The sequence below is a fragment of the Pseudomonas sp. B14(2022) genome (genome assembly GCF_012030485.1).
GTDB lineage: Bacteria > Pseudomonadota > Gammaproteobacteria > Pseudomonadales > Pseudomonadaceae > Aquipseudomonas.
Window position 1 is genome coordinate 1 of sequence record NZ_JAAUVM010000019.1, and the last position, 111821, is coordinate 111821.

106 protein-coding genes, 2 tRNA genes, 6 pseudogenes and 1 riboswitch (1 of these 115 running past the window's edge) are annotated in these 111821 nt (G+C 60.6%); of the genes and pseudogenes, 55 read left to right on the forward strand and 59 right to left on the reverse strand.

Features of this window, described 5'->3' with window-relative positions:
- Window positions 1-87: 87 nt before the first annotated feature.
- Window positions 88-960 (reverse strand): LysR substrate-binding domain-containing protein, encoded by an 873-nt coding sequence (locus HCF10_RS23120; RefSeq protein ID WP_131698902.1) that lies wholly within the window; start codon window positions 958-960, stop codon window positions 88-90.
- A gap of 111 nt (window positions 961-1071) precedes the next feature.
- Between HCF10_RS23120 and HCF10_RS23125 the strand changes: the two genes are divergently transcribed.
- The 4 genes from HCF10_RS23125 to HCF10_RS23140 all read left to right on the forward strand — a co-directional run bounded on the left by HCF10_RS23125 (window position 1072) and on the right by HCF10_RS23140 (window position 6623).
- On the forward strand, window positions 1072-2697 hold the full coding sequence (locus HCF10_RS23125; protein ID WP_167656484.1) for a 5-guanidino-2-oxopentanoate decarboxylase: 1626 nt from the start codon (window positions 1072-1074) through the stop codon (window positions 2695-2697).
- On the forward strand, window positions 2694-4136 hold the full coding sequence (locus HCF10_RS23130) for an aldehyde dehydrogenase family protein (RefSeq protein ID WP_145334887.1): 1443 nt from the start codon (window positions 2694-2696) through the stop codon (window positions 4134-4136). The genes HCF10_RS23125 and HCF10_RS23130 overlap by 4 nt, the downstream gene beginning before the upstream one ends.
- A 226-nt stretch (window positions 4137-4362) precedes the next feature.
- Window positions 4363-5550: a cyanate transporter gene (locus HCF10_RS23135; protein WP_167656485.1), complete on the forward strand. Its 1188-nt coding sequence runs from the start codon at window positions 4363-4365 to the stop codon at window positions 5548-5550.
- 137 nt (window positions 5551-5687) lie between these two features.
- The gene (locus tag HCF10_RS23140) at window positions 5688-6623 is read left to right on the forward strand and encodes a LysR family transcriptional regulator (RefSeq protein WP_167656486.1); all 936 of its coding nucleotides are present in this window, start codon (window positions 5688-5690) and stop codon (window positions 6621-6623) included.
- A gap of 46 nt (window positions 6624-6669) precedes the next feature.
- On the opposite strand, the gene HCF10_RS23145 is transcribed toward HCF10_RS23140, so the two are convergent.
- The 3 genes from HCF10_RS23145 to HCF10_RS23155 form a co-directional block, all read right to left on the reverse strand.
- Complete coding sequence (locus tag HCF10_RS23145; protein WP_131698897.1) at window positions 6670-7032, reverse strand: 5-carboxymethyl-2-hydroxymuconate Delta-isomerase; 363 nt, start codon at window positions 7030-7032, stop codon at window positions 6670-6672.
- 55 nt (window positions 7033-7087) lie between these two features.
- Window positions 7088-8011, reverse strand: coding sequence for a LysR substrate-binding domain-containing protein (locus HCF10_RS23150; RefSeq protein ID WP_131698896.1), 924 nt, complete (start codon window positions 8009-8011; stop codon window positions 7088-7090).
- Between the two features lie 90 nt (window positions 8012-8101).
- Entirely contained in the window at window positions 8102-8248 is a 147-nt protein-coding gene (locus HCF10_RS23155) for a hypothetical protein (protein WP_167656487.1), read from the reverse strand.
- 195 nt (window positions 8249-8443) lie between these two features.
- Here HCF10_RS23155 and HCF10_RS23160 point away from each other — a divergent pair, with 195 nt between their 5' ends.
- Together HCF10_RS23160 and HCF10_RS23165 are read left to right on the forward strand one after the other, a co-directional pair.
- Window positions 8444-9748, forward strand: a complete 1305-nt coding sequence (locus HCF10_RS23160; RefSeq protein WP_167656488.1) for an MFS transporter — start codon at window positions 8444-8446, stop codon at window positions 9746-9748.
- Window positions 9748-10506, forward strand: a complete 759-nt coding sequence (locus HCF10_RS23165; protein WP_167656489.1) for a substrate-binding domain-containing protein — start codon at window positions 9748-9750, stop codon at window positions 10504-10506. Before HCF10_RS23160 ends, HCF10_RS23165 begins: the two co-directional genes overlap by 1 nt.
- Here HCF10_RS23165 and HCF10_RS23170 read toward each other — a convergent pair.
- On the reverse strand, window positions 10498-10635 hold the full coding sequence (locus HCF10_RS23170) for a hypothetical protein (RefSeq protein WP_443200918.1): 138 nt from the start codon (window positions 10633-10635) through the stop codon (window positions 10498-10500). The genes HCF10_RS23165 and HCF10_RS23170 overlap by 9 nt on opposite strands.
- A gap of 19 nt (window positions 10636-10654) precedes the next feature.
- Window positions 10655-10756, reverse strand: a pseudogene (locus HCF10_RS31530) (helix-turn-helix domain-containing protein); the annotation flags it as partial.
- Between the two features lie 162 nt (window positions 10757-10918).
- On the opposite strand from HCF10_RS31530, the gene HCF10_RS23180 reads away from it, so the two are divergent.
- From HCF10_RS23180 to HCF10_RS23205, 6 genes are read left to right on the forward strand one after another with little or no spacing between them, the layout of a single operon-like run.
- Entirely contained in the window at window positions 10919-11770 is an 852-nt protein-coding gene (locus HCF10_RS23180) for an RsbRD N-terminal domain-containing protein (RefSeq protein ID WP_167656490.1), read from the forward strand.
- 2 nt (window positions 11771-11772) lie between these two features.
- A complete protein-coding gene (locus HCF10_RS23185; protein WP_027604299.1) occupies window positions 11773-12135 on the forward strand; it encodes an STAS domain-containing protein in 363 nt (120 codons plus the stop codon).
- On the forward strand, window positions 12132-12536 hold the full coding sequence (locus HCF10_RS23190; RefSeq protein ID WP_065899382.1) for an ATP-binding protein: 405 nt from the start codon (window positions 12132-12134) through the stop codon (window positions 12534-12536). Before HCF10_RS23185 ends, HCF10_RS23190 begins: the two co-directional genes overlap by 4 nt.
- Window positions 12527-13534 (forward strand): ATP-binding protein, encoded by a 1008-nt coding sequence (locus tag HCF10_RS23195; protein WP_131697055.1) that lies wholly within the window; start codon window positions 12527-12529, stop codon window positions 13532-13534. Before HCF10_RS23190 ends, HCF10_RS23195 begins: the two co-directional genes overlap by 10 nt.
- Complete coding sequence (locus tag HCF10_RS23200; protein ID WP_131697056.1) at window positions 13527-14390, forward strand: sensor histidine kinase; 864 nt, start codon at window positions 13527-13529, stop codon at window positions 14388-14390. The genes HCF10_RS23195 and HCF10_RS23200 overlap by 8 nt, the downstream gene beginning before the upstream one ends.
- Window positions 14380-16323 (forward strand): response regulator, encoded by a 1944-nt coding sequence (locus HCF10_RS23205; protein ID WP_131697057.1) that lies wholly within the window; start codon window positions 14380-14382, stop codon window positions 16321-16323. The genes HCF10_RS23200 and HCF10_RS23205 overlap by 11 nt, the downstream gene beginning before the upstream one ends.
- Here the strand turns inward: HCF10_RS23205 and HCF10_RS32140 are convergent.
- The 7 genes and pseudogenes from HCF10_RS32140 to dapA form a co-directional block, all read right to left on the reverse strand.
- Complete coding sequence (locus tag HCF10_RS32140; RefSeq protein WP_409438485.1) at window positions 16314-17177, reverse strand: methyl-accepting chemotaxis protein; 864 nt, start codon at window positions 17175-17177, stop codon at window positions 16314-16316. The two genes, HCF10_RS23205 and HCF10_RS32140, sit on opposite strands and share 10 nt — an antisense overlap.
- Window positions 17172-17939, reverse strand: a pseudogene (locus HCF10_RS32145) (MCP four helix bundle domain-containing protein); the annotation flags it as partial. The pseudogene HCF10_RS32145 and the gene HCF10_RS32140, both read right to left, overlap by 6 nt.
- 266 nt (window positions 17940-18205) lie before the next feature.
- A tRNA-Ser gene (locus HCF10_RS23215) sits at window positions 18206-18295 on the reverse strand.
- An 83-nt stretch (window positions 18296-18378) separates the two neighbouring features.
- On the reverse strand, window positions 18379-19092 hold the full coding sequence (purC, locus tag HCF10_RS23220) for a phosphoribosylaminoimidazolesuccinocarboxamide synthase (protein ID WP_167656491.1): 714 nt from the start codon (window positions 19090-19092) through the stop codon (window positions 18379-18381).
- Between the two features lie 27 nt (window positions 19093-19119).
- Entirely contained in the window at window positions 19120-19878 is a 759-nt protein-coding gene (locus HCF10_RS23225) for an MBL fold metallo-hydrolase (protein ID WP_027604310.1), read from the reverse strand.
- A 4-nt stretch (window positions 19879-19882) separates the two neighbouring features.
- Window positions 19883-20998, reverse strand: coding sequence for an outer membrane protein assembly factor BamC (gene bamC / locus HCF10_RS23230; protein ID WP_027604311.1), 1116 nt, complete (start codon window positions 20996-20998; stop codon window positions 19883-19885).
- Between the two features lie 17 nt (window positions 20999-21015).
- Complete coding sequence (dapA, locus tag HCF10_RS23235) at window positions 21016-21894, reverse strand: 4-hydroxy-tetrahydrodipicolinate synthase (protein ID WP_131697108.1); 879 nt, start codon at window positions 21892-21894, stop codon at window positions 21016-21018.
- A gap of 273 nt (window positions 21895-22167) precedes the next feature.
- Between dapA and HCF10_RS23240 the strand changes: the two genes are divergently transcribed.
- Both HCF10_RS23240 and HCF10_RS23245 read left to right on the forward strand, forming a co-directional pair.
- Window positions 22168-22728 (forward strand): glycine cleavage system protein R, encoded by a 561-nt coding sequence (locus HCF10_RS23240; RefSeq protein ID WP_003172487.1) that lies wholly within the window; start codon window positions 22168-22170, stop codon window positions 22726-22728.
- 10 nt (window positions 22729-22738) lie between these two features.
- A complete protein-coding gene (locus tag HCF10_RS23245; protein WP_116628224.1) occupies window positions 22739-23212 on the forward strand; it encodes a peroxiredoxin in 474 nt (157 codons plus the stop codon).
- A 60-nt stretch (window positions 23213-23272) separates the two neighbouring features.
- Here the strand turns inward: HCF10_RS23245 and HCF10_RS23250 are convergent, their stop codons facing one another.
- Window positions 23273-24343 (reverse strand): AI-2E family transporter, encoded by a 1071-nt coding sequence (locus HCF10_RS23250; RefSeq protein ID WP_053136801.1) that lies wholly within the window; start codon window positions 24341-24343, stop codon window positions 23273-23275.
- 31 nt (window positions 24344-24374) lie between these two features.
- A complete protein-coding gene (locus HCF10_RS23255; protein ID WP_010212198.1) occupies window positions 24375-24614 on the reverse strand; it encodes a sulfurtransferase TusA family protein in 240 nt (79 codons plus the stop codon).
- Window positions 24615-24709: 95 nt separating this feature from the next.
- Here HCF10_RS23255 and HCF10_RS23260 point away from each other — a divergent pair, with 95 nt between their 5' ends.
- Complete coding sequence (locus tag HCF10_RS23260; RefSeq protein WP_131697109.1) at window positions 24710-26143, forward strand: M48 family metalloprotease; 1434 nt, start codon at window positions 24710-24712, stop codon at window positions 26141-26143.
- A gap of 67 nt (window positions 26144-26210) precedes the next feature.
- Here HCF10_RS23260 and HCF10_RS23265 read toward each other — a convergent pair whose 3' ends face one another.
- The 4 genes from HCF10_RS23265 to rpoE form a co-directional block, all read right to left on the reverse strand.
- Window positions 26211-27650, reverse strand: a complete 1440-nt coding sequence (locus tag HCF10_RS23265; RefSeq protein ID WP_131697110.1) for a DegQ family serine endoprotease — start codon at window positions 27648-27650, stop codon at window positions 26211-26213.
- A 234-nt stretch (window positions 27651-27884) separates the two neighbouring features.
- On the reverse strand, window positions 27885-28847 hold the full coding sequence (locus HCF10_RS23270) for a MucB/RseB C-terminal domain-containing protein (protein WP_131697111.1): 963 nt from the start codon (window positions 28845-28847) through the stop codon (window positions 27885-27887).
- Window positions 28848-28863: 16 nt separating this feature from the next.
- Complete coding sequence (locus tag HCF10_RS23275; RefSeq protein WP_012722767.1) at window positions 28864-29451, reverse strand: sigma-E factor negative regulatory protein; 588 nt, start codon at window positions 29449-29451, stop codon at window positions 28864-28866.
- 32 nt (window positions 29452-29483) lie between these two features.
- Complete coding sequence (gene rpoE, locus HCF10_RS23280) at window positions 29484-30065, reverse strand: RNA polymerase sigma factor RpoE (protein ID WP_003172477.1); 582 nt, start codon at window positions 30063-30065, stop codon at window positions 29484-29486.
- Between the two features lie 463 nt (window positions 30066-30528).
- On the opposite strand from rpoE, the gene nadB reads away from it, so the two are divergent.
- Window positions 30529-32133, forward strand: coding sequence for an L-aspartate oxidase (gene nadB, locus HCF10_RS23285; protein ID WP_167656492.1), 1605 nt, complete (start codon window positions 30529-30531; stop codon window positions 32131-32133).
- Window positions 32134-32339: 206 nt separating this feature from the next.
- Here the strand turns inward: nadB and HCF10_RS23290 are convergent, their stop codons facing one another.
- The 8 genes from HCF10_RS23290 to HCF10_RS23325 form a co-directional block, all read right to left on the reverse strand.
- Window positions 32340-32504, reverse strand: a complete 165-nt coding sequence (locus HCF10_RS23290) for a hypothetical protein (protein ID WP_167656493.1) — start codon at window positions 32502-32504, stop codon at window positions 32340-32342.
- A gap of 167 nt (window positions 32505-32671) precedes the next feature.
- Window positions 32672-33727: a hypothetical protein gene (locus HCF10_RS23295; protein ID WP_167656494.1), complete on the reverse strand. Its 1056-nt coding sequence runs from the start codon at window positions 33725-33727 to the stop codon at window positions 32672-32674.
- 84 nt (window positions 33728-33811) lie between these two features.
- Window positions 33812-34231 carry a hypothetical protein gene (locus HCF10_RS23300; protein ID WP_167656495.1) on the reverse strand — a complete coding sequence of 140 codons (420 nt, stop codon included), beginning with the start codon at window positions 34229-34231 and terminating at the stop codon, window positions 33812-33814.
- 190 nt (window positions 34232-34421) lie between these two features.
- Complete coding sequence (locus HCF10_RS23305) at window positions 34422-34724, reverse strand: hypothetical protein (RefSeq protein ID WP_167656496.1); 303 nt, start codon at window positions 34722-34724, stop codon at window positions 34422-34424.
- Entirely contained in the window at window positions 34711-34977 is a 267-nt protein-coding gene (locus tag HCF10_RS23310) for a hypothetical protein (RefSeq protein ID WP_167656497.1), read from the reverse strand. Before HCF10_RS23310 ends, HCF10_RS23305 begins: the two co-directional genes overlap by 14 nt.
- Window positions 34977-35717: a hypothetical protein gene (locus HCF10_RS23315; protein WP_167656498.1), complete on the reverse strand. Its 741-nt coding sequence runs from the start codon at window positions 35715-35717 to the stop codon at window positions 34977-34979. Before HCF10_RS23315 ends, HCF10_RS23310 begins: the two co-directional genes overlap by 1 nt.
- Window positions 35718-36494: 777 nt before the next feature.
- Complete coding sequence (locus HCF10_RS23320; RefSeq protein WP_167656499.1) at window positions 36495-36923, reverse strand: hypothetical protein; 429 nt, start codon at window positions 36921-36923, stop codon at window positions 36495-36497.
- Window positions 36924-37093: 170 nt separating this feature from the next.
- Window positions 37094-38533 carry a tyrosine-type recombinase/integrase gene (locus HCF10_RS23325; RefSeq protein WP_167656500.1) on the reverse strand — a complete coding sequence of 480 codons (1440 nt, stop codon included), beginning with the start codon at window positions 38531-38533 and terminating at the stop codon, window positions 37094-37096.
- 43 nt (window positions 38534-38576) lie between these two features.
- Here HCF10_RS23325 and HCF10_RS23330 point away from each other — a divergent pair.
- Window positions 38577-38768: pseudogene (locus HCF10_RS23330) on the forward strand (L-aspartate oxidase); the annotation flags it as partial.
- On the opposite strand, the gene HCF10_RS23335 reads toward HCF10_RS23330, so the two are convergent.
- On the reverse strand, window positions 38737-39183 hold the full coding sequence (locus HCF10_RS23335) for a protein YgfX (RefSeq protein WP_131697113.1): 447 nt from the start codon (window positions 39181-39183) through the stop codon (window positions 38737-38739). The pseudogene HCF10_RS23330 and the gene HCF10_RS23335 overlap by 32 nt on opposite strands.
- Complete coding sequence (locus tag HCF10_RS23340) at window positions 39167-39421, reverse strand: FAD assembly factor SdhE (RefSeq protein WP_027604321.1); 255 nt, start codon at window positions 39419-39421, stop codon at window positions 39167-39169. The genes HCF10_RS23335 and HCF10_RS23340 overlap by 17 nt, the downstream gene beginning before the upstream one ends.
- Before the next feature lie 140 nt (window positions 39422-39561).
- On the opposite strand from HCF10_RS23340, the gene ygfZ reads away from it, so the two are divergent.
- A complete protein-coding gene (ygfZ, locus tag HCF10_RS23345; protein WP_131697114.1) occupies window positions 39562-40503 on the forward strand; it encodes a CAF17-like 4Fe-4S cluster assembly/insertion protein YgfZ in 942 nt (313 codons plus the stop codon).
- 36 nt (window positions 40504-40539) lie between these two features.
- Window positions 40540-41361, forward strand: coding sequence for an HDOD domain-containing protein (locus HCF10_RS23350; protein WP_131697115.1), 822 nt, complete (start codon window positions 40540-40542; stop codon window positions 41359-41361).
- Here HCF10_RS23350 and HCF10_RS23355 read toward each other — a convergent pair whose 3' ends face one another.
- Window positions 41362-42747: a sensor histidine kinase gene (locus HCF10_RS23355; protein WP_131697116.1), complete on the reverse strand. Its 1386-nt coding sequence runs from the start codon at window positions 42745-42747 to the stop codon at window positions 41362-41364.
- On the reverse strand, window positions 42740-43411 hold the full coding sequence (locus tag HCF10_RS23360) for a response regulator (RefSeq protein WP_131697117.1): 672 nt from the start codon (window positions 43409-43411) through the stop codon (window positions 42740-42742). The genes HCF10_RS23355 and HCF10_RS23360 overlap by 8 nt, the downstream gene beginning before the upstream one ends.
- 235 nt (window positions 43412-43646) lie before the next feature.
- Here HCF10_RS23360 and HCF10_RS23365 point away from each other — a divergent pair, with 235 nt between their 5' ends.
- The 6 genes from HCF10_RS23365 to HCF10_RS23390 all read left to right on the forward strand — a co-directional run bounded on the left by HCF10_RS23365 (window position 43647) and on the right by HCF10_RS23390 (window position 52814).
- Complete coding sequence (locus HCF10_RS23365) at window positions 43647-44939, forward strand: OprD family porin (protein ID WP_167656501.1); 1293 nt, start codon at window positions 43647-43649, stop codon at window positions 44937-44939.
- Between the two features lie 45 nt (window positions 44940-44984).
- The gene (locus HCF10_RS23370) at window positions 44985-45968 is read left to right on the forward strand and encodes a Bug family tripartite tricarboxylate transporter substrate binding protein (protein ID WP_131697119.1); all 984 of its coding nucleotides are present in this window, start codon (window positions 44985-44987) and stop codon (window positions 45966-45968) included.
- A 63-nt stretch (window positions 45969-46031) separates the two neighbouring features.
- Window positions 46032-46490: a tripartite tricarboxylate transporter TctB family protein gene (locus HCF10_RS23375; protein WP_131697120.1), complete on the forward strand. Its 459-nt coding sequence runs from the start codon at window positions 46032-46034 to the stop codon at window positions 46488-46490.
- 1 nt (window position 46491) lies between these two features.
- Window positions 46492-48006, forward strand: a complete 1515-nt coding sequence (locus HCF10_RS23380) for a tripartite tricarboxylate transporter permease (RefSeq protein ID WP_131697121.1) — start codon at window positions 46492-46494, stop codon at window positions 48004-48006.
- The gene (locus HCF10_RS23385; RefSeq protein WP_167656536.1) at window positions 47999-49027 is read left to right on the forward strand and encodes an AbrB family transcriptional regulator; all 1029 of its coding nucleotides are present in this window, start codon (window positions 47999-48001) and stop codon (window positions 49025-49027) included. Before HCF10_RS23380 ends, HCF10_RS23385 begins: the two co-directional genes overlap by 8 nt.
- A 163-nt stretch (window positions 49028-49190) precedes the next feature.
- Window positions 49191-52814, forward strand: coding sequence for a YncE family protein (locus HCF10_RS23390; RefSeq protein ID WP_167656502.1), 3624 nt, complete (start codon window positions 49191-49193; stop codon window positions 52812-52814).
- A gap of 89 nt (window positions 52815-52903) precedes the next feature.
- On the opposite strand, the gene HCF10_RS23395 is transcribed toward HCF10_RS23390, so the two are convergent.
- The 4 genes from HCF10_RS23395 to ung all read right to left on the reverse strand — a co-directional run bounded on the left by HCF10_RS23395 (window position 52904) and on the right by ung (window position 60487).
- Window positions 52904-55090, reverse strand: a complete 2187-nt coding sequence (locus HCF10_RS23395; RefSeq protein ID WP_167656503.1) for an autotransporter outer membrane beta-barrel domain-containing protein — start codon at window positions 55088-55090, stop codon at window positions 52904-52906.
- A 319-nt stretch (window positions 55091-55409) separates the two neighbouring features.
- Window positions 55410-57353 carry a hypothetical protein gene (locus HCF10_RS23400; protein WP_167656504.1) on the reverse strand — a complete coding sequence of 648 codons (1944 nt, stop codon included), beginning with the start codon at window positions 57351-57353 and terminating at the stop codon, window positions 55410-55412.
- A 330-nt stretch (window positions 57354-57683) separates the two neighbouring features.
- The gene (locus tag HCF10_RS23405) at window positions 57684-59651 is read right to left on the reverse strand and encodes a hypothetical protein (protein ID WP_167656505.1); all 1968 of its coding nucleotides are present in this window, start codon (window positions 59649-59651) and stop codon (window positions 57684-57686) included.
- 143 nt (window positions 59652-59794) lie between these two features.
- Complete coding sequence (gene ung / locus HCF10_RS23410; protein ID WP_167656506.1) at window positions 59795-60487, reverse strand: uracil-DNA glycosylase; 693 nt, start codon at window positions 60485-60487, stop codon at window positions 59795-59797.
- Window positions 60488-60623: 136 nt separating this feature from the next.
- Between ung and HCF10_RS23415 the strand changes: the two genes are divergently transcribed.
- The gene (locus HCF10_RS23415; RefSeq protein ID WP_131697127.1) at window positions 60624-61736 is read left to right on the forward strand and encodes an enoyl-CoA hydratase/isomerase family protein; all 1113 of its coding nucleotides are present in this window, start codon (window positions 60624-60626) and stop codon (window positions 61734-61736) included.
- A gap of 55 nt (window positions 61737-61791) precedes the next feature.
- On the opposite strand, the gene HCF10_RS23420 is transcribed toward HCF10_RS23415, so the two are convergent.
- A complete protein-coding gene (locus tag HCF10_RS23420; RefSeq protein ID WP_081744398.1) occupies window positions 61792-62163 on the reverse strand; it encodes a hypothetical protein in 372 nt (123 codons plus the stop codon).
- A gap of 315 nt (window positions 62164-62478) precedes the next feature.
- On the opposite strand from HCF10_RS23420, the gene HCF10_RS23425 reads away from it, so the two are divergent.
- From HCF10_RS23425 to HCF10_RS23485, 13 genes are all read left to right on the forward strand, one after another.
- Entirely contained in the window at window positions 62479-64101 is a 1623-nt protein-coding gene (locus HCF10_RS23425; RefSeq protein WP_131697128.1) for a methyl-accepting chemotaxis protein, read from the forward strand.
- Window positions 64102-64268: 167 nt separating this feature from the next.
- Window positions 64269-64370: riboswitch (guanidine-I (ykkC/yxkD leader) on the forward strand.
- Window positions 64371-64430: 60 nt separating this feature from the next.
- Complete coding sequence (locus tag HCF10_RS23430; RefSeq protein ID WP_167656507.1) at window positions 64431-65498, forward strand: putative urea ABC transporter substrate-binding protein; 1068 nt, start codon at window positions 64431-64433, stop codon at window positions 65496-65498.
- A 12-nt stretch (window positions 65499-65510) separates the two neighbouring features.
- A complete protein-coding gene (locus tag HCF10_RS23435) occupies window positions 65511-66326 on the forward strand; it encodes an ABC transporter permease (RefSeq protein WP_167656508.1) in 816 nt (271 codons plus the stop codon).
- Window positions 66323-67087 (forward strand): ABC transporter ATP-binding protein, encoded by a 765-nt coding sequence (locus HCF10_RS23440; RefSeq protein WP_167656509.1) that lies wholly within the window; start codon window positions 66323-66325, stop codon window positions 67085-67087. The genes HCF10_RS23435 and HCF10_RS23440 overlap by 4 nt, the downstream gene beginning before the upstream one ends.
- Entirely contained in the window at window positions 67084-67809 is a 726-nt protein-coding gene (locus HCF10_RS23445; RefSeq protein WP_167656510.1) for an urea amidolyase associated protein UAAP1, read from the forward strand. The genes HCF10_RS23440 and HCF10_RS23445 overlap by 4 nt, the downstream gene beginning before the upstream one ends.
- Window positions 67810-67818: 9 nt before the next feature.
- Window positions 67819-68448 (forward strand): urea amidolyase associated protein UAAP2, encoded by a 630-nt coding sequence (locus HCF10_RS23450; protein ID WP_167656511.1) that lies wholly within the window; start codon window positions 67819-67821, stop codon window positions 68446-68448.
- 260 nt (window positions 68449-68708) lie between these two features.
- Entirely contained in the window at window positions 68709-72314 is a 3606-nt protein-coding gene (uca, locus tag HCF10_RS23455; protein WP_167656512.1) for an urea carboxylase, read from the forward strand.
- A gap of 48 nt (window positions 72315-72362) precedes the next feature.
- A complete protein-coding gene (locus HCF10_RS23460) occupies window positions 72363-72569 on the forward strand; it encodes a cysteine-rich CWC family protein (protein ID WP_065938870.1) in 207 nt (68 codons plus the stop codon).
- Window positions 72559-73251 (forward strand): 16S rRNA pseudouridine(516) synthase, encoded by a 693-nt coding sequence (locus tag HCF10_RS23465; RefSeq protein WP_131697134.1) that lies wholly within the window; start codon window positions 72559-72561, stop codon window positions 73249-73251. The genes HCF10_RS23460 and HCF10_RS23465 overlap by 11 nt, the downstream gene beginning before the upstream one ends.
- Window positions 73252-73555: 304 nt before the next feature.
- Entirely contained in the window at window positions 73556-74440 is an 885-nt protein-coding gene (locus HCF10_RS23470) for an alpha/beta fold hydrolase (RefSeq protein WP_167656513.1), read from the forward strand.
- Window positions 74441-74663: 223 nt separating this feature from the next.
- Window positions 74664-74737, forward strand: a tRNA-Gly gene (locus tag HCF10_RS23475).
- Between the two features lie 199 nt (window positions 74738-74936).
- The gene (locus HCF10_RS23480) at window positions 74937-75461 is read left to right on the forward strand and encodes a DUF3833 domain-containing protein (protein ID WP_167656514.1); all 525 of its coding nucleotides are present in this window, start codon (window positions 74937-74939) and stop codon (window positions 75459-75461) included.
- 19 nt (window positions 75462-75480) lie between these two features.
- Window positions 75481-75786, forward strand: a complete 306-nt coding sequence (locus HCF10_RS23485) for a DUF6482 family protein (protein WP_131697138.1) — start codon at window positions 75481-75483, stop codon at window positions 75784-75786.
- A 50-nt stretch (window positions 75787-75836) separates the two neighbouring features.
- On the opposite strand, the gene HCF10_RS23490 is transcribed toward HCF10_RS23485, so the two are convergent.
- The 3 genes and pseudogenes from HCF10_RS23490 to HCF10_RS23500 form a co-directional block, all read right to left on the reverse strand.
- Window positions 75837-76094, reverse strand: coding sequence for a DUF6124 family protein (locus tag HCF10_RS23490; RefSeq protein WP_167656515.1), 258 nt, complete (start codon window positions 76092-76094; stop codon window positions 75837-75839).
- A gap of 408 nt (window positions 76095-76502) precedes the next feature.
- A pseudogene (locus HCF10_RS23495) lies at window positions 76503-77262 on the reverse strand (MFS transporter).
- On the reverse strand, window positions 77259-78422 hold the full coding sequence (locus tag HCF10_RS23500) for an MFS transporter (RefSeq protein ID WP_167656516.1): 1164 nt from the start codon (window positions 78420-78422) through the stop codon (window positions 77259-77261). Before HCF10_RS23500 ends, HCF10_RS23495 begins: the two are co-directional and overlap by 4 nt.
- Window positions 78423-78517: 95 nt before the next feature.
- On the opposite strand from HCF10_RS23500, the gene HCF10_RS23505 reads away from it, so the two are divergent.
- The 3 genes from HCF10_RS23505 (at window position 78518) to HCF10_RS23515 (ending at window position 80419) form a co-directional block, all read left to right on the forward strand.
- Window positions 78518-79411: a LysR family transcriptional regulator gene (locus tag HCF10_RS23505; protein WP_131697141.1), complete on the forward strand. Its 894-nt coding sequence runs from the start codon at window positions 78518-78520 to the stop codon at window positions 79409-79411.
- Window positions 79412-79480: 69 nt separating this feature from the next.
- The gene (locus HCF10_RS23510) at window positions 79481-79816 is read left to right on the forward strand and encodes a hypothetical protein (protein WP_167656537.1); all 336 of its coding nucleotides are present in this window, start codon (window positions 79481-79483) and stop codon (window positions 79814-79816) included.
- Window positions 79817-79918: 102 nt separating this feature from the next.
- Window positions 79919-80419: a methylated-DNA--[protein]-cysteine S-methyltransferase gene (locus HCF10_RS23515; RefSeq protein WP_145334924.1), complete on the forward strand. Its 501-nt coding sequence runs from the start codon at window positions 79919-79921 to the stop codon at window positions 80417-80419.
- On the opposite strand, the gene HCF10_RS23520 is transcribed toward HCF10_RS23515, so the two are convergent.
- Window positions 80420-81379: a GNAT family N-acetyltransferase gene (locus tag HCF10_RS23520; protein WP_337782371.1), complete on the reverse strand. Its 960-nt coding sequence runs from the start codon at window positions 81377-81379 to the stop codon at window positions 80420-80422.
- Between HCF10_RS23520 and HCF10_RS23525 the strand changes: the two genes are divergently transcribed.
- A complete protein-coding gene (locus HCF10_RS23525) occupies window positions 81378-81803 on the forward strand; it encodes a low affinity iron permease family protein (protein ID WP_027604355.1) in 426 nt (141 codons plus the stop codon). The two genes, HCF10_RS23520 and HCF10_RS23525, sit on opposite strands and share 2 nt — an antisense overlap.
- A 54-nt stretch (window positions 81804-81857) precedes the next feature.
- Here HCF10_RS23525 and HCF10_RS23530 read toward each other — a convergent pair whose 3' ends face one another.
- The 4 genes from HCF10_RS23530 to HCF10_RS23545 form a co-directional block, all read right to left on the reverse strand.
- Window positions 81858-82385: a DUF4142 domain-containing protein gene (locus HCF10_RS23530; RefSeq protein WP_131697144.1), complete on the reverse strand. Its 528-nt coding sequence runs from the start codon at window positions 82383-82385 to the stop codon at window positions 81858-81860.
- A 118-nt stretch (window positions 82386-82503) separates the two neighbouring features.
- Window positions 82504-83145: a LysE family translocator gene (locus HCF10_RS23535; RefSeq protein ID WP_131697145.1), complete on the reverse strand. Its 642-nt coding sequence runs from the start codon at window positions 83143-83145 to the stop codon at window positions 82504-82506.
- A gap of 54 nt (window positions 83146-83199) precedes the next feature.
- On the reverse strand, window positions 83200-83610 hold the full coding sequence (fos, locus tag HCF10_RS23540) for a fosfomycin resistance glutathione transferase (RefSeq protein WP_167656517.1): 411 nt from the start codon (window positions 83608-83610) through the stop codon (window positions 83200-83202).
- 12 nt (window positions 83611-83622) lie between these two features.
- Window positions 83623-84540, reverse strand: a complete 918-nt coding sequence (locus HCF10_RS23545; protein WP_237683173.1) for a LysR family transcriptional regulator — start codon at window positions 84538-84540, stop codon at window positions 83623-83625.
- Between the two features lie 77 nt (window positions 84541-84617).
- Here HCF10_RS23545 and HCF10_RS23550 point away from each other — a divergent pair, with 77 nt between their 5' ends.
- Window positions 84618-85106, forward strand: a complete 489-nt coding sequence (locus HCF10_RS23550) for a DMT family transporter (RefSeq protein WP_167656519.1) — start codon at window positions 84618-84620, stop codon at window positions 85104-85106.
- Here HCF10_RS23550 and HCF10_RS23555 read toward each other — a convergent pair whose 3' ends face one another.
- The 5 genes from HCF10_RS23555 to HCF10_RS23575 all read right to left on the reverse strand — a co-directional run bounded on the left by HCF10_RS23555 (window position 85107) and on the right by HCF10_RS23575 (window position 90301).
- On the reverse strand, window positions 85107-86438 hold the full coding sequence (locus HCF10_RS23555; RefSeq protein ID WP_167656520.1) for an MFS transporter: 1332 nt from the start codon (window positions 86436-86438) through the stop codon (window positions 85107-85109).
- A 59-nt stretch (window positions 86439-86497) separates the two neighbouring features.
- A complete protein-coding gene (locus tag HCF10_RS23560; RefSeq protein WP_167656521.1) occupies window positions 86498-87439 on the reverse strand; it encodes a hydroxymethylglutaryl-CoA lyase in 942 nt (313 codons plus the stop codon).
- Window positions 87436-88629, reverse strand: coding sequence for a CaiB/BaiF CoA transferase family protein (locus HCF10_RS23565; RefSeq protein ID WP_167656522.1), 1194 nt, complete (start codon window positions 88627-88629; stop codon window positions 87436-87438). Before HCF10_RS23565 ends, HCF10_RS23560 begins: the two co-directional genes overlap by 4 nt.
- An 89-nt stretch (window positions 88630-88718) precedes the next feature.
- Window positions 88719-89627 carry a LysR family transcriptional regulator gene (locus HCF10_RS23570; protein ID WP_131697151.1) on the reverse strand — a complete coding sequence of 303 codons (909 nt, stop codon included), beginning with the start codon at window positions 89625-89627 and terminating at the stop codon, window positions 88719-88721.
- A complete protein-coding gene (locus HCF10_RS23575; protein ID WP_131697152.1) occupies window positions 89627-90301 on the reverse strand; it encodes an NAD(P)H-binding protein in 675 nt (224 codons plus the stop codon). Before HCF10_RS23575 ends, HCF10_RS23570 begins: the two co-directional genes overlap by 1 nt.
- A gap of 355 nt (window positions 90302-90656) precedes the next feature.
- On the opposite strand from HCF10_RS23575, the pseudogene HCF10_RS23580 reads away from it, so the two are divergent.
- Window positions 90657-91738 (forward strand): annotated as a pseudogene (locus HCF10_RS23580) (aminotransferase class I/II-fold pyridoxal phosphate-dependent enzyme).
- Window positions 91739-91878: 140 nt separating this feature from the next.
- Complete coding sequence (locus tag HCF10_RS23585; RefSeq protein ID WP_167656523.1) at window positions 91879-93066, forward strand: MFS transporter; 1188 nt, start codon at window positions 91879-91881, stop codon at window positions 93064-93066.
- Here HCF10_RS23585 and yiaY read toward each other — a convergent pair.
- A complete protein-coding gene (gene yiaY / locus HCF10_RS23590) occupies window positions 93033-94181 on the reverse strand; it encodes an L-threonine dehydrogenase (protein ID WP_131697153.1) in 1149 nt (382 codons plus the stop codon). The two genes, HCF10_RS23585 and yiaY, sit on opposite strands and share 34 nt — an antisense overlap.
- Before the next feature lie 125 nt (window positions 94182-94306).
- Here yiaY and HCF10_RS23595 point away from each other — a divergent pair, with 125 nt between their 5' ends.
- From HCF10_RS23595 to HCF10_RS32150, 6 genes and pseudogenes are all read left to right on the forward strand, one after another.
- Complete coding sequence (locus HCF10_RS23595; RefSeq protein WP_167656524.1) at window positions 94307-95323, forward strand: DUF4917 family protein; 1017 nt, start codon at window positions 94307-94309, stop codon at window positions 95321-95323.
- 115 nt (window positions 95324-95438) lie between these two features.
- On the forward strand, window positions 95439-95978 hold the full coding sequence (locus HCF10_RS23600) for an RNA polymerase sigma factor (RefSeq protein ID WP_167656525.1): 540 nt from the start codon (window positions 95439-95441) through the stop codon (window positions 95976-95978).
- Window positions 95975-96943, forward strand: coding sequence for a FecR family protein (locus tag HCF10_RS23605; protein ID WP_131697156.1), 969 nt, complete (start codon window positions 95975-95977; stop codon window positions 96941-96943). The genes HCF10_RS23600 and HCF10_RS23605 overlap by 4 nt, the downstream gene beginning before the upstream one ends.
- Window positions 96944-97070: 127 nt before the next feature.
- Window positions 97071-99644 carry a TonB-dependent receptor gene (locus tag HCF10_RS23610; protein ID WP_167656526.1) on the forward strand — a complete coding sequence of 858 codons (2574 nt, stop codon included), beginning with the start codon at window positions 97071-97073 and terminating at the stop codon, window positions 99642-99644.
- Between the two features lie 103 nt (window positions 99645-99747).
- Entirely contained in the window at window positions 99748-100662 is a 915-nt protein-coding gene (locus tag HCF10_RS23615; RefSeq protein WP_145334953.1) for a DMT family transporter, read from the forward strand.
- Window positions 100616-100732 (forward strand): annotated as a pseudogene (locus HCF10_RS32150) (outer membrane lipoprotein carrier protein LolA); the annotation flags it as partial. The gene HCF10_RS23615 and the pseudogene HCF10_RS32150, both read left to right, overlap by 47 nt.
- An 8-nt stretch (window positions 100733-100740) precedes the next feature.
- Here HCF10_RS32150 and HCF10_RS23620 read toward each other — a convergent pair.
- From HCF10_RS23620 to HCF10_RS23635, 4 genes are all read right to left on the reverse strand, one after another.
- Complete coding sequence (locus HCF10_RS23620; RefSeq protein ID WP_167656527.1) at window positions 100741-101958, reverse strand: class I SAM-dependent methyltransferase; 1218 nt, start codon at window positions 101956-101958, stop codon at window positions 100741-100743.
- Window positions 101959-102117: 159 nt separating this feature from the next.
- Window positions 102118-102735 carry a TPM domain-containing protein gene (locus HCF10_RS23625; RefSeq protein WP_131697160.1) on the reverse strand — a complete coding sequence of 206 codons (618 nt, stop codon included), beginning with the start codon at window positions 102733-102735 and terminating at the stop codon, window positions 102118-102120.
- A gap of 28 nt (window positions 102736-102763) precedes the next feature.
- Complete coding sequence (locus HCF10_RS31720; RefSeq protein WP_145334957.1) at window positions 102764-103492, reverse strand: TPM domain-containing protein; 729 nt, start codon at window positions 103490-103492, stop codon at window positions 102764-102766.
- An 18-nt stretch (window positions 103493-103510) separates the two neighbouring features.
- On the reverse strand, window positions 103511-104122 hold the full coding sequence (locus HCF10_RS23635; RefSeq protein WP_167656528.1) for a LemA family protein: 612 nt from the start codon (window positions 104120-104122) through the stop codon (window positions 103511-103513).
- A gap of 238 nt (window positions 104123-104360) precedes the next feature.
- Here HCF10_RS23635 and bglX point away from each other — a divergent pair, with 238 nt between their 5' ends.
- On the forward strand, window positions 104361-106652 hold the full coding sequence (bglX, locus tag HCF10_RS23640; protein ID WP_131697163.1) for a beta-glucosidase BglX: 2292 nt from the start codon (window positions 104361-104363) through the stop codon (window positions 106650-106652).
- Between the two features lie 66 nt (window positions 106653-106718).
- Here the strand turns inward: bglX and HCF10_RS23645 are convergent, their stop codons facing one another.
- From HCF10_RS23645 to HCF10_RS23660, 4 genes are all read right to left on the reverse strand, one after another.
- Entirely contained in the window at window positions 106719-107876 is a 1158-nt protein-coding gene (locus tag HCF10_RS23645) for a phospholipase D-like domain-containing protein (RefSeq protein WP_167656529.1), read from the reverse strand.
- A 1-nt stretch (window position 107877) separates the two neighbouring features.
- Window positions 107878-108468 carry a YceI family protein gene (locus HCF10_RS23650; protein ID WP_145334959.1) on the reverse strand — a complete coding sequence of 197 codons (591 nt, stop codon included), beginning with the start codon at window positions 108466-108468 and terminating at the stop codon, window positions 107878-107880.
- A gap of 90 nt (window positions 108469-108558) precedes the next feature.
- The gene (locus tag HCF10_RS23655; RefSeq protein WP_131697166.1) at window positions 108559-108873 is read right to left on the reverse strand and encodes an amidase; all 315 of its coding nucleotides are present in this window, start codon (window positions 108871-108873) and stop codon (window positions 108559-108561) included.
- The gene (locus HCF10_RS23660; RefSeq protein ID WP_131697167.1) at window positions 108870-109943 is read right to left on the reverse strand and encodes a serine hydrolase domain-containing protein; all 1074 of its coding nucleotides are present in this window, start codon (window positions 109941-109943) and stop codon (window positions 108870-108872) included. The genes HCF10_RS23655 and HCF10_RS23660 overlap by 4 nt, the downstream gene beginning before the upstream one ends.
- Before the next feature lie 184 nt (window positions 109944-110127).
- Between HCF10_RS23660 and olsB the strand changes: the two genes are divergently transcribed.
- Both olsB and HCF10_RS23670 read left to right on the forward strand, forming a co-directional pair.
- Window positions 110128-110883, forward strand: a complete 756-nt coding sequence (gene olsB / locus HCF10_RS23665; protein WP_131697168.1) for an L-ornithine N(alpha)-acyltransferase — start codon at window positions 110128-110130, stop codon at window positions 110881-110883.
- Window positions 110883-111674: a lysophospholipid acyltransferase family protein gene (locus HCF10_RS23670; RefSeq protein ID WP_167656530.1), complete on the forward strand. Its 792-nt coding sequence runs from the start codon at window positions 110883-110885 to the stop codon at window positions 111672-111674. The genes olsB and HCF10_RS23670 overlap by 1 nt, the downstream gene beginning before the upstream one ends.
- Before the next feature lie 110 nt (window positions 111675-111784).
- Here the strand turns inward: HCF10_RS23670 and HCF10_RS23675 are convergent, their stop codons facing one another.
- Window positions 111785-111821, reverse strand: partial view of an acyl carrier protein phosphodiesterase gene (locus HCF10_RS23675; protein WP_131697170.1) — the final stretch only. Its footprint extends 548 nt past the window's final position; 37 of the gene's 585 nt are visible here — the last part of the coding sequence; its start codon lies off the right edge, out of view; its stop codon occupies window positions 111785-111787.

Genomic DNA, 111821 nt, shown 5'->3' on the forward strand with positions numbered 1-111821 from the left:
CCCGATAGCGGTGGTTCAGTTGGAGCCTCTTTGACTGACACACCGCTATCGGGAGCAAGCCCCCTCCCACATTTGGATCTTCAGCGCCTACGACTGTTGCGCCTGGCTCACTAACCAATCCATCAGTGCTTCAAGCCCTGCCGACGGCACCGTCCCCGGCGGATACACCAGGTAATACCCCTTCCCCGTCGGCACCCGCAGTTCAAACGGCATCACCAACCGCCCCGCCTTCAGGTCCTCGCCCATCAACGCACTGTCGCCCATCGCCACCCCGGAGCCCTGGGAGGCCACGTTCATTGCCAAATCCAACGTCTCGAAATGATGCCCCTGGCTCAAGTTGCTCAACCGCGTATCCGCCGCCTTGAGCCACCGCGCCCAATCGCGCTCGTCCCGCGTGGGGTGCAGCAGCACCTGTTGCTGCAGGTCCGCCGGGGTGTGCAAACCGGCAAGCAGCGCCGGTGCGCAGACCGGGGTGAGTTGTTCGTCGAACAAGTGCCGCGCCTCGGCCGACTGCTCGGCGATGGGCGCATAGATCACCGCCGCATCGAATTGCTCGCGACGAAAATCCACGCTGTAGGCCACGGTGGTGGTGAGTTCCACCGGCACATCCGGGCGTTCCTTTTGCCACTGCATCAAGCGCGGCAACAACCAGCGCATCACACAGGTGGACGCCTTGATTTGCAGGGTATGGCGACGATTGCCGATCTGCTCCACCGCGTCACCGAGCAGGCCGAACACCTGCTGCACCCGTTGCGACCACTCGCGACCTTCTTCGGTCAGGCTCAACCCCCGTGCCTGGCGCTGGAACAAGGCGTAGCCCAAATGGCTCTCCAGCCCGGCGATCTGCCGGCTCACCGCGCCTTGGGTGATGTGCAGTTGCTCGGCGGCGCGGGTGAAGTTGCAGCACTGGGCCGTGACCCAGAAGGTATGCAACGCGGGCAGTGGCGGAAGGCGTTTCATAAGGGCGCAGCCATGACGTGAGGACATGGCTAGTATGACTTTTTATCGATTGTTGCCGCTACGGGCCAGCCGTTCCAATACCGCCACGAATCCATAACAAGAGCGACACCTATGGCGACCTGCGGCGAAGTATTGGTCAACCTCCTGGAAAGCTACGGCGTGGACCAGGTGTTTGGTATCCCCGGCGTGCACACCGTAGAGCTGTATCGCGGCCTGGCCCGCTCGAGCATCCGCCACGTCACCCCGCGCCACGAACAGGGCGCCGGTTTTATGGCCGACGGCTACGCGCGCACGAGTGGCAAGCCGGGCGTGTGTTTCATCATCACCGGCCCGGGCATGACCAATATCACCACGGCCATGGGCCAGGCCTATGCCGACTCGATCCCGATGCTGGTGATTTCCAGCGTGCAATCGCGCAGCCAGTTGGGCGGTGGGCGCGGCAAGCTGCATGAGCTGCCGAACCAGGGCGCGATGATCGCCGGCGTGGCGGCGTTCTCCCATACATTGATGTCGGCAGCGGAGTTGCCTGCCCTGCTGGCGCGGGCGTTTGCGTTGTTCCAGGCCGGCAGGCCGCGCCCGGTGCATATCGAGATTCCGTTGGATGTGCTGGTGGAAAACGCCGATGCGCTGCTGGGCAGTCAACCGGTCAGCGTCGCCCGTGCCGGTGCGGCACCGTCGGCGGTCAAGCAGATGAGCCAGTTGCTCGCCGCCGCGAAACGCCCGCTGATCCTGGCCGGTGGCGGCGCGATTGAGGCGGCCGCCGAAGTGACCCGTCTGGCCGAAACCCTCGGCGCGCCGGTGGCCCTGACTATCAACGCCAAGGGCATGCTGCCTTCCAATCACCCGCTGCTGATCGGCTCGACCCAGTCCCTGGTCGCTACCCGCGCGCTGGTGGCCGAGGCCGATGTGGTGCTGGCCATCGGCACCGAGCTGGCCGAGACCGACTACGACGTGACCTTCGCCGGTGGCTTCGAGATACCCGGCGCGCTGCTGCGCATCGATATCGACCCCGACCAGACCGTGCGCAACTACCCGCCGCACCTCGCACTGGTGGCCGATGCGCAGATCGCCGCCGATGCCTTGCTGACGGAATTGAACCGCACGCCGCTTGGCCCTCGCCGCACCGACTGGGGCGCTCAGCGCGTCGCCCGGTTGTGGGCCGAACTGGTCCCCACCTGGGACGCCGCCACCCGCGCGCAAACCCTGTTCCTCAATACGGTGCTGGAGGCTCTGCCGGGCGCCGTGCTGGTGGGCGATTCGACCCAACCGGTGTACAGCGGCAACCTGACCCTGAACCTCGACCATCCGCGCCGCTGGTTCAATTCCTCCACCGGCTACGGCACCTTGGGCTACGCCCTGCCCGCCGCCATCGGCGCCTGGTTGGGCCGTGGCGATGGGCAGCCGGTGGTGTGTTTGATCGGCGACGGCGGGCTGCAATTCACCCTGCCGGAACTGGCCAGCGCGGTGGAAGCGCGCACGCCGATCATCGTGCTGCTGTGGAATAACCAGGGGTATGAAGAGATCAAGAAATACATGCTCAACCGCGCCATCGAACCGGTCGGCGTGGACATCTACACCCCGGACTTTATCGGCGTGGCCAAGGCCCTCGGCAGTGCTGCCGACAGCGCTCACAGCGTTGCACAGCTACGCAGCGCCTTGCACGCCGCCGCTGATCGCCAGGGGCCGACGCTGATTGAGATCGACCAGAACCTATGGATGCAGGAGGTAGCGGTATGAGCGCAGTATTGAACGGTGTGTATATCGACGGCACATGGCGCGCAGGCCATGAAGTGCTGGAGGTGATCAACCCGGCCACCGAGGCGACGCTGGCGCGCATCAGCGTCGGCGATGCGCAGGCCGTGACCCAAGCCGTCGATGCGGCCAGCGTGGCCTTTGTCGATTGGTCTAAAAGTACCGGCCGTGATCGCGCCAGCCTGCTGCGCAAAATTGCCCAAGGCGTCAGCGCGCAGCGCGAACAGCTGATGCACGTGCAGTCGAGCAACAACGGCAAGCCACTGTTTGAAGCCGGCATCGATGTGGACGACGTGATCGCCACGTTCGAATACTACGCCGGCATCGCCGACGCCATGGACGCCGGCCAGGACCTCCCGGTGGCGCTGCCCAGCGATGACTTCAGCGCGCGCCTGCGCCGTGAGCCGTGCGGCGTGGTGGGGCTGATCGTGCCGTGGAATTTCCCGATGGTCACCACCGCGTGGAAACTCGCCCCGGCCCTCGCTGCCGGTTGCTGCGTGGTGCTCAAACCGTCGGAAGTCACGCCGCTGGCGGAGTTACAGTTGGCGCAAATCATCGCTGACGCGGGCTGCCCGGCGGGGGTGTTCAACTTGGTGTGCGGCACCGGCTTGGCCGTTGGCGCACCGCTGGCGGCAGACCGTCGCGTGGCGAAGATTTCCTTCACCGGCAGCAACGCCGTGGGCGTACAGGTGATGCAACGCGCAGCGGAAACCATCAAGGGGGTGAGTCTGGAGTTGGGTGGTAAATCTTCGCTGCTGATACTGGCGGATGCCGACCTCGACCTGGCGGTGGAGCTGGCGTGTGGCGGTGGTTTTTTCAACGCCGGGCAAATGTGTTCCGCCACTAGCCGCGTGCTGGTGGCCGACAACCTGGCGGATGAATTCCTGCAGCGCTTGCAGGCACGGGTTGAAGGGATTCGCGTCGCCGACCCGTTTGCCGACGACGTGGAGATGGGCGCGCTGATCAACCGCGTGCAGTATCAGCGAGTGCTGGGGCATATCCAACGTGGCGTCGAGGCTGGCGCGCGATTGTTGTGTGGCGGTGAACGCCCGGCGAACCTGGCGAAGGGCTACTTCATTCGCCCGACGGTGTTTACCGACGTGCCATTGGACAGTGCATTGTGGAACGAAGAAATCTTCGGCCCGGTGCTGTGTGTACGACCTTTTGCCACTGAGCAAGAGGCCATTGCCCTGGCCAACGACAGCGAGTTCGGCCTGGTGGCCAGCGTGATCAGCCGCAGCGTCGAGACCACCGAGCGCGTGGCGAATGCCTTGCAGGCCGGGTTGGTGTGGATCAACGCACCGCAGGTGATCTTCCCGCAGACCGCATGGGGTGGTTACAAGCAGAGCAGCATCGGCCGTGAGCTGGGGCCGTGGGGGCTGGCGGCGTTTCAGGAGATCAAGCATGTGATCCGGTCTATCTGACGGTGCAGCCTCCCTGTGGAATGTGGGAGGGGGCTTGCTCCCGATAGCGCTGATTCAGTTGGAGCATCTTTGACTGACACACCGCTATCGGGAGCAAGCCCCCTCTCACATTTTGATTTGCGGTGTTTCAGTTAACTGCAATTTTTAGATAGCCCCTGCGACTTTCTCATTTGCCCCCCTCCCCCAGGCGTGGCCTGATTCGCCCTTGTTCATTCAAGGCAGGCGCATGGAAAACGTTCAGGCAAAACCCACCACCGCCGTATGGCTGATGATCAGCGTCGTCCTGGTCGCCCTTAACCTGCGGCCGTCGATGGCCGCCGTGGGGCCGTTGTTGTCGTCCATTCGCGGCGAGGTGCCGTTGAGTTTCAGCAGCGCGGCGTTGCTGACCATGTTGCCGGTCATGGCCATGGGCCTGGCGATGTTCTTTGGCATGGGCCTGGCCAAGCGTTTTGGCGAGCACCGCAGCATTGTGCTGTCACTGCTGGTGATTGGCGCGGCGACGTTGTCGCGATTGTTCCTGGATTCGGCCATGGAATTGATCGTCAGCGCGATTGCCGCCGGTGTGGGTATCGCCATGATCCAGGCGCTGATGCCGGCCCTGATCAAGTCGCGGTTCAGCGACAACGTGTCGTTGTTCATGGGCCTCTACGTCACCGCCATCATGGGCGGCGCGGCGCTGGCAGCAGCGTTCTCCCCCTTCGTGCAGGTGCAGACCGGCAGCTGGCGCATCGGGCTGGCGATCTGGGCGTTTCTGGCGCTGCTGGCCCTGGTGTTCTGGTACGCCCAGCGCTCGGTATTGCCACCGCTGCCCCACGCCGCCGCCGGCCCTCAGGAAGCGTTTTTCGGCAACGGCCGCGCCTGGTTGCTGGCGATCTTTTTCGGCCTCGGTACAGCGTCCTACACCTGCGTACTGGCGTGGCTGGCGCCGTACTACGTGGAGCAAGGCTGGAGCGAACAGAATGCCGGTTTGTTGCTGGGTTTTCTGACCGCGATGGAGGTGGTGTCCGGCCTGGTCACGCCGGCCATCGCTAACCGCCGCCGGGATAAACGTGGGGTGGTGGCGGTGTTGCTGGTGCTGATCATCCTCGGGTTCTGCGGCTTGATCCTCAGCCCGCAGCACCTCAGCTTGCTATGGCCATGCCTGCTCGGCCTGGGTATCGGCGGGCTGTTCCCGATGAGCCTTATCCTGTCCCTCGACCACCTCGACAACCCGCGTCGCGCGGGGGGCCTTACCGCATTCGTGCAGGGCATCGGCTACCTGATTGCTGGCCTGTCGCCGCTGATCGCCGGGATGATCCGCGACCAACTGGGCAGCTTCGAATGGGCCTGGTGGTCGCTGACGGCGGTGATCGTGGTGATGCTGTTGATCGTCACACGCTTCAACCCAAAGCATTACGCAGAACATATTCGCTGACGTCGTGTTGCAAACAGTATTTGTCCCACACCAAACATAGAAACACCCTACAGAGCTTTCTATTGGCACGGCCGTTCCGTTAAGCTTTCGCGCTGTCTTGTACTGACTTCGGTACATGGGGTTTACGGACGAAACCGATGTTAAACAGTAACTTGCTCAGAAAACTCGATATGCAGGACTTGATGGTGTTTATCGCCGTCTATGACCAGAGCAGCGTTACCGAGGTGTCAGAAACACTGTTCGTCAGCCAGTCCACCGTGAGCTACAGCCTGAAGAAACTGCGGACCAGTTTTGAAGACGAACTGTTTATCAACACGCGGGCGGGCATGCGGCCTACGTACAAGGCCACCACCATGTACGCCCATGTGCAGAAGATCCTCGAAAGCATCAACCTGTGCCACGCCGGTGGCCAGGCCTTCGACCCGACCCAGAAGGCCGTGACCTTCAATGTCTGCGCGCCGGAGTACTTCGAACAACTGATCCTGCCGCGCCTGTTGAAGCATTTCGACCGCGCCGACCTGCCGGTGATCGTCAATGTGCAGAAACTGGAAGCCGACATCCCCGCCGACGACCTGCGCGAGGGCCGCCTGGACCTGGTGATCTGCTTCGGCCCGCACTTTCACCGCGCCCATAAAGACTTCAAGACCCAGATGCTGCTGGAAGACGACCTGGTGTGCGTCTTCGATAAACGCGCGGCACCGCGCGAGACGGCGTTCAGCCTGCAATCGTTCGTCGAGCGGCGTCACGTGTTCCCCACGCCCTGGACCTCCGACACCAACATGATCGACGGCTGGCTGGCGCGCCAGGCCCACAAGCGCCAGGTGATCGCCCGGGCCAACAGCTACAGCGCAGCGCTGAAGATGATCACCGGCACCGACTTCATCGTCACCCTGCCGCGCCGCGTGCAAAAACTGCTGGCGCCCGCGACGGTGTTCGGCCACTGCGAGGCCCCCAACGGGTTGCCGGGGTTCACCCTGGATATGCAGTGGAATGAAAGCAGTGAACAGGACAGTGCCAATACCTGGTTTCGTGAGCAGGTGGTGAAGGTGTGTGCGGATCAGGGATTACTCTAACGTCTGTGGCGAGGGCGTTTGCTCCCTCGCCACGATGGATTGCGGGTTAGCCGATGGCGACTTTGCTGTAGGAATCGCGATCCATGTCGACCAGCAGGACGCTGAGCTGAACCTGTATATCCGCCGGCCAGTCCCCCAGATCCTGCAATGCTGCCAGCAGGCTTTGCGACAATTGCTGCTTGACCTGCGGCGACCGCCCGCTGAGCAGTGACAGCTTCACCGCGATGAAACCGCGTGGGTTGAGGGAGGTGCCCACCTGAAAACTCTCGACCTTCACGGCACGGCTTTTGATATCGAACTCGGAACCGAACTGCCCGGACGCCATCAGCACATTGTTGAGACGTAACAGGGTTTTCTCGACGGCCAGGTTTGTCAGGTTGGCGGTGTATTCCAAGTGCAGGTGTGGCATGGATGACTCCGAGTCATTCGTAGGAAGATTCGTAGATATACCACGGATAAACGCGTCAAGCCTTGTTCGCCAGGCCCCGATCACTCATGAACGCTTCCAGCCGCGAACGCACCCAGCGTTCGGCCGGATCGGTGTCCACATGACTGAGCCAGACCATGGACAAATCCAGGGTCGGCGTCTCGAACGGAAACGGCTCACAGAACAGGTTGCCCGACACCGCCATGGCCTCGGCGGTGTAGTCCGGCAGGCTGGCGATCAGGTCCGTCCCGGCCAGCAGCGCGGGCAATGCGCTGTATTGCGGCACCGACAACACCACATGGCGCTTGCGGCCGATTTCCGCCAGCCACTCATCGGCAAACCCGGACACGTTGGCGGTGTGGGACACCAGCACATGGGGGCGCGAGCAATATTCATCGAGGGTCAGCGGAGTGTCCGAGGCGTCGGCGCGCAGCAGTCGCGGGCGGATATGACGCAGCAGCTTGCGCTTGGCATTCGCCGGCAGGCCACGGGTCTGGGTGATGCCGACGGTAATATCGCCGGAGGCCAGCAGGTCGGGGATGCGCCAGTAGTCCACATGCTGGACCACGAACACCACTTGCGGCGCCTCCTGGCGCAAGGCGCGCAGCAGCGGCGGCAACAGGCCGAACTCGACGTCATCGGACAGGCCGATGCGAAAGGTCATGGTGCTGATGGATGGGTCGAAATCGTGGGTCAGGCTCAAGGCCGACGACAGTGAGTCCAGGGCGGGCGACAGGTGCTGGATGATTTCCTCGGCGCGCGCGGTGGGTTCCATGCGATGGCCGACGCGAATGAACAGCGGGTCATTGAACAAGGTGCGCAGACGGTTTAGGGCCGAACTGATGGTCGGCTGGCCGAGAAACAGCTTCTCGGCCACCCGCGTCACATTGCGCTCAAGCATCAGTGCTTCGAAGACCACCATCAGGTTGATGTCGGCCTTGCGTAATTCATTGCGATTCATCGGCGCCTGCCCTTTCCCCAAGACAGGTCGCAGTGTAGAAAGCGCGACGCACGGCGTCTATGCGCCAATCTGCTGATACCGGCCCCTTGCTCAGGGCTTGAGCGGAAACTCCTGATCCCGCTCGGACAGCTCCGTTCCGTCATCCGGATGTTTCCAGGTCTGGGGTTTTTCTTCTTCACGCCGTTGCTGGGGTTGTTCACGCTCCGGCTCATCCTGGCGCTTCTGTTCGTTGCCCATAGCCACCTCCCCTCCGTAAGAATCGGTCACATCTACCAGCATAGAACAGAGCAGGATTTTTGACGGATACGGCGATTGATAGCCAATTAAGATTAATCAATCCAAATTTTTCACTTATCATTTCTAAATGTGTCAGCCACTATCCTCGGTCTTACGCGAAACAAGCACTTAAAAGAACGCTGGAGACACAAAACCATGACTAGCCCTTCCCTGCCCGATTCTGCCCGTTCGAAAGTAGGTGCGGTATTCCGCGTTACCTCGGGCAACTTCCTCGAACAGTTCGACTTCTTTCTGTTTGGTTTCTACGCCACCTACATCGCTGCCGCATTCTTCCCCGCCGCTAATGAATTTGCGTCATTAATGATGACCTTCGCCGTGTTCGGTGCTGGCTTCCTGATGCGGCCACTGGGCGCAATCATCCTCGGCGCTTATATCGATGACGTCGGTCGCCGCAAAGGGCTGATCGTGACCCTGTCGATCATGGCCAGCGGCACGCTGTTGATCGTGCTGGTGCCGGGTTATCACACCATTGGCCTGTGGGCACCGCTGCTGGTGCTGCTGGGCCGCCTATTGCAAGGTTTCTCGGCCGGTGCGGAACTGGGCGGTGTGTCGGTATACCTGTCTGAAATGGCCACCCCGGGCCGCAAGGGTTTCTACACCAGCTGGCAATCGGGCAGCCAACAGATCTCCATCGTGGTGGCTGCCGCGCTGGGCTATGGCTTGAACGTGTGGATGGAACCGGCGGTGGTTGCCGATTGGGGCTGGCGCATTCCGTTCGCCATCGGTTGCGTGATCATCCCGTTCATCTTTGTGCTGCGCCGTAACCTGCAGGAAACCGAAGAGTTCGCCAACCGCAAGCATCGCCCGACCATGCGCGAAGTGCTGGCCACACTGGTGAAGAACTGGACCGTGGTCATCGGCGGCATGCTGATGGTGGCCATGACCACCACCGCGTTCTACCTGATCACCGTGTATGCGCCGACCTTCGGCAAGACCGTGCTGCAACTGAGCACCTCCGACGCGCTGCTGGTGACCTTGCTGGTGGCGATATCGAACTTTGTCTGGCTGCCGATCGGCGGCACCTTGAGCGACCGCTTCGGCCGCAAGCCGGTGCTGATCGCCATGACCGCACTGACGGTGCTCACGGCATATCCGGCGCTGTCCTACGTGGTGAATGCACCGAGCTTCGCCCATATGCTGGAAACCCTGCTGTGGTTCTCGTTCCTGTACGGCATGTACAACGGCGCGATGATCCCCGCCCTCACCGAGATCATGCCGGTGGAAGTGCGCGTGGCCGGCTTCTCCCTGGCCTACAGCCTGGCGACCGCGATCTTCGGTGGGTTTACCCCGGCGATCTCCACCTGGTTCATTCACATCACCGAGGACAAGGCATCGCCGGCCTACTGGATGATGTTCGCGGCGGTTTGCGCGCTGTGCTCGACCCTGGCGCTGTATCGTCGCGCCAACGCACGCGGGCAGGTGATGCAGGGGGCGGTGTGATGAGGTCTGTGTTCAAGACCCTGACGGCCCTGGCCCTCGGCGCCCTGGCGCTGACGGCCCAGGCCGAGGAACTCAAGGTGATGACCTCCGGTGGCTTCACCGCCGCCTATAAACTGCTGGGCCCGCAATACGCCCAGCACAGCGGCGACACCCTCGACACGATACTCGGCCCGTCCATGGGCAAGGCACCGGAAGCGATTCCCAACCGCCTGGCCCGTGGCGAACATGCCGACGTGGTGATCATGGTCGGCTATGCCCTGGATGAGCTGATCAGACAAGGCAAGGTTGACCCGGCTTCCCGCGTGGAACTGGCCGACTCACGCATCGGCCTGGTGGTGAAGGAAGGTGCGGCCAAACCTGCGATCGGCACTGATGCCGAACTCAAGGCTGTATTGAGCAAGGCCAAGTCCGTGGCGTATTCGGACAGCGCCAGCGGTGTGTATGTCGAGAAAGAGCTGTTCAAGAAGCTCGGCATGCCCGCCAAAGGCACCATGATCGAGCGCCTGCCGGTGGCCGAACAGGTCGCCAAGGGCGATTACGAAGTGGGCTTGCAACAGGTGGCGGAGCTGTTGCCGGTGCCGGGTGTGACGTACGTCGGCAAGATCCCGGAGGATGTGCAATCGGTGACGCGTTTTGCCGCGGGCATTCCGGTCAATGCCGAACACCCGGCACAAGCCAAGGCGCTGTTGCAGTTCCTGGCGTCGCCCGAGGCACAACCGGTGGTGCAATCCACCGGCCTGGACTCGGTGTCACGCTGACCGACACGGCATCTGCTGCATCCATCGCTCCAACTCCAGCGCCGCCGGCGGCAACGTCCGCCCGCAGCGCTTGATCAAGCCCACATTGCGCATCACCTGCGGTTCCACCACGCCCAAGCCCGCTTCCACCAGACCATCAGGGTGGTCACGTGGTGCGTTCGAACGGCTTCACGTCGAGCGCCGACTCGAACTTTTCGATGCGCCGGCTGAGGGCCGATTGCGAGATGCGGATGGCCGCGGCGGCGCGCCGGGTGCACGCTGATTGATCACTGCCGGCGAAACGCCTATCCGCCTAAAGCGCCCGATCCACAAGGCTTGAACCGAATGAACGAAAAGCTTCGAAACAATTCAAAGCACTTCAATTTAGTATAAATTGCATGCCACTCAACCAAGGCATTCAAGGAGGTTTCCTGTGGCAACTCTGCAAGCTCATACCATTCAGGCACTGCACACCCATCGCCCTACCCTGCTGACCGAATGGGTTGCCAGCCTTGAGGCTTCGGGGGCCACGCGTAACGTCAAGGCCGAAGACACCCGGCAGCAGGCCAACGACTTCCTCAACCTGTTGATCGCAGCACTGCAGCAAGGCGGTTCGCAACAGGTCGGCCATGAAAACTGGGCAGAAACCCGGATTTTCCTGGAAAAACTCTCCCACAGCCGCGCCCTGATCGGCCAGGACTCGCAACAGACCGCCAGCTTTATCTTTGCCCTCAAAGGTCCGCTGTTCGCCCTGCTGCAACGGGAGTACGCCGAACAACCGACGCAACTGGCCGAACAGCTGTGGGAAATCTCCGAGCTGCTTGACGCGCTCGGGATGCACACTATCCGTACTTTCCAGAAATCCCGTGAGTCGGTGATCAAGCGCCAGCAGGAAGAATTGCTGGAACTGTCCACCCCGGTGGTCAAGCTGTGGGACGGCGTGCTGGCCCTGCCGATGATCGGCACCCTGGATTCGCAACGCACCCAGGTGGTCATGGAGTCGCTGTTGCAGCGCATCGTCGACACCGGCTCGGAGATCGCCATCATCGACATTACCGGCGTGCCGACCGTGGACACCCTGGTCGCGCAGCACCTGTTGAAAACCGTCACCGCCATCCGCCTGATGGGCGCCGACTGCATCATCAGCGGCGTGCGCCCGCAAATCGCCCAGACCATCGTGCACCTGGGCCTCGACCTGCAAGGCGTGGTGACCAAGGCTAACCTGGCGGATGCCTTGGCACTGGCCCTGAAACGCCTGGGTGTCACCATCAGCAAGGCTGTTTAAGCATGGAACGTATCCCGATTTTGCAGATGGGCGAATTCCTGCTCGTGACGATTCAGGTCGACATGCATGACCAGCTTGCGCTGACGTTGCAGGACGACCTGTCCGAGCGCATCAGCCGCACGTCGGCACGGGGCGTATTGATCGACATCTCCGCGCTGGACATGGTCGACTCGTTCATCGGCCGCATGATCGGCACCATTTCCGGCCTGTCGCGCATCATGGATGCCCAGACCGTACTGGTGGGCATGCAGCCGGCGGTGGCGATCACCCTGGTGGAACTGGGCATGACCCTGCCAGGCGTAGCGACCGCGTTGAATGTCGAGCGCGGCATGAAATTGCTGCGTGACCGGGTAGACCACTCATGACCCAGGCCAGCAGCGGCACCCACCCGGTGCTCATCGAACAGGACGTGGTGCTGGCCCGACAATTGGTGCGCAAGTTGGCGCAGGAATGCGGCATGCGCCTGATCGACCTGACCAAGCTGGTCACCGCCGTCAGCGAGCTGGCGCGTAACACCGTGGTCTACGGCGGCGGCGGCCATATGGACTGGGCCGTGGTCGAGAAAGACCACCGCCCCGGCCTGCGCCTGACCTTCCGCGATGAAGGCCCGGGCATCCCCGACCTCAAGTTGGCGATGACCGACGGCTGGACCTCGGGCAGTGGCCTGGGCCTGGGCTTGACCGGCGCCAAACGCCTGGTGGACGAGTTTGAACTGGACACCGCTCCCGGCAAGGGCACCCGCGTGACGATCACCCGATGGACGTGAACATTCCCAGCGCCTTGACCGAGGTGCTGTTGATCGAAGATGTCAGCCAGGTCGGCTATGCCCGGCGCACTGCGCAACAGCTCGCCGAGCAACTGGGCTTCGACGAAACCGACGCCGGCCGCGTAGCCCTGGTGGCCACAGAGCTGGCCAGCAATATCCTCAAGCATGCCGCCCACGGCGAGTTGCAGTTGCGCGCCACGGGCAATCAGGGCGTGGAGATGATCGCCGTGGACCGTGGCCAGGGGTTTGATCTGGACAGTTGCCTGGTGGACGGTTTTTCCACCGGCGGCACCCAGGGTATCGGCATGGGCGCCATCTCCCGCGTGGCACAGGTGTTTGATGCGTACGCCGACCATCGCGGCACGGCGATGCTGGCTCGCCTGTACCCGCGGGCATCAGGTACCAAGGATATTCGCTACGGTGTCAGCCAGCACTCCCTGCACCATGACCCGGCCTGTGGCGATGCCTGGCACCTGGCAATCGAGCCAGGCCGTTTCAGCGTAATGGTGGCCGACGGCCTGGGCCATGGCAGCGAAGCCGAACGGGCAGCACACGCCGGTGAAGCGGTGTTTGCCCAAGACCCGTTCCTGGACCCGACCGTATTGTTCAACGACCTGCATATCGGTATGAGCGGCACACGCGGCGGCGCCATGGCCGTCGCCCAGTACGACGCCATGGCCGACAGCTTGCGCTTCACCGGGGTGGGCAATATCGGCGCGAGCCTGATCGGCCCCGGCAAGTCGCGCGGGCTGGCCTCCCACCCCGGTATCGTCGGCGTGCAATTTCGTAAGGCGCAGCCCTTCGACTACGCTCAGGTCACCGGCCAACTGCTGGTCCTCTACAGCGATGGGCTGCAATCACGCTGGAACCTTGCCGACTACCCCGGGCTTTCACACCGCCACCCGGCCTTGATCGCCGCCATCCTGCACCGTGATTTCTGCCGCGGACGGGATGACGTTACCGTCTTCGTGATTGCCCTGGAGGCCATTGATGGCTGAGACCACCGCTTCCCTCACCGATGAACTGCAACGCCTGCGCCAGGAGGCCGATGCGTTGCGTTCGGAGCTGGACGAGACCAACCAGGGCGTGTTGGCACTGTATGCCGAGCTGGATACCCAGGCCGACCAACTGCGCCAGGCATCGGACTTGAAAAGCCGATTCCTCTCGTACATGAGCCATGAATTCCGCACGCCCCTGGGCTCGATCCTGAGCATCACCAGCTTGTTGGCCGACGAACTCGACGGCCCGCTGAGCGCCGAGCAGCACACGCAGGTCGGGTTTATCCGCAGTTCCGCGCGCGAGCTGCGCGAAATGGTCGACGACCTGCTGGACCTGGCCAAGATCGAGGCCGGGCGCATCACTATCTCGCCGGCCTGGTTCGACATGTTCGATTTGTTCTCGGCGTTACGCGGGATGTTCCGCCCGATTGTCGATGCCTCGTCGATAGACCTGATCTTCGAAGAACCTATCGGCCTGCCCAAGCTCTACACCGACGACAAGAAGCTGGCACAGATCCTGCGCAACTTCATCTCCAACGCCCTGAAGTTCACAGCGCACGGCGAGGTACGCGTATCGGCGCAACGGGTCGGCGAGCAGGAAATCCGCTTTGCCGTGCACGACACCGGCCTGGGCATCCCTGCCGAACTGCACAGCAACCTGTTCGAAGACTTTTCCCAGATCGACTCGCCGCTGCAAAAACGCCTGCGCGGCACCGGCCTGGGCCTGTCGCTGTGCAAGCGCTTTGCCGAACTGCTCGGCGGCCGGGTCGGCGTAGAGAGTACGCCTGGCGTCGGCTCGATGTTCTTCGTGATCATTCCTCTCTCTATTGCTGGCGGACTTGTCGATGAATCGTGACATCCAACTGCTGATCGTCGACGACAACGCCGCTACCCGCTACGCCCTGCGCCGACGCCTGGAAAGCCATCACTACCATGTGCTTGAGGCCGGCACCGGCCAGGAAGGGCTGGACCTGATCGCCAGCGAAAAAATCGACGGGCTGATCCTCGATGTCAACCTGCCGGACATGAGCGGCTTCGACATCGTGCGCGTGCTGCGCGCCGATCCGGTCACCGCCTTGCTGCCGGTGGTGCATGTATCGGCAGCTTCCATCGAGACCGGCGACATCATCACCGGCCTGGATGCCGGCGCCGATGCCTACCTGATCCACCCGGTCGATCCGGATGTGCTGCTGGCCACTCTGCGTACCCTGTTGCGAGTGCGCGACACTGAATACGCGCTGCGCGAGAGCGAGGCACGGTTTCGCGAAATCTTCTTCAATATCAGCGCGCCGATTGCGGTAATGGATGCACAGCTCAAGGTGCACGAATGTAACCATGCCTTTGCCCAGCTGATTCACGACAACCTCAACCCAGACGCCCTGCTCGAATGCTTCGCCACCGATCAACTCACGGTGCTTCAGGAGCTGTGCCTGCGCCTGGCTGCCGGCGAGCGCTGGAAGGGCACCTTGCAGATGAAGGTCGACGGCCAGTTGCGCGAGACCGAATGGCAGGTTTCGCCCTACCGCCGCGCCGAATTGAGCCTGGTATTTGTCGAGGACGTCACCGAACACCGCCACCGCGAGCGGCACCAGCAGGCCGAACTGGCCAACGCCACCACCCAGTTGGCACGCACCGAGGCGCAGCTGCTACAGGCACAGAAGATGGATGCCCTGGGCAAACTCACCGGCGGCATCGCCCATGACTTCAACAACCTGCTGACCGGGATCATCACCAGCCTGGAGCTGATCAAGAAACGCATTGAGACCCAGCGTACCGACAAGGTCATAGGCTATGCCGATGCGGCGTTGAGTTCGGCCCTGAGCGCCGCCGGCCTGACCAACCGCCTGCTGGCCTTCGCCCGCCAGCAACCGCTGGACACGCGGCCGATCGACATCAACGCGCATATTCGCTCCCTGGAAGAATTGCTGGTACGCACCATCGGCGAACATATCGCCTTGAAACTGGAGCTGACCAACAACCCGGCCGTGGCGATGGTCGATCCGATCCAGCTGGAAAGCGCCGTGCTGAACCTGGTGATCAACGCCCGCGACGCGCTGCCCAAGGGCGGCAATATCTGGGTGACGACCTACCCGGCCTACTCCAACGGCAACCTCAAACTGGAAAATGGCCCCTACATCGCCCTGTCGGTGCGCGATAACGGTGTGGGCATCGAGCACAGCGTCATCGACAAGGTGTTCGACCCGTTCTTCACCACTAAGCCGCTGGGCCAGGGTACCGGGCTGGGCCTGTCGACCATCTACGGGTTTGCCCGACAGTCCGGCGGCGACGCACAGATCCGCAGCGTAACCCGCCAGGGCACCGAGGTGACCATCATGCTCCCCGCCGCAAGCGGCCCCGCCAGCACCGTGGTCAAGCCACTGGCGTCGCCGGGCCAAAGCAATGGCGAGCACGTGCTGATTGTCGAAGACATGCCCACCGTGCGCAGCTTCGTGGCCGAGGTGCTGATCGAGGCCGGCTACCGCTGCAGCCTCGCCGCCGATGGCGACGAAGCCATCGCCAGCCTGCGCGACGACCCGAGCATCAACCTGCTGCTGACCGATGTCGGTCTGCCCTACATGACCGGGCGCGAACTGGCCGACGTCGCACGCGAAATGCATCCTGCACTGCCGATCCTGTTCATGACCGGCTACGCGGAAAACGCGGCGAATCGCCAGAGTTTCCTCGGCGAAGGCATGGATCTGATTTCCAAGCCATTTCACATCGATGAATTGCTGGAGAAGATCCGTCGCGGGCTGGATGGCACGGCCGGCACACTTCACTACAGCTGAAACTTTGCGACCGCCTCGTTCAGGGAAACCGCCAACTGCGCCAGTTCCCGGCTCGATCCATTGATCTGCCCGGCGCCGGAAGAGGACTGTGCGGACAGGTCGCGAATATTGACGATATTGCGATCGACTTCCTTGGCCACTTGGGCCTGCTCTTCGGCAGCACTGGCAATCACCAGGTTGCGCTGGTGAATCTGGTCGATGGAGTCGGTGATCTGACTTAATGCGCCGCCCGCCCCCTCAGCCAAGGCCAGGGTGTCGGTGGCACGCTGGGTGCTCGACTGCATTGAGCTCAACGCGTCGTTGGAGCCGGTGCGCATCGCGGTCACCATCTGGTCGATTTCCAGGGTCGATTGCTGGGTGCGATGGGCCAGGGCGCGCACTTCGTCAGCCACCACCGCAAAACCGCGCCCGGACTCACCGGCCCGCGCCGCCTCGATCGCGGCGTTGAGCGCCAGCAGGTTGGTCTGCTCGGCGATGGAGCGAATCACGTCGAGCACCTTGCCAATATCCCGCGATTGCTCGGCGAGGTTCTGCACCAGGGTCGAAGTTTCGCCGATATTGGTGCTCAGGGCTTGAATGGCGTTGACCGTTTCGCCCACACGGTGCTGGCCTTCGCGCGCGGTTTCATTGGACAGGCGCGTGGACTCGGAGGTGGACACTGCATTGCGCGCCACCTCATCCGCCGCCGAGGTCATCTCGTTCACGGCGGTGGCGGCCTGCTCGATTTCAGCGGTCTGCTTTTGCAGGCTGCGGCTACTCTGATCGGTGATGCCGTTGAGGTCGGTGGCCGATGACGCCATCTGCCCCGCCGACTGGCGAATCAGCTGCAGGGTGCCGCGCAGGTTGGCCTGCATGGTCTTGAGAGCCACGAGCAAGCGCGTCACTTCGTCGTCGCCGGTCACGTCCACCGTTTGGGTCAGGTCACCCTGGGCAACGTTCTCGGCAGCCCGTACTGCATGGCTGAGGGGGCCGACGATGCTGCGCGTGAGCAACCACGCCAGCAGCACGGTGCTCAAACCCGCAACAATCACAAAGCCGAACACCATGGTGCGCGAACGGCTGTACTGTGACTCGGCCGTCTGGCCTTGCTGGTTGATCTGGGCGTTGTAGTAGTCGGCCAGGGCATTGAGCTGGGCTCCGGAGCCATCGACCACGGTTTTCATATCCACGAGCAACAGCTTGTTCAGCTCGGCGCCCTGCTGCTTGTCGGCAAGGGCGAAGGACTGCGCCAGCCCTTGTTGGTATTGGCGCAGCGAGACCTGGAACTGGTCGTAGAGCGTGCGTAATTCGGGAGTGTCGATCACGGCGTCGAGTTCAGCCAGCCGCTTGGTCAGGTCCTGGCTGCGGGTGTCCATCTGGCTACGGTATTGCGGGATGCTCGCCGGGTTCGGGTCCAGCGCCATGCGCAAAGAGATCGTACGAATGCGCAGCATGATTTCGCGAACGTCCGCCACCAGCCGCATCTTAGGCACCAGCCCGCTTTCCACCTGCACCGCGCTGGCGCGGATGTTTGCCATATTCGACAGCGCAAAAAAACCCAGCAGGGCCACAAGCAAAGCAATCAAGGCAAAACCCAAACCCGCACGGCGGGCGATGGACAGGCTGCGAAGGGACATTTAGCGGGATCTCTCGTTAGGGATACGATGTCGTATGAGAGCGTTTCGGCCGCATGGATAAAGACTTGAGGGACGTAGCCTGCGGGAAATGAGAAGTTATCAGGCCAGTAAAGCATGCTTGAAGACGGAAGGCGGTTGGTTGTGCTGGCTGGAAGAACCACGACGGCCCTGTCGGCAGCTCGGAACGAGTAGCTCTGCTCCAAATAAAAATCTCAGAAACGAAAAAGCCCCGTAGCTTATTCAACTACGGGGCTTTTTCTATGTAATGGCGGAGAGATAGGGATTCGAACCCTAGGTACCGGTGAAGGTACAACGGATTTCGAATCCGTCCCATTCGGCCACTCTGGCATCTCTCCAACGGCGCGCATCATAACAGCCTGTTTCGTGGAAGCAAAGCGCAGAAGCGATTTTTTTCCGTGCTATCAGATGCTTGCGTCGATTAAAGCGATACGCCGAGACGCTTGGCGACTTCTTCGTAGGCTTCGATCACATCACCGAGGCCTTGGCGGAAGCGGTCCTTGTCCATCTTCTTCTTGGTGTCCTTGTCCCACAGGCGGCAGCCGTCCGGGCTGAATTCGTCGCCCAGGACGATGGAGCCGTCGTGGAACACGCCGAATTCCAACTTGAAGTCCACTAGCAGCAGGCCTGCGTCGTCGAACAGCTTGCTCAGCACGTCGTTGACCTTGAGGGACAACTCCTTCATGCGTGCCAGTTGCTCAGCGGTGCCCCAGCCGAATGCCACGACGTGGGATTCGTTGATGAACGGGTCGCCCTTGGCGTCGTCCTTCAGGAACAGCTCGAACGTGTAAGGGTTGAGCTTGAGGCCCTCTTCGACGCCCAGGCGCTTGACCAGGCTGCCGGCTGCGTAGTTACGCACGACGCATTCCACCGGGATCATGTCCAGCTTCTTCACCAGGCACTCGTTGTCGCCCAGCAGTTTGTCGAATTGGGTCGGAATGCCGGCCGCTTCGAGTTTCTGCATGATGAAGGCGTTGAACTTGTTGTTCACCATGCCCTTGCGATCAAGTTGTTCGATGCGCTTGCCGTCGAACGCCGAGGTGTCGTTGCGAAACAGCAGGATCAGGCGGTTGGCGTCGTCGGTCTTGTAAACCGACTTGGCTTTGCCGCGGTAGAGTTCTTCACGTTTTTCCATGATGGGCTCCGCTTTGAGTGAGGTGGGCTAGGCGATATGTCGCCAGTCGAGCCCTGAATCTTGATCGGCCAGTTGCAGCCAGTCCGGGTCGCACCCGAGGGTGTCGACAAAACATTGCCGGGCAAGCGTCGGCAGGTTGTTCTTGCTGCTCAAGTGGGCCAGGACCAGGTGTTGCAGGTCTTGCCAACCCAACTCGTACACCAGGTACGCCGCCTGATGGTTGTTCAAATGTCCCAGTTCGCCGCCGACCCGTTGCTTGAGAAAGTACGGATAGTGACCGCGAGCCAGCAGGTCTCGGCAGTGGTTGGACTCGATCATCAAGGCATCGAGGTTCCGGTAGCCGTCCAGCACCTTGGCGCAGTAGGAGCCCAGGTCGGTGAGCACGCCGAAACGCCGCTCTCCGTCACTGAATACATACTGCGTCGGTTCCTGGGCATCGTGCGCCACGGCAATCACATCGATGCTCAGGGCACCGATTTGCAGCTGCTCGCCACCAGCCAGGAAACCTGCGGGTTCTATGGGTTTGCGCATCCCGCGCAATGTGCCGCGACTGAGGTACACCGGAAGATTGTAGCGCCGAGACAGCAAACCCACGCCATGCACGTGGTCGGCATGTTCGTGGGTCACCAGAATCGCGCTCAGCTGCGAGGGGTGAACCCCCAGGCGCAGCAGGCGCCGCTCGGTTTCCTTTAACGAGAAACCACAATCCACCAGCACGTACGTGTCGTCATGGGCGACCAGCGTGCCGTTCCCTTGGCTACCGCTGCCGAGAACGGCAAAACGCATCGGATCAGCCCAGGTTGTCCTGAATCACGCCCAACACTTTGCGCGCTGTTTCAGCCGGCGCCACGGTGTTGATGTTCTTCTCGACGGTGACTTGCACAGTCTCGCCAACCTTGCTCAAACGCACCTGATAACGCTCGGCGCGGGTCTCGATTTCTTCCTTGGTCGGCTTGCTGCCGAACAGTTTGCCGAAGAAACCAGGCTCTTCGTCTTTGCGCTCGGCCTTTTCGGCCACGTTGATGTAGTACAGGCCCAGGCTGCGGTTGATGTCTTCAACACGCCAAGGGCCTTGCTCCAACGCGCGACCGACGCTGGCCCAGGCACGATCCAGGTCTTCACCCAGGTTCAGCACCACGTTGCCGCTGCCGTCTTCGGTGAGACTGACGCGGCTCGGGGTGTCGTAATCACGGGCGGCGAGCAGGGATACGGAACCGCCCTTCTCGGAGATACGGCTCATGCTGGCCAGCATCTCGTCGACCAATGCCGAGTCGACACCAGTGTTGACCGAGCGGTTGGTGAAGTCGACGTTGGCGGTGCTGCCGGCAGGACGCTCGGCGCTGACCACATAGACTTCACTGGTGTTGCGCTGCACGCCTGGCTCGATGCGCACACGCACACGGGCTTCGCTGTCGGCGGCGACACCACCGGCCTGCAGGCGCTTGGCCATAGTGGCGGACAGTTCGCTGCCCTGCTGCCATGCCGTGGTGAACTCACCGGTCTGCGGGCGCTGCTCGTCGATGCGGAAACCGTTGTCCTGGAAGAACTGCACCGCTACCGGCCAGACTTCGGCAGGTGGGCGCTGCGCCACGATCCAACGCGAATCACCGCTCTTCTGCAGGCTGTAGTCGCTGGCATCCGCCACGGCCGAGATCGGCTGTGGACGCGGCACGACGTATTCACCCTTGGTGGTGTCGTCGGCAACGTTGCGTGGAATCGGCAGCAACGGGTCAAGACGCTTGGCGACGTTGACGTCCGGCGGCAGCTGCATCGGTTTGGTTGCTTGTGCTTCCAGGTAATCGCTGCCGCGGTCACGGAAGTAGCCTTCCGGGCCCCAGATCCAACCGCAGCCACTGGTGCTGGAGATAATCAAGGCAAGTGCGGAAAGTCCGGCCAATCGCTTCATGCGTAGTGCTTCCTCAATTAAACCAGGACGCCGGACTGGCGCAGGGCCTGTCGCAGCGGTTCGTGACAGGCTTCGCTGAGGCGGGTGAGCGGCAGACGGATACCGTCCGGCATCAGGCCCATCTCGAACAGCGCCCACTTCACGGGAATAGGGTTGGATTCGATAAACAGTGTCTTGTTGAGCGGCATCAGCTTCTCGTGGATCGCACGGGCGGTCACGGCGTCGCCGGCAATGGCGGCGGCACACATGTCGCTCATGGCGCGCGGGGCCACGTTGGCGGTCACGGAGATATTGCCCTTGCCGCCCAGCAGGATCAGCTCGACAGCCGTGGCGTCGTCACCGGAATACAGCAGGAAGTCGCTGCTCACACCAGCCAGGATGTCCTTGGCGCGCTGCAGGTCGCCGGTGGCTTCCTTGATACCGATGATGTTCGGTACGGTGGACAGGCGGATCACGGTCTCGGCCTTCATGTCGCACGCGGTACGACCCGGCACGTTATAGAGGATCTGCGGGATGTCGACGGCTTCGGCAATGGTGCGAAAGTGCTGGTACAGGCCTTCCTGGGTCGGCTTGTTGTAGTACGGGGTCACCAGCAGGCACGCGTCAGCGCCAGCTTTCTTGGCGTTTTTGGTCAGCTCGATGGCTTCGCGCGTCGAGTTGGCGCCCGTGCCGGCGATCACGGCAATACGCCCCGCGACACGCTTGACCACGAATTCGATCACCTTGATGTGTTCTTCCACATCAAGGGTGGCCGATTCACCTGTGGTGCCGACCGCCACGATGGCGTTGGTGCCTTCTTGCAGGTGGAAGTCCACCAGTTTGCCAAGGCTGTCCCAGTCGAGATGACCTTGTGCATCCATGGGTGTGACCAGTGCCACCATACTGCCCGCAATCATGCAACCGCTCCTGCCGGAAAAAGAGAGACGTAATGGTACTGGCGCCAAGATGCTTGTACAAGCGAAGTACCGCCTGAGGATGCGTTCTGGCGCAACTAAACGACGGGCAATGCCATCATTGAGCCAAAGCACGGGTTGAGGCAGGGCGAAACCAGGCGGATCACGCAATGAAAACGCCACCTCCTATCCCTTGGCGACGCTTTTCGCTACCCTTCATGCTTTGATCGATACAGCCCTCACAGTATCGACCGCTCATCGTTTTAGGAAGGCTGCATGTCCACCCCCACAGTTCGCGAACAATTCCTTGTTATCAGTGCCCTCGGCGCCAACCCCATGGAGCTGACCAACGTCCTGTGCCGCGCCAGCCATGAAAACCGCTGTGCCGTGGTGACCTCCCGCCTGACCCGCCATGGCGAGTGCAGTGCGCTGGTCCTGCAGATTTCCGGCACCTGGGATGCCCTGGCGCGCCTGGAGACCGGCCTGCCGGGCCTGGCCAAGAAGCACGACTTCACCGTTAACGTGGTGCGCAGCGCCGCGCTGGAAAATCGCCCGCAGGCGCTTCCTTATGTGGCGTATGTCAGCTCGGCCTACCGTTCGGACATCGTCAATGAGCTGTGCCAGTTCTTCATCGACCATAACGTCGAGCTGGAGAACCTGACCTGCGACACCTACCAGGCCCCGCAAACCGGCGGCACCATGCTCAACGCGACGTTCACCGTGACCTTGCCGGCCGGCGTGCAGATCAGTTGGCTGCGCGACCAGTTCCTGGATTTCGCCGATGCCCTGAACCTCGACGCGTTGATCGAGCCGTGGCGCCCACAGAACCCAATGTAAGGAAGTAACTATGGCGGTAGTCATCGATAAACCGGTCGCCGATTTCGAAGCCCAGGCCACCAGTGGCCAGACCTTCAGCCTTGCCGCCCTCAAGGGCAAGCAAGTGGTGATCTACTTCTACCCGAAGGACAGCACCCCGGGCTGTACCACCGAAGGCCAGGGTTTCCGTGACCAGTACGCAGCATTCAAGGCCGCCAACACCGAAGTGTTTGGCGTGTCGCGCGACAGCGTGAAGTCCCATGAGAACTTCAAGGGCAAGCAGGAATTCCCGTTTGAGCTGATCAGCGACAAGGATGAAGCGGTCTGCCAGTTGTTCGATGTCATCAAGCTGAAGAAACTGTACGGCAAGGAATACCTGGGCGTGGATCGCAGCACCTTCCTGATCGACAAGGACGGTGTGCTGCGCCAGGAATGGCGCGGCGTGAAAGTACCAGGCCATGTAGATGCCGTTCTGGCCGCAGCCCAGGCATTGAGCAAGGCCTGATCTGTAGCGCGAACCACTGTGGTGAGGGACACACTCCCTCACCACAATTCTCTCCTGCCGCTACAACAACGGCGCCACCACCGGCTCCTGCCGCGGCCACGCATCCAGCACGGCCTTGAACAGCGTCGCCAGGGGAATCGCAAAGAACACCCCCCAGAATCCCCACAGCCCACCAAACAACAACACCGCGCAGATGATCGCCACCGGGTGCAGGTTGACCGCCTCCGAGAACAGCAGCGGCACCAGTACGTTGCCATCCAGGGTCTGGATGATGCCGTAGACCGCCATCAGGTAAATGAACTGGTCGCTCCAGCCCCACTGGAACAAGGCGATCAAGGTCACCGGCACCGTCACCACCACGGCGCCGACATACGGCACCACCACCGAAATACCGACCAGCAGTGCCAGCAAGGCGGCGTAGTTGAGATCCAGCGCGATAAACGCGATGTAGGTGACCCCTCCACAGATAATGATCTCGATGACTTTGCCACGGATGTAATTGGCGATCTGCCGGTTCATTTCCTCGGCCACCCGGGTGATCAACGCCCGTTCACGCGGCAGATAGCCGCGCACCCAGCGCCCGATCATGGCGCGGTCCTTGAGGAAGAAGAACACCAGGATCGGGACGAGCACCAGGTAGATCATGATGTTGACCAGCAGTGGCAGGCTGGACAGGGAAAAGGTCAGCGCCCATTGCCCGAATTTTCCGATTTCGCCGCGCGCCACTTCTATGGCCTGCAACACCTGCTCGTCCGAGACCAGATGCGGGTAGCGCTCCGGCAACAGCAGCAATAGCGACTGCCACTTGGCGAGCATGCCCGGCAACTCATTGAACAGCGTGATCAGTTGGTGCCACAGCAGCGGCAGCACCACCACGATAAACACCACCAGCAGCCCCATGAACAAGGCGAATACCAGGCCCACTGCCGCGCCGCCCGGCAAGCGTAAACGCTCCAGAGTGGTGACCAGGCCCTGCATCAGGTAAGCCAGCACCATCCCCGCCAGTACCGGCGCCAGCATGCCACCCAAGGTGAGCACGGCCGTAAAGGCCAGAAACAGCAGGACTGCCAGCACCACGGCTTCTTCATCGGAGAAGTAGCGCTGGATCCAGTCTCGTAACACTTTGAACATCAATCAACCTCGGGCGGTAGGGGCAAACGGTTCAGGCCTTGCGCAACCAGTAACGGTAAACACCGGCGGCGTCTTCTTCATGCAACAGGGTATGGCCGGCCAGCTTCGCGAAGGTGCGGAAATCACGCTGGGAACCTGCGTCGGTGGCGATCACCTTGAGCACTGCACCACTGGCCAATCGATTGAGCTCCAGCTTGGCCTTGAGCAGAGGCAGCGGGCAATTGAGGCCGCTGGCATCGAGTTCGGCATCAAAGGCTACAGCGTCGGTCATGGTTTTACTCCGGACAAGCATTCGGGGTGCTTAGAATATCTGGTCCGAAGCTCAGTGTCCGGCTACAGTAAGCTCTTTGTCGAAAGGCTCTGTGCATGACTTTTTTGCGCCCTACCCTGCTGACGCTGGCTTGCCTGCTGGCCTCCCCAGGCTTCGCTGACGACCTGCCGTCACTTGGCGACGCCAGTTCTGCCATTGTCTCGCCGCAACAGGAATATCAGTTGGGCCGTGCCTGGCTGGCTTATCTGCGGGGCCAGGTCTCCCAGCTGAACGACCCTCAGCTCAAGGACTACGTGGAAACCAGCGTGTACAAGCTGGTAGAAACCAGCCAGGTGAATGACCGGCGCCTGGAATTCATCCTGATTAACAGCCCGCAGTTGAACGCCTTTGCCGCACCCGGCGGTATCGTCGGCGTGAACGGTGGCCTGTTTCTCAATGCCCAGACCGAAGGGGAATATGCGTCGGTACTGGCCCACGAACTGGCTCACTTGTCCCAGCGCCACTTCGCCCGTGGTGTCGAGGCGCAGCAGCGCATGCAGATCCCAATGATGGCCGCCCTGCTCGGCGGCATCATTGCGGCCGCCGCCGGTGCAGGGGACGCGGGTATTGCTGCGATCGCCGGCACACAGGCCGCGGCCATCCAGGAACAACGACGATTCTCTCGCCAGAATGAGCAGGAGGCGGATCGTATCGGCATCGTCAACCTGGAGAAAGCCGGCTACGACCCGCGCTCCATGCCAACCATGTTCGAACGCCTGATGCGCCAGTACCGCTTTGACGCGAAGCCGCCGGAATTCCTGCTGACTCACCCGGTGACCGAGTCGCGTATCGCCGACACCCGCAACCGCGCGGAACAAGCCAAGGCCGGCGGCAAGGAAGACAGCCTGCGCTACCAGCTGATTCGCGCACGGGTACAGCTGCAATACGAAGACACCTCAGGACTCGCCGCCAAGCGCTTTCAAGCGCAACTGGACGAAAATCCGAAAAACGATGTGGCACGCTATGGCCTGGCCATCGCCCAGATCAAAGCCTCCCAGTTCAAGCAGGCACGGGAAAGCCTGCAACCCTTGCTGACCAAGGCGCCCAATGACATCACCTACAACCTGGCGCAGATCCAGCTGGACATCGACAACAACCGCTTGCCCGATGCCCAGCAGCGCACGGATCGAATGCTGTCCCAATACCCGGGCAACTACCCACTGAATCAGATTCGGGTAGATCTGTTGCTTAAGCAGAACCGCACTGCCGATGCGGAAAAAGCCCTGGATGGCTTGCTCAAGTCTCGCCCGGACGATCCGGATGTGTGGTATCAGGTCGCCGAGACACGCGGTTTGTCCGGCAACATCATCGGCCTGCATCAGGCGCGTGCCGAATACTTTGCATTGGTGGGTGACTTTCAGCAGGCGATTCAGCAGTTGGACTTTGCCAAACGTCGCGCCGGCAACAATTTCCCGCTGTCGTCACGTATCGATGCACGCCAGCGTGAGCTGATCGAACAGGAACGCCTGGTTAAAGGCATGATGAGCTAAACCCATCGCCCACAAAAAAGCCCCGCCCTCGTAAAACGAAAGCGGGGCTTTTTATTGGCCGGGTGGGTTACTCGGCCAGCTTGAAGGTAATGAAGCTGGCGCGCCCCTGACGAAGCACGCGCATCGATACCGAGCGGTTCTTCGGCAACGCCTTGGCGATGTCGGTGAACTGCTTGGTATTGTCAATCGCCTGATTGTTCAGGTGAGTGATCACGTCGCCAGGCTGCAGGCCGATCAAGGCTGCAGGGCCGTCCTGCACTTCCTTGATTACCACACCGCTTTTGAGGTCGAAGCTTTTCTTCTGCTCATCGGTCAGCTCAGCCACGGCAATACCCAGGCGGTTGCTGCTGCGCTCGGCGCCCGGTTTGGTATTACCCAGGGCATCCAGGGTCGCGCCCTCTTCAGGGATCGCACCCACGGTCAGCTCAACATTCTGGCGCTTGCCGTCACGAATCACTTCCAGCTTGGCCTTGCTGCCGGCCTTGAGTGCGCCAACCAGGTGGGGCAGGTCGGCCGACATAACGATCGGTTGACCGTTCATGCTCAGGATCACGTCGCCGACTTGCAGGCCGCCTTTGGCAGCCGGGCCATCGTCCTGGATTTGCGCGACCAGGGCGCCAGCCGGTTTGTCGAGGCCGAAGGATTCAGCCAGGTCCTTGTTTACTTCCTGGATGACCACGCCCAACCAGCCGCGACTGACCTTGCCACCGCTTTTCAGCTGATTGGAAACATCCATGGCCACGTCGATAGGAATGGCGAACGATACCCCCATGAAGCCACCGGAACGGGTGTAGATCTGCGAGTTGATCCCCACCACTTCGCCCGCCAGGTTGAACAACGGGCCACCGGAGTTACCCGGGTTGATCGGCACGTCGGTCTGGATGAACGGCACATAGTTCTCGTTCGGCAGGCTGCGACCAATGGCACTGACGATGCCCTGGGTGACGGTATGGTCAAAACCAAACGGCGAGCCGATAGCTACCACCCACTGCCCAGCCTTCAGGTCCTGGGACTTGCCCAGTTTCAGCACCGGCAGGTCTTTGCCTTCGATCTTCAGCAAGGCCACGTCGGAACGCGGGTCTGTGCCTACCAATTTGGCTTTCAGTTCACTGCGATCGGCCAGGCGCACGAGGATCTCGTCGGCGTCGGCAATCACATGGTTATTGGTGAGGATGTAGCCATCTGGCGAAATAATGAAGCCAGACCCCAGGGACTGCGCTTCACGCTGGCCACCACCGCCGCCACGAGGCGTACGCGGTTGTGGCATGCCACGCTCGAAGAACTCGCGCAGCATAGGCGGCAGGCCTTCCAGGTCAGGCATTTGCTGGTTGGAGACTTTGCGATCCGGCAGCTTCTGGGTGGTACTGATGTTCACCACGGCAGGCGAGGCTTGCTCAACCAATTGGGTGAAGTCAGGCAACTCGACCGCTTGCGCGGATACAGCCTGACCCAGCACCAATACCGTGGCGACTATGGATAGGTAGGACTTCAAACGTGGTATCGACATACAGCTCCCGTTACGACGAGCAGGGTTGAGCGACAGGGTTCAATAAACGCCGAAAACTGCGACCGACATTTTTGTTCCGCGAACAAAACAAGGCCAGAGCCGACAAGCCCTGACCTATAAAAAACATGGGAGATTTTTGCAAGTGAAAATGCTGATCCAGACATTTCATGCTCTCGGCAGCCAACCTGGCATGGACGTACTGTGAAATATCTGGATGAACATAGGATTAACGACTCACGGCTTGGGGGTGACCTTTTTTTCACCGCGCACCGACAGTGCGATGCGTTCGGCGGTCCCAATAGGTATTTCGCCCACGACCGTCACCATCATTTCGCCATCCACCGTGTTCAAACGACGAGATACAGCGACCGTAGGGCCTAATTGGGTGCGAGTCTCGGTCACGCTCACATCGCTGATGGGTTCAAGAAACACTGAGAAGCGCGCCAGCCCATCTTCATACATCAGGCTGTCGACCCTGGTTTTGGTATGGGGGTCCTTGCGGGCGCTGCTATTGGTCAGCTGAAAGCCTGGCGGTAACCACTCCAAGTGCCAAGCCTCGACGGCTTCTACGGCCGCTGCCTTGGTGTCGCCGACGGCTATAGACGTGCATTCGCTGCTGGGCTGCAAGTCACGATCATTGGGCGTGGTGGAGGTGTCTAATCGAGTGAACTGAAAGCGCTCCAGCAACTGTCCTTGATCGTTCAGCAACAAGGATTTAAGCGGCAGTGCGGTTTCACGATCAAGGTGCAGCTCAAAGCCGTAGCGGTATTGATCACGCGGCGTGATCGACACAATTACCGCATTACGACCGGCCACGCGGGATTTTCCGATAACGGCCAGTTCGTAGAATTGATTGAGTTTTTCGGGATCAAGTGCGCGCGAAGGTGCATCACGCGAATTGCCAAGGCCGACGACAAGAGTGCCGCTGACGCATTGAGTACGACCATCTACACGGACGACTTCCTGGGCAGAACCATCAAGCTGCAAGAGCCGCTCACGGACCTGGCCATTCTGGACGCGATGCCAGATGTCATGGGTAGAAAAACTGCCATTACGTTCGTAGACAAACGTACCTTGAAAACTTTGCTGCTGCTCTGCACGCCCAAGTCGAGTTAGCCAGTCTTGGGCTTCATCGGCATGGGCGGGGAGTGCAAACCAACCACTGAGCAATAGCGTAAGGAGCGGTATGGCGCGCATAGGGCTCCTTAACGTATCAGCGGTTTTCCAGGCTTGCAGCGCGAGCGTATGGCAAAGCGCTTTCAGTGCCTTTCAAAGCGGATTCCTGTGCGTGTTGGCGCAAGTAGCCTGGAAGACGCTGGTCCTGCCAGCCGGATTGCCCTTGCAACACACCGTTAGCCATAGGGCCGGTGGTATCAGAGCTTTCCTTGTAGCCGGCCAGAACCGCTGGGCCTTTGACTTGCGGACCGGCCATGACCGGTTGCTGAGTCTGCTGGGCCAGTTCGGCACCGGCGATTTCGTCCTGGTTATACAGGCGAACACCGGCCAGCACTGCAACAGTTACCGAGGCAGCAACTGCCAGGCGACCCAGGCTGCGCCAAGGGCCACGAGTAGCTTTTGCCGGAACGGCTTCATCAGCCAGCGCGGCAGAAACGGCCGCAGCAATATCCAGACGAGGGATTAGAAGATCCTTGTGCATCACCGCCCGAGCGACTTGGTAACGAGACCAGGTATCACGGGTTTCGGCATCATCAAATGCATTAAGCACCCGACGAAGTTCCAGTTCATCCGCTTCGTTATCCATCACTGCGGACAGCGATTCCTGCAGGGCATCACGACTCATGGCGGTTCCTCTCTTGGCTGTCGCCGCTGTCTTTAGTTTTCCTGCAACAACGGTTGCAAGGCTTTATCGATGGCTTCCCGGGCCCGGAAAATCCGTGACCTTACAGTCCCCACCGGACACTGCATGACGCTCGCAATGTCTTCGTAACTCAGACCATCGAATTCACGTAAAGTTAACGCCGTACGTAAATCTTCTGGCAGTTGCTGAATTGTGCGATGAACGGTGCCTTCAATCTCGTCGCGCAGCAATGCACGCTCCGGCGACTCGAGATCTTTGAGGCCGTGATCACCATCGTAAAATTCTGCATCTTCTGAACTTACATCGCTATCCGGTGGGCGGCGTCCGCGAGACACCAGATAGTTCTTCGCCGTGTTGATGGCGATGCGGTAAAGCCACGTGTAAAACGCACTATCACCGCGAAAATTGCCCAGTGCACGATATGCCTTGATAAAGGCTTCCTGTGCAACGTCCTGCGCTTCATGGGTGTCGTGCACAAACCGCACGATCAACCCGAGAATTTTGTGCTGGTATTTCAGCACTAGCAGATCAAATGCTCGCTTGTCGCCGCGTTGAACGCGCTCGACCAGCTGCTGATCCTCTTCCTGGGTTAGCATGAACACTCCTCGTTGTGCTTGAAGGAGGCTTGCATAACTAAACGATCAGGCTTGCAAACATAGACTCGGACTTTTCGCAAAAGTTCTCCCCCTCCAAGCAAGTTTCCGGCATGCACTGATTTGGCACACACGAAAAACGCAGCGCGGGTAACGCCGGCTGCGCGAATAATCTTGTCGTCGGTTTTCTGACGCGTCCAATGCTCCCGACGGGCCAATAAACTCAACGTTTTCCCAGCTTTCGGGCAACCTGCTATTGAGTAGAGGCCTATGCAAAAAGTTCCCGCCTCAATAACCGGGTGATTTTACCCGCGCCGCGCACCGTAATCTCACATTGCCACGAATGCCCGGCTATTGTGCCGGTCCCCCCCTCTATATACTAGTGGCCCGTGTGACCCTTTGATTCGCCGATCCAGGCGTCCTGTTTGCGCCAGCCCTGTGGATCGCTTTTTGCGGAATCCTTCAAATGAGCCAACAGTTTCAACACGATGTCCTGGTGATCGGTAGCGGCGCGGCCGGCTTGAGCCTTGCGCTGACCCTTCCCAACCACTTGCGCATTGCCGTCCTGAGCAAAGGCGACCTGGCCAACGGTTCGACATTCTGGGCCCAGGGCGGCGTCGCCGCCGTGCTGGACGACACCGACACGGTGCAATCCCATGTTGAAGACACCCTCAACGCCGGCGGCGGCCTCTGCAACGAGGACGCGGTGCGCTTCACCGTCGAGCATAGCCGCGAGGCGATCCAATGGCTGATCGACCAGGGCGTGCCCTTCACCCGCGACGACCACGCCGGCAGCGACGACAGCGGCTTCGAATTCCACCTGACACGCGAAGGCGGCCACAGCCATCGCCGTATCATCCACGCCGCCGACGCTACCGGCGCCGCGATCTTCAAGACCTTGCTCGACCAGGCCCGCCAACGCCCCAACATCGAACTGCTGGAGCAACGCGTCGCCGTCGACCTGATCACCGAAAAACGCCTGGGCCTGGACGGCGAGCGCTGCCTCGGCGCCTACGTGCTCAACCGCACCAGCGGCGAAGTCGACACCTACGGCGCGCGGTTCACCATTCTTGCCTCGGGTGGCGCCGCCAAGGTCTACCTCTACACCAGCAACCCCGACGGCGCCTGCGGCGACGGCATTGCCATGGCCTGGCGCTCGGGCTGCCGGGTGGCCAACCTGGAATTCAACCAGTTCCACCCCACCTGCCTGTATCACCCGCAGGCCAAGAGTTTCCTGATCACCGAAGCCCTGCGCGGCGAAGGTGCACACCTCAAGCTGCCGAACGGTGAGCGCTTCATGCAGCGCTTCGACCCGCGCGCCGAGCTGGCACCGCGAGATATCGTCGCCCGCGCCATCGACCATGAGATGAAGCGCCTGGGTGTCGACTGCGTCTACCTGGACATCAGCCACAAGCCCGAAGCGTTCATCAAGACCCACTTCCCGACCGTCTACGAGCGCTGCCTGGCGTTCAACATCGACATCACCAAAGGCCCGATCCCGGTGGTGCCGGCTGCGCACTACACCTGCGGCGGCGTGATGGTCGACCAGCATGGCCGTACCGATGTACCCGGCCTGTACGCGATTGGCGAAACCAGCTTCACCGGGCTGCACGGCGCCAACCGCATGGCCAGCAACTCGCTGCTCGAATGCTTCGTGTACGCCCGCTCGGCGGCAGCGGACATTCTCGAACAACTGCCACGCATTCCCGTACCGGCCGCCCTGCCCCGCTGGGATGCCAGCCAGGTTACCGATTCGGACGAAGACGTGATCATCGCCCACAACTGGGACGAGCTGCGGCGCTTCATGTGGGACTACGTGGGGATCGTGCGCACCAACAAGCGCCTGCAACGGGCGCAACACCGGGTGCGATTGCTGCTGGATGAGATTGATGAGTTCTACAGCAACTACCGAGTAAGCAGAGACCTGATTGAATTGAGGAACCTTGCTCAAGTAGCGGAACTGATGATCAGGTCTGCCATGGAACGTAAGGAATCTCGGGGTCTGCACTACACGCTGGACTATCCAGAGATGTTGCCAGAGGCGAAGGATACGATCCTTACACCGACCTGATGAGGCACGTTAGGAGCCCATAGCGTAGCACCATAGGACCCCGTTTTGTAACAGCTTTGGCGCACATTTGTCCCAACGCTGGGGTCCTTATCGCCTGCCCGCAAGGGGTCCTTATCGTGCGCCTGAGCGAGCGTGCGAGGGCCTACGGGGGGTAAGCGCGCAGGTTAGCTATGACAGGTGGTCTCAGGGAAATTTGTGTCAGATTCTCAAAGGGCCCCTAACGTATCTGCTACGACCTCACCGATCAGCTCAGCGATCAGCTCGCCATAGGCTGCACCGTAAAGGACCGCTACGGTGCCTATCAGTTTCCACGTCGCCTTTGAGGTCAACAGGGCCTTAAGGACGGCCAACCATGGTTTCTTGGCGTCCATAGCGGGCTCCTGCGTGGAATGTGAGTTTGAATGTGGGTCATTGCCCTGCCCTGCGCTTTGCGCGTAGGAACGTGATACGGAATGGGCTCAACTGAAGGTCCACCGCGTGGATAGACGCTCAGGTCAGCCCACAAGGCCCGTGAAGGGCCCCATGGTTACAGCGGGTATTACGGCTTGGCGACCACACGGGTGATCAGTGGGAAGCTCACGACCTCAGTCTGAAGTTTCTCAGTAGGGTCCACTGGGTTTGCCAGCTTGAGCTTGACCTTGGCCTGAGCCATCACGTCAGCAATGCCGGTGATCTCGATGTCCCAACCTTGGATGCCAGCGTTACGGGTAGCATGGATCGACCACACGTCACCGTAATTGCCTTCACGGAACGACAGCGAGGCAAAGCCTTTAGGCAGCATGAATACGCCACGGTTAGTGCCCGAGTAGAACTGAGTACGGCAACCCAACAGGTCCTCAACGTCATCCACACCAGCACGTTGGGCGGCACGTTCAAGAACAGCTTGTTCGGTCATGTGCATCAGCAACACGAAGTCGCTCAAGGAGTTACCAACCGATTGGTTGATGCTCAGAGTCAAGGCGTCGATCCAGTCCTCAGCACGGTCGCGCGGCGAAGTGCCCGCAATGGTGACCTCTTTGGCCTCAGTGCTTGGGGACTTGATCAGGATGTCCACAATGGTCGAACCGCAAGCCTTCTCGAAGTCGGCCAGCATCTTGTCCATCATCTGTTCCATGCCGTTGCCGGTGAAACCAGCGACCACATGAGCATCCAACAGGGTGAAGCGGTGCGAGAAGAATGCAGCGGTATTGGTCGGCTCGGTGAAGATGAAGTCACCAGCTACGGCCTCGCCTTCAGTCACCAGCGAGTGATCATAAATCGACTGGCGTGGGTCGAATTCGATGTTGCGGTTGACCATATTGACCAGTTGCACAGGGGTCGGCTCGGTGCCACGCGGACGGAACTCACAAGGGATAGCGTCGATAGCGCGTTGGTGCCATTCGCCGCCATTGAAGAATTCGTCGATGCCTTTAACAACGGCCTGAGCTACGGCGCTTGCATCAGGGGCACTTGCAGAGGTGGAAGCCTGTGTATTGAAGCGCAGGTCACCGCCATTGCCCCATACAGCCTGCTCGTAAGAGGTCACTGCTTGTGGACGGTCAGTGTGTTCACGGTGATCGGTGTTCTTGAAGGAATTGGGGGTACGGGTAGTCATTTAGGTTCTCCTGAGGTTTTAACGGAAAGGGTTCAAGGAGACGCCAGCAAGGGCCAGCATCACCAAGGGAATCACAAGGTTGGTTTATTCGAAGTCGCCAGAGGACCACGACGAACGACCATTGGCCGAACGGATAGCGGCACCCATGGAACGGTACTTTTCGTCACGGGCTCGGCGCGCGGCTGCCTTACGGGCGACTTCGAGGGCCGTTTGGTTGTACGAAGCGAAGCGCTCAGCGTGGGCCTTAGCGGCTGCTTCTTGCTTGGTTCGTTCCGCAGCAGCGGCTTTATCCGCACGAATGTACGCGGCATAGGCAGCAGGGCTACCTTCGAGGCTCAGACCAGCTTCAGCGTATTGGCGACCAATGGAAGCGATGTTTGGTTCGTTCTTACCAGCGGTAGCGACCAACATGGTCAGCATGACGCCCTCGGCGTAAGCACGGTTGACGGATTGACCTTGGATTTCCACAGTCTCAGGGGTAACGTTTTGGATATTCAGATTCATGGTTGTGTGTCTCCTATATAGAGACATTGATTCATGGCCTTGCCGCATAGAGGCAACGTGACCAGATGGCAAGGAGTAGCCGCACGGGCCTCTCAAGGTCATGATCAATATCTTCTGGGTTTTGGGTAGGTTGTTCGCGATCACGGGTCTACAGCTTGGCGGGTGTGATCTTGGTGCCGATGGCGGACGGCTATGGGTGAAGCGGGGTTACTACGGTGATCGGTGATCGGGTCAGCGGGATTCGCATGGGTACCATCAGGACCGCATCGAGATGCAGTGTGGTGGTCTGGGTGAACTGCTTCACGAGAACCAGTAGGCCGGGATGGGCCAGCTTAAGGAGGCCGCAAAGGGCCACTACGTCAACGCCCTGCTCACCCTTGCGGACGATACGTTCACGGGCGTCACGGTCTCGCCAGATGGTGCGAAGGGTGACCAGTTTGGTTCGGCTTGCTGGGGTCGTGAAGAAAGCGTTGAGCTGTTCAGAGAAGGTCATAGCGCTTCATCAGCTCAAGGGTGGCCGGGTCGTGCTGCTCCAGTGCGGCGCTCTCAGTCTGTTTAGCGTTCCACCATGCCCGACTTGCAGGTCGACGGTTCTTGCGTGCTTGGTGTGCCTTACGGTGGCGCTCAGCGGTAGCTTGACGGACCTCAAGGGGATGACCCGCAAGCATCATGGACAGAGTGCGAACCAGTCGGGTGCGCTGGGCGCAGGACATGGCGAAGTTCGTGTTGGGCTCGTTGCGGCTCATTAGATCGCCTCCTTGGTCACACGACCCCAGCGGTCAACACGAGAGGCCTGAGCTGCCTTCTTGGCCTGAGCCTTGCGGCGGTTGCCGTCAGCTACTCCGGTGTTGATAGTCTCTGTGTTGCAAACCAGCCAATCGAGGCCACCGGGCTTGACCCTCCAGCCTTCACGGTTCCCGAAGTCGCTCGATACGACCACGAAGTGTCCGAGGTCGAAAGCTTTCTTAGGAGGTCGCACAGGGCCGTCAGGCGTACCGAAGCTATCCACGGCACGCACGAAACGCTTGCACGCATGCAGGTACTTAAGGGCCAAAGCGGGGTGCTGAATGCCTGCTACACGGCATGCCTCGGTCCATGTAAGACCAGCGCCACGGGCCTTAAGGTCGAGTGTCGTAGCCTTGGGCATGTTGGCGTCCAAGAGGGCATCTTTATGGCGCAGTTCACGGACGGCACTGTTACGCATGGCGATGAACGCACGGATGACCATCAGATAAAAATCAGTCGAAACCCACATGGCGTAGGCAATTGCGCCCTCTTCTGTAGCGAGGGTCCCGTTACCGTGGGAGACATGCAAATTTGCATCTTTGATCAGGGCAGTTTGTACAGCATTACGCCACTGACCCGGCTCCCGAACATTCAAGGCCTTGGCGATCTCGTTTAGATCCCACATTCCATCTTCATTCGGCTTGAAGGTTTGACCATCGATAACAATGGGCAGCAAATCGGCTTGGTTGTCGATGTTCATAGTTGTGTTTTCCTTTTGAATGCTCCCTGAGTCACATCCACCGGCCAACCTCCAAGGCCCCACAACGGGCATCGGCAAGTGGCAAAGGAAGCATTCAGAAAGACTTGGAGTTTACGGGAGTGGCGTGTGATCGCCGTCGCAGGTGGCCGTGGTGTGGGTCATCTGGTTATTGTGGGTGTTTTTAAATTCGTCTCAATTGTGACTGGATGGCCGGATTGGTCACGGTCTGTGGAGACCATCGGAGCTATGCAAATTTGCAGGGCAGTAGACCCGCGCACAAGGTGAACCTAAAGTTACTCAATTAGAACTTAAAGTATTATTCTTTAATAGATTAATCTTATAAGAATTAACACTCTAAGTCCCTTTAAGCTTCTTTATATAAACCTTAAGAGCCTTTATATGGGTCCACAAACCAACTCGGTCCGTGAATCATAAAAGGCCCCTCTAACCGTGCGATCAGTGATAGGAGGCCCAAACCTATCAAGGGTCTACTCACACGAGGTGAACAGACAGAATCGCTACAGTGGTCCTCGATGCTGGACCCGCAGATCCCGTTAGGGCTGCGCTTGGTGGCCGTATCGGTCTGGGTATTAGCCACTGACCGGATACGCCTTACCCGCAGAGGGCCACCTTGGAGGTGACCTTACGGCATCTTGTGCGGAGGGAACGTGTCCTCTCCTTATTGTGGGTGTTTTTAAATCTTCGCCGAACGTGCCGCTAACGTGCAAAACCTAAAGACGAAACGATAACCTGCCATCAAAAGGCGATAGGTTACGTTCAGGCCCCAGCGACGACTCCCACCTGTACATAGCCGCCCCAAATTTTTGACACTAAAAAGCATAAGCCGCCTGCAAGCATTAAAATATTTCTGCCCTTCGCATACCTATTGGTCGCACTCACGTAACTTTTCGCCCAACGCTCTGCATTCGCACGTGCTGCCCCCTCATTTATATCCCGAAGTATCTCAAAGCGGATAACCTTGACTGTTCGATCCATTCGCTGAAAAGCACAGAAAGTGCTAAACGACACAAGCAGCAGACTTATCAATTGCAGAGTGATGAAATCATACTTCAACGGAGCGAATTTTATAGTCTGCGCAAGATAGGCACTTGACGCCAAAAGCGCAGCCGCTATGAACTGATCATACTTCATAGCAGAGTCTAAATATGTTTTGTATTTATCACTGTAGCCGCCCTTCACACTCACGAGACAATCTCCTTTTATTGAAAAATCAACCACATTTCTGCACATATCTCAACGCTTCAGCTATACCCTTCACTAATGCTGCCGCAATGCTCTATAACGATCATATACAAGCCCTGAACTGTGCCTAAGTTAGGCTGAACATCCCAAGCATAGACCAAGAAGTCGTGGGTTCAGACGTCTGAGAAAGTCCTAACGAGCGCCTCAGCCATACGTCCCACCTCAACGGCGCTCCCAGCCCCATACAGGTCATAACTGATAGACCCCGAAGCGTGCCCCAAGATGGACTCAGCGGTCCCCACAGGCACCTCAGCGGCCTTCAAGGCACCGGCCAGCGAGTGACGCAACGAATGGAAGGTCTGGGTCCGATCAGCGTTCAACGTCAGGACCTCCCTAAGGGCCCCATTGAGCACGTTCGAGAACTGACCGGCGCCAAGTGTGAATAGCCGGGAGTCTGCCTTTCTGACGAACTCAAGGAACGCCTGAAGATCGAAGCCGTAGGCACCATCAGTCAGTGGCACAACACGGAGAGCATTCTTGGTCTTAGCTGTTTTGCCATCATTCCTATTGATGTCGATGACCCACACGCTGCCGACCTGTTTAACGTCAGCCTTGGTCAACTGCCTGAGTTCCTCAATACGGGTCCCAGTGATCACCCCGAGGGACAATGCCCAGCGCTGCCAAGCGTCCACTGGTAGTGAATTAGCGTGAGCCATCAGGGCCTTTACCTGATCCTGAGAGAGCGCCTCGCGCGAGCTGTCAGCGCCTTTCGTTGGCTTCAGACCCTTATCAAAACTCTTGTCGAGGTAGCCGTTATTCACAGCCCAATCCATGACAGTCGATAGCCGGGTCAGCTGCTTCTTAACCGTCGAAGGCTTACGGTCCTCAAGGAGCTTGTCCCGAAGGTTCTTCATGTCCTCCCGTGTGTGGGTCTTCATGTCCAAGTCGCCAAGGATCGTGCCGATAGCCTCGCACGATGACTTCACGTCCCGCATGGTGCTGACCTGAATGCTGTCTTTACGTTCCGCCATGTAGAGCCCAGAAAGGGCCTTGAATGTCAGACCCGAAAGAGCACTTACAGATAAGGGCAGGGAGAGGGCCACAGACGTGCTACAAGATTCGCCATTGAGGTCCTTAACGATCTCGACCAGTTTCCCCGACCGGCCCCGCATACGCTCCTGAGAGGCCTCAAGGATCTCAAGGGCCTTACTGACTGCTCGTTGCTGATTGATGCTCAGGGGCAACTGTGCGGACGCCTTACGGAGCGCCAAGTGATGCTCATCGTTGATCATCTCGTAAGCGACCAGTGAACTGTCACCGTGTGCCATCGTCAGGTTGTACTCAGCGATGTCTATAAGGCGCTCACGAAGTTCATCCCATGGCGCTTCTGGGTTGTCCAAATGATAGGCCTTCAGAGTCGATAGGATGTCGTCGGAGATGGTCATTGCGGTGGCCTTGTCGGTAGTCCTGAGTGACAGCGTGAAGAAGCCCTTAACGGTTCCTTGAGGGCGAAGGCGAAGGTAATAGCGACCAGACCGGCGATAGTGGTACGGCTTGGCGAGCGCAGTTTGTAACAGGTTTGTCCCACTTGGGGAGCGGTGGTTGACGGTCATCGGCTGAAACCCCTGTATCCATTGGGTTTAGCCTCAAAGGGTCGAGTTCTACAGCAACTACAAGGTCAGCCGTGACCTGATCGAACTGCGCAACCTGGCCCAAGTCGCGGAGTTGATGATCCGCTCGGCCATGGAACGCAAAGAGAGCCGGGGCCTGCATTACACCCTCGACTACCCGCAGATGCTGCCCGAGGCCCGCGACACTATTCTGGTGCCAACCACCTACGGCGGCTGAACTTCAAGCGAACCCGCAGGCGCCGGTGTACATCGGCGGCCTGCGAATCCGTCGGCACGCAGACCGAACGCACCCACCACTCGCCCTGCACGCGATAGCGCAACACGACAATCAGCGGCAACGCCACGCTGTCGGGGCGCAGTTGCACGCTATGCCAACCGCGCTCCCTGCTGAATAACTGCCAGCCATCTTCATCGCGACGCAGGCCACGAATCGATGAACGGTGAGTCAGCAGGATATGACGCGGCAACACCCACCCGGCGTGAGCCAGGCACAACAGCATGCCGAGGCTTGAATAGTGCAGATCGAGAAACAACAGCGCACCCAGCGCGAACAGCTGGGCAAGGAGATACGCCGCCAGCAACAGCCGTGAGGCCTGCCAGCGGCATTCGAATCGATTACTTGGGCTGGACACGATCCAGGATCATCCGGACCATGCGCTGCAGCTCAGGGTCTTCGGACTCTGCGCGCTCCATGAACCAACCGAACATGTCCTGATCTTCGCAAGTCAGCAGCCTGACGTAGAGATCGCGATCTTCCTTATTGAGCGTCGCGTATACCTCTTTGGTAAAAGGCACCAGCAACACATCAAGCTCAAGCATGCCACGACGGCTGTGCCAGTAGAGGCGATTGATTTCTACATCTTCGACCATGGAGCGCTCCTCAAATAGAGCGCAAGTATACAGGCCCGACGGCACCGGAACAGTCGGCTTTGGTCGCCCCATACGTAAACTATCCATTTGCCGAGCGCCCCTCTATGATGCACCCATGACTTTTTGACCTGCGATGACCCATGGCTGACTCTGCTTTCTTCTGCCCCCTATCCCACGAAGGCGTTCTCGCCGTCCGCGGCTCCGACGCTGCCAAGTTCCTGCAGGGACAACTCACCTGCAACCTCAATTACCTGAGCGACACCCAGGCCAGCCTCGGTGCGCGCTGCACACAAAAAGGCCGCATGCAGTCGAGCTTCCGTATCCTGTTGCAGGGCGACGGCGTACTCCTGGCCATGGCCACCGAGCTGCTCGAACCGCAACTGGCGGACCTGAAGAAATACGCGGTGTTCTCCAAGTCCAAGCTCACCGACGAAAGCGCCGCCTGGGTGCGTTTCGGTGTGATCGATGGCGATCAGGCGCTGACCGGCCTTGGCCTTGAGCTGCCTGCCGAGACGGACAGCGTTGCCCGTACCGAACACCTGATCGCCATCCGCGTCTCCCCCGCCCGCGCCGAACTCTGGGTACCTGCCGGGCAAGCCGACAGCGTACGCAGCCAATTGGCCGCACAGCTGACACAAACCGATTTGAATAACTGGCTGCTGGGCCAGATCCGCGCCGGTATCGGCCAGGTCATGCCCCAGACCCGCGAACTGTTCATCCCGCAGATGCTCAACCTGCAGGCCGTGGGCGGCGTCAGCTTCAAGAAAGGCTGCTACACCGGCCAGGAAATCGTCGCGCGCATGCAGTACCTGGGCAAACTCAAGCGTCGCCTGTACCGCTTGAGCCTGAACGCGGCTGAAATGCCCGAGCCAGGCACCCCGCTGTTTTCCCCCAGCCACAACAGTGCGATCGGCGAAGTGGTGATTGCAGCAAAAGCTGACCAGGCGATTGAACTTCTGGCGGTATTGCAAGCCGAAGCTGCCGATAGTGGCGATGTGCACTTAGGCACGCTGGAAGGCCCCGGTTTGCAGTTGCTTGACCTGCCTTACACGCTTGACCGCGATCGTGAGATCCAGCGTTAGTCGCCGTATTTTTCTGCAACACCCTAGAGAGCATGAATGAGCAAACTGGCGGAAAAAATCCAACAGGCGTTGGTTAAGGCCATCGACAACGATGACCTGGTTCTGCCGACATTGCCGGAAGTGGCCCTAAACATCCGTCAGGCCGCTGAAGACCCGGAAATCAGCATCAGCCACTTGAGTAAAGTGATCGGCCGCGACACTGCGTTGTCGGCGCGCCTGATCAAAGTGGTCAACAGCCCGTTGTTGCGCGCCACCCAGGAAGTCACCGACCTGCACACCGCCATCACCCGGCTGGGCACCAACTACAGCAGCAACCTGGCCATCGGCCTGGTGATGGAGCAGATCTTCCACGCCCGTTCCGAGGTGGTCGAACAGAAAATGCGCGATGTGTGGCGCCGCAGCCTGGAAGTGGCGGGCGTCAGCTACGCCCTGTGCCGCAACCACAGCCAGCTCAAGCCGGACCAGGCAGCGCTGGGCGGCCTGGTGCATCAGATCGGCGTGCTGCCGATCCTGACCTACGCCGAAGACCACTATGAGCTGCTGTCAGACCCGGTCAGCCTCAACCACGTGATCGACAGCATCCACCCGGTGCTGGGCGACAAGTTGCTGAGTGGCTGGGACTTCCCGGAAATGCTGGCGAAACTGCCGGGCCAGTACCTGAACCTGGAACGCGACTCAGCCAGCCTCGACTACATCGACGTAGTGCAGATTGCCGTGCTGTATTGCCATCACGGCACCGACCACCCCCTGGCAAAGGTGGACGTGTCCAGCGTGCCCGCCATGAAGAAACTGCGCGTAGACCCTTACAGCGAGAAGCTGCGCGCAGAGCTGGATGAAGCGCGCGCGATGTTCGATTGATCAACCCGCGATAAAACTCACCCGTACCTTCAACCCCGCCTGCTCGCCGTCATGCAGGCTGATTTGCGCCAGATGCGCGCGACAGATTTCGCCGACGATCGCCAGCCCCAGGCCTGAGCCCATGCCTTGCTGGCTGCGGCGGTAGAAGCGCTCGAACACCCGGTCGCGCTCATCCAGCGGAATACCGGGGCCGTCATCCTCGACTTCCAGTACCGCCGGCGCCGTCACCCGCAGGATCACATTGCCACCCGGCGGCGTGTGCGCCAGGGCGTTGTCCACCAGGTTGCTCAACAGCTCGTTGAGCAGCGTCGGCTCGCCGCGCAACCACACCGGTTCATCCGCCTCCAGCGCCAGTGCCACGCCGCGCGCATGGGCCAACGGCGCCATGGCCATGCCCAGTTCACGGGCCAATTGGCTGAGGTCGAGCAACTGCGCGCCACCTTCGGCAATCGCCCGGGCACCGTTTTCGATGCGCGCCAGGGACAGCAACTGATTGGCCAGGTGGGTCAACCGATCGGTGCCTTGGGCCGCGGTTTCCAGGGTACTGCGCCAGGTCGCGGGGTCTTCGGCGCGCAGGCCCAGTTCCAGGCGCGCCTTGAGCGCCGCCAACGGGGTACGCAGTTCATGGGATGCATCGGCAATAAACTGCGCCTGACGCTCGAACTGGCCGCGCAGGCGTTCGGTAAAGTGGTTGAGGGAACGCACCAGCGGGCCGAACTCATGCTGCACCTCCACCAGCGGCAACGGCCGCAAGTCGTCGGGCTGGCGCTCTTCCACCGCCGTGCGCAGGCGCTCCAGCGGGCGCAAGGCGGCGCTGACGGCGAACCACACCAGCAACAAGGCGCCGATGGCGAGCATGCCCAGGCGCAGCAAGGTGTCGGCCATCAGGCTGCGGGCCATGCTCACGCGTGCTTCATCGGTTTCGGCCACGCGGATTTCCGCCATGCCGTTCATGTTCGGTTCGGAGACCGCCTTGAGCAGGCTGACCACCCGCACTTCCTGGCCTTGGTACTTGGCGTTGTAGAAACGCGCCAGCGCCGGGTAATCGTCGGTGCGCGGTGTGCCGGGGGGCGGGCCGGGGAGGTTTTCGTAGCCGGAAATCAGCTTCTGATCAATGTCATTGACCTGGTAATAGATGCGCCCGGCGCTGTCGTAGGCAAAGGTGTCCAGGGCGACATAGGGCACGTTGGCGCTGAGAGTCCCGTCCACTTGGGTCAGGCCGGCGGCGATGGTACGCGCCGAGGCCAGCAACGTGCGGTCATAGGCGGTGTCGGCCGCCTCGCGGCCGTTCCAGTAGGCACTCATGCCACTGGCGAGCATCAACAGCACCAGCAGCAGCGCCAGGTTCCACAGCAGGCGCCAGCGCAGGCTGCTGGGCTTATGCATCGCGGGCTTCTAGCAGGTAGCCGAGACCGCGGAACGTCACGATGGCGATGGGGTGGCCATCGAGCTTCTTGCGCAGGCGGTGCACGTAGATTTCGATGGCGTCGGGGCTGGCCTCTTCGTCCAGGCCGAACACCTGGGAAGCCAGTTGCTCCTTGCTCATCACCCGGCCTGGTCGGGCGATCAGCGCTTCGAGCACGGCTTGCTCGCGGGAGGTCAACGTCATCAGCTCGCCGCCCACGGTGAAACGGCGGGTGTCGAGGTCATAGACCAGCACACCGCAGGCCTGCTGGCGCTCGCCGCCCAACACACTGCGGCGCAGCAGCGCCTTGACCCGCGCTTCCAGTTCGGTCAGTTCGAACGGTTTGGCCAGGTAGTCATCAGCGCCGAGGTTCAGGCCATGCACGCGGTCCTTCACATCGCTGCGCGCGGTCAGCATCAGCACCGGCAGGTTTTTCCCACGCGCCCGCAAGCGCGCCAGCACCTCGAAACCGTCCATGCGGGGCAGGCCCACATCCAGGATGGCCACCGCGTAATCCTCACTGCTCAAGGCCAGGTCGGCGGCCACGCCGTCATGCAATACGTCAACGGTCAAACCCGTGCTCTTGAGCGCTTGGGCGACGCTTTCGGCGAGTTGCAGATGGTCTTCAACCAGAAGGACACGCATGGATTTCCACCTTATTCGGACGTGGTCGGCGCCACGCTTTGCCGGGCAGTTTACAGGCGCCGACTGCCCTGTGAAGCCTGAAAACATTGAAAGACCGCTGAAAGGTTAGTGAAAGCTTCGCCCTTTAGCATCAAGCCACGGTAGGTACTGCCTGCCGAGCGACCTGATGGGTCGCGCCCGAAAAACGCCTCGAAGCGTTTTCGCCAAAATAAGAACAATAACGGAGTGCACCACGATGCTGTCGACACAGCCCCAGGCTTGCCCGCCTGTTCGTATTTCCCGCCTGACCCACACCGCCTTTGCCAGTGCCGCTGCCCTTGCCGGCTTTTCGCCGCTTGGCCAGGCTGCCTTCTTCGAAGACAGTAGCGCGACCCTGGAAACCCGCAACATGTACTTCAACCGCGACTTTCGCGACGGCACCAGCGCGCAGCAATCCAAGCGCGACGAATGGGCCCAGGGCTTCATGCTCAACCTGCAATCGGGCTACACCGACGGCACCGTCGGCTTTGGCGTGGATGCACTGGGCATGCTCGGGGTCAAGCTCGACTCCAGCCCCGACCGCACCGGCACCGGCCTGCTGCCCACCCACGACGATGGCCGCGCCGCCAACGAGTACTCCAAGCTGGGCCTGACCGGCAAAGTGAAGATTTCCGCCACCGAGCTGAAGATCGGTTCGCTGATGCCCGAGCTGCCGGTCCTCAAGCCCAACGACGGCCGCATCCTGCCGCAGACCTTCAACGGTGGCCTGATCACCTCCAAGGAATTCAAGAACCTGGTCTTCACCGGTGGCCGTCTCGACAAAGCCAAGGACCGCGACGACAGCAACTACGAAGACATCGCCCTCAACAACAAGAACAGCCGCTTCCTCAGCGGTGCCACCGGCAAGCATTTCAACTTCGGCGGCGTCGACTACAAGTTCGCCGACAAGATCACCGGCAGCTACCACTTTGCCCAGCTCGATGACGTGTATCGCCAGCACTTCCTCGGCCTGGTCGCCGCGCGTCCGATGGGCCCCGGCACCTTCGCCACCGACCTGCGCCTGGCGCTCAGCGATGACACAGGCGCAGCCCGTGGCGGCAAGATCGACAACACCTCCCTCAACGGCCTGTTCAGCTATGCCCTCAATGGCCATAAGCTCAGCGCCGGCTACCAGCATATGTCCGGCGACAGCGCCTTTCCCTATGTGGATGGCAGCGACCCGTACCTGGTCAACTTCGTGCAGATCAACGACTTTGCCGGCGCCGAAGAGCGCTCCTGGCAGGCGCGCTACGACTACGACTTCACCAAGCTGGGCATTCCCGGCCTGAGTTTCATGAGCCGTTACCTGTCGGGTGACAATATCAAGCTCAGGAACGGCGACACCGGCAAGGAATGGGAGCGCAACAGCGAGATCAAGTACGTGGTGCAAAGCGGCACATTCAAGGATGTCGCCGTACGCCTGCGCAATGCCACGTACCGCTCCAACTATTCAGCCCGTGATGCGGATGAAATGCGCCTGCTGGTCAGCTACAGCGTTGCGCTCTGGTAAGTAGTGCCTGGTAAGCCACTCATAACAACAACGACGGAGATCACCATGACCCCTTCACTGCGTAAATTTGCCCTCGCCGCCGGCTGCATGCTGTTCGCCGGCCACCTGCTGGCCGCCGACGAACCCAAGCGCCCGGAATGCATCGCCCCGGCCTCCCCTGGCGGCGGTTTTGACCTGACCTGCAAGCTGGCGCAAAGCGCGCTGGTCAACGAGAAGCTGCTCAGCAAGCCGATGCGCGTGACCTACATGCCGGGCGGCGTGGGCGCGGTGGCCTACAACGCGGTGGTGGCCCAGCGTCCTGCGGACGGCGGTACGTTGGTGGCCTGGTCCAGCGGTTCGCTGTTGAACCTGGCCCAGGGCAAGTTCGGGCGCTTCGATGAGAGCGCCGTACGCTGGTTGGCCGCAGTCGGCACCAGCTACGGCGCCATCGCCGTTAAAGCAGATTCGCCCTACAAGACCCTCGACGACCTGGTTAAAGCCCTGAAGAAAGATCCGGGCAGCGTAGTGATCGGTTCCGGCGGCACCGTCGGCAGCCAGGACTGGATGCAAACCGCGCTGATCGCCAAGGCCGCCGGGATCAACCCACGCGAACTGCGCTATGTGGCGCTCGAAGGCGGCGGTGAAATCGCAACCGCCCTGCTCGGTGGGCATATCCAGGTCGGCAGTACCGACATCTCCGACTCCATGCCGCACATCCTCAGCGGCGACATGCGCCTGCTGGCGGTGTTCTCCGAGGAGCGCCTGGACGAACCGGAAATGAAGAATATTCCGACCGCCAAAGAGCAAGGCTACGACATCGTCTGGCCGGTGGTGCGTGGCTTCTACCTCGGGCCAAAAGTCAGCGATGCCGACTACGCCTGGTGGAAGGAGGCCTTCGACAAACTGCTGGCTTCCGAGGATTTCGCCAAGCTGCGTGACCAGCGCGAGCTGTTCCCGTTCGCCATGACCGGCCCGGAGCTGGACACCTACGTGAAGAAACAGGTGGCTGACTACAAAGTGCTGGCCAAAGAGTTCGGCCTGATCCAGTAATCGCCCCTTCTTCCTTGCGCGGCCACGCCCTCCTCCACAGCGGGTGTGGCCCAGGAGTTCTACATGCTCTTACAACGCATTTTTGCCGCAGTGCTGTTGCTGGCCTGTGCCGGCCTGGCACTGATGGCCTGGCCGTATCAGGCGGCTTTTTCCTACGAGCCGGTGGGGCCTCGGGCCTACCCACTGCTGATGCTCGGGCTGATGAGCCTGGCGCTGATCTATATGCTGATCCGCCCGCAGCCGACCAAACATACTGAAGAAGAACCCGCGCTGGACCGCGCCACGCTGGTCAAGATCTGCATCTGCGTGGCGCTGTTGATCGTGTTTGCCGCCACCTTCGAACCGCTCGGTTTCATTCTCAGCAGCATGCTGATCGGCATCCCCATGGCGCGCCTGTATGGCGGCCGCTGGGTGCCCAGCGTGGTGATCGTCAGCCTGATGGCCATCGGTCTTTATCTGCTGTTCGATAAAGCCATGGATGTTCCGCTGCCCCTCGGCCTGCTCGACGTTCTGGAGAACTGATATGGATACTTTCGGCTATTTGGGCCAGGGCTTCGGCGTTGCACTGTCCCCCTACAACCTGGTGACCGCCCTGTGCGGCACCCTGATCGGCACTGTGGTCGGCCTGTTGCCGGGCCTGGGCCCGATCAATGGCGTGGCGCTGTTGATCCCCATCGCATTCGCCCTGGGCCTGCCACCGGAATCGGCGCTGATCCTGCTGGCGGCCGTGTACCTGGGCTGCGAATACGGCGGCCGTATCAGCTCGATCCTGCTGAACATCCCGGGCGAAGCCTCCACCGTGATGACCACCCTCGACGGCTACCCGATGGCCCGCAAAGGCCTGGCCGGTGTGGCGCTGTCGTTGTCCGCGTGGAGTTCGTTCATCGGCGCGTTTATCGCCACCTGCGGCATGGTGCTGTTTGCGCCGCTGCTGGCCAAATGGGCGATTGCCTTCGGCCCGGCGGAATACTTCGTGCTGATGGTGTTCGCGATTGTCTGCCTGGGCGGCATGGCCGGTGACAAGCCGCTGAAGACCTTCGTGGCGGCGCTGATCGGCCTGTTCCTTTCGGCCGTGGGCATCGACGCCAACAGCGGCGTGTACCGTTTTACCGGCGATAACATCCACCTCACCGACGGCATCCAGTTTGTGGTGTTGGTGCTGGGCTTGTTCTCCATCAGCGAGATCCTGTTGCTGCTGGAAAAAACCCACCGTGGCCAGGAAGCGGTGAAAGCCACCGGGCGGATGATGTTCAACCTGAAGGAAGCAGGTTCGGTGTTCGTGGTGAACATCCGTTGCGGCCTGCTTGGTTTCATCATGGGCGTGCTGCCCGGCGCGGGCGCCACCTTGGCCTCGGCCGTGGCCTACATGACCGAGAAACGCCTGGCCGGTGCCAGCGGCAAATTCGGCAAGGGCGACATGCGCGGCCTGGCTGCACCGGAAACCGCGATCGGCGCGTCCGCCTGCGGTGCCCTGGTGCCGATGCTGACCCTCGGCGTTCCCGGTTCGGGCACCACCGCCGTGATGATCGGCGCCCTGTCGCTGTACAACATCACCCCCGGCCCGCTGCTGTTCCAACAGCAACCTGACCTAGTGTGGGGCCTGATCGCCTCGTTGTTTGTCGCCAACATCATGCTGGTGATCCTCAACATCCCGATGATCCGCATCTTCACGCGCATCCTCGCCGTGCCGAACTGGGCGCTGGTGCCGGTGATCGCGATCATCACCGCGATCGGTGTGTACGCGGTCCACGCCACCACCTTCGACCTGTTCCTGATGGTCGGTATCGGTATCTTCGGCTACATCCTGCGCAAGCTGGACTTCCCGCTGTCGCCGGTGCTGCTGGGCTTTATCCTCGGCGGCCTGATGGAGCAAAACCTGCGCCGCGCGCTGTCGATCTCCAACGGTGCGCTGGAAATCCTGTGGTCGAGCCCGATCACTTTTGGCGTCTGGGTGCTGACCGCCATCATGCTGTTTGTACCGTTGCTGCGTATCTGGCGTAAACGTGCCCAACAGCGTCGTGCCGTGGCCGATGTCTGAGGTCACCTTTAAACATTGGTGGGGAACACCGCTGGTCGGTCTGGCCGGCGGTTACCTGGCCAGCCTGGTCGGCTGGCCTTTGCCGTACATGGTCGGCTCATTGCTGGCGATTATCCTCGTGCGTTGCCTCACGCCGTGGCAATTGGCGGAGATTCCCGGCGGGCGCAAATGCGGCCAATGGGTGGTGGGCATCGGCATCGGCCTGCATTTCACCCCGGTGGTGATCGAGCAGGTAATGAGCCACTTCGGCCTGATTTTCTTTGGTGCGCTGGTCACCAGCCTGTCGAGCGTGGTGGGCGTGTGGTTGATGCGCCGCAGTGGTGAAGACCGCGCCACGGCGTTTTTCTCCAGCATGCCGGGCGGTTCCGGGGAGATGGTCAACCTCGGCGCACGCAATGGCGCGGTGCTCAGCCGCGTGGCGGCCGGGCAGAGTTTGCGCGTGCTGGTGGTGGTGCTGTGTGTGCCGGCGATCTTCAAGTATTTGCTGGACGGCGGTGCGCCGCAGTTTCATCCGGCGCCGGTAAGTTGGGCGTGGCTGGCGGTGCTGTTTCCAGTCGGTGCTCTGGTGGCCTGGGGCTGGCAGCGCTTGCATCAGCCTAACCCGTGGTTGTTCGGCCCATTGCTGGTCAGTGCCACGGCCAGCGTGGTGTGGGACCTGCATATCGGCCTGCCCGACGGTGGCAGCCAGATCGGCCAATGGTTGATCGGCAGCGGGTTGGGCTGCCACTTCAATCGGCAGTTCTTCCGTCGAGCGCCGTCGTTCATGGGGCGCACCTTGATCGGCACGGCCTTGACCATGGCGCTGGCAACGTTGGCGGCAGTGGGCTTGAGCGCTCTCACCCATCTGGACCTGCGCTCGCTGACCCTGGGCATGATGCCCGGCGGGATTGCCGAGATGAGCCTCACGGCCGAGACCCTGCAACTGTCAGTGCCGTTGGTGACGGCGATGCAGGTAATGCGCTTGTTGTTTGTGCTGTTCCTGGCGGAGCCACTCTTCCGGCACTGGAACCGGCAGCCATAACCCTTCTCTATCAAGGGCCCGTTCCGGGCCACTGACCATTGGTCGGCACTGTCATTTCTCACAGCTATCCACGCTGCCTGGGGCGGCGCTAAGTTGCTGAAACGACGAATGCGCAATCGACATTCCAGTCGTATCCCTCGTGCATGACAAAGGATTAGCTATCATGAGTCTTGATATTGATCTTAGTACCGATCTGCAATCCGCCCACCTTCCTGCCGTGACTCCAGCACCTCCGAATGCCGACGATGAAGACGAGCTGGATGTGGGCCTGTCCGCCCCCCAACGCCTGCTCCCCCAATACTTCGCGCCCCCCCAGTCAACTCAAGACGTGCTGACCCCGGCAGACTTCGCCAGGGTGCCGTTTTCCAGCCTGCCCCTTTACATTCCGGGGCTGACATCCGGTGTTCAAGGCTTTGATGGCGGCATCAACAAAGCGGCACTGGAAGTACACCGTGAGGCGGGCCTGCTATGCATCCTCTTGCCTTACCTGGATATGGCTGATGGCGATTTCATCGAGTTGTTTTGCGTTGACACGGTCGTGCCGGCCGCTATCTACAACGTGACCAGTGATGATGTCGCAAAAGGCCGGGCAATTCCGCTCTATATCCGTCGTTCACGTCTGACCGACGGCACGGTCACCCCGGTGTTCATGAGGGCCACATTCACTGGAGGGGGCTCCGAAGAAACCACTCGGTTAAGATTGAAGGTCGATACCGTCCCGCCTGCTGGCCGTAATCCCATTGCCAGCACCCTGCAGAATGAAAACCTGCCCATGCCGGTATTTCCACAGGCAATCGTTGATTTCGGCGTGACCGATGCCGATGCGCAGCACGGCGTGCCCGTTACATTCAGGTTCTACCCGGTCGATGACGGCCAGCCCGCCAACACTTACCGCGCAACACGCGACCGTATTCGCCTGAGCATTGGCGGGGCATTTGCACCCATTCCGCCCCTCTCCGACGCCCAGGCGGCTGGCCGTGGCGATATCACCGTCACACTTTATTACGGGTTCTGGCAGCAAGTCGGCAGCGGTTCGCATGTGTGCGAATACGAGGTCATCGATGAAGTGGGCAACGCCTCTCAAGGATGGTCGCCGCCACAGTTGCTCAATGTCCGTCTCAACGATGGCGCCGAGCCCTTGCTGCCGGCGGCGTTTGTCCTGGAAGCACCCGCGGGCACGCTCAACCACGATGGACTCAATGGCGCGAATGCGAGCATCTTCGTATCCACTCCGTCTCCGAACTTCATGACCGGTGACATCGTGCGAGCCACCGTCGTGGGTCGTACGGTCAGCGGAAACCTCATTATCACCACGTATGATTCCCCGCCCCTGACAGCTCCCAGCTTTGTCATCATCCCTTGCCCTAACGAAGACTTGCGCAAGCTGATCGGAGGACGCTTCCAGCTGTCCTACGAACGCGTGCGCAGCGGCGTGCCGAACCGGCCATCCGAAAGCAGCATCGTGCAGGTGATCGGTACGCCCATCGAAACCGACCTACGTGCGCCCATCGTCATCGAAGCCAATGGGGATGTGATCGACCCACAACTGCTGGCTGTCAACGTCGAAGTGCTGGCATATGACGGTCGAGATCCGTTCGACCTGATTACCCTGATCCTCGACGGCACCTACGCCAATGGCAGTCGCTACTACAGGGAAATCGACAAGCCGGCGGGCACCGGCGCTATCCTGTTCCGACTCAACAACGGCCCCAACGGCGACATCGCCAAACTCGAAGGGGGCACGTTGCGGGTCCTCTATAAGGTAACCAACGCCGAGGGCAGCCGCACCTCGCTGGATGCGACGTACAACGTCGGCAGCCCGGTCGCCTCGTTGCCCGAACCTCTGGTAGAAGAAGCGCCCCCACCGCTGTATCAATTCGACCCGGCCGTGTCACTCGACGATGCCCAGATCCTGGTCAAGAGCAATCCCGACTTCCACGTAGGCGATACCGTCGTACTGCACTGCGAAGGCACTGCCCCCGGCGGTACCCAACCGCCGAAACGCTTCCCCATCCAAAGTTTCTGGGTCGGCCGCGACCTGCCCTTCACACTTGAACGCCGCTTCATTACGCCCAACCTGGGCCAGAGCATGCGCATCTACTACACCCGCGAACGCGATAACACACTGACGCGCTTCTCGCAGCCGGTGAACATGGGGGTCGGGTCCAGACTGCTGCTGCGCGCACCGACAGTCGTCGAGGCCACGGTGACAGGCACCGATATCGCCACGCTCAACCCACTGCACGTCCTGCCGCCGCGTCCAGAAATCGTGACCATCCGCGTGATCACTGACACGCTTCCACCGAGTGCGGATATCAAGGTGTACATCATCAGCAAAACGGGGGGCGGCTCGCCGGATATCCCGATTAAACCGGCACGGCCCGAACCCGGCGGAAACTACACCAGCTTTACCGTGCCCAACGACTTTGTCGGCATGTACCTGGGTGGGGAATGCACGGTGTTTTACAACCTGATTGAAATCGGCCAGACCAGCAAGTCCGATGACCTGACGCTGAAAATCGAAGCATTGGCGCCGCAGGAACTGGACCTGGTGACCATTCCAGAAGCGGTGGGCAACCAGGTGGAAACTGGCAAGCCCTATACCGTGCTGGTACAAGGATGGCCGTTCATGCGCCAGGGCCAGGCGGTTTGGATCGACCTGCTCAGCAGCAGTAATCTGGACTTACGGATCGCAGTGCCGGTCAGCGACGGGGAGTTCACGGACAAACGTATCCGGGCACCAATACCGGCCACTTACCTGCGAAGCCTGCATGAAGGTGACACGCTCAGAGCCCAGGCGCTGGTGTCGCTGGATGGCACCGGGTACAAGTTTTCGGCCACGCCGTTGACACTTTCGCCGGCGTACAGGGTGAAGAAGGCATCGGGAGTGGTTGAAGGGGCAATCGCGGTGGGCAACACGCCCAACCACCTCGCGCTGAGTTCTGACGATTCGACACTCTATGTGGCCAACTTTGGCAGTAAAACGGTATCTGTCATCGATACCGCTACACGTGAAGTGACACACACGATCTCGCTTGCAACGGCACCTCGCGGCATAGCCATTCATCCGAACGACCAAACCTTGTATGTCACCGTTGAAACGGCTTCGACGCTTGTCATTGAGACTGAGAACTTCCAGACCACCAAAACTATTAGTGGATATACTTCTTGTTCAGCAATGCGCCTGAACCCTACAGGCTCACGCCTATATGTAGGCAATGACTACTACCCTTTTACACAAGAAATCGAAACATCAACTAACACATCCGTGAAATATCTCTACGGCAGCTACTATTATGCAAATGCGATTACAACTAACCGCTCTGGCAGTCGACTTTACACAACGGGTTACTATGTAAGTGAGTTCAATCAATCTAACGGCACGCTTTTAGGCAGTTATCACAATGGATCTACAGAATCCAAAGGTATTGCCTACAGCCCTACTGAAGAAGTCCTCTACGTGACAACCTATGGTTCGACGCCTACCAATGGCACCCTCAATATACTTTCAGCAACGACCACCCCGCCCTCTCTTATCAAGAAGATCGAGAGCCTTCACCAGCCTTGGGGAATAGCATTTGCGCCAGCGGGGGATAAAGCCTATATGTGCCTGCAGGCAGACAACTCGATAAAAATCATCGATACAACAACCCGACTCATCACTGGAGAAATCAATACCACCACCCACCCGCTGGATCGTCCAAAAGAAATTGTTATCAGCTCTGATGGCGGGGTGGCGTACGTTGCCAATTCCGGAAACAACAATGTCATTATCGTCAGCCTTTAAGCCATAAAAAATGCCCCCGTTCTTTCGAGCGGGGGCATTTTCTATTACCGGTACAGTTTGAACTGCCACCAAACCCTGGATTCACCGACTTAGAAATCGTACCGCAACCCCACGTTCACCCCATAAGGCTGCTTGATATTCTTGCCGACGCTGTGCTCCATGTCCGCATGCAGCTTCAGGTTCTGCGATACCGACATCGCCACACCCGCGCCGACCTTGAAGCGCGAGCCGGACAGGTCGTTGTTGAAGGCATTATCGTTAACGAACACCTTGTTGCTCTGGTCGAACTCATGGGCTACCGCAGCCTTCAAGTACGGTTGCAGCACACTGCCGCTTTCCAGCTGGATATTGCGCCCAACCGTGGTGCCCAATTCGGCAATCACCGTGCTCGAACGATCACCCTTGGCATCCAGGCCATTGTCCAGCGTGTAGCTCTGGGCCTGAGTAATCACCGCGTCCACCTTGCCGTAAGGCTCGACGAAGAAATCATCGTCCAGCTTGATGTGCCGGCCGACTTCCGCCGATGCACCTACCGCGTTTTGCGTGTAATTGCCCTTGGCTTTCTTGCCGTCGCTCATAGCCACCTTGGACTCGTTGTGCAGGCGGTTGAACTTGAGCACACCGTCGAAGTAGAAGCCGCTCTCGGCATCCATCCAAGTGGCGTAGCCGCCGACGTAGTAGCTGTTAATGGTGGCACTGCTGCCTAGGTTCAGGTCCAGGTCCGAGCTGCTGTGACCGGCCATGGCACCGATCAACCACTGGCCATCGCCCCCCTCTACCGGTACATCGGCACCCAGGGTGAAACCACGTTGTGTCTGGTTGTAGCCCAGGCCGGTCGTGTCGTTGGACACCTCGTATTTGTTGCCATAGGCGCGGGTCCACAGGCCTGCGGATTTGCCGTCGCTGAAGCGCAACTCGCCCATACGGGTGCGCAGGGTAGTCATCTCGCCCAGCAACACGGTCGGCGCGGCGTTGAACAACGCCAGCACGGAGTTGGTGCTCGGGCTGATGATTTTGCTGTCCGGGTCGAGGTACCAGTCCTTGCTCTCGTTATCATCGATCAGGCTGTAGGAATAGGTGCCCACATCCACACGATCGCCCAACAGGCTGAACCTCGCGCCGCCATCGGCGGTATGCACCACATGCAGACGGTCATCGCGCAATGGGTCGGCGCCGCTGCTGGAGATCAACAGCTTGTGGTCACCCGACGAAGTACCGGTAACGTTGAGGAAGTCGCCGGTCAACGTGGAGAAATCCGCACTCATGTGGAAGGTGCCATTGCCCGACAGGTTGTCCACATCCAGTTGGTAGAACGTACCGGGGTCACCGAACTTGACGTTACCGCCGCTCAAAGACAGGTCGCCCAGTTGCTGGTTGTCGACCATCACCCACGTCGCGTCATTGTTGATGGCCAGCTTATCGACACTCTCCAGGCGGCCGGTAAGGATCGAGCCGTTGTCGAGGCCAACGCTGGCCGTGCCGCCGTTGTTGATCACGTCGCCATTCATGATCGCGCGGTCCAGGCTCAAGTCCAGCACGCTCGCCGTGCCGACTTGAATGTTGCCGCTGAGGGCCGTGCTACTGACGCGCATGTCAGCGGAGCCGCCGTTGGTCAGCTCCAGCATATTGCCGTTGCCGCCCACCAGGGTAGAGCCGTTAGCGACGTTGATCTGGGTCCCTCCCGGGTAGTCCACCAGGATCGCCGCGCCCGTTTCACCCACCACGTCGGTGTTGTTGAGGGTCAATACGGAGGGGTTGTCCTGAGTCGGCAGGCGGTAGGCCACAATGCCGTTGGTGCCCCCGACGATGAGGCTGTTGTTGGCCGTCAGTTGACCGTCATACGACGACAACCCCGTCTTGCCGCCATAGACATTGGTGCGGTCCAGCGTCAAGGTGCTGGAACCGTTGAGCAGGATGCCGTCGGTTGCGCCTTCAATAAAGCTGTTGCTGACCTGGACACTGGAGCCTTGAGTGCTCAGGGAACCCACAATCATGCCGGCGCCGCCGGCACTGGAAATATAAGCCCCGTCAATGTTGGCCTGGCTGCCGTAAAGGGCAACACCCACCTCACCGTCGAGGGTCGTTTTCACTTGCCCACCGGTCATGTTGAACGTCGAGCCGTAAGCAGTAACGCTCACCATATCCGCGCCATTGGCGATCAACGTAGCATCGGTGACTTTATAGCGGTCACGCTGCGAGCTCTCATCGATAACCACATTCTGACCGGGATGAATATCCACAGCCAAGGCTTGTGTGGCGACCAGGGAAAACGGCATGACCGCCATTACCTTAATTGCAGTGGCGAGTCGTGATAAAGGAAAAGATGTTTCGTTACTCAAGGGTAGTACCTCTATTCGGATGACTGAATAAGCCAATCGATTACAGGACCATCGACTCAGGCTTTCAGAGGCGCAAAGAGTACGGAACGAAGAGGGCGATGCATGTCAGCCGATTCCAAGAGCGCGTAGGACTTATCCTAATCACGCACCAGTAAAGGGGACTTGATAGAAAGGAAACTAGGGAGGGGTGATAAAACCACACGAACCGTTGAGGCAACCCTCACCGGTCCGTGCATTTCAAACAGCGAATAATGGATTATTCGCAGATAGTCCCATCGCCTCTACGACGAGTTAAATACACCACTGTGGGGTCGGACTCTCCCTGTGTTACGCCATCAGCCTTGAGAACTCGATAGTAGGCTTCGATACGGCCTAGCGTAACGGGTTGGATAAACGCCTGGAAAGGCACGGTACGAAGCTCGCCTGGGTGCCCCGGCACATTGTGATCCCCCGTGACCGTGACTGGATCAAAGGCATGATCGACCGTGATGATCGTGGAATTAAGATCATCAGGACCGTAGACCACCCACACCAGAGTGACCTTATCACCGGTACGCAGGTTCTCAGGATCGAGGATCTTCGTGCGGATGCCATTGGTAACACCCTGGTCGCAGGTGAGGACGAATAATCCTCCGCCTGCAGGTAGCGCATCAGGAAAGACGATGGGCTCAAGATCGGTGAGTTGGTTGGCAAACACATCAACCGGCGTCTCCAACGAGGAGATAGTGTTGTCATTGACCCCGTTATTGAGCTCGTACCACACCGGTAGGTTTTCGCCGTTACCGCCCATGGCAATCACGTTTGCCTGGATGGTAATTACGAACTCAGCTGCGCTCTCGTCCGCCGATGTCACGATGTAGGGCGGCGTGAGGGCCGGTATGCCTTTCCAGAAGATCTGAATCCTGTGCCCTGCGCGCGCTCCGGGGTAGACAGCAAAGCGTGCGGTAGCATCGTCCGTGTCCCCTGGCCCGATCTCGTTGATCAGGCCTTCCGAAGACTCTATCTCGATCAGGTCCAGGTTAGGATTGACAGGGCCCGGGTCCTCAGGAATCCCACCCGCCGAGGTCAGGTCCACATCCACCGTGACGGTGGTTGAATAGGGCGAAGCGCTCCCTGCACGAACCACCCGGTAACGGACGTCTGCCTGATAGGGAGCGTCCAGCCCACCCGCGTCCCTGAGGATATCCCACGGGATGGGAACCCTCTGCGGCCAGGACACTGACGGCAAGGTATAGGTGATCACCAGGCCGTTGAAGTCAATCTGGATATCATCACCCACTTGGGCATTGTCATAGCCATCGATAAAGACTTCCGCCCTCCCCAGTTGCACATCGGTGAGGTCAAGAGGCGCTTCTGGAATGTGAGGGGGTTGCAGGTTGGCTGGGAAGGGGTCCGTCACTACCGTCACCGGCGTCAGTTCCGGTGGCCAAGAAGTGTTGTTGCCAGCACGGTCGGTATATCGGTAGGCGAGATATTTCATGCCGGCGCCTTGCGCCACAATCTGAGCGGTGGTCAACGTAAGAATAAACGGTGCGGTGGTTCGGGTTAAAGCCGTATTGAAAATGGGAGTCGGGTTAGGGAACCCCCAGAACACCATCCCCATATCACCCTCTTGGGGGTCAAGGCGGCCGGGAACGGTCAACTCAAGTTGATTGCCGTGCTCCGCCAACCCCTCCAGTGTGATTAAACCGTCCACCACCCAGCCTGGCAGGCCAATAGCTTCGGGGATGATCCGGGCGTTGGGATCGAGGCGGTCGATCGTCACCCGCGTATTGCCCGAACGCTCATCGGCGCCCACACCCACAAACACCTCATAACTCAGCCTTTTCTCGCCGTGCTCGCCAATGTCCTGTTCCGGAATCGAAAATGTATAAGGCCAAGTGTGCGCGGACAACGGTTTCGTAAAGGGAATACGCGCACCATACGGCGTTCCATTAATGTAGATCTGCAAATTATCCGGGTTGGAACCCGGAACCGGAAAGGTATCGGTCCAGCTATCAATTTCACACTGGATACCCTGTTGATAAAGCGTGGCCAGCCGCATCAAGTTAGGCTGCCCACCGGGGACATCAGGGAGCGTATTGACGACGCGCAAGTCGTCGACCGCATACGCCCCACCCGGCGAATAACCTCGCGGATGTCGTTTCAATAGAACATCCGTCGGCTGAATGGGTGGGGTTTGGTTATTTGAGTTTGCCATCGGTATGTACTCGAAAGGTTAAGGACTGTGCTCGCCCAATGCAATTGAACCAAGGACAGATTAATTAAACGCCTTTCAACTTCGAGGCACAGCCTGTCAAATCTGACAGATGCACAATATGAAAAAATGTGCTTGACGATAACAACCTGCGATTGGCTGTTTTTAATAACTCACTCATGCGCAAACATAATCTGCTAGTGACATAAAATCTAACCCGACATAAGCCCCGCAACTCGAAAGTCCCTCATGACCAATAACGCTGCGCCATTGGTCGAAAATCAAGGAAAAAAAGAGGGCTTGCGCCCTCTTCTTTGTCATTGCTTGCACAGGTCACATTTTACTCGACGGTCCCAGGCAGGTGCCCCCACCCGGCCGTTTCAGGTCGATGTAAATCAGCTTCCTCAACGATATCCCTGTAGGCCCCGTGGCCTTGTACAGACGGTAAGAAACAACTGCAGACCCCCATTCGGCAACGAGACCTGGAAGGGTAATCAATGGATTGAAGGGCAGGATCTGGATTTGCGCCACACCGATGTCACGATCATCACTCGTCAGTGTGTGATCGAACCACACATCCGTGCCATCAAAATGTTCCCCATTGCCATTTTTGCTCGGGTAGCTTTTCCAATACAGCCGAACAGTGTCGCCGACCTCGAAATGCTGCGAGTTCCAGTCTATTCCCAGGAACACCCCCTCCCAAGGCTCCGGAATGGTGCCGCAGGCAACAAAGTCGCGGGTACTGTCATTGAGCAACCGAGGCCGCAGCAAGCCAATCAACGTATCGAACTCCACCCGTACCGGCGTGAACGGACTGCGTTGGCGATTGATGCCATTGTCAGTCCAGTAGTAGACCTCAAGCGCTGGATTGGAGCCGGTCGACACCACTGTCCAGGGCACCTGGATCGTGACCAACTGCCCCGCAACATCGCCTGGCTGCACCACATACTCGCCGGCATAAGTGCCATCATTGCCCCAATACAACTCCAGCCTCTCACCCACGACTGGGTTAAAAAACAGGGGAACCTCCACGGGGACTGGCCCCGGCTCATCGGCAGCCGTAACAACATTATCCCCAGAGCGGCCTTTTACGGTGACCCTCTCCAACCCGGGATTGATCGGGTCAGGGCCAATGGGCGAAACGCCTGCAACCGAAAGGTCGACCAGGTAGAAGCTGTCGGGGGAGTTCTTCGATGCCGTACCCCGCAGGTACAGATAGCGCACCCGTACCGGGTAGGTACTGTCGAAGCCACCGTCAGCCAGAATCGGCCAGGGCACCGGCACTGGAATGGGCCACTGCTGTACCGCGCCGATGGTAATCGGTCCAAGGGCATGGGTGTTCCAGAACGGAAAAACGCGGTCCCCAGGGGCGGCGTCGGTGATCTGTGGAATCGACACTGTGACACCTTGGCGCACGTCCTCCAGGTTGATCAAGCCATCCGCCTCGGCCAAGGGCACCAACGGCCGCGGCAGGTCGGGCAGCGTTGCCAGTGACACGTTCAGCGTCACCGGCTCGGAAAACGGCCCCACCCTACCGGCTCGATCAGTCAGGGTGTAGGAAGCAAAACGTTGCCCCGTGCCGCTGGTACGCACAAATGCCTCGGGAAAGGTGAACTCGACAGGCGCACCTTCAACATGCGACCGCTCGATAACAACGACACCCGCCAGGTTGACGTCGGGAAATTCGCCCCAGTAATACCTGACGACATCTTCAGTCCGAATATCCAGCCACCGCGGTACGATTGCAGGCACCCCGCCATTGCGGACCAGATAGTCATCCGTCACTTCAACCAGTACCTCGTCCTCAAACTCCAGCGGCAGGCCGGGGTTATCAAAATTGGGCGCGGTCTTGTCGATATTGATAAACGTCGGGAAGGATTCGGTCAGCGGCACAAACGGCGAGCTCACTCGATAATTCAAACGCCGAATGCCCCCGATAGACAGGAGGTGAGCGGGTAATGCCTGAGTCAATGGAAACACCACGTCGGGGTCGTACGGCCCCTGGATCGTGTACGTATGTTCGACCTCCCCCTGCAAGAGGTACTCCACCAAGGTGGGAACTGCGAAGTTGGAATGATGGACCGGCCAGACTCTCTCGATCGTCACCAGCAAAACCTGATCCTGCAGGCTCACCGGCAGGGTGTAGGCCGCCTCATCCCACAGCAACGGCAGTGCCTGGCTCGGGATGGGATTGTCCAGGCTCATGATTGACTCGGAATGTTTGCGCGGGGGGCGCTTATCCCCAGCCGGCTGCCGCGGGTCAACGGGCTGGGCGTCAGAGGGAAGATTCGACTCGGACATGTTTAATCTCCTTGAGCAATCAATCGATGATCGACCATTGACTACCGTTCTGGTGTTCGCCAGATCGACAAGGCCAAGGAGATTATTAAATGCGCAAAACGACCTACCCGATACTGTCGGAAATAACAGGTAGGTCGTTCCAGTCAGACCGGTGGTAGCGCCCAATCAATGGGGGTTTCGCCGTTTTGCTGAAGAAACTTGTTGGTGCGGCTGAAATGTCCGCAGCCCAGGAATCCGCGATATGCCGACAACGGCGACGGATGCACCGACGTCAGCACCAAATGCTTGGTGGCATCGATCAGCTTCTGCTTGCCCTGGGCATGGGCGCCCCACAACAGGAACACCAGGTGCGGCTGGTGTTCGCTGACCACTTCGATAATCCGATCGGTAAAGAATTGCCAGCCCTTGCCCGCATGCGCATTGGCGTTGGCGCGTTCCACGGTCATGGTGGTGTTGAGCAGCAACACGCCCTGGTCGGCCCAGCTCTGCAGGCAGCCGTGATTGGGGATGTCGATGTTCAGGTCGCGCTTGAGCTCTTTGTAGATATTGACCAGGGACGGCGGCGCCGGCACGCCCGGTTGCACCGAGAAGCACAAGCCGTGGGCCTGGCCGGGGCCGTGGTACGGGTCCTGGCCGAGGATCACCACCTTGACCTTGTCCAGCGGCGTTGAGTTAAGCGCATTGAAGATCAGCGGACCGGGCGGGTAGATCTCTTTGCCGGCGGCATGTTCCTGGCGCAGGAACTCGCGCAACTGACCCATGTAGGGCTTATCGAACTCATCACGCAGGGCGTGTTTCCAGCTGGGTTCGAGTTTGATACGGTCGCCTTCGGTCATAGTTGAAATGTCTTGTAGAAAAGAATGAGGCGAACCCTAGGAAAGCCGGCCCTGCTTGTCAATTGATCTGACACACCACCGGCACTTTCCCACGAAGCGATCATACTGATCCTTCACCTTCTCGATTGAGGTCACGATGAATCTGCACTTCGAAGAACTGACCGGCAGTGGCGGCGCCCGCATTGGCATCGCCAGCCTGGACGCTGAAAAGTCCCTCAATGCCCTCTCCTTGCCGATGATCCTGGCCCTGACTGATCGCCTGGACACTTGGGCCAAAGACCCGAACATCGCCTGTGTGCTGCTGCGTGGCAACGGGCCCAAGGCCTTTTGCGCCGGCGGCGAGGTGCGCAGCCTGGCCCAGGCCTGCCGCGAGCAGCCGGGGGAAGTGCCAGCCCTGGCCGCACAGTTTTTTGCCGCGGAATATCGCCTCGACTACCGTTTGCACACTTACCCTAAACCGCTGATCTGTTGGGGCCACGGTTACGTGCTGGGCGGTGGCATGGGCCTGCTGCAAAGCGCGGCCATACGGATTGTCACGCCGAGCAGCCGCCTGGCCATGCCCGAGATCAGCATCGGCCTGTACCCGGACGTGGGCGCCAGCTGGTTTCTGTCGCGCCTGCCCGGCAAGCTGGGGTTATTCCTTGGCCTCACCGGCGCCCATATCAACGGCCGTGACGCCCTGGACCTGGGCCTGGCCGACCGTTTCCTGCGTGACGATCAACAAGACGAGTTACTCGAGGGTTTGCTGCAACTGAACTGGCAGGAACAGACCGCGATACAGCTCAACAGCCTGCTCAAGGCCCTGGCCCAGGAAGCCGTGGCCCAGCAACCCGAGGCGCAATGGCTGCCACGTCGGGCACAAATCGACGAATGGCTGGACGTCGGTGATGTGCGCAGCGCCTGGCGCGCCTTGAGCCCGCTGCGCGACCACGCCGACCCGCTGTTCAACCGCGCCGGCAAGACACTGAGCGAAGGCTGCCCGCTGACCGCGCACCTGGTGTGGGAACAGATCCAGCGGGCCCGTCATCTGTCCCTGGCCGAGGTGTTCCAGATGGAATACACCCTGAGCCTGAACTGCTGCCGCCATCCGGAGTTCAGCGAAGGGGTGCGCGCGCGGTTGATCGACAAGGACCAGACGCCCCACTGGCATTGGCCGGACATCAATACGGTCCCCGACGCCGTGGTGCAGGCGCACTTCACCAAGGCGTGGGAAGGCCGGCACCCGCTCGCGGACTTGTCCGATTACTGACGTTTTGCGCCCATAAAAAAGCGGCGCTTCATGCGCCGCTTGTCATACAGGCCGATCAACGGTGACCGCCGCGGCCACCTCCACGGTCATGATCACCACCGCGTCCATGCCCGCCATTGTTCCAACGATCCCCCCAGCCCTGGTTCGGGTAAGGCCGATAACCGGCCCTTGGCCCTGACGGGTAATAGCGAGGCGCCGGCTGGTAATAACGCGGCGCCGAGTAGTAACGCGGAGCCGGAGCGTAGTAACGCGGCGACGGGTAGTAATCACGGCGATATTGATACGCCGTGCCGCCGCCGTAGTAATAAGCCGGCGCCGGTGAGGTGTAGACCTCGGAACGGTAATAGCTCTGGCCTCCATCGTAGTAGGGCACACAAGCGGAAAGGGTCAGACCGAGTAAAGCGCTGAGCAGCAGTCGTCGATACATGGCGGCCTCCTGGACCGCGAAAGAGCACCTCCAGCGACGCTGGGGAGCGGCATTCAGCTTTCACTGAATGACGAAACATCTGACATCAAAAACCGAATCTGGTGCGTTTTGGTAACAACTTGATACATCAATGCCAACTGCGGCCATACACCATTAAATGCACTGCCGCATAGCGCAAATCTATCCCCCAGGTTTATCGATTCAGTAAATTTTTCTGGCCCGAAACTTTCCAGATTGCGATGATGTCACTATGACATCGCATAAGCCAGGGAGGCTCTAACGTGCGCCCTTCGCCACTTTCGCCGGATCCGATCCATGAAAATTTCAACCAAACTGCTGCTTTCATTTCTAGTGTGTGCGCTGGTCACGCTCGGGGTCGGCCTGCTGGGTATCAAAAGCGTGGTCCGCCTCGCCAATGCATTGGAACAGACGTTCTCCAATAACCTGGCGTCCGTCAGCAACACGACCGCTACCCTCAATGGCCTGGTGGCCCACAACCGTGGTTTGTACCGTTTGATGGATGCGAGCAAAGGCGACGTCGCCCAACAAGACCGCGACCGTGTGCGCCAGGACATCGCCAACGAACTCAAACGCAGCCAGAGCGCCTACGCCACCTACCGTGCCACGCCCCTGGAAGACGACGAACGGGCAGCAGGCGACAAGCTCGACCAGATCTGGCCAACTTACACCAGCAGCTCCGAACGTATCATGTCGATGCTCGACAGTGGCCAGGTCGAGCAGGCCCGCGCCCAGCTCAACAGCACCAACAATGAACTGTTTCGCCAGGCGCGCGAGTTGATCCGTGTGATGATCGAGTCCAATAACCGCCAGATCAAGGAAGGCGCCGTCGCCGCCGAGGACCTTCGCAGCAGCGCATTGACCTGGATGATCAGCGGCATTGTCCTGGCCTTCATCATTGCGATCATCGTCGGTGTGCTGATCACGCGCCTGATCACCCGTCCTATCGCACAAGCGGTTGAAAACGCACAGCGCATCGCCAAGGGCGACCTGACCCAAGCCATCACGACCGACCGCACCGACGAAGCCGGGCAACTGCTGATGGCCTTATCCGATATGCAAGGCGGCCTGAAAAGCACGCTGATGGAAATCGCCAACGCTTCCGACCAGCTCGCGTCGGCAGCCGAAGAGCTGAGTGCCGTCACCGATGAAAGCACCCGTGGCCTGACCCGCCAGAACGACGAAATCCAACAAGCCGCCACCGCCGTCAACCAGATGACCGCAGCGGTCGACGAAGTGGCGAGCAACGCCGTGTCGACCTCCGAGGCGTCGCGCCAGGCCAGCGCCGAAGCCGAGGACGGCCGCCAGCAGGTGGAGCAGGCCGTGTCGGGCATGTCATCGATGGTGGTCGAGATCAACGATTCGACCCAATCGGTCGCCGACCTCGCCGACCAGGTGCGCGAAATCGGCAAGGTGATTGATGTGATCCGCGGCATTGCCGACCAGACCAACCTGCTGGCCCTCAATGCCGCCATCGAAGCCGCCCGTGCCGGTGAACAAGGCCGTGGTTTTGCGGTGGTGGCCGATGAGGTGCGAGCGCTGGCCCACCGCACCCAGATCTCCACGGTCGACATCGAGAAAATGATCGGTGAAGTGCAGGCAGGCGCCGATGGTGCCGTGGCCGCCATGAACAAGAGCCTGACCTGGGCCAACAACACCCAGACCCTGGCGCAAAACGCCGGCCAGGCGCTGGAGCGCATCACCGCCAGCGTGTCCAGCATCAACGAGCGCAACCTGGTAATCGCCTCGGCGTCCGAGGAACAGGCCCAGGTGGCCCGCGAAGTGGATCGCAACCTGCTCAACATCCAGGATCTGTCCACCCAGACCGCCGCCGGTGCGCACCAAACCAACGCCTCCAGCCAGGACCTGTCGCGACTGGCCACCTCGTTCAATATGCTGGTCAGTAAGTTCCAGCTGTAAGCGCCTCATCGCAGTGCGCCGACGCACCCGCGTGGCGCACAACGCCCTCTTCTATGCCCTCCTTTCCCACCCGCCCGGCTGAACCGCCGGGCGTCGAAGCCACTTGGCACGACTCTCGCTTTATCTCTTGCGTGCAGGATTGATACAGGTTCGCGGCACCACAATTTGCAATGGCCGACTAGGGTTCCGGCTCGCCAAAAGCGAGTGGCTGGTCCGAGAGTTGGCGACCTCCAGTTGAGGTTACACGGCGGGATAAAAGCCCGGGAGACAAGCCACCGTTCACGGTGCCGCGTTGCTCCTGCTCGCCCTTGATCAACTGGAGAAGCACCATGCCCTCAATCCGTTTACCCGCCCTGCTCGCCGCCGTCTTTGCCGCCGTGCTGAGCTTCCAGGCCCAAGCCGCCTCCAAAAACCACTTCAGCGTGTGCTGGACGATCTACGCCGGCTGGATGCCGTGGGAGTATGCCGGCAGCCAAGGCATCCTCGACAAGTGGGCCAAGAAGTACGGCATCACCATCGACATGGTGCAGCTCAATGACTACGTCGAATCCATCAACCAGTACACCGCCGGCCAGTTCGACGGCTGCACCATGACCAACATGGACGCCCTGACCATCCCCGCCGCCGGTGGCGTGGACAGCACCGCGCTGGTGGTCAGCGACTTCTCCAACGGCAACGACGGCGTGGTGATCAAGGGCACCGGCAAGACAGTGGCCGACCTCAAGGGCATGAACGTCAACCTGGTGGAACTCTCGGTGTCCCACTACCTGCTGGCCCGCGCGCTCGAATCGGCGGACCTCAGCGAAAAAGATTTGAAGGTGGTCAACACGTCGGATGCCGACATCGCAGCGGCCTTCAACACCGACCAGGTCCAGGCCGTCACCACCTGGAACCCGATGCTCTCGGAGATCAAGGCCAAGCCTGGCGTGAGCCAAGTGTTCGACTCCAGCAAAGTGCCCGGCGAAATCATGGACATGATGGTGGTCAACACCCAGGTCCTCAAAGACAATCCCAAGCTGGGTAAAGCCCTCACCGGCGCCTGGTTCGAAGTGGTCGCGCTGATGAACGCCAAGGGCCCCGCCAGCACCGAAGCCCTGGAACATATGGCCAAGGCTTCCGGCACTGACCTTGCGGGCTTCCAGTCGCAACTGGACACCACCAAGTTGTTCGCCACGCCCAAGGAAGCCCTGGCCTTCGCCACCAGCGCACAGTTGCCCGCCACCATGGGCAAAGTCGCCGAGTTCTCGTTTAAACACGGTTTGCTGGGTGAAGGCGCCAAGGACACCAGCGCCGTGGGCATGAGCTTCGCCAACGGCGTGACCAGCGGCGACAAAGCCAACCTCAAGCTGCACTTCGACCCCAGCTACGTGCAGATGGCCGCCGACGGCAAGCTGTAAGAGGACCCGGCCATGCGCCTGATCAACCGTTACCCGGACCGCTCCAGCCGCCTGTTGCTGGTGCTGCTGCCGTTCGCCCTGCTGCTGTTTGCCTACTTCGTGGGCTCGGCCGAGCGCCTGGCAGACAACCCTAACGACAAGCTGCTGCCCGGCGCCGGGCAAATGATTGACGCGGTAAAACGCTTGGCCTTCAACGCCGACACCCGCACCGGCGAATACGTACTGTGGCAGGACAGCGCCTCCAGCCTGCGCCGCCTCGCCATCGGCCTGGGTATCAGCGCCCTCGCCGGCCTGTGCCTGGGGATCGCCGCCGGCACGCTGCCGCTGTTTGGCGCACCGTTGTCACCGTTGCTGACGGTGCTGTCGATGGTGCCGCCGCTGGCGATCCTGCCGATTCTGTTCATCGTGTTCGGGCTGGGGGAATTGTCCAAAGTGATGCTGATCGTCATCGGCGTCACCCCCTGCCTGGCCCGTGACCTGGAACAGCGCGCGCGGGAAATTCCGGTCGAGCTGCTGGTGAAGGCGCAGACCCTCGGTGCCTCCACCTGGACCCTGATGCTGCGTGTGGTATTGCCGCAATTGCTGCCGCGCCTGTTGATCTCGTTGCGGCTGATGCTCGGCTCGGCGTGGTTGTTTTTGATCGCCGCCGAAGCCATCGCCTCCACCGACGGTTTGGGCTACCGGATCTTCCTGGTACGACGCTACCTGGCGATGGACGTGATCTTGCCTTACGTGGTGTGGATCACGCTGCTGGCCTGGCTGATGGACTGGGGCCTCAAGGCCCTGACCCGGCATGCGTTCCCCTGGTACGAAGGAGCGCGGGCATGAGCTTTATCAGCGTCAATAATGTGTGGCAGCGCTATGGCGACCAAGTGGTGCTCGAAGGCCTCAACCTGCACGTCGCCGAGGGTGAATTCTGCACGCTGGTCGGTACGTCCGGCTGTGGCAAGTCGACCTTCCTGCGCCTGTTGCTGGGCCAGGAAACCGCGAGCAAAGGCCAGATCCTGCTGGACGGCCAGGCCCTCGCCGCCGAGCCGGATGCCAGCCGTGGCGTGGTGTTCCAGCGCTACTCGGTGTTCCCACATTTGACTGTGCTCGACAACGTCGCCCTCGGCCTGGAACTGCCACGTTCACGCGTGCTGGGCCGGCTGTTCGGTAAAGCCAGGAAGGACGCCCGCGAACAGGCTGCCGCGCTGCTGCACAAAGTCGGCCTCGGCCACGCCCTGGACAAGTACCCCGCGCAGCTCTCCGGCGGCATGCAACAACGCCTGGCCATCGCCCAGGCTCTGATCATGAAACCCCGCGTGTTGCTGCTGGACGAACCCTTCGGCGCCCTCGACCCGGGCATTCGCAAGGACATGCACCAGCTGCTGCTGGAACTGTGGCGCGAAACCCGGCTCACGGTGTTCATGGTCACCCACGACCTGAGCGAAGGCTTCAGCCTCGGCACGCGCCTGCTGGTGTTCGACAAAGTCCGCGTCGACCCCCACGCCCCCGGCGCCTATGGCGCCCGCATTACCTACGACATCCCTTTGAACAGCGAGCGCCGCAAGGCGCTCGCCGCCGAACTTGGAGCCACGTCCAAATGACCGATTCCACCCAACTGTTCCCACCCTTCGCCGAAGAAATGCTGCCCGGCGGCGGCCACCGTTCGTTCGTGCTCAAGCGCGGCCAACTGCTGCGCCTGACCGACCTTCGCGGCGGCGCCAACGTCAGCCTGACCCTGCTCAACGCCAACGAAAAAACCGAGCGCCTGAACCTGCCCGACAGCCTCAAATGCCAACACACAGCCAAGCTCACCGCGGGCCATTGCCTGTACTCGGACATGGGCCGCGTACTGGCCGCGATCACCGCCGACACCTGCGGCTGGAGCGACAGCATCGGCGGTGTGCTGTGCGCCGCCGAAGTCGCCGAGAAGTACGGCCAGGGTCGCTATCAGGAACTGCGCAACGGCTTCTTCCGCAACGGCACCGACAACCTGCTGGTGGAGTTGGGCAAGTGGGGGCTGGGCCTGTCCGACCTGCTGATGACCCTCAACCTGTTCAGCAAAGTCACGGTGGACAGCGACGGTGGCCTGCACTTTGTGCCGGGTAATTCCAAGGCCGGCGATTACATCGAACTCTACGCGCCGATGGACACCTTGGTGGTGCTCACCGCCCTGCAACATCCGATGGACCCGAACCCGCACTACGCGCCGCAACCGCTGAAGCTGAGCTGGATGAACGCCGACAAAAGCGTCGCCGAACACTGCCGTACCTCGCGCCCGGAAAACGAGCGCGGCTTTATCAACACCGATCGCCTGTTCGCCTGAGGAGCTGCCATGTCTATCGCACTGAAACAACCGGACGCGGCCGTGTACCGCGCAACCATCCCCGCCGGCGAGCCGTGGCTGATGGAGGTCAAGGTCGGGCAGACCCTACGCATCCTCGACCTGGAGGGCAACCAGGCCGTCGACACGTTGTTCTACAGCGTGAAAAACCCGCGTGAACGCTACGACGTGCAGCGCACGTTGCGCCGGCAAAACAGCGTGTACCTGGGCACCGGCAGCGTGCTGTATTCCAACCTCGGCCAGCCGATGCTGACCATCGTTGATGACACCTGCGGGCGCCACGACACCCTCGGCGGCGCCTGCGCCCAAGAGAGCAACACCGTGCGCTACGCCCTGGAAAAACGCTACATGCACAGCTGCCGCGACAACTACCTGCGCGCCTGTGCCCACGACGGCCGCCTGGGCAAAGGCGACATCGGGCCGAACATCAATTTCTTCATGAATGTGCCCGTGACGGCCGACGGCGGGCTGACCTTCGAAGACGGTATTTCCGCCCCCGGCAAGTACGTCGACCTGCGCGCCGAGATGGATGTGATCGTGCTGATCTCCAACTGCCCGCAGTTGAACAACCCGTGCAACGCCTACAACCCCACCCCTGCGGAGCTGCTGGTATGGAACTGAAACTCAAGCGCCTGCGCCATTGGTTATTTGCCCTGTGCCAATCCCGAGCCGGGCAGTGCCTGCAAAAGCGCTAGAGATCCAATGTGGGAGGGAACTTGCCCTAATTCACTGTAAGAGCGAGGGGGACGCCTAGTTCCTACAGGCATTGGGCTTGCCCCCGATAGCGGTGGTCCAGTAATGCCCCCTCCCACACTAACCACACGCACTGCGGACGACCGCAGTGCTCCCCCACTTTGCGGGACGGCCCGCAGGGTTTTGCCATGTTCGAAAAACTGTTGATCGCCAACCGTGGCGCCATCGCCTGCCGCATCCTGCGCACCTTGCGCGAGCTACAGGTCAAGGGCATCGCCGTGTACGCCGAGGCCGATGCGGCGAGCCTGCATATCCAGCAAGCCGACGAGGCCTACAGCCTCGGTGAAGGCGCGGCGGCCAGTACGTATCTGGCGGTGGAAAAAATCCTCGCCACCGCCAAGGCCTGTGGGGCCAAGGCGATCCATCCCGGCTACGGCTTCCTGTCGGAGAACGCAGCGTTTGCCGAAGCCTGTGAAAACGCCGGCATCGCCTTTGTCGGGCCGACACCGCAACAACTTCGGGTCTTCGGCCTCAAGCACACCGCCCGCGCCTTGGCCAAGCAGCACAAGATCCCACTGCTGGAAGGCACCGAACTGCTCGACAGCCTCGCCTCTGCGTTGCTGGCCGCCGACGCCGTGGGCTATCCGGTGATGCTCAAAAGCACTGCTGGGGGCGGCGGTATCGGCATGCGCGTGTGCCGCAGCGCAGAGGAATTGAGTGAATCCTTCGAGGCGGTCAAACGCCTGGGGCAGAACAATTTCAGCGATGCCGGCGTGTTTATCGAGAAGTACATCGAGCACGCACGCCACCTGGAAGTGCAGGTGTTCGGCGACGGTGCCGGTGAAGTGATCGCCCTCGGCGTACGCGACTGCTCGGTGCAACGGCGCAACCAGAAAGTCCTCGAAGAAACCCCGGCGCCGAACCTGCCCGACGGCATGGCCGAGGCGCTGTGCGCGGCCGCCATCACCCTGGCCAAGGCCGTGAATTACCGCAGCGCCGGCACCGTGGAATTTATCTATGACAGTGCGGACGGGCGCTTCTACTTCCTCGAGGTGAACACGCGCTTGCAGGTGGAACACGGCGTCACCGAGCAGGTGTGGGGCGTGGACCTGGTGCGCTGGATGGTGCAACTGGCGGCCGGGGAAATGCCGCCGCTGAACACACTCGAGTTAACCCCCCAGGGCCACGCGATCCAGGCGCGCCTGTATGCCGAAGACCCGGGCCGGGATTTCCAGCCGAGCCCCGGCTTGCTCACCCGTGTGGATTTCCCGCAGACCGAGGGTCTGCGGATCGACACCTGGGTGGAAGCCGGCTGCGAGATCCCGCCGTACTTCGATCCGATGATCGCCAAGCTCATCACGTGGGCGCCCACCCGCGAACAGGCGCGCCTGGCTCTGCATCAGGCGTTGAGCGACAGCCAGTTGTACGGCGTGGAAACCAACCGCGATTACCTGCGCCAAATCCTGCTGGCCCCGCCCTTCGCCAATGGCCGGCCGTGGACGCGATGCCTGGAAGACCTGGTCTACGTGGCCGACACGTTTGAAGTCGTCAGCGCGGGCACGCAAACCAGTGTGCAGGACTATCCCGGCCGCCTCGGCTACTGGGCCGTGGGTGTGCCGCCGTCAGGGCCGATGGACAGCCGCGCGCTGCGCCTGGGCAATCGCCTGCTGGGCAACGACGAGGGGGCTGCGGCGCTGGAAATCACCATGAGCGGGCCGCTGCTGCGCTTCAATTGCGCGGCGGTGGTCGCAGTGACCGGTGCTGAAATCCCGTTGCGGTTGAATGATCGAGCCGTGCCAATGAACACCGCGTTGCTGATTGAGGCCGGGTCGATCCTGAGCCTGGGCACCCTCGCCGGCGCCGGGGCACGCAGCTACCTGTGCCTGCGTGGCGGGCTGCAAGTGCCGGACTACCTGGGCAGCAAAAGCACCTTCACCCTCGGCCAGTTTGGCGGGCATGGGGGTCGCGCCTTGCGGGCGGGCGATGTGTTGCATCTGTTGCCGTTGGAAGACCTGAACGCCGGGCAACAATTAGTCGCCGAACCGCTGCCGGAGGTCCGCACACTGCGGGTGATTTATGGCCCTCACGGCGCGCCGGAATACTTCCTGCCAGCGTACATCGACACCTTCTTCGCCACGCAGTGGGAAGTGCATTTCAACTCCAGCCGCACCGGTGTCCGGCTGATCGGGCCGAAGCCTCTTTGGGCACGCACGGATGGCGGTGAAGCAGGGCTGCATCCGTCGAATATCCATGACAACCCCTATGCCATCGGCGCGGTGGATTTCACCGGGGACATGCCGGTGATCCTGGGGCCGGATGGGCCAAGCCTGGGCGGTTTTGTGTGCCCGGTCACGGTGATCGAGGCGGATCTTTGGCAGCTCGGCCAGCTCAAGGCCGGTGACAAGATTCGCTTTGATCCCGTGGACCTCAAGACCGCCCGCGACCTTGCCCTGAACTGGGATCAAAGGGATGCCGAAACCCTGTGGGAGCAGAGCTTGCTCGCGATGGGCTCAACTCGGTCCGCCGCCAGCATCGAGCAATTGGCATCCCCCATCATCCTGGACATCGGCCAAGCCGACACCCGCCTGGTCGCGCGCCTCGCTGGCGACACCCACCTGCTGCTGGAAATCGGCGCGCCGGAGCTGGACCTGGTGCTGCGCTTTCGCGCCCATGCCCTGATGCAGGCCCTCGAAACCCGAGCATTGAAGGGCGTGATCGACCTGACGCCCGGCATCCGCTCGCTGCAGATCCACTATCAACCCGAGCAACTGCCCCTGGCCGACCTGCTGGCACTGATCACCCACGAGTGGACCGCCGTGTGCACCCGCCAAAACCTGCAAGTGCCTTCGCGCATCGTGCACCTGCCGCTGTCCTGGGACGACCCGGCGTGCCAGCTGGCCATCGAAAAATACATGACCACTGTGCGCAAGGACGCCCCGTGGTGCCCGAGCAACCTGGAGTTCATCCGTCGCATCAACGACCTGGCCAACCTCGATGAAGTGCGCCACACGGTGTTCGACGCCAGCTACCTGGTGATGGGCCTGGGCGACGTCTACCTCGGCGCGCCGGTGGCCACGCCGCTGGACCCGCGTCATCGTCTGGTGACCACCAAATACAACCCGGCCCGCACCTGGACCGCGGAGAATTCGGTGGGCATCGGCGGCGCGTATTTGTGCGTGTACGGCATGGAAGGGCCCGGCGGTTATCAGTTTGTCGGGCGCACCTTGCAGATGTGGAACCGCTATCGCGAAGTCGCGGCGTTTGATGGAAAACCCTGGCTGCTGCGCTTCTTCGATCAGATTCGGTTCTATCCCGTGAGCGCGGATGAACTGGTGCGGATTCGTCGGGATTTTCCCCTGGGACGCTTCGAGCTGGATATCGAGGAGAGCACCCTGAACCTGACGGATTACCAAGCATTTCTTGCGCGGGAAGCCTCGGGGATCAGTGCTTTTCGTGAACAACAGCAACAGGCGTTCAACGCCGAGCGTGAGCGCTGGATCGTCAGCGGCCAGGCACATTTCGACAGCGAAGAACTCGCGGCGCCAGCGGGGCAAGACACGCCGCTTACGGCCAATGAATACAGCATCGACAGCCATATCGCCGGCAATCTCTGGCAGGTACAGGTAAGCGTGGGCGCGCGGGTTGCGGCCGGTGATGTGCTGGTGATTCTGGAGTCGATGAAAATGGAGATCCCGGTGCTGGCGCCGTTTGCCGGGGTGGTGCGGGAAATCCCGGTGCGACCGGGCAGCGGGATTGGCGCAGGCCAGCGGGTCGTGGTGCTGGAACGGGACTGACCGGAGCTGTATCGTGCAGGGACTTCCGAGGCCCTGCCCCCACCGACCATGACCACGCCAACCCTTTGCCCCGCCTGCGGTGCCCGCAACGATTGCACCCTGGCCGACCCACGCACCGCCGACCAGCCGTGCTGGTGCTACAGCGTCACCATCGACCCGGCGGTGCTTGAAGCGCTGCCCGATGCATTGCGCAACACGGCCTGCCTGTGCCCGCGCTGTGCTCAGGTGGATGAGCAGCTTCGCAATGCGCGTTGACCGTTTCCTCAGCAACCTGCCGCGTTTCAATCGCCAGCAAGTGCGCGTGTTGCTGGTCGAGCGGCGGGTGACGGTGGATGGCGTGGCAGTCAGTGACCCTCATCATGAAGTGCGCGAATTCAGCCGCGTGTGTGTTGACGATGACGTGTTGCAGGCAGGCAAAGCGGCGCGCTATTTCATGCTGCACAAACCTCAGGGCTGCGTCAGCGCCACCTCGGACCCGCAACACCCGACTGTCCTGGACCTGCTGGATGAGCCGGACAAAGGCGAGCTGCATATCGCCGGTCGCCTGGATTTCAACACCACCGGCCTGATGCTGATCACCAACGACGGCCAGTGGTCGCGGCGCCTGACGCAACCGCAGACCAAGCTGCCCAAGGTCTATCGGGTGGAGACCGAGCAGGACATCGGCCCCGCATACGCGGCAACCTTTGCGGCGGGCCTGTACTTCGCGTTTGAAGACCTTACGACGCAACCGGCCGAGCTGGAGCTGTTGGGGCCACGCCTGGCACGATTGAGCATCATCGAAGGCCGCTATCACCAGGTAAAGCGCATGTTCGGACACTTCAACAACAAAGTGATCGGCCTGCACCGTGAGCGAATGGGCCCATTGGGATTGGATGCGGCCCTAGCGCCGGGCGAGTACCGGGCGCTGTCCGAGGAAGAAATCCGACAAGTCTGACGACCGTTCGGCCGGTGATGGCAAAAACCCATTTCTGCAACTTGCGACATCCCCGGTCTACTGCTTGAATCAAACCGTCAGCCAAATTATGACTGACGAGTCGCCTATAACCTCCAAGAAACACCTTGCCCCGCCCGCGCTTGATCTACGGGCCTCCCAGGCAAACAGCCCGCCATAACAACACCCGTCGGCCAGCCGTCATCGGACCGACATGGGCCCTCATCTTCCAGGCGTATGCCTACCTGTCATAAAGCTCGTGCAGAGTGATCTGCGCGCCCTACCCGCTTGCCAGGAGTCTTACGACATGAGGCCAGAAATCGCTGTGTTGGATATACAGGGTCAGTATCGGGTTTACACGGAGTTCTATCGCGCGGATGCTGCTGAAAAGACCATCATCCTGGTCAACGGCTCGATGGCCACCACGGCCTCCTTCGCCCAAACCGTGAAAAGCCTGTACCCGCAATTCAATGTGGTTTTGTACGACCAGCCCTACGCCGGTCGCTCCAAAATCCATAACCGTCATGAGCAAATGCTGACGAAGGAAGTCGAAGGCCAGATTCTCCTGGAACTTATCGACCACTTCGCCGCCGAGCACGTGCTGTCCTTCTCCTGGGGCGGCGCCGCCACCCTGGTGGCCCTCGCCCAGCGGCCACGCCGTGTGGAAAAGGCCGTGATCAGCTCGTTCTCGCCGGTGATCAACGCACCGATGCGTGACTACCTCGAACGTGGCGTCGATTACCTCGGCAACCTCGACCGCGACCGCGTCGGCCACCTGATCAACAGCACCATCGGCAAACACCTGCCGTCGCTGTTCAAGCGATTCAACTACAAGCATGTGAGCAACCTGGCCGAGCACGAATACGGGCAGATGCATTTTCACATCAGCCAGGTACTGCACAACGACCGCCTGTGCTACCTCAACGCCGCGCGGCAGATCGACGTGCCGGTGCTGTTTTTGAACGGCGAATGGGACGAGTACACCAGCGCCGAAGATGCCAGGCAGTTCGGGCAGTACGTGGCGAAGTGCAGCTTCAGCACCATCCAGGCGACGGGGCATTTCCTGGATATGGAGCACAAGGCGGCGTGCCGGGATAGCCGTGAGGCGGTGGTGGGCTTTTTGAAACCGGAACGGCAGGTCAGCCGATTGCGTTATCACCAGGGCCAGACACAGCATGCCTTTGCCATCTGAAATACCGTGCAGGAGCGAGGGGGACGCCTAGTTCTTGCTCGCGAAGATCGCCAACGATGACGTGCGCGCCCTGGTTGAACGCGGCGCTCTTGAATTCTTCGCGAGCAAGCTCGCTCCTACATCGGCTCCGTTCGTCGCCAGGGCAAGTGCCTGCAACTCGCACATTTTTCGAAGAAAAACTTCAAATCCCGGCGCACATCTGGTACAAAGTCAGCCGCTCTGAGCGGGTGTCGTATAATGGCATTACTCCAGCTTCCCAAGCTGATAACGAGGGTTCGATTCCCTTCACCCGCTCCACTCAGACATAGATTCCACGCCAGCAGGGTTTTGGCGGGGGATGCATAAAAAAACCGGTCCTTGGTGGCCGGTTTTTTTATGGGTGGGATTTGAGATTCGAAAAATAAAGCGCGCACAAACCTGTACAAATTAGTTTTCTTGTACAAGTATCATGCTTCGAGCGGCGGCACTTCGCCCCGTACCTTCGAAGAGCCAGGCCATGACACGTCTACTGTTTTCACTGTTGCTGGTATTGAGCTTGGCCAGTTGCAGCAACGTTGAGGTCAACCACTACGCCGACCAGCAACCGAAACTGGACCTGGAGCGCTTCTTCAGTAAACCCGTGAAAGCCTGGGGCATCTTCCAGAAGCGTTCGGGGGAAGTGGCCAAGCGCTTTGAGGTCGATATTGCCAGCCGGCGCGAGGGCAACGCGTTGATTCTGGACGAGCGTTTCTTGTACAGCGATGGCACGCGCCAGCAACGGGTGTGGACACTGACGCCGGACGGCCCAGGGCGCTGGCGCGGACGAGCCGGGGATGTGGTGGGCGAGGCGATCGGCGAAGTGGCGGGTAATGCGCTGCGTTGGCGCTACCGGCTCAATCTGCCGGTGGATGGCTCGGTGTACGAAGTCAGCTTTGACGATTGGATGTACCTGATGGACGAGGACACCTTGATCAACCGCTCGAGCATGTCCAAGTTCGGTGTCGAGTGGGGTCAGGTCACGCTGTTCTTTCGTCGCCAATGAGTCCGAGCGAGGGTCAATCATGAATATGCAAATGCTGGCCGAGCTGGCCGGGAAAGGCGAAATACGTGAGCTGGAGTTGCTGTCCCTGGAGGGCGGTTTCTATATCGCTCGCGTCAGGCTGGAGCACGTCGAGGCAACGTTACTGGACGATCACGGCAAGCCGCTGCGCATCGGGTCCACCACGCATTTACGCGACCTGTTGCAACGGGTTCCGCCGTTTCCTTGCGTACTGGTGCAACACTGCGTTCACGATGAAATGTGCGGCACGCGTGAAGGGCCTATCGGTGCGTTGCGCATTCCGTTTTCGCTGGCGGCGACACTGTAAATTCTGGCTCCCCTCCCCCGTGGTATGGGCGGCCTGGGAAGGCAAGCCGTTTACACCGTACGGATGGCCGACGCGGCTCGGTCCACACGGTCCTGAACAGCCTCGACCAGCAGCAGGCCCAGTTCAATCATCTGCTGAATGGCCAGGGCCAGATAGCGCTGTTGAGAGGGCAGGCTTTCGACGAACTCGTGGGTCATGGCACCTGCACCGGCGATGGTTTCGTAGGCGTTGGCGAGCAGCGCTTGAGTGTCGATTTCGGGACGGACGCTGAACAGTTTTACGGATGGATTGCATGAGTCAGTACACATCTGTTGATCCTCGTTAGGGACCGCATACCAGAGCTACTAAACAATGGGTGGCGGCTGTACGCAGGTTAGTAGACCGGCGAATCAACGAAACCGGCGCGCCCGAAGACGCCCTGCGTGCAGCCACCATAAGAGCAGCTGTACGCCGTTGATCGTATCGGGCTACTAAACCCGACCGCTGATGGGCAGCGGCTGACGAACCTTAAAGAGGTCGTCCAAGGCGCACAACTCGGACGAGTCTGATCGTTGTGTAGGCAATGCCGCAAGGTTCAGACCCATGCTCGAAGCATGAAGAAATCGAAGCTTTTGGCAACAAATAGCCGCTGAAGAACGTTTGAATTCAACCTGCCACTCACATCATTGTCCATGGCCCCACCCCACCAGAAATGCATACATAGGTTTGATCATTACTCAGCCATTGACCGCTTTCGATCTTGTTGACCTGCTCGACAGCGAGGAAGCCACCCACGCCAACGGCAACGTCACACCCAACATCCCCGCCAACACCATCACCGCCACCGGCACGCCCAGCGCATCCCCCACGCCACCAAACACCACCGGCGCCAACGCGCCACCCCCAATGGTGCCGGTGTAGAACAGCGCAAACGCCTGCTCGCGCTTGCCCGCGCCGGCAAGGTCGGGCACGGCGCCGTACAGCACCGAGGAGGTGCCATTCAGTACCAACCCCAACAGCGGCAGCATCACCATCAACCCACTCAAGGGCAGGTACACCGCCGCGACGATCAGCAGTGCGGTGCTGGTTTCCGTGATCCACACGGTCTTCATCATGCCGATGCGTGCGCCGAGATAGCCGCAGAACAGTTTGCCGAAGGCACCGCCGATGAACAGCAGGGTCAGCGCAAGACCGATGCCGGCGGTACCGGTAGGCAACACCCGCCAGCGCAGTGCCTCCCACCAGTATCAGCGTGCGGCCCCAGCGTCTGGCGGCGCGGCTGGCCAGCAATTGGAACACGGCCATCATCCCGGAATAGGCGCCACGTAACAGGCCGATCTGGGCGTAGGGCAAGGCGAACTGAGCCTGCCAGACAGGCAGCAAAACATAGATCACATCAGTGAGCCCATCGTGCACGGCATGGGCGCTGCAACCGGCGAACAGGGCGCGACGGCGCGTTGTTAATTCGGACGAAGGCACAGCGACGGTGTCGTTCATGGTGCAGAAATCAGCTCAGGTTTAAGGGGCTTCCAGCCGGTCAAGGCGATCAACAAGGTCAGCAGCTGGAAACCGATGATCAGCACCACGCAACCGGCCCAGCCCCAGCGTTCCCAGATCAGCGCCGGGACAATGGCGCCGCCACTGCCGCCCAGGTAATAACAGGTGAGATAAACACCGACAGCGCCCGTCTTGTTATTGCGCGCGGTGGCGTTGATAAACGCATTGGCGGCGGCTTGGGCGAGGAATACGCCGGTGGAACTGAGCGCCAGGCCGACTACGATGCACCACAGGGACGGCACCAAGGTCAACGCCGAACCGCTGACGCCCAGCACGGCGGCGACACTCAGCAGTTCGGCATGGGGGCGGGCTTTGCTGAGGCGCCCGGCGATGGGGATCACGATCAACGCCAACAGGAACACCATGTACAACGTCCCCAAGGCCGCAGGCCCAAGGTTGAACGGCGGCAGGCCCAAGTACAAACCTGCGTAGGTAAACGCCGCGACTTGCGAGAACAGCACGCAGAAACCTACGGCGTAAGCTGCCAACAGCGGCCGGCGAAATACACCTGACGAAGAGGCTTTAACCTGCACGGTCCGTGGGCGGTTGGCCGGTAACAGAAACTGGATAAACCCGCCGACCATCAAGCTCAGTACCGCGAGCAATTCAAAGGCTTCGCGCCAGCCCACATATTCGGTCATCACCCCGGTGACGAAGCGCCCGGCGAACCCGCCCAACACGGTGCCCGCGACGTAGAGACTCGTGACCTCAGTGACCGTGCCACCGCTCCAGCGGTCGCCGATGTAAGCCACGCTGGTGGCAAACACCACCGGGATCAACATGCCTTCGACAAAGCGCCACACCAGCACTTCGGCAAAGCTGTCGGCATAAGCGGTCATCAATGCCGGCAGCGCCAGCAGTAACGCCGCCACGACGATCACGCTGCGTTGCTCGAAGCGCCTGGTCAGGCGACTGACGAACGGGGCAGTGATCGCCACCGCCAGGGTGGTGACGGTGATGCTCCAACCCGCATCCTTGGCACTGATATGAAAATGCGCGGCAAACGTCTGGAGAATGCTTTGGGTCGCATAGAGGTTGAGAAACGCCGCGCAGCCACACAGGAACAGGGCAAGGCGGGCACAATGCAGGCGCGGTTTCATGAAACCTCTCGTTTTATTTTGAAAGGTCTTTATAGAATGGCCGGCGGGTCTTAAACCAATACCGAATTCCGACCGATTGATACCCAAGGATCAGGATGCTCGACCTACGCAAGCTGCGTTACTTTCTGACGGTCGCCGAAGAATTGCACTTCGGTCGCGCCGCCCTGCGCCTGCACCTCGCCCAACCGCCTTTGACCCGGCAGATTTCAGCGCTGGAGGCAGACTTGGGTTTCAAGCTGTTCGATCGCACCAGCCGCACCGTAACGCTCACCGCCCAGGGCCGCTCGTTCCTGCCCTACGCACGTGGCGTGTTGGAACAGGTGGAGTTGGCTCAGGTGATTGCCGGTAAGTTGGCAGCAGGGACAGCGGGTCAACTGGCCTTGGGCTACGTCAGCTCGATTGCCCTGTCGGACCTGTTCAGCCAGTCGATCCAGGCTTTCGCCCAGCGCTTTCCCGATGTGCAACTGACCCTGGTGGAATGCGCCTCCGGCAGCCTCGGAGCACAGGTCGCCGACGGGCGGCTGGATATCGGCTTGAGCCGGCTGTTGCCGCAAAACGACAAGGTGCACGCGCTGTCATTGGGCGAGGAACGCCTTGTGGCCGCAGTGTCGAGTGACAGCCCCCTGGCTGACCAGGCCGGTATCAGCCTGGCGCAGCTCGGTGCCTATCCTTTGATTCTGTTTCCAGCGGATTACGGCTCGGGGCTGAACCAGTCCATCGAGCAGCTTTACCGCCACCATGGCGTGCCATTGCATGCCGGACCGACCGGACGGCAGATCACCTCGATCATTGCGCTGGTGGCCGCCGGGCAAGGGGTGGCCCTGGTGCCAGCCTGTACGCAGAGTTTGATGAACAAGGGCGTAACTTATCGGCCTTTGGTGGAGGCGGATGCGTGTGCGCGGTTGTTGGTGTTGACCCGTAGAGAGGAACCGAATTTGTCAGTGCAAGCCTTTATAGCGCTCATTGATGAGGTTGCGCGCGCTCGATAACGCTCAGTCTTCAACTACCGGTTCATACGGAAAGTTCGCTCAACACTAGTTCCCCCCAGGGTTATTGCCATAATTGGACCCAAAGAACACGCATCCACACCCGTACTGCGCCAAGTACTCGGCTGGGTGTTGGTGTTGCCACTGCTGGTCGCACTGGTGCGGCTTCCGTATCCCTGGGGCCTGGGGCTGGCACTCGGATCGATCGCCGAGTCCGTCTACGGCGTAGGGTTTGCCAGGCGCCATGCCAGCCGAGGCGTGACCGTATTCGCTGCAATCGTCACGCTGTTCAATCTGATTTCCCTGGTCACAATCGGGGAGGCCTCAGTGATCATGGGGCTCTACCGGATTTCCTGGTTCTACTGGTATCCGTACTATTCCAACTGGGTTTATTGGAATTTCCAGTAGGTCCAGTGAGAATTCAAGCGCAAGAAACGTAGTTTCCAGTCCGGCGGATGGCATTACCGTAGGCCTGTAGCGTTTAACAACTGCCCTTCGAGGAGCCCGCTCATGCCCTACGAATACAAGCTCATGTCCTCCCCCGTCGGTGAACTCACCCTGGTGGCACGCGATGGCAAGCTCAGCGCCATCCTGTGGGAAGTGGAACGCGCCAACCGAGTGCGCCTGGGTGAGTTGCACGAAGCCAACGAGAGCCCGGTGCTGTTGGAAACCGAGCGCCAGTTGAAGGAGTATTTCGCCGGTAGTCGCCATACATTCGATTTGGAGCTGGATTTCGCCGGTACCGATTTTCAGAAGCAGGTCTGGCAGGCGCTGCTGACCATTCCTTTTGGCGAAACCCGCAGCTACAGCCAGATCGCCCAGCAGATCGGCAACCCGAAAGCCGTCCGTGCCGTGGGCGCTGCCAATGGGCGCAACCCTATCTCGATCATTGCACCGTGCCATCGGGTTATCGGCGCTTCGGGCACCTTGACCGGATTTGCCGGAGGGCTTGAAGCCAAGCAGTATCTGTTGACGCTTGAAGACCGCAGCCAGGTAAAAATGAGCGTCTGATCAGGCGACTGCAACCGGCCCCCGAATAAAAGACTGGTAGTCGAACAAACCTTCGAACCCCAACTTTCGATACACCGAGATTCCGTCCATGGTTGCCTCAAGAAAACATCGCCGGGCACCCAGGCTCGACGCGTGACGCAAGGCCGCTTGAATCAATCGCGTGGCGTAACCTTTGGTGCGAAAACCCACTAGCGTGCCGACATCGTTAAGCCGAGCTTCTCCATTACACAGGGATAAAGTCAACGAACACCTCACCTGCCCCTCGGTGGACAGGATGAAGTGGTGAAGCGATTGCCCCGTTTCCAGAGCACGCTGGTGCCGGGCCTGATAACGCGCAATGCCCTCGGGCGGCATCGAAAATGCGTTGCCAAGGGGAACGGCCCAATCGGCCAGGTTCCGAGTCAAGCTGATCTGCACAGAGCGGTCATCTGTAGATGAAACAAGGCTCGACAGATCGAGGACCATCGCAGTCGTCTTTTCGGCAGGCTGAAAGCCCATCCCCATGAGCGCCTCAGCGATCAGCCCGACCTTTTCCTCATGAATCACTACGCGCGTATCCAGAAAAATACGGCGAAGCAGGTCCATCGGCACCGCCATTGCGCCCCCCATCGGCGCGCTGCCGACTCGGATAAACAACAGGTTCCACGGGTCGAAATAGTCGTCGGTAAAGTAAGCGTTGATACAGGTGTTGTAGCGGCGATGCAGCGAGCAGGTTGCGGCGAAATAATGATCTTCGGTCTGGTGATAAAGCGCAGGCAGGTCGCAGGCGGTGTCAGCGTGCATGGGATTTTCCGTATAAAACCCCAGTCTTGCGCCCGTCGTTGCAAAACGCCGTAGGCCCACTCCCAAGAACCCTGCAGAAAAACGCACAGCGTTGTTCACATCCCAAGTTGTAAAAAGAAATTTCAGAGCGTGCCTGCGGTCAGTATTTTCATCACTCACCTTAAGGAAAACGGTCATGAAATTCTCCGCAGTCTCACAATCCTTGTCCCGTTGGGCAGGCAGTGCCCGGACGTTCTATGCGGCGGTCGCGTTGATTTTCCTGTGGAGCTTGAGCGGGCCGTACTTCCACTACAACGACACCTGGCAGTTGATCATCAACACCTCGACCACCATCATCACCTTCCTCATGGTGTTCCTGATCCAGAACACGCAAAACCGCGATAACGACATCCTGCACATCAAGATCGATGAACTGCTGCGCGTCTCCAAGGATGCGCAGAACGCCGTGCTGAGCCTGGATGGCCTGGACCGCAAGGAACTGGAAAAACTGCGCCAGGAATACCGCAGCATTGGCAACACCGGCACCGTGAGCCTGAACAGCAGTTGCGGCCACGCGGCCGACGATGCGGCCCCGAACAAGACCGACCTGAACCAGGCGTAAAAAAACGGCGGTTGGATAGGATCCAACCGCCGTTTTTCATATCAAGTGAAGGTCTCAACCGTCGCCTTGATGGCCCTTACCGTAGGTCGACGCCAGGGCCCGGGCCTTTTGCAGACGCTCTTCCAGTTTAGGCAGCGTCTCATCCACCAGTGCTTTGATTTCCGGCACATCCGAGGCCGCACCTTCTCGCTTGAACAAGGCAATGGCATCTTCGTTTTCCTTCACTTGCTGCGCGGTGTAGGCCGCGTCGAAGGAATCGCCGTCCTTGAGTTCGGGCATCAGGGTTTCGGCCTTGTCGATGATCTTCTCCCGTGGGGCCACGGGCAGGTCGAGCTTCTTGGCGATGGCCGCCAAATGCTGGTTGGCCAGGGTGCGCTCGTTGATCACCTCGATGGTGTAGTCCTTGATTTCCTGGGACGAGGTTTTGGCGTGGGCCATGCGACTGGTTTCGATATCGGCCATGCCTTTGGCCGAAGCCTGCTCGATGAATTCAGCAGGCGACTGGGCGAAAGCATTGCTGGCGCCGAGGCCCAGCAGCATCGCGAAACTGGCGGTGCGTAACCGGATAGCCATGCGGCTCATGATGGGTTCCTCCAGGGCAAAAATAGGTGCGGGGAAAGACACCTCGCCCTGAATTCGAATTTTCCGGGCGGCAAAGGTTTAGAAAAAACTTGCCCGTGCGACGAACGGTCGTGGCCCGTCAGGCCGGTTTGCTGCCGAACAGGCCTGGCAACGCATGGGCCAGGGCATTGATGGCAAAGCCGATAAACATCACGCCGCAGAGCTTGGTGATAAGGATTTCATGGCGCTGATACACCGTGCGCACCCGCTGGGCACCGACCACGCCGATCAGGATCGCGTAGGCCAACAGGCCACCGACGAAGCTCAGGAAGATCAACGCCGGCAGCATCGACCAGGTCAGCAATTCGGCACGGCTGGACAGCAATGCAGTAAATGTCGCCACGGCCACCGGATACGCCTTGGGGTTGGTCAAGCCGAACACAATGCCGTGCCAGAATGGATGCCGCGCCGCACCCTGGGGGGCATCACTGCTGCGACGCTGGGTGCGAATCGCGCGCCAGCCGAGCCAGAACAGGTACAGGCCACTGAGCACGCCGAGCACATCGAACGCGCTGCTGCCGACTTCCCGCGCGCCCACAATCGCGACCAACGCCGTACTGCACCACAGCACATCGCCGAGCAAGTGCCCGCACAGAAACCCCGCCCCGGCACGACGGCCTCGGGCAGCGCCGATACCAAACACCGCCAATACCCCGGGGCCAGGCGTAATACCGTAGATAAAACCCGAAGCGAGGACGGCGAGCAGCAAGGAGGGGGTCATGGGCGCGACTCTGACAAAGCGTGGGAAGGTGGACGGATTCTGCACGTTCCTGCGCTATGGGTAAAACCTCATTCCCGCATAGGGGCTGTCGCGGCAAGCCAACAGACGCGAAGCCAGGTCGCCCACATGGGCTTCGAGCTTATGGCCGTCGGGATCGAGGAAATAGAACGAGGCGCCTTCACTTCGATTGTCGCGCCACTCTTGCACCTCGGCGGCGCGCAGACGCGAGACCAGCGCAGCGAAATCACTCGCTCCGACAGTGAACCCATAGTGGGTGTAATCGGCCGCCGGCTTCGAGTCGCTCAGCGGATCAAGCGACAGGCATAGCCATAGGCCCGGCAATGACAAATAGGCGCCGGTGTCCCACGTGGCGTCGAGCTTGAGTTGCAACAACTCATGGTAAAAGCCGACGCTGCGACTCAAGTCGGTGACGGCCAGGGTCAAGTGGTTGAAGCCTGAGAACATGTTTTTTTCCTGTTATCTGCAGCCCTCGGACAACATACCCTGCACCTGCCCAATCAACCACTGCAACCCCGAATCCCCGCCCCGTCGCGCATGCCATGCCAGCTCAAAGGTAAACGACGGGATATGAAACGGCGGCGCCACGGCGACCAGATGCGGGTGATCAATATTCAGCAAGCCTCGCGACGATACGGTGAGAATCAAGTCCGTGCCCTCAATCAACTGCGGCGCCACCCCCCAGTGCGGCAGGCTGATCGCCACATGCCGTCGTTCACGAATCGCTGTCAGCGCCCGTTCGATTTCCGGCGCGCCGCTGCCGCGCATTTCCAGCAGTACGTGGGGACGCGACAGATACGTGGGCAGGTCGAGCACACCGTTGTGCGACAGGCTGTTGCGGTCTAGCAGGCAGGTGTAATGCTCTTCGAACAACGGCGCAGTGCGCAGTTCGGCGGGCATGTCGGGGAAGACACCGGCTGCCAGGTCGAGATCACCATTGAGCACACCGTCGACCATGCCTTCGCGGCTGGCCTGGATGATTTGCAGGTCGATACCGGGCGCCTCACGCCGCAGGACTCGGACCAGACCCGGCAGGAAAATTGCCGCACTGTAGTCCGACATCGCCACGCGAAACCGGCGCTTGGCCGATGCCTGGTCAAAGCGATTCGGCGCCAGCAGCGCCTGCACCTGGGCCAGGGCTTCAGCCAATGGCGCCGCCAACTCCAGGGCACGGGCCGTGGGCACTAATGTGCCGCCCTGACGCACCAGCAGCGGGTCACTCAACATATCGCGCAAGCGCGCAAGTGCATGGCTGACCGCAGGCTGGCTGAGGTGCAAACGTTCGGCGGCGCGGGTGACGTGTTGCTCGCTGAGCAAGGCGTCGAGGATCACCAGCAGGTTGAGATCAATGCGGCGCAGATCATTCATCAGCTGCATGCTCGTCATAATAATATGGAATTTAAATTTGCGTGACGAATAGCTTAGAGTCCAGAAAAACCTCTGGGAGATTCGACATGACGACGTTGCATTGGGCAGGTTTCTTGCTCCTGGCGGTGATCGCAGGAGCGGTGGTGCCGTTTCAAAGTGCGATCAACGCCAACCTCGGGCGCGGTCTTGGGCACCCGCTGTGGGCCACCCTGGCGTCGCTGCTGGTGAGCATTACCGTGCTGCTGCCGGTGATCGTGGCGCTGCGCTTGCCGCTGCCCAGCCTCACGTTCATCACCAAGGCGCCCCTGTGGATGTGGGCCGGTGGTGCGTTTGGTGTGTGCTTTATCGCGTTGGCGTTGATGCTGCTGCCCAAGCTGGGCGCTTCGGGGTTTATCGCCCTGGCCATGGCCGGGCAGATTCTTGCGTCGCTGCTACTGGATCACTTCGGCCTGTTTGGCTTGGCGGAGCGCCCCCTGACAACGCCCCGAATCCTTGGCGCGTTGTTGTTGATGGGCGGCGTGGCGTTGATTCAGCTCAGCGCCACACCGGCCCGTGCGCTGACAACCGCAGGCTGATCAAGCCTTGTCGAGGGTGCGCAGCTTTTGCGGCAGGCCCCACAGCAGCAGCGCCGCCGCCAACAACGCACACACGCCTATCACATAGAGCGCCGGGGTGGTGCTGCCGGTGAGGTCCTTGATCCGTCCCACCATCACCGGGCTGACAATGCCACCGAACTGCCCGAGGGTGTTGATCACCGCAATCCCGCCCGCCGCGCCTGCGCCGGCACCGGCCAGCAACTTGGGTGGCAGGGTCCAGAAGGTCGGGATCGAAGCGATGATGCCGGCGCCCAACATCCCCAGGGCGATGATCAGGAAGGTGGTGTGGTCGGCAAAGATCCCGGCGCTGAAGAAACCCACCGCGCCCAGCACGACCAGCCCGCAGACAAACTTGCGGCGCTCGCCGGTCGCGTCCGACAGCCGCCCGATCACCACCATGCTGATCGCGCCGCACACATAGGGAATCGCCGTGAGCAGGCCGATCATCACCGGGCTTTGGGTGCCGGCGCTGCGGATCAGTTGCGGCGCCCAGAAGTTGAGGCCGTAAGACGCCACCTGGATCAGGAAGTAGATAAACCCGAGCATCAAAAAGCCGGGAATGCGGATCGCCGACAGCAACGAGCCGCCATGTGTGTTCGGCTCATGCTGGGCAATACGGCTCGACAGCAGGGTTTTCTCCGCCGGCGTCAGCCAGTGCGCATCTTCGATACGGTCCTTGAGCAGCGTCAGCACCAGGAAGCCCAAGCCGATGCAGGGCAAGCCGCCGAGCAGGAACAGCCAGTGCCAGCCGCGCATCTGCAGCACGCCGTCGAGGTGTTCCAGCACCAGGCCGGAGAACGGTGCGCCGACCAAACCTGCAAAGGCAGACGCCAGGAACAGCATCGAGGTAATGCGCCCGCGGAAGTGCTGCGGGAACCACAACGTCAGGTAATACAGCACACCGGGCGCGAAGCCCGCCTCCATCGCGCCGATGATGAAACGCAGGCCATAGAACTGCCATTCGGCCGTGACAAACACCATGGCCGCCGTGGCCAGGCCCCACGACATCATGATCCGCGCGATCCAGCGCCGCGCGCCGACCTTGTAGAGCATCATGTTGCTTGGCACTTCAAAGATCACATACCCCACCACGAACAACCCGGCGCCCAGGCCATAGGCGGTGTCGCTCAGGCTGAGGTCGGCTTGCAGCTGGAACTTGGCAAAGCTGATGTTGATGCGGTCAAAAAACGCGAACAGGTAACACACCATGATCAGCGGCATCAGGCGCCAGGCGACCTTTCTGACCAGGGCTTTTTCGGCATCGATTTCAGCGGCCGGGCGCGCGCCGACCTCTAACGTATTAGTGCTCATGCTTTCTCTCCAGCGGACTGCTCACAGGCGTCCGATTGTTTTTGTTGTCTGGTATGGCGTTACAAGGCGGCGACGTAGTCCGGCGGCGGATGCAGGTCGCAATTGCGCCCGGCCTTGGCTACCTGGCCGGGCAATTCATGGCCCAGCAGGGCCGGCAAGCGGCGGGACAGGTTCAGCAGGTGCGGCAGGTCGATACCGGTGGGAATGCCGACCTCTTCACACAGGTTGACCAGATCTTCGGTGCAGATATTGCCCGACGCCCCCGGCGCAAACGGGCACCCACCCAGGCCCCCCAGCGCTGCATCAAAGCGTCGGGCTCCAGCTTCGTAGGCGGCCAGCACGTTGCACAGGCCCAGGCCGCGGGTGTTATGAAAATGCAGGGTCAGGTCGCTGGCAGGCACGCGTTGCAGCACGCGCGTGACCAGGCGTTCCACCCGGCGCGGGTTGGCCATGCCGGTGGTGTCGGCGAGGCTGATGCCCTGGATGCCCAGGTGCAGATACGCGTCGACCAGTTGCAGCACGCGGTCTTCATCGATCTTGCCTTCGAACGGGCAGCCAAAGGTGGTGGCGATGCTGCCGTTGAGGCGTACCGGGTGCCCGGCGGCAAAGCTGACGATATCGCCGAATGCCGCCAACGACGCCTCGCACCGCATGCGCATATTCGCCAGGTTGTGGGTCTGGCTGGCCGACATCACCAGGTTCAGTTCGTCGGCGCGCGACTCGACGGCACGCTGGGCGCCCTTAAGGTTAGGGATCAGCGCAACGTAGATCACACCGGCTTTACGCTCGATGCCCTGGAACACGTGTTCGCCATCGCGCAATGCAGGGATGGCCTTGGGCGACACGAAAGAACCGGCTTCGATCCGCGAAAAACCGGCCAGGGAAAGCTGGTCGATCAGGGCGATCTTGTCAGCGGTTTCGACCCAGGTCGGTTCGATTTGCAGGCCATCGCGCGGGGACACCTCCTGCACGATCAGCGGGTCGGAATAGTCAGTGATCATTGCACCACTCCCGAGGTTTTCAGGCGTTGGATGTCGGCAACCGTAAGGCCCAGGCTGCCGAGGATGTCATCGGTGTGCTGGCCCAGGCTCGGGCCCTGCCAGTTCACGGCGCCGGGGGTTTCCGAGAGCTTGGGCACAATGCCCGGCATCTTCACCGACACACCGCCAGGCAGCTCGGCATTGAGCAACATGTCGCGCGCCTGGTAGTGCGGGTCGCTGACGATATCGGCCACGGAGTAGATGCGCCCGGCCGGCACTTCGGCGGCTTCCAGGGCGCTGAGCACCTGCTCGATAGACAGGCTGCTGGTCCAGTGGGTGATGGCGGCATCAAGCAAACCGCTTTTCGCCGCACGGCCATCGTTGTGGGCGAATTCGGCGGCTTCGGCCAGGTCGGCACGGCCGATGGTGGTCATCAAACGCTTGTAGATCGGGTCGCTGTTGCCGGCGATCACCACATAGGCACCGTCGGCGGTCAGGTAGGTATTAGAGGGCGCGATGCCGGGCAAGGCGCCGCCGCTGCGCTCGCGCACATGGCCGAGCATGTCGTATTCGGGCACCAGGCTTTCCATCAGGTTGAACACGCTTTCCGCCAGGGACACATCGACAATCTGCCCGTCACCCTGGCCGGTCTTGACCCGCAGCAACGACATCAGCGCGCCGATCACACCGTGCAACGACGCGAGGGAGTCGCCGAGGCTCACGCCGACCCGCGCCGGGGGCGAATCGGGGTTGCCGGTGGTGTAGCGAATCCCGCCCATGGCCTCGCCGATGGCACCGAAACCAGGGCGGTCGCGGTAAGGGCCGGTCTGGCCGTAGCCGGAGATACGCACCAGGGTCAGTTTGGGGTTGAGCGTGTGCAGTACGTCCCAGCCCAGGCCGAGTTTTTCCAGGCCACCGGGGCGCAGGTTTTCGATCAGCACATCGGCATCGCCGAGCAGTTGCTTGATCAGGCTCAGGCCTTCAGCGGACTTGAGGTCCAGGGCCAGGGATTTCTTGTTGCGTGATTGCAGGTACCACCACAGCGAGGTGCCTTCATGCAGCTTTCGCCATTTACGAAGCGGATCGCCCTGCCCCAAGGCTTCGATCTTGATCACCTCGGCGCCGAACTCGGCCATCAGCCGGGCGGCGAACGGCGCCGCAATCAGCGTGCCGATCTCGATCACCTTGATACCGCTCAAGGGAGCCGTCATGGGGTGTACCTCTTATTCTTGGAATGTGAGCCCAAGGCTAGAGGACAGGGGCAGGAAAAATCCAACCGTCAGTTGGCAAGGAGCGTTCGCTAAATGCGAACGCTCAGATAATCGAACAACAGCCGACTCACTGGCGACAACTGCGCCTCATCGCGCACCACCAGGATCAAACTGCGGTCCGACCAGGCATCGGTCAGCGGCACGGCATGCAGGCCCAGGGCACGGCCAAACAATTCATAGGCCTTCAACGGCAGGATGCCGATGCCCATGTTCGCCTGGACCATCCGGCACATCGCATCAAAGCCCGGCACATGAATACGCAGACGCAGCATCTTGCCGGCCTCGCGCGCGGCGGCGTGGCTGCGCATGTTGATCGAGCTGGCGGCGTGCAGGCCAACGTAGTCACTGTCCAGGGTCTCGACGAAGGCCAGGCTTTCGCGCGGCGCCAACGGGTGATCCGCCGGCATCAACACCACCAGTTTGTCGTGGCGATAGGTCACCCTGGGCAGGCCTTTGGTGTCGGTATCACTGGAGCAGATCCCCAGATCCGCCACCCCATCCAGCACGCCTTGCACCACGCCGTTGCTGGGGCGCTCTTCAAGGTCGGTTTTCACTTCGGGATGCAGCTCGGAAAAATCCCGCAAGTCTTCTGGAAGAAACTGAATAATCGCCGAAAGATTGGCCAGCATCCGCACGTAACCGCGCACGCCGTGGCTGTGCTCGCCGAGCTCCAGGCCCATTTTTTCCACGTTGAACAGCATCTGCCTGGCATGGTGCAGCAGGGTTTCGCCAGCGGCGGTGAGGTCCATGCCCTTGGCGCGCCGTACGAACAGGCTCACACCCAGCACCTGCTCCAGTTCCATCAAGCGCTTGCTGGCTGCCGACACGGCGATGGCTTCGCGGGCGGCGGCACGGGTCAGGGTGCCCTCTTCGAACACCGCGACGAACAGTTGCAGGGTGATCAGATCGAGGCGACGCACCAGGCTCTTGTGCAACATCAGGCGCGCTCGGACGCCAGGCGATTGATCTCGGCCTGTTCCACCAGCGGTTGCGGCGCGCCATGGCGCACCGCCGCGAGCATCGCCCGGCCGACGGTCTCGGTGCTCACCACCCAGCCCGGCTTGACCCGACGCGCCAACGACAGCACTGGCCCGAGCACGGAATAGAAGGCTTGATACAACGGCGTCTTCGAGCGCACACCGTGCAGCGGCTGGATGATCCCCGGCCGGAACAGATACACCGCCTTGAATGGCAGGCGCAGCAAGGCATTCTCGGTCTTGCCCTTGACCCGCGCCCACATCGACTTGCCCGCCTCGGAGCTGTCGGTACCGGCGCCGGACACGTAGATGAACGTCATCTGCGGATTAAGCCGCGCCAGGGTGCTGGCGGCCACGAGGGTCAGATCATAAGTGAGATGGGTGTACCGGGTTTCATTCATGCCCGCCGAAGAGACACCGAGGCAGAAGAAACACGCATCAAACCCTTGCAGCAGGTTTTCCAGGGGGTGGAAATCCAGCATGTCGTTGTGCAACACCTGATGCAGCTTGCCGTGTTCCTGGGTCAGGGGCGTGCGGCCGACGGCGACGACTTCCTGTACGTCAGCGGCCAGCAGGCACTCGCGCAGGACGCCCTGGCCGACCATGCCGGTGGCACCGAATAACAGAACTCTCATCAAGTACTCCCTTCATCCATCTAGTTTCGACTACCCAAGAGACAGGTCCTTGAAGGCCATCGTCACATCCGGCCTGTATGCGGACACCTTACTCAATCCTGCGGGATACGACCTCAACAAAACGCGAACGCCCCCACTGCATTTATTTACCCAATCACAATCAAATGTTCCCTGAATCCGCTACGTTGGGTCATGCACATAAGAATCGGTCGGATGTCCATTGGGACTTACAAAATGTAGGACCTTACTCACAACAAAATATCCATTCGGAGTAGCTTGCATGGGAAATATCTGACTTACCCTATCAAAATTTTCCCTTTACTGTTTTTGCCTTCCCTAAGGACAGGTAAAAACAATGAAAAATACTCAATCAAAAAATCAATTCACAAATTACAAAAAACTAATTGATCTTGCCGACAGAGACTGGCACTCAGCACAGTCAGGCCGAATCTGCGAACTTAATGTAAAAGTCCAAAACAACAACCAACTTATTGATCAGCATGGACGAAAACTCCATCACTTCTGCACGACGTCATATCTTGGCCTCGACTATCACCCAAACATACTAAAAGGGGCTATCCAGGGAATAAAAGAAGCCAAAACACTTCGCATTGCAAACTCAAAAAATCGATGCAAACTTGAAATACTCGAACGCTATGAAACAGAGCTATCAGGCCTTTTCAACTCAATCTGCCTCAGCACTTTGTCCTGTAGTGCGGCCAGTTCCGGACTCTTGTCCATGCTCGCCAGCGGCGTCTTTACCAATGACTCCCCACCCACTATGGTATTCGACAAACATTCCCACTATTCAATGAATCATATTAAAGCCTCCTGCGCAGATGAAACAGAAGTAAAAACCGCGCCTCACAATGACTCCCACGCCCTGTCAGCATTTGGAGATAAAGGGGCGGTTTTATCCGGCCGCGCTTGCAAGAGATAGACAATAAAACCTTAATCGTGGCCTCTCTAGGCAAATCATTTGGTGCCAGTGGAGGACTGATCATGTTCGGTAGCGAAAGACAGAAAAGTCTAATGTACCGATACGGCGGCCCCAGTAACTGGTCTCAAAGTCTGAACTCTGCCGCCATAGGAGCCGGGCTGGCGTCAATAAAAATACATCAAACAACCGAGCTATCCGTGCGTCAAGAACAGCTTCAAACCAACATCCGGTTATTCGACAGCCTTATCCACACTGAACAACAGGGTGCCCACACCGCAATACGATTGGTAACCTGCGGCGAGGCTGAAAAAGCGAACACACTCGCTATACAACTGGCTGACAGCGGATTTTTCACTTCTGCCGTATTTTTTCCTGTGGTACCCAAGGGAAAAGCAGCATTACGTATAACTCTTCGGGCAGACATGAGCCCTAAGACAGTAGAGTTGTTTTGCTCAACACTGACAGCCTTAATAGAGGAACACAAAGACGCAAACTAAATTTCGCACCTACTATAACCAACCTCCACATAAGCACTCTTATTTCTCAGTGAGCATAAGCATCAATCATTGTTCGGATCTATACGAGTGAATCGACTTACGATGACGTACGCAGAACTTAAGGCGCAGGATGCCTCCCCTTGAAAAAAACCACCAGTCTCGCCCTCGCTTGCTGCGCCGCCTTCCTCGCCCAAGTCGGCATTAGCAGCTATTTGCCCGCTGTACCGGTCATCGCCCAGTCCCTGCTCGCCGCCGAAGACCACATCGCACTGGCCCTGGCGGTGTACCTGGTAGGAATGGCGCTGCCGATGTTGCTCTGGGGCAGCCTGGGGGAGCGTTTTGGCAGAAAGCCGGTACTGCTGGGGGCGCTGGCAGTATATGCCTTGGCAAGCGCAGCGATTCCATCGGCCTTTAACGTCGAATCTTTTTTGTCATTACGGCTGATTCAGGGTTTGGGGGCGGGCGGAGTCTCGGTTGTGGCCAGATTGTTGGTGAGAGACAGTTTCAGCGGGGCGCTTTTGGCCAGGGGGTTGTCGTGGCTGGGGATGACGTTTGTAATCGCCCTAGGTATCGGCCAGTTCATGGGGTCGCTGTTGCAGGCGGCCTTCGGCTGGAAGGCAATTTTCTATGGGTTGGCAATAAGTGCTGTCACGTTGATTGCTGTGTTGCAAAGGGTGGTGTTTCCGTCAGTGATGAAGGCTGATTCGCCAGACTCAGCCTGGCGGATCTATGCCACGATTGTGCGGCATCCCCCCTTTCTACACGCAGCATTGGCCGGTGGGCTGGGCTATGGGGTGATCATTGCATTCAACACCTGTGCACCGCTGATACTGCAAGGGCGTTTCGAGTGGAGCGCGGCGCAGTACGGCTGGCTGGGGTGGCCGATCAGCGGGGCCTATCTGGCGGGGGCGTTTATGGTTAATCGCTTCGTGGCCCGCATGGGGCGGTTGACGATGATGAGCTGGGGCGTGGGACTGGCGTTAACGGGAGCGGCGCTGATGCTGTTGGGCAGTGTGTTTGCCAGCGAGATCGCACTGTTGTTGTGGCTGCCCTATTGCCTGGCGATATTTGGGCAATCGATGAGTTACCCCATCAGTTTGTCACTTGCTAATGATCAGTCGCCGGTCGGCGGTTCCTATGCCATAGCCTTGAGCGGCTTTATGCATCAGTTGATGGCGGCGTTGATCGGCGGCGTAGCAAGCCTGCTGGTGAGTCAGCAGGCATGGCCATTGGCGCTCTTGTGCGTGGCGTTGGCTGGCGGCGCATTCACGTGTGCCGCCAGTTGCCGGACACATCAGAACGCGCTGCGAAAGATCTCCTCAATCTGACGCTGATCGGCGCGCCGTGGGTTGGTCAGCCCACATGCGTCCTTCAATGCATTGGTGGCCAGCAGCGGAATGTCCTGCAACTTGGCGCCCAGTTCGCGCAGGCCGGCGGGGATTTCAACGTCCAGGGACAAGCTGCGAATGGCGGCGATGGCGGCTTGGGCGCCCTCTTCGTCAGTGGTGCCCTTGGCGTCGACACCCATCGCGCGGCCGACGTCGCTCAAGCGCTTGGCACTGACGCTGGCGTTGAAGCTTTGCACATGGGGCAGCAGCACCGCGTTGCACACACCGTGAGGCAGGTCGTAGAGGCCGCCCAGTTGGTGGGCCATGGCATGCACGAAACCCAGGGACGCATTGTTGAACGCCATGCCCGCGAGGAACTGGGCATAGGCCATGTTTTCCCGCGCGACCTTGTCGCTGCCGTCGCGTACCGCCAGGCGCAGGTTGGCGCTGATCAGTTCGATGGCCTTGATCGCGCAGGCGTCGGTGATCGGGGTGGCCGCGGTGGACACGTAGGCTTCGATGGCGTGGGTCAGGGCGTCCATGCCGGTGGCGGCGGTGAGACCCTTGGGCATGCCGACCATCAGGCTCGGGTCGTTGACCGACAGCAGCGGCGTGACGTTGCGGTCGACGATGGCCATTTTCACGTGGCGGGTTTCGTCGGTGATGATGCAGAAACGGGTCATCTCGCTGGCGGTGCCGGCGGTGGTGTTGATCGCCACCAAGGGCATCTGCGGTTTGCTCGATTGGTCGACGCCCTCATAGTCGCCGATATGCCCACCGTTGGTGGCGCACAGGGCGATGCCCTTGGCACAGTCATGGGGCGAACCGCCGCCCAGGGACACCACGAAATCGCAGGCGCTCTGCTGCAGCAACGCCAGGCCTTTCTCGACGTTTTCCACATTGGGGTTGGGCTTGGCGCCGTCGTAGATCACTGAATCGATGTCCTGCATCGCCAGCTTCTCGGCGATCATGCTGGCCACGCCCGCCTTGGCCAGGCCGGCGTCGGTGACGATCAATGCTTTGCGAAAACCGTAGTTGCGAATGGCATTCATGGCTTCGTCGAGGCAGTCGGTGCCCATGATGTTGACGGGGGGAATGAAGAAGGTGCTGCTCATGGCGAATCCTCGGATGACGTTTATGCCTACAGCATCAACCTCACCTGCCTGCGGCACCTTGATCAGGATCAACACCCACTCGTGATAAAGTCGCCATCCAGCCGATTTCGAGTAGACCCGCCGCAATGAAGGATTTCCAGGATATTGACGCCCACCTTGAAGACTGGAGCGCCCTGCGCAGCAGCACCGCCTTCAGTGGGATTCTGATCGGCAATGGCGCGAGCCGCACGATTTGGGAAGACTTCGCCTACGACTCGCTGTTCGAAAACGCGCGCACCGTCGAAGAAAAACCCTTGGGCCAATCCGAACTCAGCGTGTTCGACGCCCTGCAAACCCGCAGCTTCGAGCACGCCCTGAGCGCGCTGAAGACCACCAGTCGGGTCAACAAGGCCCTGGCGGTCAGCTCGGCGGCGCCGCGCAATCGCTACTACGCGATCAAGGAAGCGCTGATCAATACCATCCACGCCGTGCACATTCCGTGGCGCCTGGTGCAGCCGTCGACGCTGGCGACGATCAACCGCGAACTGACGAACTACGCCAGCGTGTTCACCACCAATTACGACCTGCTCAACTATTGGGCGATCCTGCACACGCCGGGCATTGATGACCTGTTCCGCAGCGCCGACTCAAGCTTCGACCTGCGCAACACCCACACCGATGCCACGCGCATCCTCTACCTGCACGGCGGCCTGCACCTGGTGCGCAACCTTGACGGCACCGCGCGCAAATTGCCAAGCACCGACAGCACCTTGCTCAGCAGCTTTGCGATCAACAACACGATCAAGACCCTGGACGATGTGCCGCTGTTTATCAACGAAGGCAAGGTGGAAGAGAAGCTCAAGACCATCCGCAGCTCGGATTACCTGTCGTTCTGCTATGAGCAGTTACTGACCCATGAGGGCGCGCTGTGCATCTTTGGCCATGACCTGGGGCCGCAGGATAAACACGTGGTGGATGCAATTCGCCAGGCTCGGCCGACCACCCTGGCGATCTCGGTATCGGGCCGCAGCGAGGGGTTTATTCGCCAGCAGAAGCGGCGGTATTCGGAATTGTTTGATGGCAGCGGTGTGGCGTTGAAGTTTTTTGCGGCGCGTACGCATCCGCTGGGTGATCCAGCACTCTCAGTACCCGTGGAACGCTGATCAAGCTCCCTCCCACATTTTAAATCGAGTACATCCTTTAAATAGAGACAAATCACAATGATTCTCGATAGTATTCACGACTTTTCCATGTCGTGCTTCGTCAAGAAGGATCTCCATGTCTCGTCCCAAGCCCGACCCGTTGTCGGCCGATGCCTTTCGCGGGTTCTATGCAGATATTCTGCATTTCCTGCGCAAACGCACGGACAACGCCAGCGACGCGGCGGACATGACCCAGGATGTCTTTACCCAGTGGCTGGACTACCGCGACCGGGCCAAGGTCGAGCAGCCACGGGCATTTCTGTTCCAGATGGCACGTAACCTGCTGCGTGATCACTGGCGCAAACAGAAGGTACGGCAGACCGTCCACCCAGATCAGGCCGGCAGGGACGCCGAACCGGTCAACGACGAGCAAAACGATCCCATGGCCGCCGCACAGCGCTTGCAACGCCTGGAACAGTTGAAAGAAGTCCTCGCCGAACTCTCGCCCCGCAGGCGAGAAGCCCTTATGCTGCACCGCTTCGAAGGCCTGAGCCAGGCGCAGATCGCCGAGCGCATGGGCATTTCGACGAGCATGGTGGAAAAGCACATCGCTTTTGCCCTGCTGCATTGCAAGCGACGCCTTCAAAACGACCCCGGCACGGAGCAGCCAGAATGAACCGCCTGAGCGACACCGATGACCTGGATATCGAAGCGAGAGATGCCATCGATGCCCAAGCCGCCAGCTGGTTTGCGCGCAACCATAACGACGCGGGCCGTGCCGACCGCAAGGCCTTTGCCGCCTGGCAGGCCACGCCCGCCCATGCCCGCGCCTATGCCGAATTCGAGCAGCTGTGGGCCGACCTGGCCCAGCTACAGCAACTGAACAAACCCGTGGCACTGCCCAAGCGCAAGCCGTCGGTGTGGCGCCCGGCCCTGGCCGTCGCCGCCGCCCTGCTATGCGCGGTATTGGCCAGCCATCTCGGCGCGCCCCGCGAGCTGTATCACAGCCAGGTGGCGGCCCATGCCAAGGGCATGCGCACCTTGAACCTGCCCGATGGCACCACCCTGTATGTGAATGCCAACACCCGCCTGCGCGTGGATTTCAGCGCCCACCAGCGCATCGTGCACCTGGACAAGGGCCAGGTGTATATCGAGGTGGCGGCCGACAAAGAGCGGCCGCTGTTCGTACAGGCGGGCGAGGCGAATGTGCGGGTGGTCGGCACTGGCTTCGATGTGCGCCGCAGCCAACAGCAACTAGTGGTCAGTGTCGCCCACGGCCAGGTCGCTTTCGAGCCGTCCGCCAAAAGCCCCGTTTCCCTGCTCGGCGCCCAGCAACGCGCCATCTACAGCTACGCCAAGGGCACAATGCAGCAGCAAACCCTCACGGCCGAAGAAGTGGCCGATTGGCGCAGCGGGCATTTGTCGTTCCGCAACCGTGAACTGGCCAGCCTGATCGATGAACTGAGCCTGTATCGCCCGCAGGCACCGTTGCAGGTCAGTAACGCGGTGGCGCACCTGAAAGTCTCGGGCAATCTGGATGTGAATGATCCGGATGCACTGCTCAACGCCCTGCCCGCCCTGTTGCCGGTGAAAACCGTGGTCTCGGCCGATGGCATCGTGCGGATTGAACCGAGTAAATAACCCCCGAAAATCTTATTTGAGAATATTTAGCATTCGCAGGTGTGGATTTTTTTATCTGCCCCGTCTTCCTCCGGTCTGCATCTGATCAGCACACCTTTTTGGCCATTTGGCCGCACCGGGGGATTTCATGTTTCGCGCGCCTTGCCACGCTTCGCACCTGTTTTTTCGACCGACCCTTGTCGCCACCTGCCTGGCGTTCAGCCTCAGTGCCCAGGCCGAGTCATTCACGCTGCACTTGCCCGTCCAATCGCTGGCCACGTCCCTGAGCCAGGTGGCGCAGCAGGCAAAAATACAGTTGTTGTTCGATGAGGCGCTGCTCAAGAACGTGCAGGCACCGGCGCTCAACGGCGACTTCACACCGGAAGTTGCGATTCGCAGCCTGCTGAAAAACGGCGAGTTCACCCTGATCAAGGTCGGCAGCACGTATGTGGTAAAGCCCGAAGAGGCCAAGACCACCCAGAGCGGCGCGATCCAGCTGGACGCCCTGAGCGTGATAGGCACCGGCAACCAGGTCGACTCCAGCACCGTCGGCCGCTCAACCATGAACCAGGCGGATATTGATCGCTATCAGCCCAACAACATCCCCGCGCTGCTGCAGAACCTGCCCGGCGTGTTCATGGGCGGCTCGCCCAAACCCGGCGGCCAGACCATCAACATCCGCGGGATGGGCGAGGCCGAAGACGTGCCGATGTCGGTGGATGGCGCCACCAAAAGCGGCTTTGAGCGCTATCAGCAAGGCACGGTGTTTATCGAGCCCGAGCTGATCAAGAACGTCGAAGTGGAAAAAGGGCCGTACTCACCCTTCACCGGCAACGGTGGCTTCGGCGGCTCGATCATCATGGAAACCAAGGACGCCCCAGACCTGTTGGAAGAAGGCCGCAACGCCGGGGCCATGCTCAAATATGGCTACGCCAGCAACGACCACGAACAGGTCTACAGTTCGGCGGTGTATGGCCGTACCGATGATGGCCGCTTCGATGCGCTCGCCTACCTGACGCAACGCGATGGCGGTGACATGAAGCTGGCCGGCACTCCGCCCGATCCCGAAAACCGCTACCCGATCAACCCCAAGCGCTTGCCCAACAGCGCGCAGAATGTGGACGGCAAACTGTTCAAGTTCAACGCCCACCTCACTGACGAACACAGCGTGGGCCTGTCTTACTCGCGGTCCAACAGCCAGCGATGGACCCCGTTCTCAGCCAAAAGCTACCCGACCCCGCCGCTGCAATCCGCGATTGACCGCTATGGTTACGAAGGCGCCTTGAAACGCTTCCTCGCCAACCGTGAAACCATCGATACCACCTATTCGGGCAAGTACCTCTACCAGCCGCTGGACAACCCGCTGATCGACATGAAGCTCAGCTATTCGGTGTCCCATACCGACCAGACCGATGAGCGCGAGGCCGACGCTTCGTTCTCCCTGGCCACGGGTGGGCGCAAGATGGACACGGCCTACGGCGACAAGATTCTGGAACTGCGCAACATCAGCCTGTTCAGCACCGGCCCGCTGGAACACGCCGTGACCACTGGGGTGCAGGTGCGCAAGCACAAGCGTGAAACCGAAAGCTGGATGCCCGGCGCGACCTACAACACTGCCAAGTACAACTACGGGCACTTCCAGCCGTACTTCATGCCCCACGGCAAGGTCGATACCAATGCGTTCTATCTCCAGGACGCGGTGACCCTCGGCGACGTGACTATCACGCCGTCCCTGCGCTATGACCACGTACGTAATCGGGGCGAAGCCAACGATGCGCCGTACTACAGCAACCCGGACCCGAGCATCGGCCATGACTACAGCGACCGCACCTACACCGGTTGGTCCCCGCGCCTGGCCGCCTACTGGAACATCACGCCGGACGTGGCGATGTTTGCCAGCTGGAACAAGACCTGGCGCGCCCCGGTGATCGACGAGCAGTACGAAGTCCAGGGCGTCGGCAGCCGCACCTCCACCAGCCTCAACCTCGACCCGGAGCGCATCACCGCCATCACCGCAGGCAACATCACCAACTTCTCCAACCTCATCGGCCGTGGCGATAACCTGCAACTGCGTACGACGTTGTTCCACAACCGTATCGAGGACGAAATTTTCAAGGCGACTGGCATCGGCTGTGACCGTCAGAACACCGTAGTGGGGAGCATCGACAGCGTCTGCACAAGCGCCGACATGGCCGCCAAGACCAACTACCGCAACGTCGGCGGCATGACCATCAAGGGCTTCGAGCTTGAGGCTTACTACGACTCGACCTACCTGTTCGGCTCGGTTTCCTACTCCTACGCCACAGGCAAACGCGATAACCCCTACACCAACCCGTGGGCCACCGACATCCACGTCTGGGCCCGGGACATTCCACCGGCCAAATGGGTGGTGATGATGGGCAACAAAATCCCAAGCTGGGACGCACAGTTCGGATGGCAAGCGCAGTTCGTGCGCAAGACTGACCGCCTGCCCAGCGATAGATACTCAGGCGGCTTGAACAGCTCGGTGGGCGACACGTTCTACGACCAATACGCCAACGATTCCTACGCCAGCATGGGCCTGTTCGCCAACTGGAAACCGCAGCAGGCCGGTCTTAAAGGCACCGAGGTCAACTTCACTGTCGACAACCTGCTCAACAACAACTACCGGCCCGCCCTCAGCGGCGACCGTGCCTACAGCCAAGGGCGCAACGCCAAGGTCAGCGTCACGCGCTTCTTCTGAAAAACTGTACGGATAAATCCGCACCCAGCTGTAGACCCGCAATCGACGGGGGTTGTGGCTAGATGGGCTTCCCTTGAAGCCCTCTGGATTTCGGATCCCTCCCATGAGCTCGCGCGAAAACACCGGCATGGCCCTCGGCCTGCTGGGCGTCATCATCTTCAGCCTGACCCTGCCCTTCACCCGCATCGTGGTGCAGGAAATCCACCCGTTGCTCAACGGCCTGGGCCGTGCGTTGTTCGCGGCGGTGCCGGCGGCGGTGCTGTTGCTGTGGCGCCGTGAGCGCTGGCCGACCTGGCGGCAGGTGCGGGGTTTGTGCCTGGTAATTGCGGGGGTGATTCTGGGCTTCCCGGTGCTGTCGGCGTGGGCCATGCAAACCTTGCCGGCGTCCCATGGCGCGCTGGTCAACGGCCTGCAACCGCTGTGCGTGGCCCTGTATGCGGCGTGGCTGTCCCATGAGCGGCCGTCGAAAGCCTTCTGGGCCTGCGCGGCGTTGGGCAGTGCGTTGGTGTTGAGTTATGCGTTGATCACCGGCGCCGGCAGTATCCAGGCCGGCGACTTATTGATGCTCGGCGCGATAGCCGTCGGTGGCCTGGGCTATGCCGAAGGCGGCCGGTTGGCCAAGGAGATGGGCGGCTGGCAGGTGATCTGCTGGGCGCTGGTGCTGTCCACGCCGGTGTTGATCGGCCCGGTGTGGTACCTGGCGGCGCAGCACCAAGGCGCGATTTCCATGCGCACCTGGTGGGCGTTCGGCTATGTGTCGCTGTTCTCGCAGTTCCTGGGCTTCTTCGCCTGGTATGCCGGGCTGGCCATGGGCGGCATTGCGCGGGTCAGCCAGATTCAGCTGTTGCAGATCTTCTTCACCATCGCGTTTTCGGCGCTGTTCTTTGGTGAACATATCGAGCCGATTACCTGGGTGTTTGCCTGTGGGGTGATCGTCACGGTGATGCTCGGGCGCAAGACGGCGGTGCAGGCTGCGCCAGTCCCCTGTAGGAGCGAGCTTGCTCGCGAAGGTCGCTAACGATAACGCGGGAAACCTGAAAGCCTGCGGTGCTCTCAGGCTTTTCGCGAGCAGGCTCGCTCCTACAGTGGGCGTCGGTCAGATCAGGTAGCCATCCGCGCGCAGCAGGGTTTCCAGGCAGTGCTCAGTGATGTGATAGAACGCCTTCAGTTCCTGGATTTTCTCCAGCAACTGCGCGTTGTCCACCGGCTCCGCACGCTTGACCGCCAGGATCATCTTGTTCTTGTTGGTGTGCTCCAGGGAGATGAACTCGAACACCTTGGTCTCATAACCACAGGCTTCAAGGAACAACGCACGCAGGCTGTCGGTGACCATTTCCGCCTGCTGGCCCAGGTGCAGGCCGTATTGCAGCATCGGCTTAAGCAGCGCCGGGCTCTGGATCTGCAGGCGAATCTGCTTATGGCAGCACGGCGAGCACATGATGATCGACGCGCCGGAGCGGATGCCGGTGTGGATCGCGTAATCGGTGGCGATGTCGCAGGCATGCAGGGCGATCATCACGTCGAGTTCGCTGGGCGCCACGCTGCGTACGTCGCCGCACTTGAACACCAGCCCCGGGTGCTCCAGGCGAGCGGCGGCGGTGTTGCACAGCGTCACCATGTCTTCGCGCAGCTCAACGCCGGTGACTTCGCCTTCGGCCTTGAGGGTGTTGCGCAGGTAGTCGTGGATCGCAAACGTGAGGTAGCCCTTGCCCGAACCGAAATCGGCGACGCGCACCGGTTGGTCCAGCTTCAGCGGTGACGAGGTCAGCGCATGGCTGAACACTTCGATGAACTTGTTGATCTGCTTCCACTTGCGTGACATCGACGGGATCAGCGCCTGCTTGGCGTCGGTCACGCCCAGGTCGGCGAGGAACGGCCGGCTCAGGTCCAGGAAGCGGTTCTTCTCACGGTTATGCTCGGCCGATGGCGCCTCACGCAGTTGTTGCGGCTTGCTCCTGAACAGCGAGCTTTTGTTCTTCTTGCTGTATTCCAACTGGGCTTCGTCGGTCAGCGACAGCAGGTGCGCGTTCTTGAACGACGCCGGCAGCAACTCGGCAATCGCCGCCACGCCGTCGGCCAGCGGCAAGTTCTTGGTGATGTCGCGGGTCTTGTAGCGGTAGACGAAGGACAGGCACGGCTGCTCCTTGACCGTCACCGCCTTGATGATCAGCCGCTGCAACTCGGCTTCGTCACCGACGTACTTGGCCAGCACCAGTTTGATAAAGGCGTTCTGCGCAAGGCTTGTGCTCAGCAGTTCGATGAACTGGGCGTGATGATCCGGCGCGGGGCTGGCAGGTTGAACGGTGACAGACATGAACAAAAACGCCTCGGGCAGGGAATGCCGGGCATTTTAGGGGGGATGAGGATTAAGGGCACGGGGTTATTTGATCAACGGTACTGCGCCTGACCTCTTGGGACCCAATGTGGGAGGGGGCAAGCCCCCTCCCACATTTGATCTCCAGTGTTGGATGTTCTATTCGAGTACGACCAGGCGGTTGGGAAGTTCATTACGTGTCTGAGTCACCGGCACATGCACCTTGAGCAACTCGCCACACGCCTCAATGCAGGCAATAAACCCAGCCAGCGTCTGCCCCTGTTTCACCTGCTGGGTAAACGCCTTGACGATCCCATCCCAATGACTGTCATCCAGGCGGCTGGAGATGCCGTCGTCCACCAGGATTTCCACATAACGCTCGGCCTCGCTGACAAAAATCAGCACCCCGGTGCTACCCAGGGTGTGGTGCAGGTTCTGCTCCAGGAACTGCCGGCGCGCCAGGTTGGATGCACGCCAATGGCGCACCGAGCGCGGGATCAGGCGGGTCGTCACCTTGGGCAGGCGAAACACCAGGCACAACACGATGAACGTCGCCCACTGCGCCAGCAGCAAGGTGTACATGGTCAGGTAGCCCGACAAGTAATGCACCACGCCCGGCACCACCAAGGCGATCAGGCTGGCCCACAGCAGGGGGATGTAGGCGTAGTCGTCGGCGCGGGCCGCCAGCACGGTGACCAGTTCGGCGTCGGTGGTTTTTTCGACCCGGGCAATCGCTTCGGCGACTTGGCGCTGCTCGTGTTCAGTCAGTAATGCCATGGTTGTAGTTGCTCTCTAATTATTGTCATTACCAGCCGCCCGACGCGCCGCCGCCGCCGAAGCCACCACCACCGCCTCGGAAACCGCCGCCACCTCCTCCGCCACCGCCGCCGCGTCCACTGCTGCTGAGGATCGCCAGCAGGATCGCGCCTACCGGCAGGCCCATGCGATTGCACAGCCACAACACGCCGATCAGCAGGATGAACAGCCCGATGGAAAAGCCGGGATTATCCTTGGCAAAGTTGGCATCCGCCACATGCGCCGGCACCGCCAGCGGTTCACCGCCAACCACCTGCACCATCGCCGCCACGCCGTCGCTGATGCCCTGGCTGAAATTACCGGCCTTGAACTTGGGGGCAATCACCTGGTTGATGATCACCCAGGACTGCGCATCGGTGAGCACGCCTTCAAGGCCATAGCCGACTTCGATGCGCAACGTGCGCTCATCACGGGCGACGATCAGCAATGCGCCGTTGTCCTTGCCTTTCTGGCCGATGCCCCACTGGCGACCCAATTGGTAACCGTAGTCCTCGATGGGCACGCCCTGCAGGTCGGGCACCGTGACCACCACGATCTGGTCGCCACGGGTCTGTTCCAGCGCCTGCAACTGCTGGGTGATGTGTTCGCGCGTTGCCGGGTCGATCATCTGGGCGGTGTCCACCACCCGTCCGGTCAACGCCGGGAACGTCAGCGCTGCCTGGGCCACACCCACGCAGGCCAGCATCCATAGCGCCAGGCCTATCCGTAATAAACGCATCGACACCTCAGTGCAGCCTTATTTGAACTTCACTTGCGGCGCTTTATCGGCATCGGCACTGGTGGCTTCAAAGGTGGCGCGGATCGGTAGATCGCTGTACATCACGCTGTGCCACAGGCGGCCAGGGAAGGTGCGGATCTCGGTGTTGTACGCCTGCACGGCCTGGATGAAGTCGCGACGGGCCACGGCGATGCGGTTTTCGGTGCCTTCAAGCTGGGATTGCAGGGCCAGAAAGTTCTGGTTGGCCTTCAGGTCCGGGTAGCGCTCGGACACCACCATCAAACGGCTGAGGGCACCGCTCAAACCGTCCTGGGCCTGCTGGAACTGCTTGAGTTTTTCCGGGTTATCGAGGGTGCTGGCATCCACCTGGATCGAGGTGGCCTTGGCCCGCGCCTCAATCACGGCGGTCAGGGTGTCTTGCTCATGGGCGGCGTAACCCTTGACCACTTCCACCAGGTTGGGAATCAGGTTGGCGCGGCGTTGGTACTGGTTCTGCACCTGGCCCCAGGCAGCCTTGGCCTGTTCGTCCAGGGTCGGAATGTTATTGATGCCGCAGCCGCTCAATACTGTGCTGATCAATAGCAAAGCCGCGGCCTTGAAGCCCCAGCGGTAATGTTGTGCTGCTTGCATGGTGTTTCTCCTGCCCAAACTTTATGGAATGTGACGACTAACCCTATAAACCGCGCGCTTGGGGCATAATCCGCCACCACTGGATTGCATCGAGCCAATCAGCTACAAAGATGCCCAGCGCGAAAAAGAGTTCAGAGTGTGCTGCATTTATCTGAACAACACCCGAACAACAATAGACGCTCCCCACATTTTGGCCGATCAGCCTAATCGCTGTGCAGTGAGCCGAAAAAGGATATTCATGAAGAAGCTGTGTTTGCTCGGCCTTGTTGCCACTCTGGCCACCCACCCCGTCTGGGCAGAAACAAAGCCTGCTGCGCTTAAAGACAAGGACGCCTTCGTCAGCGACCTGCTCAAGCAGATGACCCTTGATGAAAAGATCGGCCAATTGCGCCTGATCAGCATCGGCCCGGAAATGCCCCGTGAGCTGATCCGCAAGGAAATCGCCGCCGGCCGCATCGGTGGCACCTTCAACTCCATCACCCGCCCGGAAAACCGTCCGATGCAGGACGCGGCCATGCGCAGCCGGTTGAAGATCCCGATGTTCTTCGCCTATGACGTGATCCACGGCCACCGCACGATCTTCCCGATCAGCCTGGCCCTGGCCTCCAGCTGGGACATGGACGCCATCGGCCGCTCCGGGCGCATCGCCGCCCAGGAAGCCGCCGCCGACAGCCTCGACATCACCTTTGCGCCGATGGTCGACATCTCCCGCGACCCTCGCTGGGGTCGCACTTCCGAAGGTTTCGGTGAAGACACCTATCTGGTCTCGCGGATTGCCGAAGTGATGGTCAAGGCCTTCCAGGGCACCAGCCCCGCGAATGCCGACAGCCTCATGGCCAGCGTCAAGCACTTCGCCCTCTACGGCGCAGTGGAAGGCGGGCGTGACTACAACGTCGTCGACATGAGCCCGGTCAAGATGTACCAGGACTACCTGCCGCCGTACCACGCGGCGATCAAGGCCGGTTCCGGCGGTGTGATGGTGGCGCTGAACTCGATCAACGGCGTACCTGCCACCGCCAACACCTGGCTGATGAACGACCTGCTGCGCAGGGACTGGGGCTTCAAGGGCCTGACCGTGAGCGACCACGGGGCGATCTTCGAGCTGATCAAGCACGGCGTGGCCAAGGACGGGCGTGAAGCCGCCAAGTTGGCAATCAAGGCCGGTATCGACATGAGCATGAACGACTCGCTGTACGGCAAGGAACTGCCGGGGTTGCTCAAATCCGGCGAGATCGAACAGAGCGACATCGACAACGCCGTGCGTGAAGTGCTCGGCGCCAAGTACGACATGGGCCTGTTCAAGGACCCGTACCTGCGCATCGGCAAGGCCGAGGACGACCCGGCCGACACCTACGCCGACAGCCGCCTGCACCGTGCCGAGGCCCGTGATGTGGCGCGCCGCAGCCTGGTGTTGCTGAAAAACCAGAACAACACCCTGCCGCTGAAAAAATCCGCGACCATCGCACTCGTGGGCCCGCTGGCCAAGGCCCCGATCGACATGATGGGCAGTTGGGCGGCTGCCGGTAAGCCTGCGCAATCGGTGACCCTGCTCGACGGGTTGAATGCGGTGATCGGCGAGAAAGGCAAAATCATCTACGCCCGTGGCGCCAACATCACCAACGACAAGGCCGTGGTCGACTACCTCAACTTCCTCAACTTCGATGCCCCGGAAGTGGTGGATGACAAGCGCGCGCCGCAGGTGATGATCGACGAAGCGGTCAAGGCCGCCAAAGATGCCGACGTGGTGGTCGCCGCAGTGGGTGAATCCCGTGGCATGTCCCACGAATCTTCCAGCCGCACCGACCTGAACATCCCGCAAAGCCAGCGCGACCTGATCAAGGCCCTCAAGGCCACCGGCAAGCCGCTGGTATTGGTGCTGATGAACGGCCGTCCGCTGTCGATCCTGGAAGAGAACCAGCAGGCCGACGCCATCCTGGAAACCTGGTTCGCCGGTACCGAAGGCGGCAACGCCATTGCCGACGTGCTGTTCGGTGACTACAACCCGTCGGGCAAACTGCCGATCACCTTCCCACGCTCCGTGGGGCAGATTCCGACCTACTACAACCACCTGACCATCGGCCGGCCATTCACCCCGGGCAAGCCGGGCAACTACACCTCACAGTACTTCGATGACACCACCGGGCCGCTGTTCCCGTTTGGCTATGGCCTGAGCTACACCACGTTCAGCCTGTCGGACATGGCGCTGTCGTCCACCACCCTGAACAAGACCGGCAAGCTCGACGCCAGCGTCACGGTGCAGAACACCGGCAAGGTCGACGGCGAAACCGTGGTGCAACTGTATATCCAGGACGTGGCGGGTTCGATGATCCGTCCGATCAAGGAACTGAAGAACTTCCAGAAAGTCATGCTCAAGGCTGGCGAAGAGCGCACCTTGCACTTCACCATCACCGAGGAAGACTTGAAGTTCTACAACACCCAGCTCAAGTTTGCGGCCGAACCGGGTGAGTTCAATGTGCAGATCGGCCTGGACTCCCAGGACGTACAGCAGCAGACCTTCGAACTGCTCTAACGCCTGACGCGGTCAAAAAATGTGGGAGGGGCAAGCCCCCTCCCACATTTGATCTCAGTGTTCTTGCTAGCCGCGTCGATCCAGCAGGTTCACCACCAACCGATCAATCCACCCCCACACCCGCTGCTTCACCCGCCGCCACAACGGCCGCGCCTTCCACGCTTCCAGGCTGACCACCTGGCTCTGGGCAAAATCCGCGGTAAAACTCGCCGCCACCGCCTGCGTCAGTTCAGGGTCCAACGCTTCGAGGTTGGCTTCCAGGTTGAAACGCAGATTCCAGTGATCGAAATTGCACGAGCCGATGCTCACCCAGTCGTCCACCAGCACCATCTTCAGATGCAAAAAGCACGGCTGGTACTCAAATATCTGCACGCCCGAGCGCAGCAGACGCGGGTAATAACGATGCCCTGCGTAACGTACGGACGGGTGATCGGTGCGCGGGCCGGTGAGCAGCAAACGCACATCCACCCCACGCCCTGCTGCCCGACGCAACGCGCGGCGTACGCCCCAAGTGGGCAGGAAGTACGGCGTGGCGAACCAGATACGTTGCTGGCTGCTGTTCAGCGCGCGGATCAGCGATTGCAAGATGTCGCGGTGCTGTCGGGCATCAGCGTAGGCCACTCGGCCCAGGCCTGGCCCCGTCGCCGGCACCTTGGGCAACCGCGGCAGACCGAAATGGGTGGCGGGCTTCCACGCACGGCGCGCGACATTGGCGTGCCATTGCCGCTCGAACAGCGCTTGCCAGTCCAGCACCAGCGGGCCGCTGATCTGCACCATCACTTCATGCCAGTCGGCGGTGTCTTGCCCTGGCGTCCAGAACTCATCGGTGACGCCCGTGCCGCCGACCACGGCAATTTCCTGGTCGATCAGCAACAGCTTGCGGTGGTCGCGGTACAGGTTGCGCATCCAGCGGCGCCAGCTCAGGCGATTGTAGAAACGCAGCTCCACACCGGCGTCCGTCAGGCGTTTACGCAGCCCAAGGGTAAAGGCCAGGCTGCCGTAATCATCAAACAGACAACGCACCCGCACGCCGCGCTCGGCCGCGAGCACCAATGCTTGCACCATGGCTTCGGCGCAGGCTCCGGCCTCCACCAGGTACAACTCCAACTCCACTTGCCGCTCGGCCCGGGCAATGCCCACCAGCATCTGCGGAAAAAACTGCGGGCCGTCGATCAACAACTCGAAACGGTTGGCGCTGCGCCACGGGAACACTGCGCCGCTCATGTCAGCGCGCCGTAAAAATCAGCACCGCACCCACCGGTACCGACAAACTGATCGACTTGAGCCCGGCCGCTTTGCGCAACACCGCCACCCCCGGCGCCAGGTCGAAATCCTCGGCATGCAACACCACCGGTTCCAAGGTCACCACCTGGAAACGCCGGTCATCCAGGCGCGTGGCCAACAACTCGGCGCTGTAGGTCTGGGTCTTGCCATGCAGGGTGACGCTCAGGGGCAAGCGCAGTTCCAGTTGCGCGCCGGGGGCCAGGTCATTGATCGGTTGCAGATTGATCTGTGCGCTGATCAGCGCTTCGGGGAAGGTCTTGATCTCGAACAGCTGATTACGCATGCGTTCGTCACGCAGCGGAATGCCGCTGTTGACCGACTCCAGTTCCACTTCCAATTGCGCCGCGCCCTTGCTGTCGACCTTGCCATGCAGCACCAGGAAGCGATGGACTTCAGCGATCTCGGTATTTTTGGTGGTGACGAACGACAGGCGTGAGGATTCGTTATCCAGATACCAGTCGGCGTGGGCGGGTACGGCGGCAGCGACCAGCAGGGCAAAGGCCAGGGGTTTGATTAAAGACGCGTTGAACATTAAGGACTCGTAGGGCGAAAAACCTGCACGAACCTTAAGCGCAATGTCACGAACGGCGCAAATCCAATGTGGGAGCTGGCTTGCGCGGTGTCAGGGATTCAGACGACAGCCCTGCCGCTCCCCCAACCACCGCGCGCTGTGCGTACGCCCCAACCCGCTCGCCGTCACTTCACTGCGCTCCGGGTTGTCGCTGAACGCACTCGTGGGCACGTACTGCTTCACATAACCCCGGCAATAGTCGGCTGGATTGTTCGCCACATAGCGGCACGAGCAATACTCCTTGGCGGTATAGGCCGCGATGATGTCGGGGAAGGCTTGCAGGTTGACGCGCTCGTGCCAAACCCAGCCCGACAGGGCGAGCAACAGCACCAGAAAAAGGCTGGTAAACGGCCGACGACGAATCATGGTTGCACCGCCGCAAGCACGCGTTTGAGCAGTTCGTTGTGGCGGTAACTGCCGTCGCGATCATCGCCATAACGCACGATGACCAGATGTTCGTCGGGCATCACGTACAGCGCCTGGCCCCAATGACCGAGGGCGGCGAAGGTGTCGGTGGGGGCATCGGGCCAGGGTCTTGGAGCGCCTTGGTTGAGCCACCATTGGCCACCGGGGACGGCTTCATCCTGGCCTGCGGCGTATTTGTCGAAGGGTTGGCGGTTGAAAGCGACCCAATCTTTGGGCAGCAATTGTTGATTCCCCCAGCGCCCGTCGCGAGCCATCAGCAGGCCGACTCGCGCCAGGTCACGTGCGGTGAGGTAAGCGTAGGACGAGGCGACAAAGGTTTCATCCGCATCGGTTTCCCAGGTGGCGTTGTGAATGCCCAGCGGCTTGAACAACGCATCCCAGGGGTAACTCATGTAGGCCTTGTGGCCGAGCATGCCCTTGAGCGCGGCGGACAGGATATTGCTGTCGCCGCTGGAATAACGAAAGGCCTGGCCCGGTGCACTGAAGGATTCGGTGTTGGCGGCGAACTCGGCCATATCGGCGCGACCACGGGTGTAGAGCATCGCAACCACCGAGGACTTCAGCGGCGCGTATTCATAGTCTTCCTGCCAGTCCAGGCCCGAGGCCCAGTGCAGCAGGTCGGCCATGGTCACCTTGGGGTGCTGTTTCATCGGCGGGTAAAAACGCGACACCGGGTCTGTCAATTTGAAGCGGTTGTCGCCGTAGGCCACACCTAAGACGGTGGCCATCAGGCTTTTGCTGATGGACCAGGTCAGGTGCGGCGTGCTTGCTGTGGTCGGCGCGGCGTAGCGTTCATAGACAACCACGCCGTCGCGGATCACCAACAGCGCATCGGTGCGAATGCCTTGGCGGGTGGTGTCATCACGCGGGGGAAAAGCGTAGGCGTCAAGGGCGTCGACAGCGGGGCCGGCGAGCGGCGTGCCCTTGGCCCACTCCTTGTCAGGCCAGGTTTCAGCGCAGGCGGTAACGGTGACGAACAGCAGGGCAACGCACAGCAGGCCTCTGACCATAGACACACACTCAAGGGAGCATTCAAGCCCGCGAGCCTAGCCGAGGGCGATGACAGATTTGCTACAGAGGGGCTGTCATCCAAGCGTCACCATAACTTCATGGAGATGACACCGAGCCTACATAGCCTGAGTTTGGACAAACAAGTCGACCGGCCTGAACGTGGCTGGCACTCGGAGATTCGCCATGACTCAGATCGCCCGCATCAGCGACACCGGCAATGAACGCCGTCTGCAAGCCGAACGCCTGGTTGGCGCCACGGCTTTGCAGGAAGCCCAGGCCCTGCGGTTCAACGTATTCAGCGGCGAGTTCAACGCCAAGCTGAAAGGCGCGGAACATGGCCTGGACATGGATGACTATGATGTTCACTGCAGCCACATCGGCGTGCGGGACTTGAACAGCGGTCGACTCGTCGCCACCACCCGTTTGCTCGATCACCAGGCCGCCAGCACCCTGGGCCGGTTCTACAGCGAAGAAGAATTCAGCCTGCATGGCCTGCTGCATCTGCAGGGCCCGATCCTGGAAATCGGCCGCACCTGCGTCGACCCGGCCTACCGCAACGGCGGCACCATCGCCGTGTTGTGGGGCGAGCTGGCCGAAGTGCTCAACCAGGGCGGCTACAGCTACTTGATGGGCTGCGCGAGCATCCCGATGCACGACGGCGGCATCCAGGCCCACGCGATCATGCAGCGCCTGCGCGAACGCTACCTGTGCAATGAACACCTGCGCGCCGAGCCGAAAAAACCGTTGCCGGCGCTGGACCTGCCGACCAACGTAATCGCCGAGATGCCACCGCTGCTCAAGGCCTATATGCGCCTGGGTGCGAAGATCTGCGGCGAGCCGTGCTGGGATGAAGATTTCCAGGTGGCCGACGTGTTCATCCTGCTTAAGCGCGATGAGCTATGCCCGCGCTATGCACGCCACTTCAAGGCGGCCATGTGATGAGCCGCCTGCGCGTGTACGGGCGCATTGCCCGCGTACTGGTGGTAGTGGCGCTGGGCTTGAGCATGGCCAGTGTGTTCGGCGTATTCGAACGGTTGGGCGTGGCCAACTCGATGGTGCGCCGCCAGCGCTGGTCGCGGTTCTTCATGGCGCGGCTGACCAACGCCCTGCCCTTTCGCGTGACCGTGCACGGCGAGGTACCGCAAACGCCGATGCTGTGGGTGAGCAACCACGTGTCCTGGACCGATATTCCGTTGCTGGGCGCAGTGGCGCCGATGTCGTTTTTGTCCAAGGCCGAAGTGCGCACCTGGCCGGTGGCCGGCTGGTTGGCGGCCAAGGCCGGTAGCTTGTTTATCCGTCGCGGTTCGGGTGACAGCCAGTTGATCCGCAAGCAGATGACCCGCCACCTGGAACAACAGCACCCGCTGCTGATGTTCCCCGAAGGCACCACCACCGACGGCCGCAGCCTGCGTACCTTCCACGGGCGTTTGCTGGCCAGTGCGATTGACGCGGATGTGTCGCTGCAACCGGTGGCCATCCGGTATCTGCGCGATGGGCAGGTCGACCCGCTGGCACCGTTTATTGGCGATGACGATTTGCTCTCGCACCTGATGCGCCTGTTCGGCAATGACCAGGGCGATGTGGAAATCCATGTGCTCAAGCCGATTGCCTGCGCCGGGCAGGAACGTGCGGCGCTGGCGTTCCAGGCGCAGCAGGCGGTGCAGAAGGCGTTGTTTGGGCTGGTGCCGGAGACTGAACAAGTGCATGCTCGACCGGCTTTTGCAGCCTGAGATGTGAACACAGTTCAAATGTGGGAGGGGGCTTGCTCCCGATAGCAGTGGATCAGCCAGCATCAGTGGTGGCTGGCGCACCGTAATCGGGAGCAAGCCCCCTCCCACATTTAGCTTTGTGTTGTCAGGTGGTTATGCGCGAAGGCT

What these genes read in the sequence shown, in the direction of transcription:
- HCF10_RS23470 (WP_167656513.1), top strand. Translation starts at nt 73,556, where the DNA reads ATGAGGCCAGAAATCGCTGTGTTGGATATACAGGGTCAGTATCGGGTT.
- HCF10_RS23610 (WP_167656526.1), top strand. Translation starts at nt 97,071, where the DNA reads ATGTTTCGCGCGCCTTGCCACGCTTCGCACCTGTTTTTTCGACCGACC.
- HCF10_RS23480 (WP_167656514.1), top strand. Translation starts at nt 74,937, where the DNA reads ATGACACGTCTACTGTTTTCACTGTTGCTGGTATTGAGCTTGGCCAGT.
- HCF10_RS23255 (WP_010212198.1), bottom strand. Translation starts at nt 24,614, where the DNA reads ATGACCGACGCTGTAGCCTTTGATGCCGAACTCGATGCCAGCGGCCTC.
- HCF10_RS23360 (WP_131697117.1), bottom strand. Translation starts at nt 43,411, where the DNA reads ATGCGTGTCCTTCTGGTTGAAGACCATCTGCAACTCGCCGAAAGCGTC.
- purC (WP_167656491.1), bottom strand. Translation starts at nt 19,092, where the DNA reads ATGGAAAAACGTGAAGAACTCTACCGCGGCAAAGCCAAGTCGGTTTAC.
- HCF10_RS23250 (WP_053136801.1), bottom strand. Translation starts at nt 24,343, where the DNA reads ATGTTCAAAGTGTTACGAGACTGGATCCAGCGCTACTTCTCCGATGAA.
- HCF10_RS23140 (WP_167656486.1), top strand. Translation starts at nt 5,688, where the DNA reads ATGTTAAACAGTAACTTGCTCAGAAAACTCGATATGCAGGACTTGATG.
- HCF10_RS23440 (WP_167656509.1), top strand. Translation starts at nt 66,323, where the DNA reads ATGAGCTTTATCAGCGTCAATAATGTGTGGCAGCGCTATGGCGACCAA.
- HCF10_RS23310 (WP_167656497.1), bottom strand. Translation starts at nt 34,977, where the DNA reads ATGAGCCGCAACGAGCCCAACACGAACTTCGCCATGTCCTGCGCCCAG.
- HCF10_RS23500 (WP_167656516.1), bottom strand. Translation starts at nt 78,422, where the DNA reads ATGAAACCGCGCCTGCATTGTGCCCGCCTTGCCCTGTTCCTGTGTGGC.
- ung (WP_167656506.1), bottom strand. Translation starts at nt 60,487, where the DNA reads ATGACCGAAGGCGACCGTATCAAACTCGAACCCAGCTGGAAACACGCC.
- HCF10_RS23380 (WP_131697121.1), top strand. Translation starts at nt 46,492, where the DNA reads ATGGATACTTTCGGCTATTTGGGCCAGGGCTTCGGCGTTGCACTGTCC.
- HCF10_RS23615 (WP_145334953.1), top strand. Translation starts at nt 99,748, where the DNA reads ATGAGCTCGCGCGAAAACACCGGCATGGCCCTCGGCCTGCTGGGCGTC.
- HCF10_RS23395 (WP_167656503.1), bottom strand. Translation starts at nt 55,090, where the DNA reads ATGCCGTTTTCCCTGGTCGCCACACAAGCCTTGGCTGTGGATATTCAT.
- HCF10_RS23425 (WP_131697128.1), top strand. Translation starts at nt 62,479, where the DNA reads ATGAAAATTTCAACCAAACTGCTGCTTTCATTTCTAGTGTGTGCGCTG.
- HCF10_RS23650 (WP_145334959.1), bottom strand. Translation starts at nt 108,468, where the DNA reads ATGTTCAACGCGTCTTTAATCAAACCCCTGGCCTTTGCCCTGCTGGTC.
- HCF10_RS23565 (WP_167656522.1), bottom strand. Translation starts at nt 88,629, where the DNA reads ATGACGGCTCCCTTGAGCGGTATCAAGGTGATCGAGATCGGCACGCTG.
- HCF10_RS23120 (WP_131698902.1), bottom strand. Translation starts at nt 960, where the DNA reads ATGAAACGCCTTCCGCCACTGCCCGCGTTGCATACCTTCTGGGTCACG.
- fos (WP_167656517.1), bottom strand. Translation starts at nt 83,610, where the DNA reads ATGTTCTCAGGCTTCAACCACTTGACCCTGGCCGTCACCGACTTGAGT.
- bamC (WP_027604311.1), bottom strand. Translation starts at nt 20,998, where the DNA reads ATGAAGCGATTGGCCGGACTTTCCGCACTTGCCTTGATTATCTCCAGC.
- HCF10_RS23125 (WP_167656484.1), top strand. Translation starts at nt 1,072, where the DNA reads ATGGCGACCTGCGGCGAAGTATTGGTCAACCTCCTGGAAAGCTACGGC.
- HCF10_RS23430 (WP_167656507.1), top strand. Translation starts at nt 64,431, where the DNA reads ATGCCCTCAATCCGTTTACCCGCCCTGCTCGCCGCCGTCTTTGCCGCC.
- HCF10_RS23365 (WP_167656501.1), top strand. Translation starts at nt 43,647, where the DNA reads ATGCTGTCGACACAGCCCCAGGCTTGCCCGCCTGTTCGTATTTCCCGC.
- HCF10_RS23535 (WP_131697145.1), bottom strand. Translation starts at nt 83,145, where the DNA reads ATGACCCCCTCCTTGCTGCTCGCCGTCCTCGCTTCGGGTTTTATCTAC.
- HCF10_RS23415 (WP_131697127.1), top strand. Translation starts at nt 60,624, where the DNA reads ATGAATCTGCACTTCGAAGAACTGACCGGCAGTGGCGGCGCCCGCATT.
- HCF10_RS23400 (WP_167656504.1), bottom strand. Translation starts at nt 57,353, where the DNA reads ATGGCAAACTCAAATAACCAAACCCCACCCATTCAGCCGACGGATGTT.
- HCF10_RS23655 (WP_131697166.1), bottom strand. Translation starts at nt 108,873, where the DNA reads ATGATTCGTCGTCGGCCGTTTACCAGCCTTTTTCTGGTGCTGTTGCTC.
- HCF10_RS23390 (WP_167656502.1), top strand. Translation starts at nt 49,191, where the DNA reads ATGAGTCTTGATATTGATCTTAGTACCGATCTGCAATCCGCCCACCTT.
- HCF10_RS23240 (WP_003172487.1), top strand. Translation starts at nt 22,168, where the DNA reads ATGTCCACCCCCACAGTTCGCGAACAATTCCTTGTTATCAGTGCCCTC.
- bglX (WP_131697163.1), top strand. Translation starts at nt 104,361, where the DNA reads ATGAAGAAGCTGTGTTTGCTCGGCCTTGTTGCCACTCTGGCCACCCAC.
- HCF10_RS23600 (WP_167656525.1), top strand. Translation starts at nt 95,439, where the DNA reads ATGTCTCGTCCCAAGCCCGACCCGTTGTCGGCCGATGCCTTTCGCGGG.
- HCF10_RS23305 (WP_167656496.1), bottom strand. Translation starts at nt 34,724, where the DNA reads ATGACCTTCTCTGAACAGCTCAACGCTTTCTTCACGACCCCAGCAAGC.
- HCF10_RS23530 (WP_131697144.1), bottom strand. Translation starts at nt 82,385, where the DNA reads ATGAGCCGCATGGCTATCCGGTTACGCACCGCCAGTTTCGCGATGCTG.
- HCF10_RS23435 (WP_167656508.1), top strand. Translation starts at nt 65,511, where the DNA reads ATGCGCCTGATCAACCGTTACCCGGACCGCTCCAGCCGCCTGTTGCTG.
- HCF10_RS23155 (WP_167656487.1), bottom strand. Translation starts at nt 8,248, where the DNA reads ATGGGCAACGAACAGAAGCGCCAGGATGAGCCGGAGCGTGAACAACCC.
- uca (WP_167656512.1), top strand. Translation starts at nt 68,709, where the DNA reads ATGTTCGAAAAACTGTTGATCGCCAACCGTGGCGCCATCGCCTGCCGC.
- HCF10_RS23505 (WP_131697141.1), top strand. Translation starts at nt 78,518, where the DNA reads ATGCTCGACCTACGCAAGCTGCGTTACTTTCTGACGGTCGCCGAAGAA.
- HCF10_RS23325 (WP_167656500.1), bottom strand. Translation starts at nt 38,533, where the DNA reads ATGACCGTCAACCACCGCTCCCCAAGTGGGACAAACCTGTTACAAACT.
- yiaY (WP_131697153.1), bottom strand. Translation starts at nt 94,181, where the DNA reads ATGAGCAGCACCTTCTTCATTCCCCCCGTCAACATCATGGGCACCGAC.
- HCF10_RS23570 (WP_131697151.1), bottom strand. Translation starts at nt 89,627, where the DNA reads ATGTTGCACAAGAGCCTGGTGCGTCGCCTCGATCTGATCACCCTGCAA.
- HCF10_RS23525 (WP_027604355.1), top strand. Translation starts at nt 81,378, where the DNA reads ATGAAATTCTCCGCAGTCTCACAATCCTTGTCCCGTTGGGCAGGCAGT.
- HCF10_RS23275 (WP_012722767.1), bottom strand. Translation starts at nt 29,451, where the DNA reads ATGAGTCGTGATGCCCTGCAGGAATCGCTGTCCGCAGTGATGGATAAC.
- HCF10_RS23635 (WP_167656528.1), bottom strand. Translation starts at nt 104,122, where the DNA reads ATGCAAGCAGCACAACATTACCGCTGGGGCTTCAAGGCCGCGGCTTTG.
- HCF10_RS23195 (WP_131697055.1), top strand. Translation starts at nt 12,527, where the DNA reads ATGGACGTGAACATTCCCAGCGCCTTGACCGAGGTGCTGTTGATCGAA.
- HCF10_RS23205 (WP_131697057.1), top strand. Translation starts at nt 14,380, where the DNA reads ATGAATCGTGACATCCAACTGCTGATCGTCGACGACAACGCCGCTACC.
- HCF10_RS23555 (WP_167656520.1), bottom strand. Translation starts at nt 86,438, where the DNA reads ATGAGCACTAATACGTTAGAGGTCGGCGCGCGCCCGGCCGCTGAAATC.
- HCF10_RS23145 (WP_131698897.1), bottom strand. Translation starts at nt 7,032, where the DNA reads ATGCCACACCTGCACTTGGAATACACCGCCAACCTGACAAACCTGGCC.
- HCF10_RS23290 (WP_167656493.1), bottom strand. Translation starts at nt 32,504, where the DNA reads ATGGACGCCAAGAAACCATGGTTGGCCGTCCTTAAGGCCCTGTTGACC.
- HCF10_RS23605 (WP_131697156.1), top strand. Translation starts at nt 95,975, where the DNA reads ATGAACCGCCTGAGCGACACCGATGACCTGGATATCGAAGCGAGAGAT.
- HCF10_RS23385 (WP_167656536.1), top strand. Translation starts at nt 47,999, where the DNA reads ATGTCTGAGGTCACCTTTAAACATTGGTGGGGAACACCGCTGGTCGGT.
- HCF10_RS23405 (WP_167656505.1), bottom strand. Translation starts at nt 59,651, where the DNA reads ATGTCCGAGTCGAATCTTCCCTCTGACGCCCAGCCCGTTGACCCGCGG.
- dapA (WP_131697108.1), bottom strand. Translation starts at nt 21,894, where the DNA reads ATGATTGCGGGCAGTATGGTGGCACTGGTCACACCCATGGATGCACAA.
- HCF10_RS23520 (WP_337782371.1), bottom strand. Translation starts at nt 81,379, where the DNA reads ATGACCGTTTTCCTTAAGGTGAGTGATGAAAATACTGACCGCAGGCAC.
- HCF10_RS23165 (WP_167656489.1), top strand. Translation starts at nt 9,748, where the DNA reads ATGAGGTCTGTGTTCAAGACCCTGACGGCCCTGGCCCTCGGCGCCCTG.
- HCF10_RS23185 (WP_027604299.1), top strand. Translation starts at nt 11,773, where the DNA reads ATGGAACGTATCCCGATTTTGCAGATGGGCGAATTCCTGCTCGTGACG.
- HCF10_RS23270 (WP_131697111.1), bottom strand. Translation starts at nt 28,847, where the DNA reads ATGCGCGCCATACCGCTCCTTACGCTATTGCTCAGTGGTTGGTTTGCA.
- HCF10_RS23575 (WP_131697152.1), bottom strand. Translation starts at nt 90,301, where the DNA reads ATGAGAGTTCTGTTATTCGGTGCCACCGGCATGGTCGGCCAGGGCGTC.
- HCF10_RS31720 (WP_145334957.1), bottom strand. Translation starts at nt 103,492, where the DNA reads ATGCGTTTATTACGGATAGGCCTGGCGCTATGGATGCTGGCCTGCGTG.
- HCF10_RS32140 (WP_409438485.1), bottom strand. Translation starts at nt 17,177, where the DNA reads ATGCAGGCCAACCTGCGCGGCACCCTGCAGCTGATTCGCCAGTCGGCG.
- HCF10_RS23620 (WP_167656527.1), bottom strand. Translation starts at nt 101,958, where the DNA reads ATGTCTGTCACCGTTCAACCTGCCAGCCCCGCGCCGGATCATCACGCC.
- HCF10_RS23355 (WP_131697116.1), bottom strand. Translation starts at nt 42,747, where the DNA reads ATGCATAAGCCCAGCAGCCTGCGCTGGCGCCTGCTGTGGAACCTGGCG.
- HCF10_RS23160 (WP_167656488.1), top strand. Translation starts at nt 8,444, where the DNA reads ATGACTAGCCCTTCCCTGCCCGATTCTGCCCGTTCGAAAGTAGGTGCG.
- HCF10_RS23660 (WP_131697167.1), bottom strand. Translation starts at nt 109,943, where the DNA reads ATGGTCAGAGGCCTGCTGTGCGTTGCCCTGCTGTTCGTCACCGTTACC.
- HCF10_RS23190 (WP_065899382.1), top strand. Translation starts at nt 12,132, where the DNA reads ATGACCCAGGCCAGCAGCGGCACCCACCCGGTGCTCATCGAACAGGAC.
- HCF10_RS23490 (WP_167656515.1), bottom strand. Translation starts at nt 76,094, where the DNA reads ATGTGTACTGACTCATGCAATCCATCCGTAAAACTGTTCAGCGTCCGT.
- HCF10_RS23200 (WP_131697056.1), top strand. Translation starts at nt 13,527, where the DNA reads ATGGCTGAGACCACCGCTTCCCTCACCGATGAACTGCAACGCCTGCGC.
- HCF10_RS23225 (WP_027604310.1), bottom strand. Translation starts at nt 19,878, where the DNA reads ATGCGTTTTGCCGTTCTCGGCAGCGGTAGCCAAGGGAACGGCACGCTG.
- HCF10_RS23515 (WP_145334924.1), top strand. Translation starts at nt 79,919, where the DNA reads ATGCCCTACGAATACAAGCTCATGTCCTCCCCCGTCGGTGAACTCACC.
- HCF10_RS23420 (WP_081744398.1), bottom strand. Translation starts at nt 62,163, where the DNA reads ATGTATCGACGACTGCTGCTCAGCGCTTTACTCGGTCTGACCCTTTCC.
- HCF10_RS23560 (WP_167656521.1), bottom strand. Translation starts at nt 87,439, where the DNA reads ATGATCACTGACTATTCCGACCCGCTGATCGTGCAGGAGGTGTCCCCG.
- nadB (WP_167656492.1), top strand. Translation starts at nt 30,529, where the DNA reads ATGAGCCAACAGTTTCAACACGATGTCCTGGTGATCGGTAGCGGCGCG.
- rpoE (WP_003172477.1), bottom strand. Translation starts at nt 30,065, where the DNA reads ATGCTAACCCAGGAAGAGGATCAGCAGCTGGTCGAGCGCGTTCAACGC.
- HCF10_RS23625 (WP_131697160.1), bottom strand. Translation starts at nt 102,735, where the DNA reads ATGGCATTACTGACTGAACACGAGCAGCGCCAAGTCGCCGAAGCGATT.
- HCF10_RS23135 (WP_167656485.1), top strand. Translation starts at nt 4,363, where the DNA reads ATGGAAAACGTTCAGGCAAAACCCACCACCGCCGTATGGCTGATGATC.
- HCF10_RS23245 (WP_116628224.1), top strand. Translation starts at nt 22,739, where the DNA reads ATGGCGGTAGTCATCGATAAACCGGTCGCCGATTTCGAAGCCCAGGCC.
- HCF10_RS23645 (WP_167656529.1), bottom strand. Translation starts at nt 107,876, where the DNA reads ATGAGCGGCGCAGTGTTCCCGTGGCGCAGCGCCAACCGTTTCGAGTTG.
- HCF10_RS23260 (WP_131697109.1), top strand. Translation starts at nt 24,710, where the DNA reads ATGACTTTTTTGCGCCCTACCCTGCTGACGCTGGCTTGCCTGCTGGCC.
- HCF10_RS23550 (WP_167656519.1), top strand. Translation starts at nt 84,618, where the DNA reads ATGACGACGTTGCATTGGGCAGGTTTCTTGCTCCTGGCGGTGATCGCA.
- HCF10_RS23350 (WP_131697115.1), top strand. Translation starts at nt 40,540, where the DNA reads ATGAGCAAACTGGCGGAAAAAATCCAACAGGCGTTGGTTAAGGCCATC.
- ygfZ (WP_131697114.1), top strand. Translation starts at nt 39,562, where the DNA reads ATGGCTGACTCTGCTTTCTTCTGCCCCCTATCCCACGAAGGCGTTCTC.
- HCF10_RS23150 (WP_131698896.1), bottom strand. Translation starts at nt 8,011, where the DNA reads ATGAATCGCAATGAATTACGCAAGGCCGACATCAACCTGATGGTGGTC.
- HCF10_RS23300 (WP_167656495.1), bottom strand. Translation starts at nt 34,231, where the DNA reads ATGAATCTGAATATCCAAAACGTTACCCCTGAGACTGTGGAAATCCAA.
- HCF10_RS23130 (WP_145334887.1), top strand. Translation starts at nt 2,694, where the DNA reads ATGAGCGCAGTATTGAACGGTGTGTATATCGACGGCACATGGCGCGCA.
- HCF10_RS23295 (WP_167656494.1), bottom strand. Translation starts at nt 33,727, where the DNA reads ATGACTACCCGTACCCCCAATTCCTTCAAGAACACCGATCACCGTGAA.
- HCF10_RS23460 (WP_065938870.1), top strand. Translation starts at nt 72,363, where the DNA reads ATGACCACGCCAACCCTTTGCCCCGCCTGCGGTGCCCGCAACGATTGC.
- HCF10_RS23595 (WP_167656524.1), top strand. Translation starts at nt 94,307, where the DNA reads ATGAAGGATTTCCAGGATATTGACGCCCACCTTGAAGACTGGAGCGCC.
- HCF10_RS23450 (WP_167656511.1), top strand. Translation starts at nt 67,819, where the DNA reads ATGTCTATCGCACTGAAACAACCGGACGCGGCCGTGTACCGCGCAACC.
- HCF10_RS23340 (WP_027604321.1), bottom strand. Translation starts at nt 39,421, where the DNA reads ATGGTCGAAGATGTAGAAATCAATCGCCTCTACTGGCACAGCCGTCGT.
- HCF10_RS23485 (WP_131697138.1), top strand. Translation starts at nt 75,481, where the DNA reads ATGAATATGCAAATGCTGGCCGAGCTGGCCGGGAAAGGCGAAATACGT.
- olsB (WP_131697168.1), top strand. Translation starts at nt 110,128, where the DNA reads ATGACTCAGATCGCCCGCATCAGCGACACCGGCAATGAACGCCGTCTG.
- HCF10_RS23545 (WP_237683173.1), bottom strand. Translation starts at nt 84,540, where the DNA reads ATGCAGCTGATGAATGATCTGCGCCGCATTGATCTCAACCTGCTGGTG.
- HCF10_RS23315 (WP_167656498.1), bottom strand. Translation starts at nt 35,717, where the DNA reads ATGAACATCGACAACCAAGCCGATTTGCTGCCCATTGTTATCGATGGT.
- HCF10_RS23370 (WP_131697119.1), top strand. Translation starts at nt 44,985, where the DNA reads ATGACCCCTTCACTGCGTAAATTTGCCCTCGCCGCCGGCTGCATGCTG.
- HCF10_RS23265 (WP_131697110.1), bottom strand. Translation starts at nt 27,650, where the DNA reads ATGTCGATACCACGTTTGAAGTCCTACCTATCCATAGTCGCCACGGTA.
- HCF10_RS23670 (WP_167656530.1), top strand. Translation starts at nt 110,883, where the DNA reads ATGAGCCGCCTGCGCGTGTACGGGCGCATTGCCCGCGTACTGGTGGTA.
- HCF10_RS23375 (WP_131697120.1), top strand. Translation starts at nt 46,032, where the DNA reads ATGCTCTTACAACGCATTTTTGCCGCAGTGCTGTTGCTGGCCTGTGCC.
- HCF10_RS23465 (WP_131697134.1), top strand. Translation starts at nt 72,559, where the DNA reads ATGCGCGTTGACCGTTTCCTCAGCAACCTGCCGCGTTTCAATCGCCAG.
- HCF10_RS23445 (WP_167656510.1), top strand. Translation starts at nt 67,084, where the DNA reads ATGACCGATTCCACCCAACTGTTCCCACCCTTCGCCGAAGAAATGCTG.